66 protein-coding genes (2 of these 66 cut by a window edge) are annotated in these 115343 nt (G+C 34.5%); 40 read left to right on the top strand and 26 right to left on the bottom strand.

The annotated features are described in order from the left end of the window. Nucleotides 1-1400 carry the end of a hybrid sensor histidine kinase/response regulator transcription factor gene (locus MY04_RS25760; RefSeq protein ID WP_066215754.1) on the top strand. It extends 2626 nt beyond the left edge of the window, so the window shows 1400 of its 4026 coding nt (coding positions 2627-4026); the start codon falls outside the window, past its left edge; it ends in the stop codon at nucleotides 1398-1400. An 83-nt stretch (nucleotides 1401-1483) separates the two neighbouring features. On the opposite strand, the gene MY04_RS25755 is transcribed toward MY04_RS25760, so the two are convergent. Continuing rightward, complete coding sequence (locus tag MY04_RS25755) at nucleotides 1484-3988, bottom strand: MG2 domain-containing protein (RefSeq protein WP_066215752.1); 2505 nt, start codon at nucleotides 3986-3988, stop codon at nucleotides 1484-1486. A 307-nt stretch (nucleotides 3989-4295) separates the two neighbouring features. Between MY04_RS25755 and MY04_RS25750 the strand changes: the two genes are divergently transcribed. From MY04_RS25750 to MY04_RS25695, 12 genes are all read left to right on the top strand, one after another. Beyond that, the gene (locus MY04_RS25750) at nucleotides 4296-7466 is read left to right on the top strand and encodes a glycoside hydrolase family 2 TIM barrel-domain containing protein (protein ID WP_084006138.1); all 3171 of its coding nucleotides are present in this window, start codon (nucleotides 4296-4298) and stop codon (nucleotides 7464-7466) included. 85 nt (nucleotides 7467-7551) lie between these two features. Continuing rightward, nucleotides 7552-9036, top strand: a complete 1485-nt coding sequence (locus tag MY04_RS25745; protein WP_066215749.1) for a sulfatase-like hydrolase/transferase — start codon at nucleotides 7552-7554, stop codon at nucleotides 9034-9036. A 798-nt stretch (nucleotides 9037-9834) separates the two neighbouring features. Next, the gene (locus tag MY04_RS25740) at nucleotides 9835-11790 is read left to right on the top strand and encodes a hypothetical protein (RefSeq protein WP_158297918.1); all 1956 of its coding nucleotides are present in this window, start codon (nucleotides 9835-9837) and stop codon (nucleotides 11788-11790) included. Nucleotides 11791-11904: 114 nt separating this feature from the next. Beyond that, complete coding sequence (locus tag MY04_RS25735; protein WP_066216826.1) at nucleotides 11905-15069, top strand: SusC/RagA family TonB-linked outer membrane protein; 3165 nt, start codon at nucleotides 11905-11907, stop codon at nucleotides 15067-15069. Between the two features lie 105 nt (nucleotides 15070-15174). Then, nucleotides 15175-16830 (top strand): RagB/SusD family nutrient uptake outer membrane protein, encoded by a 1656-nt coding sequence (locus MY04_RS25730; protein WP_066215745.1) that lies wholly within the window; start codon nucleotides 15175-15177, stop codon nucleotides 16828-16830. A gap of 89 nt (nucleotides 16831-16919) precedes the next feature. Beyond that, on the top strand, nucleotides 16920-18362 hold the full coding sequence (locus MY04_RS25725) for a sulfatase (protein WP_066215743.1): 1443 nt from the start codon (nucleotides 16920-16922) through the stop codon (nucleotides 18360-18362). A gap of 2 nt (nucleotides 18363-18364) precedes the next feature. Then, on the top strand, nucleotides 18365-20005 hold the full coding sequence (locus tag MY04_RS25720; protein WP_066215741.1) for a right-handed parallel beta-helix repeat-containing protein: 1641 nt from the start codon (nucleotides 18365-18367) through the stop codon (nucleotides 20003-20005). Nucleotides 20006-20007: 2 nt separating this feature from the next. Continuing rightward, nucleotides 20008-22488: a beta-galactosidase GalB gene (galB, locus tag MY04_RS25715; protein WP_066215740.1), complete on the top strand. Its 2481-nt coding sequence runs from the start codon at nucleotides 20008-20010 to the stop codon at nucleotides 22486-22488. 250 nt (nucleotides 22489-22738) lie between these two features. Beyond that, entirely contained in the window at nucleotides 22739-25870 is a 3132-nt protein-coding gene (locus MY04_RS25710; protein ID WP_066215738.1) for a glycoside hydrolase family 2 TIM barrel-domain containing protein, read from the top strand. A 104-nt stretch (nucleotides 25871-25974) separates the two neighbouring features. Further along, nucleotides 25975-27405, top strand: coding sequence for a sulfatase (locus MY04_RS25705; protein WP_066215736.1), 1431 nt, complete (start codon nucleotides 25975-25977; stop codon nucleotides 27403-27405). Between the two features lie 65 nt (nucleotides 27406-27470). Further along, nucleotides 27471-28922 carry a right-handed parallel beta-helix repeat-containing protein gene (locus MY04_RS25700; RefSeq protein ID WP_066215734.1) on the top strand — a complete coding sequence of 484 codons (1452 nt, stop codon included), beginning with the start codon at nucleotides 27471-27473 and terminating at the stop codon, nucleotides 28920-28922. A gap of 178 nt (nucleotides 28923-29100) precedes the next feature. Then, complete coding sequence (locus tag MY04_RS25695; protein ID WP_066215731.1) at nucleotides 29101-31071, top strand: T9SS type A sorting domain-containing protein; 1971 nt, start codon at nucleotides 29101-29103, stop codon at nucleotides 31069-31071. A gap of 87 nt (nucleotides 31072-31158) precedes the next feature. Here MY04_RS25695 and MY04_RS25690 read toward each other — a convergent pair whose 3' ends face one another. The 4 genes from MY04_RS25690 to MY04_RS25675 form a co-directional block, all read right to left on the bottom strand. Then, nucleotides 31159-32547 carry an Ig-like domain-containing protein gene (locus MY04_RS25690; protein WP_066215729.1) on the bottom strand — a complete coding sequence of 463 codons (1389 nt, stop codon included), beginning with the start codon at nucleotides 32545-32547 and terminating at the stop codon, nucleotides 31159-31161. A gap of 2 nt (nucleotides 32548-32549) precedes the next feature. Next, nucleotides 32550-34556 carry a right-handed parallel beta-helix repeat-containing protein gene (locus MY04_RS25685; RefSeq protein WP_066215727.1) on the bottom strand — a complete coding sequence of 669 codons (2007 nt, stop codon included), beginning with the start codon at nucleotides 34554-34556 and terminating at the stop codon, nucleotides 32550-32552. 289 nt (nucleotides 34557-34845) lie between these two features. Continuing rightward, nucleotides 34846-38847, bottom strand: a complete 4002-nt coding sequence (locus tag MY04_RS25680; RefSeq protein ID WP_066215726.1) for a hybrid sensor histidine kinase/response regulator transcription factor — start codon at nucleotides 38845-38847, stop codon at nucleotides 34846-34848. 102 nt (nucleotides 38848-38949) lie between these two features. After that, complete coding sequence (locus tag MY04_RS25675; RefSeq protein ID WP_066215724.1) at nucleotides 38950-40548, bottom strand: sulfatase; 1599 nt, start codon at nucleotides 40546-40548, stop codon at nucleotides 38950-38952. Nucleotides 40549-40967: 419 nt separating this feature from the next. On the opposite strand from MY04_RS25675, the gene MY04_RS25670 reads away from it, so the two are divergent. The 7 genes from MY04_RS25670 to MY04_RS25640 all read left to right on the top strand — a co-directional run bounded on the left by MY04_RS25670 (nucleotide 40968) and on the right by MY04_RS25640 (nucleotide 55918). Beyond that, a complete protein-coding gene (locus MY04_RS25670; RefSeq protein ID WP_158297917.1) occupies nucleotides 40968-43949 on the top strand; it encodes a SusC/RagA family TonB-linked outer membrane protein in 2982 nt (993 codons plus the stop codon). Between the two features lie 10 nt (nucleotides 43950-43959). Further along, on the top strand, nucleotides 43960-45498 hold the full coding sequence (locus MY04_RS25665; protein ID WP_158297916.1) for a RagB/SusD family nutrient uptake outer membrane protein: 1539 nt from the start codon (nucleotides 43960-43962) through the stop codon (nucleotides 45496-45498). Between the two features lie 72 nt (nucleotides 45499-45570). Then, a complete protein-coding gene (locus MY04_RS25660) occupies nucleotides 45571-47949 on the top strand; it encodes a glycosyl hydrolase (RefSeq protein ID WP_066215718.1) in 2379 nt (792 codons plus the stop codon). A gap of 79 nt (nucleotides 47950-48028) precedes the next feature. Then, entirely contained in the window at nucleotides 48029-50476 is a 2448-nt protein-coding gene (locus MY04_RS25655) for a glycoside hydrolase family 2 TIM barrel-domain containing protein (RefSeq protein WP_066215716.1), read from the top strand. A 70-nt stretch (nucleotides 50477-50546) separates the two neighbouring features. Next, nucleotides 50547-51830, top strand: a complete 1284-nt coding sequence (locus MY04_RS25650; protein ID WP_066215714.1) for a family 16 glycosylhydrolase — start codon at nucleotides 50547-50549, stop codon at nucleotides 51828-51830. A gap of 144 nt (nucleotides 51831-51974) precedes the next feature. After that, entirely contained in the window at nucleotides 51975-53372 is a 1398-nt protein-coding gene (locus tag MY04_RS25645) for a sulfatase (protein WP_066215712.1), read from the top strand. 200 nt (nucleotides 53373-53572) lie between these two features. After that, the gene (locus MY04_RS25640; RefSeq protein ID WP_066215710.1) at nucleotides 53573-55918 is read left to right on the top strand and encodes a glycoside hydrolase family 95 protein; all 2346 of its coding nucleotides are present in this window, start codon (nucleotides 53573-53575) and stop codon (nucleotides 55916-55918) included. A gap of 278 nt (nucleotides 55919-56196) precedes the next feature. Here the strand turns inward: MY04_RS25640 and MY04_RS25635 are convergent, their stop codons facing one another. From MY04_RS25635 to MY04_RS25605, 7 genes are all read right to left on the bottom strand, one after another. After that, entirely contained in the window at nucleotides 56197-59544 is a 3348-nt protein-coding gene (locus MY04_RS25635; protein WP_066215708.1) for an Ig-like domain-containing protein, read from the bottom strand. 296 nt (nucleotides 59545-59840) lie between these two features. Then, the gene (locus MY04_RS25630) at nucleotides 59841-61397 is read right to left on the bottom strand and encodes a sulfatase-like hydrolase/transferase (protein ID WP_084006201.1); all 1557 of its coding nucleotides are present in this window, start codon (nucleotides 61395-61397) and stop codon (nucleotides 59841-59843) included. Between the two features lie 206 nt (nucleotides 61398-61603). Next, nucleotides 61604-63028, bottom strand: a complete 1425-nt coding sequence (locus MY04_RS25625; protein ID WP_066215706.1) for a sulfatase-like hydrolase/transferase — start codon at nucleotides 63026-63028, stop codon at nucleotides 61604-61606. Between the two features lie 2 nt (nucleotides 63029-63030). Next, complete coding sequence (locus MY04_RS25620; RefSeq protein ID WP_066215704.1) at nucleotides 63031-65478, bottom strand: glycoside hydrolase family 2 TIM barrel-domain containing protein; 2448 nt, start codon at nucleotides 65476-65478, stop codon at nucleotides 63031-63033. A 333-nt stretch (nucleotides 65479-65811) separates the two neighbouring features. Then, the gene (locus MY04_RS25615; RefSeq protein ID WP_084006135.1) at nucleotides 65812-67218 is read right to left on the bottom strand and encodes a sulfatase family protein; all 1407 of its coding nucleotides are present in this window, start codon (nucleotides 67216-67218) and stop codon (nucleotides 65812-65814) included. A gap of 54 nt (nucleotides 67219-67272) precedes the next feature. Continuing rightward, nucleotides 67273-68922, bottom strand: a complete 1650-nt coding sequence (locus MY04_RS25610) for an arylsulfatase (protein WP_084006134.1) — start codon at nucleotides 68920-68922, stop codon at nucleotides 67273-67275. A 163-nt stretch (nucleotides 68923-69085) separates the two neighbouring features. Beyond that, nucleotides 69086-70702, bottom strand: coding sequence for a sulfatase (locus MY04_RS25605; protein ID WP_066215701.1), 1617 nt, complete (start codon nucleotides 70700-70702; stop codon nucleotides 69086-69088). A 275-nt stretch (nucleotides 70703-70977) separates the two neighbouring features. On the opposite strand from MY04_RS25605, the gene MY04_RS25600 reads away from it, so the two are divergent. Beyond that, nucleotides 70978-72096 (top strand): glycoside hydrolase family protein, encoded by a 1119-nt coding sequence (locus MY04_RS25600; protein WP_084006133.1) that lies wholly within the window; start codon nucleotides 70978-70980, stop codon nucleotides 72094-72096. 60 nt (nucleotides 72097-72156) lie between these two features. On the opposite strand, the gene MY04_RS25595 is transcribed toward MY04_RS25600, so the two are convergent. Both MY04_RS25595 and MY04_RS25590 read right to left on the bottom strand, forming a co-directional pair. Beyond that, nucleotides 72157-72306, bottom strand: a complete 150-nt coding sequence (locus tag MY04_RS25595; RefSeq protein WP_169055552.1) for a hypothetical protein — start codon at nucleotides 72304-72306, stop codon at nucleotides 72157-72159. Between the two features lie 129 nt (nucleotides 72307-72435). Beyond that, nucleotides 72436-73140 carry a DUF2490 domain-containing protein gene (locus tag MY04_RS25590; RefSeq protein WP_158297915.1) on the bottom strand — a complete coding sequence of 235 codons (705 nt, stop codon included), beginning with the start codon at nucleotides 73138-73140 and terminating at the stop codon, nucleotides 72436-72438. 386 nt (nucleotides 73141-73526) lie between these two features. On the opposite strand from MY04_RS25590, the gene MY04_RS25585 reads away from it, so the two are divergent. The 6 genes from MY04_RS25585 (at nucleotide 73527) to MY04_RS25560 (ending at nucleotide 84802) form a co-directional block, all read left to right on the top strand. After that, nucleotides 73527-75971: a zinc-dependent metalloprotease gene (locus MY04_RS25585; RefSeq protein WP_066215697.1), complete on the top strand. Its 2445-nt coding sequence runs from the start codon at nucleotides 73527-73529 to the stop codon at nucleotides 75969-75971. A 390-nt stretch (nucleotides 75972-76361) separates the two neighbouring features. After that, nucleotides 76362-77066, top strand: a complete 705-nt coding sequence (locus MY04_RS25580) for a FadR/GntR family transcriptional regulator (RefSeq protein ID WP_066215695.1) — start codon at nucleotides 76362-76364, stop codon at nucleotides 77064-77066. A 303-nt stretch (nucleotides 77067-77369) separates the two neighbouring features. Then, nucleotides 77370-80468 carry a SusC/RagA family TonB-linked outer membrane protein gene (locus tag MY04_RS25575; RefSeq protein WP_066216812.1) on the top strand — a complete coding sequence of 1033 codons (3099 nt, stop codon included), beginning with the start codon at nucleotides 77370-77372 and terminating at the stop codon, nucleotides 80466-80468. A gap of 6 nt (nucleotides 80469-80474) precedes the next feature. After that, complete coding sequence (locus tag MY04_RS25570; RefSeq protein WP_066215693.1) at nucleotides 80475-81842, top strand: RagB/SusD family nutrient uptake outer membrane protein; 1368 nt, start codon at nucleotides 80475-80477, stop codon at nucleotides 81840-81842. A gap of 94 nt (nucleotides 81843-81936) precedes the next feature. Continuing rightward, entirely contained in the window at nucleotides 81937-82698 is a 762-nt protein-coding gene (locus MY04_RS25565; protein ID WP_066215691.1) for a PKD domain-containing protein, read from the top strand. A gap of 403 nt (nucleotides 82699-83101) precedes the next feature. Continuing rightward, entirely contained in the window at nucleotides 83102-84802 is a 1701-nt protein-coding gene (locus MY04_RS25560) for a polysaccharide lyase family 7 protein (RefSeq protein WP_066215689.1), read from the top strand. Nucleotides 84803-84920: 118 nt separating this feature from the next. On the opposite strand, the gene MY04_RS25555 is transcribed toward MY04_RS25560, so the two are convergent. Beyond that, on the bottom strand, nucleotides 84921-85304 hold the full coding sequence (locus tag MY04_RS25555; protein WP_066215686.1) for a hypothetical protein: 384 nt from the start codon (nucleotides 85302-85304) through the stop codon (nucleotides 84921-84923). A gap of 368 nt (nucleotides 85305-85672) precedes the next feature. Between MY04_RS25555 and MY04_RS25550 the strand changes: the two genes are divergently transcribed. After that, nucleotides 85673-86134 (top strand): DUF1569 domain-containing protein, encoded by a 462-nt coding sequence (locus tag MY04_RS25550; RefSeq protein WP_066215684.1) that lies wholly within the window; start codon nucleotides 85673-85675, stop codon nucleotides 86132-86134. Here MY04_RS25550 and MY04_RS25545 read toward each other — a convergent pair. From MY04_RS25545 to MY04_RS25530, 4 genes are all read right to left on the bottom strand, one after another. Then, a complete protein-coding gene (locus tag MY04_RS25545) occupies nucleotides 86124-86843 on the bottom strand; it encodes a hypothetical protein (RefSeq protein WP_066215682.1) in 720 nt (239 codons plus the stop codon). The genes MY04_RS25550 and MY04_RS25545 overlap by 11 nt on opposite strands. Before the next feature lie 72 nt (nucleotides 86844-86915). Continuing rightward, nucleotides 86916-87752 (bottom strand): glycoside hydrolase family 25 protein, encoded by an 837-nt coding sequence (locus MY04_RS25540; RefSeq protein WP_066215681.1) that lies wholly within the window; start codon nucleotides 87750-87752, stop codon nucleotides 86916-86918. Nucleotides 87753-87834: 82 nt separating this feature from the next. After that, the gene (locus MY04_RS25535; protein ID WP_066215679.1) at nucleotides 87835-88497 is read right to left on the bottom strand and encodes a thioredoxin family protein; all 663 of its coding nucleotides are present in this window, start codon (nucleotides 88495-88497) and stop codon (nucleotides 87835-87837) included. Between the two features lie 2 nt (nucleotides 88498-88499). Further along, the gene (locus tag MY04_RS25530; protein WP_084006131.1) at nucleotides 88500-89036 is read right to left on the bottom strand and encodes a TlpA disulfide reductase family protein; all 537 of its coding nucleotides are present in this window, start codon (nucleotides 89034-89036) and stop codon (nucleotides 88500-88502) included. Between the two features lie 255 nt (nucleotides 89037-89291). Here MY04_RS25530 and MY04_RS25525 point away from each other — a divergent pair, with 255 nt between their 5' ends. Next, nucleotides 89292-89471 (top strand): hypothetical protein, encoded by a 180-nt coding sequence (locus tag MY04_RS25525; protein ID WP_066215675.1) that lies wholly within the window; start codon nucleotides 89292-89294, stop codon nucleotides 89469-89471. Nucleotides 89472-90258: 787 nt separating this feature from the next. Here MY04_RS25525 and MY04_RS25520 read toward each other — a convergent pair. Further along, nucleotides 90259-90564 (bottom strand): hypothetical protein, encoded by a 306-nt coding sequence (locus tag MY04_RS25520; protein ID WP_066215674.1) that lies wholly within the window; start codon nucleotides 90562-90564, stop codon nucleotides 90259-90261. A 297-nt stretch (nucleotides 90565-90861) separates the two neighbouring features. Between MY04_RS25520 and MY04_RS25515 the strand changes: the two genes are divergently transcribed. The 7 genes from MY04_RS25515 to MY04_RS25485 all read left to right on the top strand — a co-directional run bounded on the left by MY04_RS25515 (nucleotide 90862) and on the right by MY04_RS25485 (nucleotide 97879). Then, nucleotides 90862-92253 carry a sigma-54-dependent transcriptional regulator gene (locus tag MY04_RS25515; RefSeq protein WP_205960559.1) on the top strand — a complete coding sequence of 464 codons (1392 nt, stop codon included), beginning with the start codon at nucleotides 90862-90864 and terminating at the stop codon, nucleotides 92251-92253. Continuing rightward, nucleotides 92243-93595, top strand: coding sequence for a sensor histidine kinase (locus tag MY04_RS25510; RefSeq protein WP_066215670.1), 1353 nt, complete (start codon nucleotides 92243-92245; stop codon nucleotides 93593-93595). The genes MY04_RS25515 and MY04_RS25510 overlap by 11 nt, the downstream gene beginning before the upstream one ends. Before the next feature lie 26 nt (nucleotides 93596-93621). Beyond that, a complete protein-coding gene (locus tag MY04_RS25505) occupies nucleotides 93622-94662 on the top strand; it encodes a sensor histidine kinase (RefSeq protein WP_066215668.1) in 1041 nt (346 codons plus the stop codon). Nucleotides 94663-94665: 3 nt separating this feature from the next. Next, nucleotides 94666-95427, top strand: coding sequence for a LytR/AlgR family response regulator transcription factor (locus MY04_RS25500; RefSeq protein ID WP_066215666.1), 762 nt, complete (start codon nucleotides 94666-94668; stop codon nucleotides 95425-95427). 11 nt (nucleotides 95428-95438) lie between these two features. Beyond that, on the top strand, nucleotides 95439-96032 hold the full coding sequence (locus tag MY04_RS25495) for an alpha-ketoglutarate-dependent dioxygenase AlkB family protein (protein ID WP_066215664.1): 594 nt from the start codon (nucleotides 95439-95441) through the stop codon (nucleotides 96030-96032). A gap of 1 nt (nucleotide 96033) precedes the next feature. Next, nucleotides 96034-96996 (top strand): transglutaminase domain-containing protein, encoded by a 963-nt coding sequence (locus MY04_RS25490; protein ID WP_066215661.1) that lies wholly within the window; start codon nucleotides 96034-96036, stop codon nucleotides 96994-96996. 130 nt (nucleotides 96997-97126) lie between these two features. Further along, the gene (locus MY04_RS25485; RefSeq protein ID WP_066215659.1) at nucleotides 97127-97879 is read left to right on the top strand and encodes a class I SAM-dependent methyltransferase; all 753 of its coding nucleotides are present in this window, start codon (nucleotides 97127-97129) and stop codon (nucleotides 97877-97879) included. Here the strand turns inward: MY04_RS25485 and MY04_RS25480 are convergent. Next, complete coding sequence (locus MY04_RS25480; RefSeq protein ID WP_066215657.1) at nucleotides 97869-98792, bottom strand: sterol desaturase family protein; 924 nt, start codon at nucleotides 98790-98792, stop codon at nucleotides 97869-97871. The two genes, MY04_RS25485 and MY04_RS25480, sit on opposite strands and share 11 nt — an antisense overlap. A gap of 36 nt (nucleotides 98793-98828) precedes the next feature. After that, nucleotides 98829-99188, bottom strand: a complete 360-nt coding sequence (locus tag MY04_RS25475; protein ID WP_066215656.1) for a tellurite resistance TerB family protein — start codon at nucleotides 99186-99188, stop codon at nucleotides 98829-98831. 135 nt (nucleotides 99189-99323) lie between these two features. Between MY04_RS25475 and MY04_RS25470 the strand changes: the two genes are divergently transcribed. Next, nucleotides 99324-99746: a hypothetical protein gene (locus MY04_RS25470; RefSeq protein WP_066215654.1), complete on the top strand. Its 423-nt coding sequence runs from the start codon at nucleotides 99324-99326 to the stop codon at nucleotides 99744-99746. A 103-nt stretch (nucleotides 99747-99849) separates the two neighbouring features. Here the strand turns inward: MY04_RS25470 and MY04_RS25465 are convergent, their stop codons facing one another. Beyond that, nucleotides 99850-106788 (bottom strand): PKD domain-containing protein, encoded by a 6939-nt coding sequence (locus MY04_RS25465; protein WP_084006130.1) that lies wholly within the window; start codon nucleotides 106786-106788, stop codon nucleotides 99850-99852. 11 nt (nucleotides 106789-106799) lie between these two features. Next, on the bottom strand, nucleotides 106800-107861 hold the full coding sequence (locus tag MY04_RS25460) for a PorP/SprF family type IX secretion system membrane protein (RefSeq protein WP_066215651.1): 1062 nt from the start codon (nucleotides 107859-107861) through the stop codon (nucleotides 106800-106802). Nucleotides 107862-108371: 510 nt separating this feature from the next. Here MY04_RS25460 and MY04_RS25455 point away from each other — a divergent pair. From MY04_RS25455 to MY04_RS28300, 3 genes are all read left to right on the top strand, one after another. Beyond that, nucleotides 108372-109625, top strand: a complete 1254-nt coding sequence (locus MY04_RS25455; RefSeq protein WP_158297914.1) for a glycoside hydrolase domain-containing protein — start codon at nucleotides 108372-108374, stop codon at nucleotides 109623-109625. A 48-nt stretch (nucleotides 109626-109673) separates the two neighbouring features. Beyond that, entirely contained in the window at nucleotides 109674-111977 is a 2304-nt protein-coding gene (locus MY04_RS25450) for a GH92 family glycosyl hydrolase (RefSeq protein WP_066215647.1), read from the top strand. Nucleotides 111978-112243: 266 nt separating this feature from the next. After that, nucleotides 112244-113791: an SEC-C metal-binding domain-containing protein gene (locus MY04_RS28300; RefSeq protein WP_066215645.1), complete on the top strand. Its 1548-nt coding sequence runs from the start codon at nucleotides 112244-112246 to the stop codon at nucleotides 113789-113791. Between the two features lie 188 nt (nucleotides 113792-113979). On the opposite strand, the gene MY04_RS25440 is transcribed toward MY04_RS28300, so the two are convergent. Both MY04_RS25440 and MY04_RS25435 read right to left on the bottom strand, forming a co-directional pair. After that, complete coding sequence (locus MY04_RS25440) at nucleotides 113980-114678, bottom strand: DUF6873 family GME fold protein (protein ID WP_066215643.1); 699 nt, start codon at nucleotides 114676-114678, stop codon at nucleotides 113980-113982. Further along, nucleotides 114650-115343, bottom strand: partial view of an elongator complex protein 3 gene (locus tag MY04_RS25435; protein WP_066215641.1) — the 3' portion only. The gene runs 317 nt beyond the window's last position; 694 of the gene's 1011 nt are visible here — the last part of the coding sequence; its start codon lies off the right edge, out of view; it ends in the stop codon at nucleotides 114650-114652. The genes MY04_RS25440 and MY04_RS25435 overlap by 29 nt, the downstream gene beginning before the upstream one ends.

Raw genomic sequence — 115343 nt, 5'->3', positions numbered from 1 at the left:
ATCAAATTTTAGATCTTAGAAAATTGGATAAGGATGCCGAGAAATTAAGATTAGAAAAGTTTGATATGGTAAAGCTTTGTAAGTCAATTACCAATGATTTTACTGAAATTGTATCTAAAAGGAATATCAATCTTAATTTTTATACTAAACAACCTGAACTGAAATTTTGGTTTGATTCAGAAAAAATAGAGAAGGTGATTTATAACCTTATTTCGAATGCATTAAAATATACACCTAATAATGAAAGGATTGAAATTTTATTAAATGTGGTGCATATAGAAACAAATGGCAATCAGCAACAATATGTCGAAATTAAGGTGAAAGATACGGGGTTAGGAATTCCGAAAGAGGTTCAATCTCAAATCTTTGAACGATTTATTAATGTCAAGACCGAGAATTATACTGGTCAACAAGGAACAGGTATTGGTCTTTCATTAGTAAATGATTATGTCAAAATGCATGAGGGTTGGGTAGAACTAGAGTCTGAACTTGGTGAAGGAGCTGAATTTATCATTTATTTACCATATGAATCACATCAGATGGAAGTAGAACAGGAAGAAGAAATTCATGAGGAAGATTTTGTGATTACAACATCTGAATCAGATGAGGAACTTACTCAAGAACAAAATAGTCAGTATAAATTACTTATTGTAGAAGACGATGAAGATATGCAAAGCTTTATCGCTCACTGTTTTGAATCAGATTATAAGATTTTCAAGGCCAATAATGGTAAAGAGGGTTGGGAAATAGCCAAAAAAGAGATGCCTGATTTAATCATCTCAGATTGGATGATGCCTGTAATGGATGGGATCAAATTCTGTAATAAATTAAAAGTGAATGTCCTAACGAATCATATTCCTGTAATTATGTTATCAGCTAAAGATGGTATTGATAATAAAATGCAAGGTATTGATAAGGGGGCTGACGATTACATTGCAAAACCATTTAATGTTGATTATCTCAAATTAAGAGTTCAAAAAATACTTTTACAGAGAGATAAGTTAAAAGCTAAATACAAAGCAGAGTTTTCATCTCAGGTCCAACCAATTTCTGATGCTCCTACATTTGAGGAGAAATTCCTTCAGAAAGTGGTCGATGAAATAGAGAAAGACATTGATAATTCAGAGTTTAATGTTAAAATGTTGGGTGAAGCTTTAGGAATGGGACAAACGAATTTGTACAGAAAAATTAAAGCGATGACCGATATGACCATCAATGAATTTATTCGCAACGTTAGGATGAAGAAGGCAGGTCAGTTATTACGACAAGGGGAATATAATGTCTCTGATGTGATGTATATGGTGGGCTTTACTCATCGATCGTATTTCTCTAAGAGTTTTAAAGAGATGTACGGAATGACTCCAAAAGAGTTCTTGAAGAATAATGAAGTAGATGCTTAATTAAGGAAAAGAATTCAAACATAAAGCAAAAGCGGTGATTTCATAGTATCATGAAATCACCGCTTTTTATTTTATAACTGCAATTATTGCACTTGATAGAAAGGAGTCCCTTCATCATCAATACCTTCGATTTCTACAGTAAAAGGTGCCTTGCGATCATCGGTATAAAAGAGGATGGAAGCTTTGCCATTTTCATCAAATTGTACATTTGGTTCCCAATGTAAAGTAATCCTATGATCCGGCTTGATGTGCTTTTCATCATAAACATCATACTTTGGTTTATAGAATTCTTTTGTTTTGTATATACCAGGATGTTTTAAAGAATTGTATCCGAAAGGCACATAATTTAGGTTAATACCACTACTTGGATGAATAATGATGTATCCATAACGGAGATCAGCAGCCAAATCGTTTTGTGTGGCTGTAAATTCATCAATAATATCTATGTATTTAATATCTGCCATAGCTATACCACTAAGCATTTCTTCTTCAATGAACATTCCGTTCATAAAAACAGGGAAAACTCTGTCATAAACTAATGAAGTAGTCACTTCATCATCATTTGCCGTTTTGATCACCGTACTTTCAGTTTTAGAAAAGCTATACTTATTCAAAATTCTTGAGGCTTTATGATTGGAGTTTAAATATTGCATTAGCGACATACTTCTCATCTCATCATCAATTTGTACTCTGTAATCACTAGTATTGGTTAGCTTCGCTGATAGGAAATCGCCACCAGTAGATTCGTCGACATCATAAATTTCAATTTCATCGAGTATAATGGTTCGATCACCAAAAGCTCTTTCAATTTTTTCTATGGCAAGGATTTCTTTTTCATATGCGTCTAAAGCATTGTAAATAGGAATTTCTTCAATGACCTCAATAGGTTTTGATTCTGGACTTTGAATACCCAACAAAGTAATATTTACAACATTGTTTTTGGTGGTTTTTTGTCGCTTAACCTTATACTTTTTGGCGTTGAAAGAGAACTCTAGTGTATCATAAAATACCAACCCTGTAAAAGTGAATTTACCATTTTCATCGGTGACTACTTTTTCATTAAGGTTACTGTTTTTGTTTTTTGTAGTTAAAGTAACTTCAGCCATTTGTACTTTTTCCTCTTTCCAATAGCTTCTCGTAAATCCATAAATAGAAACACCAATTTCTGGTAAATAAGGTTTTGCAGTTGAATCATTTTGAAATGCTACCCAATTAAATTTTGAGTAGCCTTGAGTTAATAATAAATTATCTAAAGCGGCTCTTTTTTCATTTGTATATGGCGAAAAATACCAAGTTGGTTTCTCAATTTTTCCTTTAATATCTTGAGATAATAGAAGAGATGAAACAATTGTATTTCTTTTTGATGAAACATCAACCAAGTTTTTATCTACAATGGTTACAGAAGCATTCGCTTGCTTGGGTTGACCCAATTCATCTTTTAAAGTGAAATCAACTTCCACTTTTTCTCTTTTGATTCCTCTAATAGGACTAGTTGACATTGTTACCTCATTAGGTTGATAATAGAAGGTATTTCTTTCCAACAAAGTCTCAAAATTCTTATCTAATAATGATATCTTGATAATGCCATTTCGTAATTTATCAGTAGGAAGTTTTATTCTTAAAGTAGGGCGAACAGTTGTGCAATCCCACATATATAAAATTTCACCTCTCATCGATACCACAATATAGGCGCCTTCTTTTAATAACTGATTGGTGGATATGACTGTGATTAAGGTATTTTCTTGGTTACTATTGTTTATTTGAAGTGCCGTTCCTTTCGTTTCTACTTCTGGTAAATAATACTTTTTAGGTTGGCTTTTATCAAGATCTTTATTCAAGACAGCATAATACTTTTTATTGCTTTTTAGAGATAAAAAAGTATTTCCCATACCAAGTTCATTACCCTTAATTTCTTTGATTAATTTATCTTGATCATCAAATATACTGGCTGAAAAATTAGCACCCTTACCGTTATTGTCTATTAATTTGAAAGCAATTTTAGAGGGAATGTTTTCTAAAATATGTCCTGATTCAGGGAAAAATTGTAAATCGTAATCAGCTTTTACCAAAGTCTGATTTATAGGAGGTTGTGATTCTTTGGTATCTCTTTTTTTACTCTCCTCTATATTTTTCACCACTGAGAGCTGGTTTACCTTAATTTTCTTTTCATACAGCATATCATCACCAAAATTTCTCATCCAATTGGTGTAGGCACGAATTCTATAAGTGCCTTCTGTAAGTTTTGTGGATAATTGAAACTCAGCATGATTTAAGGAATCTGCAGCATGAATAATATGGTTTTCTAAAACCTCTCCATTAGGGCTTAATAACTCTGTATAGATGATCTTGCTAAAGGGTACTTTTTTCAGTGTTAACTCATCTCTTAAATAGGCTTTAAACCAAATAGTTTCACCAGTCATATAGTAAGGTTTATCCGTATGGATATAAAGTCTTTCTTTCCCTTGATTATAGACTTTCTGATTTACATTTTGAATAAAGGCATCTATATCATTTAGAGTGCTTGAACTAAATAGGAATGGAGTCAAGCAGAATATCAATAGGATGAAAAGTTGTTTGTAGTATTTCATAAAAGTATATTAGTTTCTATAAATATCATAAAATGGGGGAGTATTGATGGGCAGATTTTCGTCTATTATGATAACTATAAAACTAAAAATTAATAGAAGTGTGTTCAAGCATTGGTGAACATCAATAATGCAAGAATGAATAGGTGATACAGAGTTAAGAGCCGATATACACAAGAAGCTTTAGGAGTAAATTATTCATTTTATAACACATTTTCGTCTATACCATCTATTGAGACGATTTAGACCCCTTTATTCTGATTTAAACTACTTAATTTGAGTTGTCATAAAATGGAATGAAATTTTTTAGATGATGAACAAATTAACAAAAACGTTATTAACCGCTGTATTGGGAGGGATGAGTGTATTCTCTCATGCACAAGAAATACCTAATTGGGAGAACCCCGATGTGATTCGTGTAAACACCGAACCGACAAGATCTACTTTTGTCCATTATCAAGGAGACAATACTACACAAGATCAAGAACAACTAGCCAATTATATATACCTTAATGGGCAGTGGAAATTCAATTGGGTGCCTAAACCTGAGGATAGACCTGCTGACTTTTATAAAACTGATTTTGATGTGACACAATGGAAAGACATTGATGTTCCATCAGATTGGCAGATGAGAGGATATGGTTATCCTATATACACTAATATCATTTATCCATTCCCTATGGATGCCCCTCATATTCCACATGATAACAATCCTGTAGGTAGTTATAAACGTACTTTTACAGTGGATGAAAACTGGGATAACCAACAAGTGTTTTTACATTTTGCAGGTGTTAGTTCGGCATTTTATGTTTGGGTGAATGGTCAAGAAGTAGGCTACACTCAAGGTAGTAAAACAGCCATAGAATTTGATGTGACTGAGTATTTAAAATCAGGAAATAATGATATTGCAGTAGAAGTATATCGTTGGTGTGATGGATCTTATTTAGAAGATCAAGATTTTTGGAGATTGAGTGGAATAGAGCGTGATATATATCTATATGCCACCCCTAAAACGTTTATTAGAGATATAAAAATCACTTCTACCTTAGATACAGAAACCTACACAAATGGCTTATTATCTTATACTATTGATGTAGATAATAAATCAACGAAGAAAGCTAAAGGAATGTCTGTTGAGGTGACTTTAAAAGGAAAAGATCAACAAACTGTATATGCTCAAACTCACCCGGTAATTCTAGATAAAGCGACATCAAATAAGGTTTTTGTAGAAAACATCGACCTTATGAAGGTATTACCTTGGTCTGCAGAAACACCTAATCTTTATACAATGCATATCGCATTAAAGGATAAAAAAGGAAATGTGATTGATGCTTCAAAGCAACGAATTGGTTTCAAAACTACTGAGGTAAAAAATGGACAATTTTTGGTAAACGGTCAGCCTGTATTAATCAAAGGAGTGAACAGACACGAACACGACCCGGTAAACGGACATGTAGTGACTAAGGAAACGATGAAGCAAGATATCATTGACTTCAAAAAATACAACATTAACGCAGTTCGTACATCACATTATCCTAACGATCCATATTTCTACGATTTATGTGATGAGTACGGTATTTATGTGTGTGATGAGGCAAACATTGAATCGCATGGTTATGGTTATAAAAAATCGGAAACATTAGCTAATAGCGAAATGTACAAAGAACAGCATTTGGACCGCGTTAGAAGAATGGTGAAAAGAGACTTTAACCATCCCTCTATTATTTATTGGTCACTAGGAAATGAAGCAGGTAATGGTTCTAACTTCAAAGCAGCTTACGATTGGATTCACGAGTATGATGGATCTAGATTAGTACATTACGAACGTTCTGAAGCGATTGATAAAATCCGAACAACAGATATTCTTTCTTATATGTATATGCCAATGAAGGACGCAAATAAGAAAGTTATTGCCAAGCAGAATAAATTACCTCTCGAAGAACAACGTCCATTTATTTGGTGTGAGTATAGTCACGCAATGGGTAACTCCAATGGTAACTTCTTAGATCATTGGGAGTGGGTGCGTAAAAATAGAATCGCTCAAGGTGGTTTTATTTGGGATTGGCAAGATCAAGGTTTAATTGGAAAAGATAAAGATGGAACAATCTATTATCAGTATGGTGGAGATTTTGAACCTGAAGGAGTATATAACGATAATAACTTCTGTGCTAATGGTGTAATTGGATCAGATAGAGCACCTCATCCAGCAATTGAAGAAATCAGACACATTTATCAAAATGTACATATTACTCAAGTTGAAGGGAATACATTTGCCATTTTTAACGAACAATTTTTCAATGATTTATCACAATTATCTATCTCATGGTCTTTATTAGAAAATGGAGTAGAAATAAAAGAAGGTGTGGTATCAGATTATAATGTAGCTCCACAGCAAACAAAAAATGTAGCTGTAGATTTTGATTATAACTTTGATGCATCAAAAGAATATTTTGTCAATTTCTATGTAAAAAACAATGGTCAAGAGGCATTATTAGATCAAGATTTTGTGATGGCTTCAAATCAAGTATTATTACAATCACCTCAAGTTATTGCTCAAGAAGTGACAGGCGATAAAGTCAAAGTTGAAGAGCAAAAGGAAGGTGTGATGGTTATTTCGGCAAATGGATATTTCTATACTTTTGATCGTGAAGATATTGGTTTAGCATCAATTGTTTATCAAGAAAAAGAATTATTGGATGAGCGTGCTAAGATGAACTTCTGGAGAGCACCTACCGATAATGATTTTGGTGCTTGGAATGTAGATAAAAGAAAAGAGGATGCTAAATATTTTGAGTGGAGAGATTTAGCTAGTAAAGGTGAAATTACGGATGTAAAAGTAGAAAAAGGTGAATCAGTTACAATCACTTATTTGATGAATTACCCATCTATAGAGGCAACAAATACAGTGGTTTACACAGTAGCAAAAGATGGTTCATTATCAGTAAAAGCTGATTTTTCACCTCAAGCGCCTGAAAAATTAACGTTTATGCCTCGCTACGGAATCACTTTAGCGATTGGTAGGGAGTATGCAAATGTCATGTATTATGGTAGAGGTCCAGAAGAGAATTATCAAGATAGAAACAATGGTTCTTTTGTAGGTCTTTACAAAACTACGGTAGATGCTATGTTGGTTGATTATATTCGTCCTCAAGAGAATGGATATAGAACAGATGTTCGTTTTGTACAGTGGACAAATCAGGAAGGTAAAGGATTAAAAGTTGATGCAACTTCAACAATTGGATTTTCATCATTAAGAAACCCAATTTCAGATTTTGATCCGGGTAACGATAAAGCACAAAGACATACCATCGATATAAAACCAACCAATTCAATTTATATCTGTATTGATGATAAACAAATGGGAGTAGGTGGTACAAATAGTTGGTCGAAAAAAGGATTGGCTTTACCAAAGTACAGGCTGAATCCTGCTAAATGTAGCTTGTCATTTACATTAAAGGCAATGGATAATACGCCACAGTAAAAAGGGGTATCATATGTATCATAAACCCAGGATTTAATTACTGGGTTTATGATACTGCGATACAAAATCATAAATTCAAAAAAGCATGATTAACCAAAAGAAAATTATCAGCCTGCTTCTTTTCTTTCTAAGCACACAATTACTTGCTCAGCAAAACCCACCTAACATCATATGGGTAATGTTGGAAGATGTGTCTTTAGATACAGAAAGTTATGGAATGAAAGGAGTAAAAACTCCAGTAATGAATGGATTGGCAGAAGAGGGAAATCAATTTTACAATTGCTTTGGTACTGCATCAATATGTTCGACAAACCGATCAGCTATGATTATCGGAACGCATCAATTGAAAACCAATACGATGCACCATAGAAGTAATCGAGACTACGATTTAATAGATCCTTATAAACCGTTTACTTATTGGTTAAGAAAAGCGGGTTATACAACTATTTTAGGTCATCCTAAAGTTCAAGCTCAAGGGAAGAAAACCGATTTTAACTTTGATTATAAGCCAATTGGCGACTGGGACAAAGATAAAGGGGTGTATGATCGATTAGGAACTTTTGAAAACGATGGTCAACCTTTCTTTCAACAAATTACTTTGCATGTAACTCACCGAGGTGGTTGGTGGAACAGAGTAAGAAACGAATCAAAACATCCTGTTCATCCAGATAGTGTTGACTTGCCATCTTATTATGCAGACGATCCAACTATTCGTTTGGACTGGGCCAAGTATTTAGATCAAATGGAACATGCTGATGATGAGTTGGGTTTGATTGTTCAAGAATTGAAAGACAAAGGATTGTATGATAATACAGTGATCATTGTTATAGGCGATAATGGTAGATGTAATGTTAGGGGAAAAGGATATTTGTTTGATCCCGCTTTACGAATTCCTTTAATTGTGAAATGGCACAAGGGGTTTGAAAAAGAAATGAACGAACAAGCAGTAATTAGCTGTACCGACATTACAGCCACAATTTTAGATTTGGCAGGTGTTAAAGTTCCAGAGTATATGACAGGCCAATCGTTTATATCAGATAATTTTGACCGAGAACACGTTTTCTCCTATAGAGGATTATGGGATGAGGTCATGGAATCATCTTATGCGGTTTCTGATAAGCAATTCCGTTATATCAAAAACGAAATGCCAGAACAACCTTACGATATGCAACAAGCTTATTTGGAATTTTATCGTCCAGCAGTTCATGTGATGAGAAGACTGAAAGAAGAAGGTAAATTAGATGCATTTCAAGAAAGTTTCTTCAAAGCTAAACCTTCAGAAGAATTATATGATGTGATCAATGATCCTGAAGAGAAAACTAACTTGGCTGGAAATCCAGAATATAAGAAGGTCTTGAAAAGAATGAGAAAATTAGATGCTAGTTACAGAAAGGAAATGAAATCAACATCAGATACTTATGATCCTGTAATAGCAGATGCGGTGGATATTCTGAAATATGTAAAAGAGAATCATCCTAAAGCATATCAAAAAATGTTGGATGGTGTGGAAATTGGCTTTGGCAAATATGGCAAGTTATATAGAAAGCATCAATCAAAAGGAAATCTATAGTTATAGCATAATATTTAAGGTAAATCGAAAGGGAATAGACAGATGTTTGTTCCTTTTTTTATTTATCTAGGTAAAACGTATAGAATATTTTCTGTTTCGTTAGGTCTGTAATAATAAGGTTTTTACTTCTAATAAGAATTTAGGTGAATTTGAGTATTATATATGGTCAAAGCTAATACTAGGTTTGTATCAAATAGTTGATTCGAGAAATTAGATTATATTGTAGATTGTTATTTTTATATTTTTATAATTATTTTAATTTTTGTGATAACAAATTCTTCATTTATAACACATATTCTGCGAATTAAATAGTAAGTAAATAAGCGTACTAACAAAGAAATAGGGTGTTTAATTTTGTATATGAAGCAGTACTTACATGTAGTCCAGCTTCGCTAGTATATAATTTCAAACATTCTAATATGATAGAGAAAAATGTAAAGAAAGAGCAAAGAAAAGAGACCTTGTTATGGACATCACTCGCAGTAGGTGTGTTTCTATTTATCGTTTTGCTTTTTGAAATAGCACTTTAGATGAACACAAAATCGACATTATGAGTGTAATAACTACGTTTTTAAATATGTGTCATAAAAATAAAGATTTGAGGGTAAGGTAATTTAACAAACTGCCTACCTTCGAATTGTTAAAATGAAGTTTCAACTTAAGTGCACTACGAATGAAATGATGATACTGTTTTAAACTTGGAAATTAAAAAAGCATTAAAAAAACTTCTCTTTTTAGTAATGAAATGACCAACACAATTGAAATGAATTTTTGTGTTTGACTAATCTAAAATGAATTATGGAAAAAAACTTTTTAAAATGGATGTTCATAATATCATCCATATTACTCTTCTCTAATTGCGAGAAAACCTCATTTATGGAGAACTCTGAGTTCCCGACTAACGTTCAGGTTAAAGATCTGCAATACGCAGATATTATTAACGCAAGAGCACATAAGAAAATCCAATCTGCTCCTCCAACAATGGATTCTAAAGGAGTTCCTTGTGCTTTCACTTTGACAAGTATTAAAAAAGATGGTGAAGAACTAGGTTTAGAATACCTTGAAGCTGTAACAATTGAAAGTGGTCGTATGGATACGATCGAAGTTGTAGTTGATATAAAAGAAGTTGGTGAAGAACCGAAAACAGATGCAGACGGTGAGCCTGTTCTTGATGAAAATGGAGATCCAGTAATGATTGTATTGTATGATACAACTTTTGATTATGTGCCAGTCATGAACCCAAATAATGCAGGACGAATCACTATTGCAGATGGCAACCCGTTTGGTGAAGGCGACTATCACTTTAGTATGGCATTAACACCAGTGACTGATGGAGATGAAAATACTCAGTTATTTGAGGATGTTTTTCATTTAAATGTAATGCCATTACTTCCTATTGGTTTTGAATACGATCCAGTTCAGCAAAACTTAGTAATAGGTGAAGATATGAAAACAGTTGCTCCTAAATTAATATTTAGCAGAGATGTTCTTGAGTACGATGTTCGTTTCGAATTAGTAGGTGAGGAAGAAAGGTTAATTATTGATCCAGTGACGGGTGAGATATCATTAAATCCTGCATATACAATTGAAAGAAACGAATCTGTATCGCCAACAATTAAAGTAATCAGCAATATGACTGATGAAGAAGTAGTGTTGGAAGGTGATCCAGCGAAACTTCAAATCGTTATTTCAGATGAACCATTAGAATTAAATGCTGGTCCACTAATTCCTTCAGCAATTTTATACTTGCCATTTGCAAATAACTTAGTAGAAGGTCAGGGGATGGAATCTACACATGCCGAAGTAATTTTAGGTAACCCAAGTGTCGAGTTTAGCTTAGCTTCTGATGATGATAGATTAGAAATCCATCCAAGAACGGGTGCTATTACAATTAAGCCTGGTTATGTATTGGTAAATGATGTAGAAGAGATCTTCCCATCAATCAAAGTAACTTCACTAATTAGTTACGATGAGATAGTATTTGATAGAAGAGTAAGAATTGTTTTATCAAGAACACCTCAAACACTATTGCCAACAGTAATGCATTTCTTCTACCCTACATTGGCAGCTCAAGATGGACATGAAATTGTGACAGTTAAAAAAGGTGGAGTAGGTAATGCATTATTCTGGGGTGTAGCTAACGGACAAAAGCCAGAAGAAGCTGAAATGGATAATCCAGATAATGTTGAAACCAACGCACTTGCAATTCATAATGTGAAAGGTAAAGAAAGTAGACAACATGAATCGTGGATGATCATGGATTCTCAAAACTTGGCAAATTATAATAAAGGGTATGATGTTTCTGCCATTTTCTGGATTACTAATTATAATACATTATATCTAGAAGGAGGAAAGAAAGCTGCTGATATAGAAATGTATGTTACAACAGATTATACAGGTGATGTGGAAACTACACAATGGACACAGGTCAATGATGTAGTAAAACTAAAAGTACAGGGAGTGGGTGATGAATATACAGGTTCTGCTTACCCTGGTGATCATAGAGGTACGCAACACCCAGGAGTTGATACATATACTATACCATTACGTTATGAGCTTGATCTAACTCCATATTTGGATGCAACAAAATTCACATTTGCATTTAGGTATAAAACATATTTCGATGATGATATGAATATCATGACGGAAGGTGTAAACGGCGACGGTGAAACGGTAAATGTTGCTTGGGGTATGTGTAGTGGTCGTTTTATCATTTCACATGTGAACTACAAAGCAACAGAGAGAGTTCAATAATTCATTTTTTAAGGCATTAGTCAGCTTTATTTCATTAACGGTAGAACACTATTGAAAGTGTTCTACCAAGAAATAACAATAATGCCCATTGACAAGCTCAAAATTTTTATTCAAATGAAAAACTATTTAATAGCAATAGTTACTTTACTTCTATTGCCCATATTATCCAATGCACAGGGTTTAATTAAGGGTGTCATCAAAGATGCTGATGGTACAACCTTGCCAGGTGTAAACATTTTGGTTCAAGGAACTGAAAGAGGAACAATTACTGATATTGATGGAGCATTCCAGTTGGCAGATATCATCCCAGAAGATTATTTAGAGATTTCTTTTATTGGATTTGAAACTCAAATAGTTCCAGTTGGTCAAAAAAGGAATTTCGAAATTACATTGGCATATGAATTAAGCCAATTAGACGAAATTGTTGTTATTGGTTACGGAACAGCAAGAAAAAAGGATCTAACTGGTTCATTAGCAACAGTTGATTCTGAAGACCTTATCAGTGCACCTACAGCTAATTATGACGAAGCGTTAGCAGGGCGTGTAGCTGGTGTAATGGTAACATCATCAGAAGGTACTCCTGGCTCGCCTATGAATATCGTTATTCGTGGTGGTAACTCGATTACAGGTTCTAATGCTCCTCTTTATGTGATTGATGGTGTACCATTAGAAGACTTTGACCCTGCAACAATCAACACGGAAGATATCAAAGAATTTAATATCTTAAAAGATGCATCAGCAACAGCAATATATGGTTCAAGAGGTGCTAATGGTGTAATTGTAATTACAACAAAAAGTGGTAGTAGTTCAGATGGTACTACAACAGTAAACGTTTCTGCGGCATATGGTATGCAAGATGTTCCAAGAATGATGGAATTATTAAGTCCTTATGAGTATGTAAAATATAGAGAAAACCAATTATGGGCTAGAGAACGTTGGGAGATGAACTCTAGTAATATGGACAAATTCCAAAAATTCTATGGCAACTGGGTAAACCCTGAATATTATAGAAATACTGAAGGTAAGGATGTTAATGACTGGTTAGGTCAAATGTTTAGAGATCAAGCACCAATTCAACGTTACAACTTGTCTGTTCAAGGAGGAAATAAAGATACAAACATTTATTACTCAGGTAATTATACTGATCAAGAAGGTGTAGTAATTACAACAGGTTTTACTAAGCTTGTAAATAACTTAAGAATCAATCACAAGATTTCTAAGAAAAGTAATATTGCAGCAGGTTTATTACACTCATATTCTAATCGTGTAGGTCCTTCAATGCGTGAGAATGATTATTCTTCAGTATTAAGAGACGCAGGTCGTTTCCGTCCTGTGGAGCCAATCATCCCTGATGGTACAGGTCCTGGTGGTTTTGATCCAGATGATTCTAACCAAAGTGTGATGTTCCCTCCAATTCAAAATGTAGAGAATACTTCATATCGCAACATTCAAAATGTGATTAGAGGTAACGTTCGTTTTACTCATAAGTTTCATAAAAACTTGACATTGAACTTATCGGCAAATTACCAAGGTAACAACACCAAAGATGATTTATTCTTTGGAGAGAATACCCGAGCTGGACAAAACTCAGCTGAAGGTATTCAAGGTAGATCAATACAAACTCAAGCCAATACTTTAGCATCTTCGAATACATTACGTTATGCAAAGAAATGGGGTAAACATAATTTCTCAATTATGGGTGGTTTCGAAGCTTTGTATTACGAAAGATCTATGACTGAATTAAAGAATGGTGGTATGCTAACGGATGATTTAGGAATGCATAACATTGGTATCGGATCGATTGCTACTTTAGCTCAATCATCTTGGACGGGACATTCATTATTATCTTACTTTGGTAGAATGACTTATGATTTCAGTGAGAAGTATTTAATTACAGCTAACCTTCGTGCGGATGGTTCATCTAAATTCCGTGGCGATAACCAATGGGGTATCTTCCCTTCAGTTTCTGCAGCATGGAGAATCGGTGATGAAGAATTATTCAAAAACATCGATAAAATCTCTAATATGAAACTTAGAGGAGGTTGGGGTGTAACAGGTAATAACAGAATTGCTGATTTTGCATCATATAACCAAATAGGCATTGGTAAATGGAATGGATATAACTGGGGGCCTGCTATGTCATACACGCCAGGTGCAGTTATTACTAACTTAGCAGCACCAGATTTACGTTGGGAGTCAACTCAACAAATAAACATTGGATTTGATATGGGCTTATTTGATAGCCGTTTAGAATTAACTGTAGATGCTTACCAAAAGAATACTTATGATTTATTATTGAATGCAAACATGGCATTAAGTACTGGTTTCAACAGAGTATTCCAAAATGTTGGTGAAGTAGAAAACAGAGGTATAGAATTCTCATTGTCTACAGTAAATATTGATAAAGGTGGTTTCAAATGGACATCAAACTTTAACATTGCAACTAACCAAAATAAAGTTGTAAAATTAAATTCTGGTGAGGATGCAATTTATACAAGAGTTGGACCTGGGCAATTCCAAGAAGACCTTTATATTCAAAAAGTTGGTCATCCTGTAGGAAGTATGTATGGTTTACAATTTGATCGTTTATATCAAACATCTGACTTTAATTACGATAACAACACAGGAGAATATATTTTGAAAGATGGAGTTGTAAACAATGGAAGAGGCGAAGATATCGCTCCAGGTGGTGTCATGTATAAAGATATAAATGGTGATGGTGTAATCAATGCAGATGATAGAGTAATCATTGGTAACCCTAACCCAGATCACTTTGGTGGTTTAAATAACACATTTAGCTATAAAGGATTTACATTGAATGTATTATTCCAATGGGCATATGGTTTTGATGTTATGAATGCTACAAATGCTACAATGGGTATTGCTTGGCCAACGCAAATGTTTAACGCAACAAGTCAAGTAGCAAATCACTGGACTCCATATAATACTAACACTAATGTGAATGCAACTAGTTTTGCAGGTTCAAATGGTACACCTATTCAAGGTAACAGAATGGATTCTAGATTCATTGAAGATGGGTCATACATTAGATTGAAAACGGTTGCTTTAAGTTATGGTTTGCCAAAGAAAGTATTAAAGCGTATGAAAATGAAAGGAATGGTGTTTACAGTATCAGGTCAAAACTTATTTACTTGGACAAACTACTCAGGTTTCGATCCTGAAGTGGGTATCGCAGGTAATGGAGTTTCTCCAAACTACGATTATTTCGCTTATCCAATTGGTAGAACAGTACTAGGAACAGTGAAATTGACTTTCTAAGACATCGTTGAAAAAATAATAGAAGATCTTTATGGGCGTTGCTTAGCAACGTCCTCACAAAGTCTTCAACTCTATATCAATATCAAAACTATATTGAAAAAAGAAATGAAAAAATTATTATATACAGCAGGTTTAGCATTATCAGTACTTTTTAGTACTGGATGTCAAAACTTTTTAGATATGGAGCCAAAATCGACTTGGACTCCAGAAAACTATTACACCAACGAGGCAAAAGTAGAAGCAGCCTTTGCTGGTTTATACTCTGGCTTGGCAGGAAATAATGGTATTGCTGAAAACATTGGTCAAAAGTTAGAATATGGTACTGATGAAGGATATTATAGCCAAACATGGGATGCTCTTTGGCCAGTATCTTTGTACATGCATATTCCAAATTCACCAGAGATTGAAAAGTCATGGTTGACTTTGTACACTACAATTAATGGTACAAACCTAATGATTCAGAATTTGGATAAAGATTCTTTTGAAGAAGAAAAATATAACCAACTTCTAGGAGAAGCAAAGTTCTTAAGAGCATTATGTTATACCTATTTAGTTACTTATTGGGAGGATGTTCCTTTACGTATAAAGCCAACAGAAAGCCAAGAGGAAAATCTGCTTGCTGCATCACCTCAAGAAGATGTATACGCCCTAATTGTTGAAGACTTTAAATTTGCAGCTGAATATTTACCGCACTCTATGGATCCAGAATATATTCCTGGTCGTGCAAATAAAATGGCAGCAAAAGGTCTTTTGGCTAGAGTTTATATGAAAATGGGTGGTTTCCCATTACAACAAACCACTTACTTTGATAGTGCTTTAGTTCAATTGGATGAAATTATCTATAAAGATGGATGGCATCAATTAAGAACATCAGCAGATACTACTGGTTATGAGTTGTTGTTCAGAGACTATATTGGTGGTACATATGATTTGCAAGAATCTATGTTTGAAATGTCTTTCCAAAACAACATTGAATTGGGTGTACCAACAATGTCTGCTTGGGGTGCTTCAAATGGTTTAGCTTTTGATAATAACGCTAGTAACTTACGTATTCAAAGAAGAGTGGCAGTGACACCTGTGATGGATTTGGTTTATGAATTCGCCGACAGACGTCATGCTTGGAACATTCCAAGATTATCAGTAAATCAAAATGATAAAGTAGTAAATGTTGGTAATACATTCGCTTTACAAAATACACCAGGTAAATTTAGAAGATGGACACCTAGGAATTTAGATGATTTTAATGAGGGTTATGAAGTAATTACGAATGAAGAATTAATTCAACGTAACAATACTCCTATCAATATTCCAATCCTAAGATATTCTGATGTATTGTTAATGTATGCAGAAGCTTCTAACGAAGTGTATGGTGGTCCAAACATGCAAGCTATTGAGTGCTTAAATCAAGTGAGAAATAGAGCAGGTTTAGAAAATATTGAAGCAAACGATCCTACAATTATCGCAAGTAAAGAGGCTTTCTTTGCTGAATTAATGGATGAGCGTTTAAGAGAACTTTGCTATGAAGGTAGACGTAAGTTTGATTTGATTCGTTGGGGTAAATTAGGAGAGCGTTTGCAAGTACTTGATCAAGCAATGAAGGAGGATCCAGATTATACCAACGATGAAGGGGCGCTATTCTGGTCAGTAGATGGTTTATCAAGACCAATTAAGAACTTTGATCCATCAAAGCATTTATCTTTACCATATCCTTTACAAGAAGTCAATGTTAACACTGCATTAAAACAAAAGCCAGGATGGTAATAGAATATAAAATTTGATATACGACTCAAAAAATACAAAACCTGGGTGAAATGCCTGGGTTTTGATATTCTACTTTAACAAATTGACTGATGAAACTTAAATATATATTACCACTTTGCATAGCATTACAACTATGTACATCTAAATTATGGTCTCAAAATAAATCTGATCAACCAAACATTCTTTTTATTGCGATAGATGATATGAATGATTGGACTGGATTCTTAGGTGGCCATCCAGAAAGCATTACTCCCAACTTAGACAAACTAGCAGAGGAAGGAATAAATTTTACGAATGCACACTGTTCGGCTCCAGGCTGTTCACCAAGTAGAAATGCATTATTATACGGTGTAGAACCATATAATTCAGGTTTATACCCTTTTTATGATGAAGGAATTCATCAATCCCTAATGAAGAAATATACCAGTCTACCTAGGCTTTTCAAGGAAAATGGCTATGAAACTTACGGAGCTGGAAAAATCCATCATGGATCAAAAAATGATCCAAGAGAATGGACTGAATATGAAAATGATAAGCCGGAAGGCAAGAAGAAATTCAAAGAAGGTGAAGGTTACAGATTAGGAAAAAGTAATAAAATGTCCTTCAGACCTACTCATCATCCTGATAAGGACCATAAAGATTATATTGTCGCTTCTTATGGAGTGGATGTCCTAAATAGACAACATGATAAACCATTTTTCTTAGCAGTGGGAATAGTAAAACCTCACTTACCATTTGATGCGCCTAAAAGATTTTTTGATGCTTTACCCGACAGCATTTTACCTCCAGCTATAAAAGCAAATGACTTGAAAGATATTCCTATGGAAGGAAAAAAAATCAGAAAAGCTGGAGAGGCGAATAAATTCCATAGAGACCAAGCGTGGTCTGATGTTCGCAAAGCGTATTTAGCGTGTATTTCTTGGGCAGATTTTAATATTGGTAGAGTATTGTCAGCATTAGAGAATAGTGAATATGCAGATAACACTGTAGTAGTTGTTTGGTCAGATCATGGTTTCCATTTAGGAGAAAAAGGAGCTTTCAAAAAGTTTACTTTATGGGAAAGAGCCACGAGAGTTCCATTTATTATTTATGATCCAAGATCTCCACAGCAAAAAGGAAGAACCTATGATGAGTCTGTATCACTTATTAATATCTACAAAACATTAGCTGATATGACAGGAATTGAAGTTCCTGATTATGTAGACGGACAAAGTTTAGTTCCTGTATTGAATAATCAAACTACTCAGATGACCTATCCAACCATTATCTCATGGGGAAAAGGAAACTATGCAGTTCGATCAAAAGATTATAGATATATACATTATTTCGATGGTTCTGAAGAATTGTATAATCATCTAAATGATAAAAATGAATGGCATAATGTGGTAGATAAATCACAGTATCAAGAAATTAAAAATGAATTGAAAACCTATCTACCAAAAGATGAAGCTCCTATGATCAAAGAGTATGTAAATCCGTGGAGTGTAGAAGGGGAAAATAGAGAAGAGTATAGACCAGTAAAGCAGAAATAGAAATGAAAAAGTTAATCCTAATAAGTTTATTGTGGTGTGTAAGTCTTTCTGGATTTGCAACAACCTATTATGTTCATCCTGAAAAAGGGATGAAGGGCAACTCAGGAGAATCAATGGATAAACCATTAAAGTCTCTATTTGCTGTTGGTAAATTAAATTTAAAGCCTGGTGATCAAGTACTTTTAGCCAATGGCTATACTTTTAAAGGTAGTTTATGGTTACAAGATTTAGGGGGGACGAGTAAAAAGAGAATCCTAATCAGTAACTATGTATCACCGGAAAAAGATGTTAAGCAATTGCCATTAATTGATGCTAAAGGGGCTAAACAAGGAATCTTCTTAGGAGATTGTTCTTACATCACGATTTCAAACATTAGAATAAAGGCTAATGGAGGGAAAATGGTAGAAGGTAAAAGCCCAATGCGATGTGGAGTTTTAGTTAAATCAAACACATCAGGTAAATACAGTGGTATTGAGTTAGTAAACTTGACGATTACTGATGTTTTTTTAATGGAAAAAGGACATCAAAGAGGGAAAAAAGAAGCCTTTACTCCAAACGGTACCCAAGGTTATGGTTGGGGCATTAGAGTGTTAAATACCACTCAAGGAAGTATCATGGAAGATCTTGTGATTAAAGATTGTAAAATCCAAAATGTAGCTCATACAGGCATTAAGGTGAATGGCAAAAAGAACACAATAAAGAATTTAGTAATCGCTAATAATAAAGTGACTAAAACAGGTGGTCCTGGAATTCAAATGAGTGGTGTTTTGGATGGGCATATTCATCATAACTTAGTCAACTTTTCAGGCGATAAAGGAGACACTAGAAAGTGGGGTAGAGGTAGTGGATTATGGACTTGGGGTTGCGATCGTGTGTTAATTGAGCACAATCAATTTAGAAATGCCAAAGGTCCAGCAGACTCCGCAGGGTGTCATATTGATTTTAACTGCTCAAATGTAATTGTACAGTACAATATAAGCGAAAATAATGCAGGTGGTTTCTGTGAGATTCTAGGTAACAACTACAATTGTGCTTACCGTTACAATGTAAGTATCAACGATGGATATAGAGTAAAGAAAAAAGGAGTTGCTTCTCAAGAAGGAAAGATTTTTTGGTTGAGTGGATTTAATGGCAAAGACAAAAAACATAAAGGCCCTTACAATAGCTATTTCTATAACAACACTATTTATGTTAAAGAAGGTATTACACCTAAAATTGCGGTGAATAGAGCCGCTAAAGGAGTTTTGATTGCTAATAATATTTTCTGTTTTGAAGAAGCAGGTAAACAAGTTTTAGGTGATCAATACAAGCCAGAAGTAGAGGGTGAAGTATTAGTAGAAAACATTGTATTCAAAAATAACTTGTATTTAAAGGCAGAAAACTGGCCTGTAGAAACGCCTGTTCAAGACGAATCACCAATTATCGGAAACCCAAGATTCAAAAATATTGGAGGTAAAACATTGAAAGATTTTGTTCCTCAGAATAGAAACTTGGTAAAAGGTAAAGCAATTAAAATTAAAGCAATTCCTAAGGACAAAAAAGGTTTGTATTTAGGTTTTGAAATGGAAAAAGATATTCTAGGTAGACCAATTGAAGGGCCTTCAGATCTTGGAGCAATTCAACTGCCTAACAAAGCAAACTAAGTATGAAAAAATACCTTTTATTAATTATTCCAGTTGTCTTTCTTATTACCGGCTATTTGGTCGATAATAAGAAGGATAATTCGATAAGAAATAGGCAATCATTTAATGAGGATTGGTTGTTTCAAAAAGGAGATTATAAAAAGGCTAGTCAGATACAATTTGATGATGCCTCATGGAGGAAATTAAATTTACCTCACGATTGGGCTATCGAGGGGCCTTTTGATCCTAAGCACGATGCTAGAACAGGCGGACTGCCTATTTCTGGAGTGGCTTGGTATAGAAAATCGTTTGTACCTCAAGAAGAATGGAAAGGCTATGTGGTTACTCTAGAATTTGATGGAGTAATGAATAACTCTGAAGTTTTTATTAATGGTAAGAAAGTTGGTGAAAGACCTTTTGGTTATATCGGTTTTGAAGTAGATCTAACAGAGTATTTGATATACGGTAAAGATAATCAGATCGCTGTAAAAGTAGCACCCGAAGAATTATCTGCAAGATGGTATCCTGGAGCGGGTATTTATAGAAATGTTTGGTTGGAAGTAAAAAGTAATGTTCATGTTACCCATTGGGGTACGTTTGTAACCACCCCTAAAGTGACTGAAAAGGAAGCTATCGTTTCTATTCAAACAACCATTAATGCAGCAAAAGAAGTCCAAGGTATTCATTCCTTAAAAACGGTTATTCTAGATCCAAATGGAAAAGAAATTACGAAAGCTGTAAAGCAAATTGTTTTCGATAATCAAACGGATATTATCACTCAGAAATTTGAAATTAACAATCCTCAGCTTTGGGATTTAGAGCATCCAAATCAATATCAAGCGGTATCTTATATTGATGATGGTGATCAAATTATTGATACATATAAAACAAAATTCGGTATTAGAAATATTGAATTTACCCAAGAAGGGTTTTACTTAAATGGTAAGAAAACTTCATTTAAAGGTGTATGTATGCATCATGATTTAGGACCATTAGGTGCAGCTGTGAATTATAGAGCCACTCAACGTCAGTTAGAATTATTGAAGACGATGGGTGTAAATGCGATTAGAACGGCACATAACCCTCCATCGCCTGAACAATTGGCATTGTGTGATGAAATGGGTATTCTAGTTCAGGTGGAAGCTTTTGATGAATGGCAAAAAGGAAAAGTAGCCAATGGTTATCATAAGTTCTGGAAAAAATGGCACGAAAAGGATCTTAGAGATATGATCAAACGAGATCGTAATCATCCTTCTGTTGTGATGTGGAGTATAGGGAATGAGGTAAAAGAACAGCGTAAAAAGAACGCACGAAAAATCACTAAACACCTAGTCGATATTTGTCATGATGAGGATCCAACACGATTGGTTACGGCAGGCTTAAGTGCCTATCCTCAGCCCATTGATAATGGAATGGCAGATGAACTTGACTTGGTGGGACTAAATTATAAACCTACTTTGTACGATACTGTAGTAAAAAATCATCCTGATTTTATTGTTTATGGATCAGAAACCTCTTCGGTAGTTAGTTCAAGAGGTGAATATCACTTCCCTTTAGAAAACTATGAAAAGCATCCATCAAAACAGATTACCAGTTACGATATCATTAGTCCACCATGGGCCTACCCGCAAGACTTTGAGACGTATGCTCAGGACAATATGAAATACACTTTAGGTGAGTTTGTTTGGACAGGTTTCGATTACCTTGGTGAACCTACACCTTTTAATGGTAAAGATCATTTGACGCATGGAAAGTGGGGTGGAGATTGGCCATCAAGAAGCTCTTATTTTGGTATTTTCGATTTAAGTGGTTTTCCTAAAGATCGTTTCTATTATTACCAAAGTCAGTGGACGGAAACACCAATGGTGCATATATTACCTCACTGGAATTGGGAAGGAATGGAAGGCCAAGAAGTGCCTGTATATTGCTATACCAATGCCGATGAAGCAGAATTATTCTTAAATGGTAAATCTTTAGGAAAAAAGGTGATGGGTGTGGATAAAACAACAATACCTGCGGATTTTTGGTATTGGAAAAAGCCAGAAACTACTTGGGATTCGCCTTACCGTTTAAATTGGAATGTAAATTACGAGCCGGGTGAATTAAAAGTGATTGCCTATAAACAAGGAAAGAAAGTCGCAGAAAAAGTGATTATCACTTCTGGAAAGCCTTCAAAAATGACACTCACGCCAGATAGAGAAACAATACAAGCAGATGGTTACGATTTATCGTTCATTACTGTAAAAGTAGAAGATGATAAAGGGAATTTTACTCCAAAAGCCGATAACTTAATCACATTTGATATCGAAGGTCCAGCCACTATTGCAGCTGTTGGAAATGGTAACGCAGCAACAGTAGAACCATTCCAAGCCAATTATAGAAAAGCATTTAATGGTCTTTGTTTACTTGTTGTGAAAAGTAAAAAAGGAGCATCGGGTAAAGTGAAAATCACAGCTAAGTCTGAAGGTTTACAATCGGAGACTGTTTGGGTGAATACTATATAAAATATTTTTGTTCGTTATTTTCTGTTATGTCCGGTAGGGATGTTTTACAGCATCCCTGCGAACAAAATAAAAGGCCTATAAGTTTTTTTAAGCTTATAGGCTTCCTTGATTTCAAACATGAAAAGTGAAATAACACAAATCTTCACCTCAAATCTCTTTTTGATGAATTTATGCTATTTTCTGATGGATGTATATCCTGTTTTTAAACTTAGAATGATTTATTTTGACTATATGCAATGAAATAAATGAAATGATGAACAGACTTCTTTTTTTACTTGGGTTTTTCTTTGTAGGAAACACAATTACGGCACAAGATCAAAATGATTGGGAAAATGAATTAATGACCCAACAGAATAAAGAATATCCGCACGCAACTCTTTTTTATGACGATTCACCTCAAGGCGTGACTTCATTAAATGGAACATGGGATTTTGCTTGGTACCAAGATGTAAGTAAAGTTCCGAGCGGTGCTCAACCACATAAATGGAGTGAAATTCAAGTGCCGGGTACTTGGCAAATGCAAGGATACGGTACACCAATTTATACCAATATTGTTTATCCATTTGATAAAAATCCTCCATTTATTTCAGGTCACAATGGAAACTCAGTGGGAATCTATCAAAGAGAATTAGAAGTAAATTATAAAGTAGACAATAAATATTATCTACGTTTTGAAAGTGTATCCTCCGCTTTTTATTTATGGGTGAATGATCAAAAAGTAGGCTATTCACAAGACAGTTGGTCGCCCGCAGAATTTGATGTTTCCTCTTATCTAAAAGAAGGTAAAAATACCATCCGTTTACAAGTTTTCCGTTGGAGTGATGGTAGCTATTTAGAAGACCAAGATGGTTGGAGAATGTCAGGTATTTTTAGAGATGTATTTTTTGTAGAAAAACCAGAAGTTCATCTTAAAGATTTTGCCGTTAATCCATTACTGACTGATAAATTCGATGGGTTATTCAATTTGACTATTTCAACGAATAAAATAGCGAAAGAATATACAATTGGATATGAATTAAAAGATAAGAGTGGGAAGGTTGTTCTTGAAAATAGAGAAGAAATAAAGAAAGATGTTGGGGTTGAAAAATTGAAAATAGCAAGCACTAAATTTTCAGGTCAAGTAAATCAACCTCATTTATGGTCGCACGAAAACCCTTATTTATATCAATTAGAAATCAAGCTATTTGACAATAATGATAAGGTTATTGATGAAATCAATACTAATGTTGGTTTCCGATCGATTGAGATTTCAGATAAACAAGAGTTGTTGTTGAACGGAAAACCAATCATCATAAAAGGAGTGAATGTTGTAGAACACGACCCTATCCATGGTAAATACATCCCTAAAGAACGTATTGAGAAAACCATCCTTCTTTTAAAGCAAAATAATATCAATACAGTTCGAACAGCACATTATCCAGCTTCGCCTTACTTCTACAAATTGTGTGATGAATACGGCATTTTAGTGATCGACGAAGCCAATGTAGAATCTCACGGAATGAAGTATGGGAAAGAGTCATTAGCAAAGCAACCGTCATGGGAAAAAGCTCATGTAGAACGTTTAGAGGCAATGATGGAACGTGATAAAAACCATCCATGCGTGATCATGTGGTCATTTGGTAATGAAGCAGGTAACGGAGTCAATATCGTTGCCATGCAAAAAAGAGCTAAAGAGATTGATCCGACAAGGCCAACACATTATCATTCATCAGAGAAACCAGTAAGTTATGATACTTACGGTGGAGGAATCTGGAAGAATGGTAAGCCTCATAAATTTGGTAGATATCATGGGATAAATGATTTAATTCATATTGCAGAAAAAGGCTTGGACAAACCGTTTTTACTCAATGAATATGCTCATGCAATGGGAAATAGCATGGGTAACCTACAAGAATATATGGAGGTTTTCGAAAAATATCCGGCTATGATTGGTGGTTGTATTTGGGATTGGTCTGATCAAGGTATCTTAAAAAGTACTGATGGGAAATACGGTTCAGCTTTGCAAAATATTGAAGAAGCCAACAAAGCTTGTTTACAACCTAATTCAAACTATTATTGGGCGTATGGTGGTGATTTCGGAGATACTCCCAACGATGGTAATTTCTGTATGAACGGTATGATGTTATCTGATTTGACACCAACTGATAAAACTACAGAAGTCAAAAAAGTATATCAAAATATTGCTTTTGAGAAAGTAGAAGAAAACCAATTCAGAATTATCAATAAATACCATGAGACGCCACTTTCTAATTTTGATTTCACATGGAAATTAATTGAAAATGGGCTAGAGGTCGATAAAGGTTCTTTTGATGTGAATACTCAAGCATCAGAAAGTGAAACGATTACCTTAAATTTTAAATTAGAACAAGGACAAGAATATTTTGTTCAATTTGAAGCACACTTAAAGCAGACATCAGCTTGGGCAGAGAAAGGTCACTTAGTGGCTTGGGAAGAAATCAAATTGCAAGGTGATTTTGTGAACAAGAATGTTGTATCAAAAGGGAAGGTGAAAATTCAGAAATCTAAAGATACTTCTGTACTCGCGATTGAAACTTCAGATGGTACGATCACATTAGATAAAGAAAAAGGAGAGATTATGAGTATCATCAAAAATGGTAAAACAATCGTGGATGGTCAATTCCAATTATCATTCTTTAGAGCCTATATTGATAACGATAAAATCAAGAAGTTTCGTAATGATTGGGATGCTATAGACTTCCCAAATCTAGAAACTAAGGTGGATAATTTTGTGGTGGATAAATCAAAAAATGAGGTCAATATAACCATCAACAAAACAGTTAAAGCTCCCGAAAGTAAAAATGAATTTACTACTTTAGAGAGGATTACAATTCATGGAAATGGGAAAATTGATTTTGAGGTGACAGCTAACTTTGAAGGTCCAAACAAGCCGATGACTTTCCCTAGATTAGGGTATGAAATTAAAATCAATAAAGAATTTGATAAAACACAGTGGTATGGCAAAGGTCCAGGCAGTAGTTATGTGGATAGAAATCATGGAATGCTGACAGCTGTCTATACTCAAAATATTGATGAGCAATTTGTTAATTATGTTAGACCACAAGAGAATGGCAATAAATCGGAAGTAAGATGGGTGAAATTGTTAGGAGAACAGTCTGTAACATTTACTGGGGAGGAATACTTGAATTACTCATTTAGGAAATACACCACAAATCAATTAAACGATGCGAATCATCCATATGATTTGAAAGAAAATAATTTTTACATCTTAAACATCGATTTTGAACAAGGAGCATTAGGTAATGGAAGTTGTGGTCCTGTACCTATGAAAAAATATTTTGTAGACTTTCTAGGGAAAACCTATCGAATGACTCTAGATCTCTCTGAGAATCTTTCTCTATAAAAATAAGAAATTTACCTGGTGTAAAAATGCCCAGTAGGGATGTTGGATTTCAATGTCCCTACAACCTATCTAAAAATTCAATATCAAAGAAGAATTATAACTTTATGAAACATATATGTCTCTTCCTATTTATTCTAGGAAACTCTATTACTCTATTCGGTCAAGATCAAGAAAGACCTAATATTTTGTTTATCGCTTTCGATGATTTAAGACCTTTGATAGGAGCTTATAATGAGCCTGAACCAATGACTCCAAACATAGATGCATTATCAGAAGAGTCTGTTCAATTCAACAGAGCTTACGTTAATTATCCTTTGTGTCACCCTTCAAGAGCTTCTATGTTAACAGGGGTACGATTTGATAATCAAAGAATTACAAAAGGAAAAGGACAGTTCGAGGCTAAAATCGCAGTACAAGATACATGGCCAAGAGTGTTGAGAAACAATGGATATTGGACAGCCACAAGAGGTAAATTATATCATGGTAAAGTACCTAAAAATGATAAAGATGCTTGGGATGTTCCAGGGAAATTCTGGGTAAAAGACTTTACTGATGGAGGGCCGACAATCAATGATAAAATCGTAGAAATTGGTGGTCGTCAAGATCAAATTGATACTTACTTAGAAACTGGAAAAGGCCCAGGGGCTTTGATGTATGCATCAGTGGATGGTCCGGATGAGATTCTAACCGATGGAAAAACCGCGAAAGCAGTCATTGATTTTATCAAAAATGGAAGAGATAAAAACAAACCATTTATGATTTCATGTGGTTTTGCTCGTCCGCATATGCCTTGGGTAGCTCCCAAAAAATATTTTGATCAGTATCCAAAAGATGCAGGGAAATTAGCTTTTGTTCCAGAAGGAACGGATCGTGATTTAACAAAAGACCCTTATCAAGGGAGAAAAGGAAGCGAAATATGGAATGAAGGTGTAGACGATAAAACGGCCCAAAACCTTATTCGTGGTTATATGGCCAGTACTTCTTATGCGGATGCACAGATGGGTAAAGTAATTCAAGCATTAAAAGAAGAAGGATTGTATGATAACACTATTATTGTGGTTTGGGGTGATCATGGTTATCATTTAACAGATCATGGAAAATGGAGAAAAAATACAGGATACCATGTCTCACTACGTTGTCCATTAATTATCAAAGTACCTCATTCTAATAAAAAAGTGAAGGTCGATAATATTGTACAAAACATTGATATTTACCCCACTTTAATGGAAATGGCGGGCATTGATGTATCGGATGATATTCACCTTCATGGTAATAGTTTGACGCCTTTATTTAATGGAAATAGTAAAGAGTGGGAGGACATTACTTTTACTTGTGCAAAAGGCACTTATGGGGTAGTAACCTCAAAATATAGATTTACAAAGATGCCTGACGGTCAAAAATTCTTGTTCGATTTAGAAAAAGATCCAGGTGAATGGAACAATTTGGCGAATGAAAAGAAATACAAAAAGATCATTGCTGAATTTGAACAGAAAATGGATAAAGTAGTTTGGAATAAACCAACAGATATTCAATAATAAATCAATACAACATCATCAGCCTACGACTTAAGACGTGGGCTGATGATGAAAATAAAAATAATATGAAAAACATACTCCTAATTTTATTATTCATTACCTCACCATTGTTAGCTAAAGATTATTACATCAACAATAAGACGGGTAATGATAGCAATAAAGGGACATCACCCAATAAAGCTTGGAAAACACTTAATAAGGTGAATCAACAAACGTTTAAGGCGGGTGATCGAATTTTATTTGCAGCCAATACGCAGTATTATGGAACACTACTTCCTAAAGGTTCAGGCAAAGAGGGAAAACCAATTCAAATTGATCAATATGGAAAGGGAGAAAAACCAGCCATACATGGACAAGGAAAGGCGAATTATACCCTCAAATTGTACAATGTAGAATATTGGGAAGTCCGTAACTTGAAAATCACAAACAAAGGTAAGAAGAGAGGGAAAGCGAGAAGAGGAGTAATCGTTCAAGCGGAAGACTTCGGAGAGTGTCATCATATTGTTTTAGAAAATCTAGAAATCTATAATGTGAATGGATTGCTTTCAAAAAAACAAGGTGGTGGCTCTGCTATTTTATGGCAAAATGGGGGGGATAAAGTCAAGACACGTTTTGTCGATTTACAGATCTTGAATAACTACATTCATGATTGTGAAAGAAATGCAATGAACTCTAGAGGGAATGCGATGCGTACAAAATGGTATCCAAGTTTAGGTGTAGTCATTAGAGGTAACCTTATTGAAAATATTCCTGGTGATGGCATTGTTCCTATTGCTTGTGACGGAGCATTAATCGAATACAATATCATCAGAAAAGGCATTGATATCCCTAAAGAAGCTGATATGGGAGCGGCAGCTGGTATTTGGCCATGGAGTTGTGACAATACATTAGTGCAATTTAATAGTGTAAGTGATCATAGAGCAAAATGGGACGGTCAAGCATATGACTCTGATTTCAATTCCAATAACACCACTTTCCAATACAACTTAGGTTTTGATAATTGGGGTGGATTTATGTTGATCTGTAATAATGGCTTCAAATTAGGTCAACCTATGAACAAAGGAACAAAAAATACGGTAGCCAAATATAACTTATCTATTAATGATGGTATTCGTCCTTATAAGGCACACAACAAACGCTTTTTTGCTCCAACATTTCACGTGACAGGCCCTACCGAAAATACCAATATTCACCATAATATTGTGATCATTCCTAAAAAGGAAAAACCTGCAATGGAAAACCATGTCATCGAATTCCAAGATTGGGGTAAAAAGTATCCTAATCAAACAATTTTTGAAAACAACGTAATTCGTACTGAAACGGAAGCAAAAGTAGTGAAAGGAAAAACCACGAATTTTGTGAATAAAAACAACGACATTCAATCCAATTTTGACTTCAATAATCGCGATCCTAAAGCCATCTTAGATCAGTTGAAAGATCACCCGTTATTTGAAAACGACGAAGAGTTTATGAAGTTGTATCGATTTGTTGAAGAGTTGAAGGAGAAGAATATTTAAACTAAAATAGTCCTCCGAAAACATACTTATGGGTCGGGTAAAGAAGTTATTCTTAAACATCATTACTCGACCCAAAAATTTGATGCTATTATTGAATTATGCTCTTTTTCGCTCAATTTGTGTCTATTTCTCCCCTTTTAAAAAAGTAGTATTGTAGAAACAAACAACCACTATTAGTATGAAAGGATTATATTACCTAATTATTTTTTTAGGATTAAGCTTATCGACTGCTTTAGGGCAAACCAATTATTATTTTAGTAGCGATGGAGATGACAATAACCAAGGAAGTATAGACAGTCCTTGGAAAACTTTAGCCAAAGCTAGTGCGATTGCAGAAACAGAAAGCAAAGGCGGAATACTCCAGCCTGGAGATCAAATGCTGTTTCGTAAAGGAGATACTTTTGAAGGACAGTTAAACATTTTTGCTTCTGGGTCCGAATCAAAGCCAATAGTTATTGGTAGTTATGGAGAAGGAGAGTTACCTATTATCTCTGGATCGGGTAATATTCCAGAAGGCGATTTTATAGAAGCTGTCCGTATAACTAATGTTAGTTATCTGATTATTGAAAACCTTTGGGTGAAAAACGATAGAAAACATAAAGGAAATATTACTTGGAGTACGAACAACTCTATTGGTATTAAAGTGATGGCCAATAAATGGGGAAACCTATGCAAAGGGTTAACTTTTAGAGGTCTAAAAATCACAGATGTTTTTGGTATCGACATGATCGATTGGGAAGGGAAATTCACTCTAGATTATTATACTGCGCACGGTATATTTATCGATTCTGAACCTGACCAAGGTGATAAACAAATAGGAGTAGACGATGTCCTTATTGAAAACTGTTATTTCCATAATATTGGAGCAAGAGGTATTAATGTACGTCATTTAACCAACATCAGAAATAATCCTATTGATGAAGAAGATAGAAACCGAAATTATATTATCCGTAATAATACATTTGAGAAGTTAGGAGGAGATGGAATTGTTTTCGCTTCTATGTACAACGCCATTGTAGAAAAAAACGACTTTATTGATTTAGGTTGGGGCGATCACACCTCATCAACAGATAGATATTACGGAAGAGGTGAAGGCTGTTGGATTTGGAACGCTAGAAACATAGTAGTGCAATACAATAGACAATATCATTCAAGAGGTTTTGGAGATACATATGGAGCAGGAGGACATGTTGATTTCTTCTGTAAGAACTCTGTATTCCAATACAATTACAGTGAGGATACAGAAGGTGGCTTTTGCGAAATTCTAGGAGATAATGATAACAGTATATTTCGTTATAATGTATCAAAAAATGATGGCTTTAGAGATCATCACGGGTTTACACTTTGGGTTTCAGGCTTTGTTGGTGCAGACGAAGAGCCAGTAAGATCGACCAATAACTACATTTATAATAATACGATCATTCTTGATAAGCCAGAGTACAAACCAAACATTTCGATTTATGCAAAAGATACTTATGTCTACAATAATATCTTTAAAACTTCAAATGGGGCAACAATTGGTGCAAAGGAAGTAATGATTGATATCGAAGAGGGAAGTGAATTGGTCATAAGCAACAACTTATTTACAGGAGATATATCAAGAAGATTTACAGTATTGGATGATAATGCTATTATACAGAAAGACCCAATGTTGCAGAACGAATCAGATGATGATATTTTAGGGTATCAAATTCAAGAAAACAGTCCAGTAATTGATCAAGGAAAAAAATTCCCTGAACCAATTTTCCCAATGGCAGGGCAAGGGATCTTTAAGAACTTTACCCTAAAAACAACTCACGATATCTACGGAAACGAGATTGATGTCACTAATCTGATTCCAAATATAGGAGCAGACAATAACTTTAATTCAAAAAAATCAAGTGATGATGATGTCACAAGTACAGATGATATAAAGTCCTCATCATTCAAAATCTACCCTAACCCCGTTACAGACAAACTTACCATTCAATCTATTTCTGATGCTCCTCAAGTATTATCGATGTACTCTATTTTAGGTGAGGAAGTATTTAAGACTCACTTTAAAAATGTGTATGAATTACCTATTCATCAATATCAAAAAGGTACTTACATTATTAAATTAATGGATAATAATGGTAGTGTTAAAACTGAAAAAGTAATGATTCAGTAATTGATAGAAGAAGTATTCTAAATACAAAGAGGTTGTCACATACAATTATGCGACAACCTCTCTTTTTATGTTTATTAGATGACCAGATTATTTGATATATAACTTTTTAGTCTGTTTCTGACCGTTAGAATCAGTCACTACAATAAAGTAGAGTCCCGATCTAAACTCATGGAGATCAAGTTCTATTCTATTAGAAATAACACTTTCAAATAATGGTCTACCTTCAATATTGTATACATGTAATTGAGAAGGAGTCTCCAATTCTCCGACAGTAATAGTAACCATCGATCTTGCAGGGTTTGGATATACTAATAAAGAAAGTTGTTCTTCTAAATCGTTATTTAAAAGAGATGTTCTAGCATTACTAACTTCTTTTATACTGATATTGTCTAAATACGCTCCAGCAGTAGATCCAGAAGGTCTCCAGAAACCAATTTTGGTATCTTCACTATTGGTTGTAAAAGTGAAAGTAAACTCAGTAGTTTGAGTAGCTGTGATTTTTTCAGCTAAATAATTACTTCCTCCATTCTCCGCTACTTGGAAATTAACATGAACTGAGGCATCATCTACTTTTGCTTCTATAGTGATTTCATACGTAGTGTTTGCCTTCGTTTTAATCACTTGATTTGCTCCACCATAACCTACAACTTTCATCATAGAAGACGAGTTACTCACCGTACCCGTTCCCCATGGACTCCATCCAATTAATCCTTTATCGAAAGTTGCATTTATAGCATAAGCTGTTTCTTTAACGACAACTTCATCAGCATAAGAATTTTGTACTCCTCCGCTCGGTCTCCATACAAGCACTTTGATAGAATCTGTTGTAGCACCTGTTGTAAACATCATATTTTGAAGAGTGTATTCTGTATCAAAAACGTTGATACGATCTCCTAGAGGGTTGTTTTTCTCATTATTGACACCAATAATTAGCTTATCATTATTAGGGTCTTCTACCATGGCAAATGCCGATAAAGTATAAGTAGTGTTAGGCTTTACTTTTACCCATTGGTTTACTGCACCAGGACCTGTAATTTTTACAGAATTTCCACCATAGAAAGAAGGTGTTCCTGTAGCAGCACCACCCCAATAATTCCAATGATTTAAACCATTTTCAAAATCACCATTTAAAACTTCGACAATTACATCGTTGTCATCTCCACCCACAATAATAGTGGTTGAAGCTGTAAAACCACCATCTTCAGTAGTTACTTGGATGCTTGCACTACCATCTGATAAAGCAGTCACTAATCCATTGGCATCAACAGAAACAACACTTGGTTGTGAACTACTCCAAGTCACATTTTTATTATTCGCATTATTTGGTAAAACCACAGCTTGAAGTTGTGCAGTTTCATCCAATTGAAGCGTAACATTTCCTCCTGAGATAGAAACACTTTCAACACGAACAACACTAGGATCAATTTTAGAATTATAGTTGTTATCTGCTCCAACATTTGGAATGAAACGACTCATGTCTACTTCGTATCGTAGATGTCTTTTGATATCACAGCAGTTACATCTTTAAATATACCTTGTCCAGCTAAAGGGAAAACAGGCTCTTCAAAAATTTTCCCAGCATCCACAACTGGACTGCTTTGATTGATTTGGTATCCTTCGATATTCTTTGCTCCACCATTCACAAAGCTAGGATATTGCTTAATAGACGATTTATCTAAATTACTGAAAGCACTATTGATATTACCGATAAATAGGTTGTTATCTACATCCAACTTACCACCATTTTGTATATCAATGTCAACATTTTCCCCCATAATACCACTACCTGATTGTACAAAAATATTGTTATAGATGTAGGTGTCTTCACTAAATAGAGAGAAATCAGGTTTTTGATTAGCATCAAGGTAAATGGTGTTGTTATATACGTACACATCATTAGATGGAATAGGAGTGTTGTCTGTTCCTACATAACCCGATGTCCATATGGTAGAGCCATGGTGATCTCTAAAACCATCATTAACACTTACATTATAACGGTAAGCCACATTATGATTATCACCCAATACTTCTACAAATCCACCTTCACTGTCTTCACTGTAATTGTATTGATAGAAGATGTTACGGTTACCAAAGTCGATGTGCATACCATAAGAATCACCTGGACCTCTTACACTAATAGAACGGTTGTACTGACCAACAACATTGATACATTTAAATACCCACATACCGCTACCACGACCAGCTAAACGACCTTCTGTACTGTTGCTATGACCTGTGTGGTCGAAGTCGTTATTTTCTACCAATGAATTATACATTTTTGATAGAATCACACCCGATCCACCTGTTTTAAAGAAAGTGTTATTACGGATCACAAAGTTTCTGTTTCTATTGACTAAATCATCGCTTGCTGTTTCAGAACCTCTATGTACAGCCCAAACACCCGCTTTACCGATATTGGTAAAGTAGCAGTTTTCAATCAAAACATCTTCGATAGTCACTTCTAAGCCAGGCTCATTTTGTTCAGAATCAAAACGAAGTCCAGTCACGCTATAATCATTGAATTCAGCAGGTACGCTTGTACCAAAAATATCAGAGAATTTAAGGTTTCTAAAAGTAAGGTCTGAAGAAACACCACCCCATTTATTGGCCACGACTTTAATACCAAAACTATTGGTTTCTCCATAGGAGTAACGAGAATTGTTTTGTCTATCGTTTTTGATCCAAAGGTCGGTAAATACTAAGTGAGAAGCATTGATCACTCTTACGGCTTCAAAGTAATCTCCTCCTGAAATATTACCAGAACCCGATAGGATAGGCAATTCACCAGAGCCATAACTTGATATAAGGACAGGTCTTTCTTCTGTACCTGAGCATTTCACTAAAAATTCCCCTTCAAAAGTATCACCTCTTTTAAACAGAAGTCTACTACCAGGGATCAATAATCCTCCTTTACTTTCTGTTTCAGCAACGCTAGAGGCTTTCGCAATGGTCTTCCATGGAGATGAAATTGTACCATCATTTAGGTCATCATCACCATCATTACTAAAGTAGAAAACATTATAGTTTTCGGTGACAGAAAATTTGTCAAAAAGGATATCAGTATCTTCGGTTCGGATACTAATCGTATTATCACCCGTAAGTAATTCAACATTAATTAAGGTCACTTTTGCAGAGTCCTCATACGCCCAATTCGATGGTTGTATTACAATTGGACTATAAGCGGCATTGTTTACCGATAGATTGACGTTTTGTGTTACTCCACCATTAAATCCGAAGATATGGAGTTTGTACGTTCCATCTTCTGGAATATCCGTCAGTTGGATAGTAATTGTTCCTTCATTACCATTTGTGTTTTTTAGTTTGACCATAGAACCAGCAGAAGCCAATTCTTTGTCGATAATTTGAGTATCACCTGTTAAAGTAGTGTTTTCCGCCTCTATTGTACTTCCATCAGAAGTAGCCGCAAAAAGTGCATTAGTGAGAAGCAGAAGTAAAGTAATAATTCGTATAGAATTCTTTTTCATAGCTTATTAAATTGACTTTTATAAACCGTCGTTTATAATGAATAAGTCTCGAGAGCTTTATGTATTAATAGTGTAGTTAACTGAAGCTAATTTAGTGTTGATTGTACGTTTATGTGAGCTTAAATTCTACAATTACTGTCAGTAATTCATTGTGTTAACAATTGATAAATGACATTAGGAGTCGAAAATTTGCCCATGCTAACTTATTCAATGTCAATAGAAAGTCTTAAGGGTTTTCATTTTAATAAAAAAAGAAAGGCCTTTAAATAAGCCTTTCTTTTAAATGTTACTATGAATTATTGTAAACGGATTCTTTATAATTTGTAGGAGAAAAACCGTATTGTTTTTCAAATTCTCTTTTAAAGTAACGGATATCATTAATGCCAACTCTTTCGGCAATTTCTCTAACGGAATATTCTTCTTCTAAAAGCAATTGCGCTCCTTTTTTAAGTCGAACAGAACGTATAAAAGCAACAATGGTACTATCCGTTAGCGTTTTAATTTTTCTATATAAGGTCGATTGACTCATACACATATGACTTGCTAAAGATTCAACATTTAGTTCTTCGTTATCAATGTTTTCTTCTATGTAGTCGACTGCTTTTTTAATGAACTTCTCATCAAGGGTTAGTTTTTTAGGTTTTTCAGCAACTAACTCTTCCTGTTTGATGTTAGGTTGAAGTTGTTCGTTATAGAAAGCGATCAATTGCTCTTTGTATACAAGTATATTTTTGACCTTTTCTTTGATGACTTTACTATTAAAAGGCTTTCTGATATAATCATTAGCACCTAATTTCAACCCATCCAATTCACTATCAGTAGTAGCATTAGCAGTTAATAATAAAATTGGGATATTTTGATAATCAGGATGTTCTTTCACTTTTTTAGTGAATTCCATACCATCCATCTCTGGCATCATCACATCAGAAATGATGAGATCTACAGGATTTTCTTCCAATAATTTATACGCTTCTACACCATTCTCGGCTTTTATAATTTGATATTCCTTAGAAAATATATCGTCTAAATAAAGCAGGATATCATTATTATCGTCTACCAATAATAACTGATGTTTTTTATCGCTAATAACATCATTGGTTACAATAGTGGTACCTGTTTCATTTTCGACTTTCGCATCCAAGATTGGAAGTTCAACAATGAACTCGCTTCCGTTTCCGTACTCACTTTTTACACGAATGTCACCTCCATGTAAATTGATGATGCTTTTCGAAAGTGCCAAACCAATTCCAGTGCCTTTTACTTGTTTATCAGAAGCAGCTTCCCCTTGATAATATCGATTAAAAATGGATTTCAGATCTTCTTGTTTTATGCCGACGCCTTGATCTTTAATCTTGATCAGAATAGCATCTTTTACAGAGAGTTCAATGGAGATTCGTTTCCCCTTAGGCGTAAACTTAATAGCATTGGATAGTAAGTTATTCAAGACAATTTCAATCTTCTCTTGATCTAATTTGTATAACTGATTTTCGGCTACTTTGGATTGGAAATTCAATTGTAAACCAGAAAACTTAACCAACGATTGGAATTCCCAGCATTTCTGTTCAATCAACTTTCTGATAGAAATAAACTGATAAGTGAGTACCAATTTATTACTCTCCATTTTTCTGAAATCAAGAAGTTGGTTGATAAGCACCAATAAATTATCAGCATTTTTATTAATAATCTGAAGCTTGGTTCTGTATTTTTTCGGAAGATCCTCCTCATCCAATAACTCTTCCAAAGGAGAGTGGATAAGTGTTAGAGGAGTTCGAATTTCGTGGGAGATATTCGTAAAGAACCTCACTTTTGCTTCTGTAACTTCATGTTCTTTCTCCTTCTCTAAATTGATGAGTCTTACCTCATTTTCCAATTTCTCTTTTCTGATGAAGAAGGAGAAAATGCCAAAAATAATCAACCCAAATAGAATCGCATAAATCACATAAGCCGTTGTCGAAAACCAAGGGGCAGGGGACATATCGATGATGAGTTCATTGACTTCTCCGCAATTCCCATTTTTACAGGCTTTTATCTCAATAACATTTTCACCCACAGGCAATTGTGTTAAGGTGATACTAGAAGTGTGTTGATTATCAATCCATTGATCGGATACTTTCTTGATTCTATATAGATAATTGATGTTTTTATGGTCGATATAGTCGGTCGTATTAATGCTTAAACGGATGACTTTATCTTTATAGCTTAAATCAATTTTTTTGGTAAATGCTAAAGCCTTCTCTAGAACAATATGATTGTTTAAAGTATCATCAACCCCAACATATTGATTATTGATAAAGAGTTGTGAAAAGTAAACATCAGGTAATTCTTTCTTGTTGGCAATAAAATTAGGAGAAAACATCACCATGCCTTTCTGCCCACCAAAATAAATCAAATCTTTTTTATTGTACACTGCCCCAATATTTACAGACGATATATCGATTCCGTCTTCCTCAGTATAATTTTGAATGCTGCCATCTTCTAAATTCAAACAGCTAATTCCTTTAGACAGTCCCAGCCAAACAATTCCTTTATTATCTACAGTGATAGCATTGATGCCGTCGTTTTCTAAGCCATTATTTTGATCATAAAATCCCAAAGATTTGATTTGATTATTGGCAATATCAAGTACAAGCAGACCATTAGCACTGCCAACTAGTAAAATGTCTTTTTGTGGATGTTTATATAAGGACAAGATAATATTCGATGGAAAATCGAACATCCCTTTTAAATCGATAAAAGTGGATTTTTTGTTCACCATATTAAAAAGATATAAACCATTAAAAGTACCTAACCAAAGATTATATCTATCATCTGGGACTATATGTTCAATACGATCTGCTGGAAAATAAGCATCTGATTTATTTACTGGATTAAAATATTGAACTTCTTTGAGGTTTAACTTCTGATTATATTCAGCCACCGCAAGTCCATTTTGCTGTAGTCCAAACCAAATTTTATGATGTGATTCATCAAAATAAATAGATTTAAACTTTCTGAATTTAGAAGAACCATAGAACTCAGCTTTTCCAAGCGGTTCTCTAATTGGTAAAATCAATAAGCCTTCTGATGTCCCCACATACATCTTATCTTTTATAGGTGTAAAAGAGGCAATGACCATATTTTTTGATGCAGGAATAGGTGTGTATTCTTGATCAGATGATTTCTTGTAAGCTATACCACCATTTTTGGTTCCTATCCAAATGCCATCATAATCATCGACAAAAATGCTGTTAATGTTATTGTCAGGAAATCCAATAGGATCTCTAAAAGTGGAGGCGGTCTTGTAGAATCCTCTATTCTCAATTAATTTGACTACTCCTCCATGTGTAGTAGTAACCCAAATGACTTTATTATTATCAATAAAAATATCAGTAATTCCTTGGTAGTTTTTGTTTAACTCATGGTGTGGACGTAATTCAATTTTCTGAAATATTGATTTCTCTGGGTTACTTCTAAATAATCCATTTTTCCATGTACCCACCCAAAGTCTACCTTGCTGATCTAGGCGTAGGGAGTTGATTAATTTAAGTTGATCATCATTTTCCCCTATAAATTTCTTTACCTTTTTTGTCTTTAATGAAAATTCATAGACCCCTTTGGAACTACCAAAATATAATGCATCTCTTTTCTTATCGTATATAAGTTTGGTTATCCACTGTGTAGCTTTTATACTATGACGGTTCACTTTATTTGACTCAAAATTATATTCCATCAAATTTTTTGATGAACCGTACCATACATTTCCATTATTATCTTCTTGTATGGACTGAATAACTTTGTTGTTGGGTTGATGGAAAACGATGTCTTTTGTCTCAAGATCTAAGACAAAAAAACCGCTCATCCAAGTACCAATACACAAGTAACCATTTGAGGTTTCTTTAATTGCAGTAACTCTAAGAAATGTATTGTCTCTAGTAAAATCTTTAAATAAATGATTGTAGCTAACAAATTGATCCTTAGCGATATCATAACTCGATAGACCTCCGCTTTTAGTGCCCACCCAAAGAAGGTTATTAGAGCCTAACTCTAATGTTTCTACATCTTCACTATAAAATTGATCATACCTTTTCGAAGGTTTAAAATAGTCAAAACCTTGTGCGTCTAATTTTACAATTCCTTCGCTACTCGCAAACCAAAATTGACCTAGATCGTCCTTTACTACACGTGTAACAGTATTATTTGATAATCCATTGGTTACATTAAGATATTCGAATAAGTAATCTTTTTTTGTTTCTGAATATCCAAGGTGAGTAAAAAAAATAAGTGATAATAAAAAGTAAAGGTAGTTGTTCATTTAATCATACTTTATTTAATAACTCAATTAAGCCAATTTTTGCAATAAATATATAATCAGACAATAGTAATGAGTGTTAATACTATTGTCTGATCTTGATATTTAGTCAATTATTCTTTGAGATCCCCACCAATCATCATTGGGTTTAAAATCATCTCCTAGCATCTCCATACGCTTCTTTTCAAGAGCAGGCATCTTTTTCATTTTGACTTTATTTAGATGGGCTTCTTCTTTTGCAAGCGTCCAAGTATCATCCTTTTCAGGGTATTTTGCACCCAATTCGTTTAAATAAGTAAATAAAGAATCACTTAGATTTTTCACGATATTAGGATATTCTGTAGCAAGATTATGTGCTTCTTGTTCATCTAGTTCGAGATTGTAAAGTTCTTCTCGATTATCTTCATAATAATGAATCAGTTTCCATTTCCCCGAACGAATAACAGAACTTGGTTCGCCTCCTTGGTTACCGTAATGCGGATAGTGCCAAACTATAGAACGATTTTCTACTGTTTCATCATGGAATAGTGGAGCTAAGCTGATTCCGTCTTGATGTTGATCAGGATATAATGGTAAGCCCGATAACTCCAATAAGGTCGGGTAAAAATCAGTATGTGTAACAGGTACATCTGAACGTTTTTTCTGATGCTTTAACCAAGGTACTTTGATAATGTAAGGCGTTCTTAAACCTCCTTCAAATTGATACCCTTTACCTCCTTTTAATGGTAAGTTTGATGTTGAAAAGGCATCTCCTGCAGAAACACCTCCATTATCCCCAGTAAATACTACAATAGTATTCTCATCTAGTCCTAATTCTTTAAGTGAATTCATTACACGGCCAACAGCATCATCCATAGATTCTACCAAACCTGCATATACCGGGTTATCTTGATATTGACGAATAGGCATAAATTTGCCCATTTCATAACCTTCTTCTTCAATGCCATTGGCTACTGCTTTATCTCTATATTTTCGCCATTTTTCTTCAGTAGTTTGAATTGGGCCATGCACTGCATAAAAAGATAGACAAGCAAAGAAAGGTTTATCCTTGTGATTGGCCATAAATTCTACAGTTTCATTAGCCAAGCGCATACTTAAGTTTTCACCTTCCGGACCATCTTCTAATTTAGGGTTTTTGTAAGGAGAGAAATATCCACCTCTTGGGCTTCCTGCATGGAAACCACCTTTATTAATATCAAAACCATGATCTTCTGGAAGAGAACCTTGACCACCTACATGCCATTTTCCTGCAAAGAAAGTAGTGTAGCCATGTTCTTTAAAAGCTTCAGGCATGGTAATGTAACTTGTATCTAATTGATGTTCATAAAAAGCAGGTAACAACTTATTATGTCTTTTCTGTTTCCTCCATTTTTCTCCTTCAGCGGCTCCAATCCAATCAGTAATACCGTGTCGAGCAGGAGATTTTCCAGACATAATACTTGCCCTAGAAGGACTACAGACCTGACAGGATGCATACCCTTGATCGAATTGAATACCATTTGCTGCAATTTGATCTATATTGGGTGTTTCGTAATAATTCGACTGAGTTGTCGATAAGTCATGTGCCCCCAAATCGTCGGCTATAATAAGGAGTACATTGGGAGCTTTCTCTGGTGTTTGATATGCTTTTTTCTGCTCACTCTTACAAGAGAAAAGCGAGGAGATAAATAAGCATGTGAGGAATGCTTTTGAAGAATGTTTCATTGACAAACATTAAAAAATGATTAACAAAATAATCGTTGCAAATACATATACAAATATGCTTGAATATGTATCTTTGATTGTGGCTATATTCATCATTTTTTGTGTAAATCCTTCATGTAGGGATGAATGAATTATTCTTCTTTGAACTGTAAGTAATTGATAATTAAATAAATAAATTATTAAGTGTAAAATAGTCACATATTGACGAAAATAAACGGTTAATTTTTTAAACGACCTTTCATATTTACATCAACGTTGCAAAGACGCTATTTAATGAAATGAAAAAATCAGAAACTCAACTATCAATTTGTTCATAGAGTTTTTGATGAAACTATTAATGTATTTTTTAATTTATGAAAAGTTTCTATCAACAGAAGAGACATCCTTTTCGACTATTGCTTATACTAAGCTTATTCTTAATGGGATTTCATGCAAACGCTCAAGATCGAATTCTTTCGGGCGAAGTTAAAGATGAAACTGGACTTGCGCTTCCAGGGGTAAACATCAAAATTAAAGGAACGAACACAGGAACAATTACCAATTTTGAAGGTAAGTTTAAACTAGCTGTAGATGCAAATGATGTTGTCATCTTTAGCTTTATGGGATTCGAACAACAAGAGATTGAAGTAGGTACTAAAGATGTACTGAATGTTGTTTTAAAAGAATCAACAGAATTGCTATCAGAAATTGTGGTAGTAGGTTATGGTACGCAAAAGAAAGAAAATCTAACAGGTGCTGTTGGTGTGGTTACTCCAGATAAAGATGTAGGAAACCAAGCGGTAACCAACACCGAGTCTTTATTACAAGGTAGAATTGCAGGTGTGCAATTAACTCAGTCAGGTGGTAAGCCCGGTGCAGGTGCAGAAATTACTATTAGAGGTAATGGTACGCTAAACGATTCAAGTCCTTTGGTATTGATTGACGGTGTGCCAGGTAGTATGCAAGACATCTTACCTTCTGATATCGAAAGTATTTCTGTATTGAAAGATGCAGCATCAGCTTCTATCTATGGTACAAGAGCAGCAAACGGTGTGATCTTGGTAACTACAAAATCGGGTGAAGCTACAGAGAAAATTAAAGTAAACTACAATGGTTATGCAGGTTTACAAAAAGCGACTGTTCTTCCAAATTTCCTAGATAGCTGGGATTATATGACGTTGAAAAACGAAGCAAACGTGAACGCAGGTCGTACACCAATTTATTCTGATGACGAAATTGCAATAGCAAGAGATGGTAGCGATCCATACCGTTACGGAAACACCGATTGGGCCGACGAAACGTTTAAAGACGGTGCGTTCTTTATGAATCATCAATTGTCGTTATCACAAAAAGTAGGGAAAACACAATACATGGCTTCTTTGGGTTATTTAGACCAACGTGGTATCATGTATGGAACATCTGCTGAGAGAATCAACTATAGAATCAACTTAAAATCAGATTTAGGTAAAGGATTCAAGTTCGGAACAAATTTCTTCGGTGCTATCAAAAAGTCGGAAGAGTCGGCAGATACAGACGACCAAGGTGTAATGCGACTTATTGCTAATTCATCACCTTTAGTACCTGTATTTAATCAAGACGGGTCTTGGGGATCAGCATCAGGTAATCCTTACGAAATTAATACCAAGAACCCTGTTTTTTATGCAACTGAGGCGAGTAGACAATACAACAATTCGAATAAGATGACGATCAACCCTTATTTAGAATTCAACCCAGTAAAAGGTTTAACTTTCAAAACGAACTTCAGTTATTCATTTACTCAAGGATTCAACAAGGCGCATAAATATAATTTCCAATTAACGGATAATGATGGTAATGATTCTGATATTACTAGAGTGCAAAACTCTTTACAAGATATTGGAAATACTTACGAAACGATTCAGTGGGAAAACACGGCCAATTACAATAAGAAATTTGGGAAACATAACATTAATGTGTTAGCAGGTACAACAATGAACTCTTATGCACATAAATGGACAAGAGTTCGTGTAACAGACCTACCAAGTAATGATTTAACGGAGATTGGATCGGGCACTAACCCAATCGTAGCGGGTACTTTTAACGAATCGAGATTACTTTCTTTATTCGGTAGATTCCAATACAACTACGACGATAGATACTTAATTGAGGCGAACATCAGACAAGATGGTTCTTCTAAATTCCCTCAAGACAATCGTTTTGCTTTATTCCCAGCACTTTCTGCAGGTTGGATTTTCTCTAACGAAGCTTTCTTGAGTGGTGCTGAATTCCTATCATTCGGTAAATTCAGAGCAAACTGGGGTCAGTTAGGTAACGATAAAATTGGTTACTATCCTTATTCTCAAACATACACACCAACAGACGGTTATCCGTTCGATGGATCGACAATTACTAACGGTGGTTTAGCAGTAACTGATTTAGCCAACCCAGATATTAAATGGGAAACAACGACTTCTTATGGTGTTGGTGCAGACTTCGGTTTCTGGGATGATATGTTGACAGTTACAGCAGATTACTTTGTAAAAGATACAGATGATATTTTGCTAAAACTTCCAATTCCTGGAGCAACAGGAGTAGGCACTCCGGCTTTCCAAAATGCAGGTCGTGTAAAGAACACGGGTTGGGAATTAGCTGTAAATCACTACAACAAAGTAGGTAACTCAGGTTTTGAATATAACATTGGTTTCAATGTGACGAATATCAAAAATGAGATTATTGATATGCAAGGCGAAACGCAATATATCAATAACCGTCAAGTAAACATGGAAGGCCAACCAATCGGATCATTCTATGGATACAACAATACAGGGATCTACAGAACAGCAGAAGATTTAGAGAAATATCCTTATATCGATGGTCAAACTCCTCAATTAGGCGATTTGATTTATGAAGATATTAACGGTGATGGTGTCATTGATGACCAAGACAGAACAATAATTGGTAATCCGAACCCAGAATATATGTACGGTATCAATATCGGAATGGCGTATAAAGGATTTGATTTGAAGTTATTCTTCCAAGGTGTTCAAAATGTGGATATCTACTCATCAGCAACAGGTCACCACAGTGGTAGTGGCAACAATTTGATGAACTGGACAACAGATTGGATGGACCGTTGGACTCCTGAAAATCCAAATGCAGAATTCCCAAGATTGGGTAATGTAAATAACGAGCAGACCTCATCGTTCTGGGTAGAAGATGCTTCTTACTTAAGACTGAAAAACGTAGAGTTAGGGTATAATTTCAATGAGAATGTTTGTAGAAAATTGAAGATACAACAACTTAGAATTTACGCCAACTCAACAAACCCTCTAACATGGTCACAAATCGACCATTGGGATCCTGAAAGATATGCTACACAATCTAGAAATGAAGCATATCCTCAAACAACTACTTTAACTTTTGGTACAAACATCATCTTCTAAACGTATCATCATGAAAAAAGCAATCATCGCTCTATTAAGTGTAGCAAGCATGTCTTGTAGCGACTTCCTAGACTTAAAAGATAATAATACATTAAATCAAGATTCTTTCTGGAAAACAGAGGAACACTTGGACTTAGCTGTAACAGCTGCCTACGAAAGTTTAACCCCAGAAGAACTTTACGGAAGAGGTATTCGTGACCTGGACTGTATTAGTGATAATGGGTACAACGAATGGACTTGGATGAAATACTGGGACATTAGTGTAGGGCAACACAACCCTGCAACCGATCGTATTCAGTGGGTTTATAATGATAATTACAAAGGCATTCGTAGAGCCAACGAAATCTTGGACAATGCACCAGGAATGGGTATTGATCAAAAAGCCAAAAATACCGCTATTGGTGAAGCACTTTTCCTAAGAGGTCTATTCTATAACAACTTATCAATGTTGTTTAACAATGTTCCTTTAATCTTGAAAGTGGTATCTCCAGCGGAAGCACGCATTGAAAAAGCATCTAAAGAAGAAGTGGTCGATCAAATTATCCAAGATTTAACGGAGGCGATCGAATTACTTCCAGATAAAGGAGAAACTGTTGGACGTATCAATAAATATGCGGCATTAGCACTGAGAGCAAGAGTATATCTTTACAATCAGCAATATGAGAATGCGGTTAAAGACTGTGAGGAAGTAATCAACTCAGGTAAATACAATTTAGTAGATGATTATCAATTACTATTCTCAGCAGACGGTCAGAATAGTGCAGAATCGATTTTTTCTGTTCAATTCGTATCTAACCTTAAATCGGGAGAGAAGTTTAGTGGTACGTACAAAAAGCAACCTCAATCTCACTTTGGGGTGTTGCCTAACCTAGTACACGATTTCTATACGAAGAATGGTCTTAGAGCAGAAGACGATCCTGATGCGACTCCTTTCACTCATTGGACGGACGAAAAAGGGGTGCCAAAATCGGCTGCTGAATTAGAAGCGGAAGGTAAAAGTATTTTCGATTATTGGGCTGAATTTGCAAATAGAGATCCTAGACTAGATCACTCTATCTTAAGAGGTGGAGAACCTTGGGTAGACCAAGACAAGTGGGATAACTCAGTAAAAGCAACTCGTTACGGTATTCAAAAATACATCCGTACAGAAGTAGGGCAGTACGAAGATGGCGACCGTAATTTCATGATTCTAAGATATGCTGATGTTTTATTGATGTATGCAGAAGCGAAGAATGAATTAAGTGGACCATCAGGAGACATTTTCACTGCACTTAACCAAGTGAGAAGAAGAGTGGGTATGCCTGATTTTGATACAAATTTAGATCAGGAGGCACTAAGACAAGAAATCCGTCACGAAAGAAGAGTCGAATTGGCCTTCGAAGGTTTAAGATACTTTGATGAATTACGTTGGAGAACTGCCAAAGACGACTTTGAAAATAAAGTAATATTCCACGAGAGAACCTTTAATGAAAGTAAGCATTATTGGTGGCCATTACCACAAACAGAAATTGATAGAAACCCTAACCTTACTCAAAACCCTGGGTGGTAATCATTCGAATTTATCTGACTAGAAGCTGTAAAAGGCTTCTAGTTCAGCATCTTCACTCTTAAAGATATTAGTATGAAAAAGAAATTATATAAAATAGCATTTTTGATTCCAATGTTGGCTGCTTTGATAAGCTGTGACTTGGATGATATGATTAACAATAGACCGAGTGCTGGCGATAAAGAAATTGAGCCAGAAGTAACATTTGGTAAAAAAGGATATGGACAGACTTTAAAATCTCCTATATGGACTAATTGTGTCTCTGGAGTTCTACCTTATTGGCATTACTCATGGGGTAACGATTATCCAACAGATTTACCCGATAACGTAGAATTTGTTCCAATGCTTTGGGGGCGAAATGATGTAGCCGGAAAAGTAGAGAAACTTAAAGTAATGGCTGCAGAAGGCAAAATCAATTACTTATTAGGATTTAATGAGCCAGACAAAGAAGATCAATCTCATATGTCGGTAGAAGAAGCGATAGAGCTTTGGCCTTTATTAGAGTCTGTTGGTGTTCCATTAGGATCACCTGCTCCTGCAAGTATGTCTTCAGGTTGGTTAGACGATTTCATGAATCAAGCGAATGCAAAAGGATTAAGAGTAGATTTTATCTGTATGCACCGTTATACAGATTCTATTGATCCGAATAAATGGATGGAAGCTTTTGAAAACGCTCATAACAAATGGGGTTTACCGGTTTGGATTACAGAAATGGGCTTGGCGGATTGGACAGCAGCTACTCCCGAAACAAATAAACGTACGAAAGAACAAGCGTATGACTTGATGGCTGAATTGCTACCAATGATGGATCAAGCTCCATATATTGAAAGATATGCATGGTTTGATGGCGGTCGTGCTAAAAACCAAGCTGCCTTACATATTTCTGCTATCTACGAGCAAAATTCTGATGTATTGACAGAGCTAGGTGTTTTGTATTCGGAACATGATGCCAACCTTAAAACAGGTGGTGGAAGCGGAGAAATTCCAGAAGCAGGAGATTATGGTTTAATTGTAGATGGTGGTTTCGAATTAAGAAATGCAGACGACGCCTGGGGTGGTTATGATAACGGCTTTACGGAAGAAACTGCTGCTAGAAAAGGTACAGTTGTAGGTAAAATTCAAGCGGATAAAAATGGTGATGGTGGTTCTATGCTTCAAGCCATTGAAGTTGAGCCAAATACTGTATACGAATTTAGTTATTCGACAAAATGGGCTGAACAACCTGATGGAACGATAACAGTTCAGGTACAAGACAGAACACCTGATACTAAGCCAGAGGCAGGATGGGAAAGACTTTATGCTGAGCAAATCTCGACAAGTACAGATTGGGCAGATGTTAAATCAACTTTCACTACGGGTCCATATACCACTACTGCTTATGTAGTCTTCTATAAAGGAGGAACAAACGATAATACCAATGCAGGATTAACAGTACTTTATATTGATGAAGTATCGGTATTTAAAACAGATGAAGTAGTAGATCCAGGTCCAGATGTAAAACCTGTTCCAGATTCTGGATTAATTACAGATGGAGGTTTTGAGAATGTTACAGCTGGTCCACTACCAAGTGATGGAACCCCATGGTATGGTTTTGATGGAAGCTTTGTGAAGGATATTGCAGGTGCACATACAGGAGAAAACTATGCTGTATTGGCAATGGATAACAATAAAGATGGCGCTTTCTTGAATCAGGTCGTAAATGGTGTAAGTGGAAATAAAATCTACACTTTAGATCTTCATACAAAATGGTTGGCAGCCCCAACAGCAGCAGGTGTAGTAAAAGTTTTTGATGTAACGGGAGGCGGAAAAGTAGAATTATTAAATGGTAATTTTGCTTCTGCTACAGATTGGACGAAGAGCACTTTAACTTTCGAAACAAAAGAAACAACTACTGATTTAAGAATCACGATCATTAAGCCAGGAGGTGAGTTCGAAAACACAGTACATATTGATGATGTGTTATTATTTGAAACAGGTGATGTTACACCTCCTCCAGTAAATGATTTAGTGAAAGATGGTGATTTCGAAAACCTTCCTGCAGGTGCTTTAAACTTAACATCAACTCCATGGTCAGGTTACAATTCTGGATCAGCAGATATAGTAACTACAGCCTTAACAACACCCTATGAGGGAGATCAATGTGCAAGATTGAAAAAAGACGATGCGTCGATTATTCAAACTATTGATGTTGAAGCAGGTAAGACTTATGTTTTCTCAATGTTTACAAAATGGGAAGATGGTCCGGGTAAAGATTTGAAGTTTACGATTAAACCATCAAATGATAATGCAATAAAACATCAAGAAACTATTGCAGAAAGTACTTCTTGGTCGGAAACAACATTTGAGTACACCGTTCCTGCGGGACATACATCATTGACTTTCAATATTTACAAAGGTAAAGATACAGCGGGAGGATTTTTCCTATTGGATAATGTATCTGTTATAGAGAAATAAGAATTGAATAGAGTAGGTGGACAGTATGGGCATTGATCTCAATGCCCGTACCCCACTGTACTAATATAAAGCACTAAATATGAAAACGAACGACTTATTTTATCTCATTTTAGTATTTTTTGGATGTACGTTCGGTTGTCAAAAAATTGATAAGATTGATAAAACAGACAGAGAGGTAACTCGCTTAACGGATCAGTGGGAATTTCAATTTCAAGATACTTTAGAGAATGCATGGACCACCGTAACTGTTCCACACGATTGGGCTATTTCCATGCCTTTTGATAAATCAATTGATATGCAAGAGGTATTGGTTTTGGAAGATGGAGAGAGAGTACCAAAATTAAGAACAGGTAGAACTGGAGCATTACCTCATATCGGAAAAGGCTTCTATAGAAATACACTTCAGTTTTCTAACCAAGATAAAGGGAAAAAAGTATTTGTTCAGTTTGATGGAGCAATGAGCCATGCAAAAGTCTATTTAAATAAAGCGTTTGTAGGTAGTTGGCCCTATGGTTATTCCTCATTCGAATTTGATATAACACCTTATATTAAATACAATAAAGAAAACTTATTAGAAGTGCATTTGGAGAACAAACCATTATCATCAAGATGGTATCCTGGTGCAGGTATTTACAGAGATGTTCGAATTGTAAAAACAAATCCAGTGTACGTAAAAAACTGGGGCACTTTTATCACTACTCCAGAAATCATTTCATCAAATGGTAAAGTGAACATCAAAACTAACGTTCAAAACGATTCAGATCAGCCAAAAAACATAGAGGTTATTCAATCTATTTTTTATAATAATGAGAGAGTAAGCTCAAATACAAAAACATTAAAACTAGGTACTTCCAATCAAGAAATTGAGATGAATCTTGAGGTAGCATTTCCAAAACTTTGGTCGATAGAAACGCCTAATTTATATCAAGTAGTGACTCAAATCGCTGTTGGTGATGAAATTGTAGATACCTATAAAAGTCAATTTGGATTTAGAACCATCAAGTTTACAAATAATGAAGGTTTCTTTTTGAATGGTCAGCCAGTTAAATTCAAAGGCGTATGCTTACACCATGATCTTGGCCCATTGGGAGCAGCTCACAACACCTCTGCTTGGAGACATCGTTTGATGAAAATGAAGGAAATGGGAGCGAATGCGATACGTTCTACTCATAATCCATCTGATCCAAGTTTAGTGCAATTGGCAGATGAACTAGGTTTCTTATTTGTAGCCGAAGCATTTGATGAATGGGAAGAAGCAAAAACAGAAAATGGCTACAACAAATTATGGCATGAATGGGCTGAAAAAGATTTGGTGGCTTTAATCCATAGAGATAGAAACCATCCATCTTTAATCATGTGGTCGATTGGTAATGAGATCCGAGAACAAAATAAAAAGGATGGGTACAAAAATGCTCAATTCTTAACAGATATCGTGCATAGAGAAGACCCAACGAGACCATCAACTGCAGGTTTTAATAACTATAAAGCAGCAATTGATAATGGATTAGCAGATGCTGTAGATATTCCTGGTTGGAATTATAAGCCGCATAAATATAAAGTAACTCATGAGAAACATCCAGAATGGAAAATGTATGGAAGTGAGACGGCTTCCACAGTAAGTTCTAGAGGAGAATACTTTTTCCCTGCTAAAGAAGGGAAACATAAGATTCGTCCAAGTTTACACGCCAATTCTTTTGATATGGATTTTCCAAATTGGGCACAAACTCCCGATAGAGAATTTAAAGCACAAGAGAACAGTGAGTTTATGATGGGCGAATTCGTTTGGACAGGTTACGATTATCTCGGAGAACCTACACCTTATAATGAAGAGTGGCCAACGAAATCATCCTACTTTGGAATAATAGATTTGGCAGGGATACCTAAGGATCGTTTCTATTTGTATAAGAGTCATTGGTCGGATGAAAAAGTATTGCACCTTTTACCTCACTGGAATTGGAAAGAGGGGCAAACAGTGAGTGTACACTGTTATACGAATTATGATAAAGCAGAGCTTTTCATAAATGGTAAAAGCATGGGTGTGAAATCAAAAAATCCATCAAAATTATACGACACGTATCGTTTACGATGGGACGACATCACTTACCATGCAGGAGAAGTGAAAGTGGTTGCACTGAATGAAAAAGGAGAAGCTATTGCAGAAGAAGTAAAATTTACTGCAGGTCAGCCACATCAATTAAAGATTGAGGTTGATAGATCTGAGGTGAAAGCAAATGGTGAAGAAATCGTTTATGCTACAGTATCAGTACTAGATAAAAAAGGGATTCTTTGTCCAAGAGCCAATAACTTGATCACATTTGATATTGATGGAGAGGGTACAATACGTGCAGTTGGGAATGGGGATCCGACATCTCTAGAGTCATTTGTAGATCATCAAAGAAAAGCATTTAACGGAAAATGTGTGACTATTTTACAATCCTCTAAAAATGAGGGTGGCATTACTTTAAAAGCAAACTCAGCTGGACTTGTTTCGGCTGAAGTGACTGTAAGTTCTAAAAATTCGATTTAGAGTGTTTATTCCGAGGGGCCTTGGCCTCTCGGTTTAATTTATTATAACCAATTACCAAAACAACAATTGTATGAAAAATGAATTTTACTTTCTAACTATCTTATTCCTTATTTTCGGCTGTGCAAAAGACAACAGTCAAGTTCAAAAAGAGGAAAAAGTAATTAAGCACCAACCTTTCATTGTTGCTAGTAATCAGAAAACGATTGACCTAGGAAATGAATGGATTGAGGTGTGGTCAGACGAATTTGATGGTACATCTTTGGATACCTCAAAATGGACTAAAACGGTGAGTACTAAATCAAGAGCAGCACGACCGGAATTAGGAATTAAATCTTGGTTCTGGGTAGAAGATCATGCTTGGCTAAATGGAAATGGTCAGCTTGTTCTGAAAAGCTCGAAGGTGACGACCGATAAAATGTATTGTGGAAGTGTTGACTCAAGAGGGAAATACGAACCCAAATATGGTTACATGGAAGCAAGAATTAAAATAGCAGATACCTCAAAGGGGAATCATACTGCTTTTTGGTTACAAGGAAAGCAGCAAGGAAATGTTGATGGAACAGGGAATGATGGTGCTGAAATTGATATTTTCGAATCTGCATGGACTTCAGATTATACTAAATCAGTGATTCATATTGATGGTTATGCCGCTGATCATAAAGCGAATACTAAAAAATACGACACACCAAATATTCATGATGGTTATCACATTTATGGTTTACTTTGGGATGAAAATAAATTGGAAATTTACTACGATGGGGAGCATAAAGTCACTTACGAAGGAATTTGGGTACCTCAGGTGAAAGAGTGGCTTTGGTTATCTGTTGGAGCAAGTTTTGGAGATGGCGATTTTGTCTCTCAACCTATCGGTGATTTATCAATTGCTGAGGTGGATTATGTGAGAGTTTGGGAAAGAGATCCTCTTTATCAATCGCCCAACACGTCTGATATTATACGATTAAGAAACAAAGAAAGTAATTTCTATTTCAGAGTAAGAGGTGAAGGTGATGATGTAGAAGTACAGCAAACCGACAATTCAAGAACTGGTGATTGGACGCATTGGAAATTAGTGGAGAATACGGCGCCCTATTATTATATCAAAAACGAAGGAACACAGAAGCTGATAAGATCATTAGTAAATGAGAACAATGCACAAGTTTATACAAAACCTTTGGAGAATACAGGGTCTTGGACGCAGTGGGAATTTATCTATGTAGGAGAGGGATACTTCTTGATAAAAAACAAAGAAACTAAAAAATACCTGAGAGCATCGTCATTATCCAACGATTCGCCAATAGTACTTGGTACAGCAACAGATAACTATGCTCAATGGAAGATAGAAACGTTGGAATAAACGTATCAGTAAACATGGTTTGTCGAATTTGTTTCCCTAATTGACGAATTTGTACATATGAATTATGTATGATTTTTTCAATTTGCCTTCACCTGAGTTCGACAACAAATTGAACTCAGGTTTTCAATTAAAAAAGTGGAAGAAATGAAAAAGTGGATTATTAGTTTTATGCTTTGTGTGTCTACATTATCTTATGCACAGAAAGAAAAGAAACCTAATTTTATAATCATATTAGCTGACGATTTAGGTTATGGAGATGTTGGCTTTAATGGTAGCAAACAAATTAAAACTCCTGAGATTGATGCCTTAGCAAAACAAGGTGTTCAATTTACTCAAGGGTATGTGTCTGCTCCCGTATGTGGTCCATCTAGAGCAGGTTTAATGACCGGAAGAAATCAAGTGAGTTTTGGTTTTGACAATAACCCTATTGTCGATTTACCTCAATTTGATCATAACTATATTGGAGTTCCTGTTGAGGAAACGACCTTAGCTGATCGATTGGCAGAATTAGGTTATGTAAATGGTTTAGTGGGGAAGTGGCATCTTGGTGAAGCCGATCAGTTCCATCCTTTAAAAAGAGGTTTCCATGAATTTTGGGGATATTTAGGTGGTGGACATAATTACTTCCCCAATAAGACAGATGGTTCTCATTACCCTAATAAAATTGAGTGTAACTATAAGGAACCTCAGCCGATAACTTATATTACAGATGATAAAGGGGATGAATGTGTTGATTTTATCAAAAGACATAATGACGAACCATTTTTCTTATTCGCTTCATTCAATGCACCACATGCACCTTTGCAAGCGACTGAGGAAGATCTAGCTTTATATTCTCATATTAAAGAAAGAAAACGTAGAACATATGCTGCCATGATTCATCGTTTAGATGTGAACGTTGGGCGTATTATGAAAACATTGAAAGACCAAAAGATTGACGATAACACTGTTGTAGTATTTTTAAGTGATAATGGAGGACCTTGTGATCATAATGCATCAATCAATGCACCTTTAAATGGACAAAAAGGAATTTTATTAGAAGGAGGTATTAGAGTACCTTTTGTAATTTCTTATCCTAAGCACCTGAAAAAAGGAACTTTTGATAAAGCAATTACCTCTTTAGACTTAACTCCTACTTTTGTGAAACTGGCAGGGGGAGAAGTTAAGGAGAACGACAAACTAGACGGTGTAGATATTATGCCTTATCTTTTGAAGGAAAAAGAAGGCGATCCTCATGAAACAATGATGTGGCGTTTTACGATCAGTGCAGGCATCAGAAAAGGAAATTGGAAACTGATTCGTCTTCCAGATCGTCTACCAATGTTATTCAACCTAGATAATGATATTTCCGAACAACATGATGTCGCTTCTGAACATCAAGATTTAGTGATTGAAATGTTGAAACAACTTGGTCAATGGGATATTACAAGACCTCAAGTATTGTATTTAGAAGGAAGTAGATGGCGTAAAAATCAAGTGGAACTGTATGATGTAGAATATCAACTTGAACAACCTGAAGCGGCAAAGCGTAAGAGTAAATAATTGAGGTTGAATCATCTATTTTTCTACTAAAATACTGGTTTCAGTTTTATTCAGATTTACAAAAAATGGGCAGTAATAATCATATTATTGTTCATTTTTATATAGTAAAAAAACATTGATTTCTAAAGATAATTTTAGAACTTAGATGTCGGAACGAACCAATATTTTTTGAGACTAAATAATAAATAAACTAAACCGAAATGAGATATTACTTACATTACTTCACCTTATTTTTCTTGTTATCAAGTCCTGTCTGCTGGGCACAAGAAAACAATACATTTCAACTCCTATATTTTGAACCCGCAGAAGATTGGGAATCGGAAGCCTTACCCATAGGAAATGCCTTTATTGGAAGTATGTTCTATGGTGGGATTCACCAAGAACGCATTCAATTTTCTGAAGGAACCCTTTGGGCAGGTGGCCCTGGAAGTAACGAAAACTATCAATTTGGTATTAGAAAGGGGGCATGGAAACATCTTTCTGAAGTGAGGAGACTAATTGATGAAGGTAAGTTAAATGAGGCACATCAATTAGCTCAGAAAGAGTTAACTGGAGTCACTAATCATGACAAAGACTACTTGAGTGGATTTGGGGATTATGGAGCCCAACAGACGATGGGTGAACTCTTTATAACGACCAAACACTCTGATAAAGTAGAAGATTATCAAAGAGTCTTAGATATTGAAAATGCGGAAGGGAAAATCACTTATAAAGTAGGGGAGAATACTTACCAAAGAACGTATTTTGGTCATTATCCATCAAAATTGATGGTGTATAAATTTGAAAGTAAGCTACCTGAAAATTATTCGATTCAATTGGCATCACCTCACATTAAAGTGAAAGAAACATGGAAGAAAAACACCTATGCATTTCAAGGAGAAGTAAGTGATAATAAGATGCAATTTGAGACCTGTTTAAAATTTGATACAGATGGTAAAATCAGTTTTGATAATGGGAAAGTTGAAATTACTAAAGCTACTTATTTTGTGATCTATCATGCTGCATCTACCGAATATTTAAACGACTACCCAACGTATAAAGGAAACGATTTTATTAAGGAAAATACAAAGAGTTTACAATGGGTAAAAGGGAAATCGTGTGAGACTATTAAGGAGGAACATAGAGAGGATTATAAAAACCTTTTTGATAGAGTCGATTTTCACTTAGATGATGATAAGTTTGTTGGGATGTCAACAAAACAACGATTGTTACAATATTCGAAAGGCGAAAAAGATCTTTGGTTAGAACAATTGTATTTTCAATACAGTAGATATTTAATGATATCGGGGTCAAGGCCTGGAAGTATGCCTTTACATTTGCAAGGAAAATGGAATGATAGCACCAATCCAGCTTGGGCAGCAGATTATCATATGAATATTAATCAACAAATGCTGTATTGGCCGGCAGAGGTGACCAATTTGAGTGAGTGTGAAGAACCATTAAATGATTATATCGAAAGCTTAGTGGAACCTGGAAAGAAATCGGCCAAAGAATTTTTTAATACCAGAGGATGGACAGTAAGTACCATGAACAATCCGTTTGGTTTTACTTCATCGGGCTGGGGTTTTCCTTGGGGCTTTTTCCCTGCTGGTGGCGGATGGATTTCTCAACACTTATGGGAGCATTATGCTTTCACTAAAGATAAAGAGTATTTAAAAAATCAAGCTTATCCAATAATGAAAGAAGCGGCTTTATTTTGGGTGGATTATTTAACTGAAAACGAAAATGGTTACTTAGTTTCTTATCCTTCTTATTCTCCAGAACATGGAGGGATTTCTAAAGGGGCGTCGATGGATCATCAAATAGCATGGGATTTATTTTCAAATTGTATTGCAGCGAGTGAGATATTAAATGTAGATCAAGATTTTAGAGTGGAATTGCAACAATTAAAGGATAAGATTGCCCCACCAACCATTGGATCCTGGGGACAATTGCAAGAGTGGATGGAAGATGTAGATGATCCAAAAAGTACACACAGACATGTGTCTCACTTATATGCCCTTCATCCAGGAAGTCAAATCACACTAAATAAAACACCCCAATTAGCTGAAGCGGCAAAAGTAAGCTTAAATGCTAGAGGAGATAATGGAACAGGTTGGTCGTTGGCTTGGAAAATCAATTTCTGGTCGCGATTAAAAGATGGAGACAGAGCCTATAAATTATTTCAACGATTACTTTATCCTGTCAAATTTGAGGGAATAAAAAGTAAGGGTGGGGGAACATATGCCAATCTATTTTGTGCACACCCTCCGTTTCAATTGGATGGAAACATGGGAGCCGCAGCAGGTATTGCCGAAATGTTATTACAATCCCATGAAGGTCATATAGAGTTACTTCCCGCCTTACCAAGTGCTTGGGAAAATGGATACATGAAAGGGTTAAAAGCCAGAGGTGATGTTGAAATTGATATAGAGTGGAAGAAAGGAGAATTAGTAAAAGCAGTCGTTAAATCATCAAATGATAAGGAGGTGAGGGTAATGTATGCGGGTAAACATCAAATTGTGAATTTGAAAGGTGGAGAGCCTCTGAGAATGAACTTCAAATAATAAAATTTTTGATCATATATTATTGTATCAAAGAGAGTTATTATTCCTCTCTTAATGCTTAAAACAAGTCACTCCCTAGGCTTCGCACTCATTCCGCCCTAGGGATCGCAGACTGTCATCCCTAGGGCGTACAGAAGGCACACCCTAGGGATGACTGATCTTCCTCCCCTAGGTATATAATAAAAACATCCCTATTATTGAAAAATAATAGGGATGTGTATTTATATAAATTTATTGTACCACATTCAATTTTACAGAATACGGTGACGAGGGTACTATTATTTCAATATGATCTTCTTCACTTTTATATTACCCAACTCATTCGTTACACGAACAAGATAAGTTCCTTTTTTCAAGTGAGTTAAAGACAATGTCGATTCATCTTCTACATCTGCTTGTAGAACGACTTGTCCTAATATATTGATGATTTCCACCGACTTTTGACCTTCCCAATTGGAAGCATTAATAGTAATGATTCCATTAGATGGGTTAGGGTAAATCTGCACTTCATCTTGATTAGGGTAGAGTGATAAATTAGTTGTTCTTCCTCCTGAAGTAGGTGTTTCATAAAGGATAGCGTTATCTAAGTAAGCAGATTGAACCGCTCCTTGAGGTCTCCATAGGTACACTTTTACTTCAGTTTGGTTATTTCCTGTTGTAAAGGTTACTTCATGATAAGTATAGCTCGTATTATCTATATAATTGTTGGCCATATTCTGCTTATTCATGTCATCTACGCCCAATACCACACTTGCGTTTTGTGGATCTTCCACCTTAACATATCCAGCAAAAGTATAAGTGGTATTTGCTTCAACAGTCACCGTTTGATTTACAGATGCAGCACCAGTTAATTTAGCGGCAGTTCCATCGTATGCACCACTTGTAGATGCGACCACATTTTGCCATGTATTCCAGTGATTTAATCCATCTTCAAAATCGCCATTAAGGAAAGTAGAGATACTAGAAGGCGACACAGTTACTTGAGTAGTCGCTATAAATCCACCATCTTCAGTAGTGGCAGTAATAGTTGCTGTTCCGATGCCTTCTGCTGTCACAACACCATTGTAAACAGTGGCTACAGCACTGTTATCACTTCTCCAACCTACATTCTTATTAGTAGCAATTGAAGGAGAAACAACGGCTGTTAACGTCAATTTATCTCCAACGAATAGAGGAGAGGTTTGTGATGAGATAGAAACTCCAGTGACAGCAATATCACCAACAGGTATTTTAAATAACTCGATTTGATCTGCTTTTACTGTAGCGCCATCACTAGGTGGCAACCAAACAAATACCTTTACCGAAGTATTGCTTCCAGTCTCAAATGCGATTTCATGACGAGTGTATGTTCCTGTGTAAATATCTTTAGATTCAATTTTTTTATTGTTACTATCATTTACACCTAAAACGACTCTTTTCGAAGTATCGCTAATTTTTACGTAAGCGGATAAGATATAGTTTGTATTTGGTTCTACAGTAATCCATTGGTTCACTGAGGCTTTATCGACCATTTGTACAGCATTATCGCCTTCATAGCTATCGGATACAATTTGAGGATTGTTCCAAGTATTCCAATCGGTTAAGTTGTTTTCGAAATCACCATTTAATACTAAAGAATAAAGTACCTCACCGACAGAAACATTCACCGATGTAGTATGACGACCATCTAAAGTGGTCACTGTAATAGTCGCATTGCCATCAGCAACAGCTGTAACTAATCCATTATGATCTACAGTAGCAACGGCTTCATCGCTACTTGACCATGATACAGATTGGACAGAAGCATTTGCAGGGGATATTGTAGTAGTTGCTTGCCAAGTTTCTCCAGCTTCAAGAGAAGATGTGAAAGGAGATAAGCTAACACCTGTTACACGAACGGCGTCACTAGGTAAACCGATATTATGGTTATTATCCGCACCAATGTTAGGGATCAAATTCTTGACATCTACAGGGTTACCATAAATATCAGTGGCTGTATGAAGAGAGATGTTTTCAAAAATACCTTGACCGGCCATAGGGAAAGATGGTTCAGGAAATGCTTTACCGTTATTAAGGGCAGGGCTATTTTCTTTCAATTGGAAACCATCAATATCTGTGGCTGTTTCATCCATGAATTGAGGATCTTGACCTGTAATTTTATTGTTATCAAGATTCATGAAGGCATTAGAAACATTACCATAGAATAGGTTGTTGCTTACTAATAATTCACTGCCATTTTCAATATCAATCATTACCTCATCTGCACCAATACTAGCTCCATTTACCACTTTAAAAATATTGTTGTAGATGTAAGTGTTCTTTGCAAAAATGGAGATGTCAGGAGTATAACCGCTCTTGTTCAATAACACAGTGTTGTTGTAAACAAAGTTACTATCCGAACGTACAGGAGTCTCACCAGAACCTACATAGCCAGAAACCCAAATCGAAAATCCATGATGATCTCTAAAACCATCATTTTTTGAGACATTAAAACGGAAAGTACTGTTCACACAATCTCCTAAGATTTCGACAAACCCACCTTCCGTGTCTTCACTATAATTGTACTGATAAATAGCGTTTTTACAGAAGAAGTCAATATGTCCACCTGCACCATAAGTATCTCCAAAACCACGTGCTCTATATTGTCTGTTAAATTGAACAATAATATTTCTAGTGTTCCAAATCCAACAACCTTCACCTCTACCAAAGTAGCGGTCAGTAGAAGATTTATGATCACCCCATCCTAGGTCTATAAAATCATTTTTTTCAACAAGAGCATTATAAGCCGATGCAAAAACAATAGCATCCCCACCTAGTTTTTCGAATACATTGTTTCGAATCACAAAGTTTTTGTTTCTATCTTCAGAGTCGATAGGGTTGTTTCTTATGTTTGTTAAGTGACGTACATTGACACCTCTAGAACCCAAGTTATAGAAGTAACAATCTTCTATTAAAACATCTTCGATGCCAATTTCTTTGATAGGACTAACCGTTTCATCATTCGCTTCAGAATCAAAGAAAATACCGTGAGCTGTATAATAATCTAAAGTGAAGTTTCCTTGGTAATCGATCATATCAATTCCGAAAACATCTGTGATTTTCAAACCTCTGAAAATCAAACCTTTCATTACGCCACCCCACTTGTTAGCATATACTTTGATACCCACAGAGGTGTTAGAGCCCCAAGTGATATTCCCTTTGTTTTTCCTATCGTTCTTGATCCAAAGGTTTTCCATAATTAAGTAGGGAGTGTTCGTCAGTTTTACTGCTTCTAAATTATCACCGTTAGGAATATTTCCTGAACCAGAAATGATAGGTAACTCACCAGTGCCATAACTACCTATTGTAATAGGAGCGGCTTCAGTACCTTGAGCAAATACAATTAGTTTTCCCTCAAAAGTATCACCTCGTCTAAATAGCATTTGATCTCCTGGAGCTAAAAGTCCACCTTTTGATTGTAATTGAGAAATTTCTGATGCTTTTTCTAAAGATTTCCAAGGAGACTCCATACTTCCGTCGTTGCTATCATCACCATCAGCACTGAAATAGTAGATGTTATTTTCTGTAGATGTTGTTAGGCTTTCTCCATAGAGATATGGAGTGAAGAGTAGAGTAATAATTAAACTCCACGAGTATAATTTCTTCATAGTAAATTATTATTTATTAGTAATAAATAATCACAGGCTCATTTCATTTCATTTTCTGCCTGTCTAAAAAATAGAGTATTCTTGCTAGCTGATTGATTTCTCTATTATAGTATAAATGCTAATTAAGGGTAATTTTGATTGATTTATGAGCACAGAGATCGGTTTTCATTAGCATATATTTAGTAAATAATAACATAAAAGTGTATTATGTACAGCTTAATATTTGATAACCAAAAGAATAAAAAAAAGGGCGAGTGATTTTATATCACTCGCCCTTTTAAGAAGGTGAAGAAAGATTATTTCAACTCTAATTGCTGAATTTTTCTACCATAGTTACCTTTCTTAGCTAAAAATTCTTCCATCATTTCTTTAACTAATTCTGGATTTTCTTTGGCTAAGTTCTTTGTTTGAGAAGGATCTTCTTTTACGTTGAAAAGAGCTACATGCTTAAGGTTACCTAACTCAATATTTACTTGCTTGTTCACTTTAGCACCTTTGTATGGAGGGATTAAAATGAAGTCGCCTTTTCTATAGGATGTTCTAGTAGTCGCTTCCAAGATCAAAGACTCTCTACCTTTAGTTGATTTTCCTAAGAATGCATCCATTACATCTTCTGAGTCTGGACCTCTCATATCACTACCTACAAGAGTAGCTAAAGACGAGAATAAGTCAATTTGACAAACCAATGCATCAGAAACTCCTGGCTCGATAGTACCTTTCCAATACGTAAAGAATGGAACGTGAGTACCCGCTTCGAATAAAGAATATTTACCACCACGGTAAGGACCTGCTGGCTTATGGTCGCCATTTAATTCTACAGCATCATCATAATAACCGTCGTTTAGTACAGGACCGTTATCAGAAGAAACGATAATCAAAGTATTTTCTTCAATACCAGCTTCTCTGATTGTTTTCATTAACTCACCGATACACCAATCGGCTTCCATAATTACATCACCACGTGGACCTTTTCCAGATTTACCTACAAAACGTGGGTGAGGAGTTCTTGGAACGTGAGGTTGTTGCATTGTATAAGCTAAGAAGAATGGTTTGTCTTCTTTTGATTTTTCTGTGATATAACTTTTTACACCATCAAGGAAATGGTCTGCCATGTCAACATCACTCCAGATAGCAGATTTACCACCTTTCATGTAACCGATACGGGGAACACCATTGATAATTGTAGCATTATGACCGTGATGCCATTTCATTGTTGTTAACTCAGGATTATCTTTACCTGTTGGTTGACCTTCAAAGTTATTTTTATAATCAATTTCAATGGGATCGTTAGGATCTAAATTAACTACATTTCCGTCTTCGATATATACTGTTGGCACTCTATCTTGAGTGGCTGCAAGAATATATGAATAATCAAAACCAACTTCGTTAGGACCTGGAGAGATGTGTTTGTTCCAGTCTTTGTTTGCATCACCTAAGCCCATGTGCCATTTACCAATGATAGCTGTATTGTACCCTGCTTCTTGTAACATCTTTGGCATAGTTACTTGTGCAGTATCAATAATTAATGGAGCAGTACCAGGTAAAATTTTCAATTCTTTTTTCCATGGATAATGTCCAGTAAATGCTGCATATCTTGATGGCGTACAAGTCGCTGAAGAAGCATACCCATTTGTGAAGTTTACACCACCATTCGCAAGACCATCAAGATTAGGAGTTTGGAAATCTTTCGCACCATTAGCACTTACATCACCATATCCTAAATCATCAAAATATACAAAAATAATATTAGGTTTTGATGAAGTTTCTGTTGCACCCGTTGATTGTTCGTTGGCTACTTTACACCCTATAGCGAAGAATGAAATTAATAAGCCTATTAAAATATTATGTTTCATTTGTTCTATTAAAAAATTACTCATTTCACTTGTTTCAAAAGTAGTTGTTTTTTGTTCTTTATATAGGTGTAAATTGATCAAAAAGTGGTATAATTTTACCTATATGATTCATTTTGATCAAAAAATGATACTTTATTTATCAAAAATTATGGAGAGTTTAATCACAGTTTTATTTCTCTAACCACGGTCTACACCTTTTTAAAGAGTTAATATATTTCCGTTTCAAATCGGTCAGGATGTTTCTCAGAATATTCTTTATCCATCAATAATCCCATATAGGTAGGATCGATCATTTGGTCTAACCACGTTCTATATTCTGCTTTCAGCTCGTTTCTTTGTTCCTTAGAAAGTTGCAATTTTTCTTTTTCAGAAATATCTGTTTTTACATTATAGAAACTAGTCGTCTCTTTTTGTTTCTTAGGATTAAACTCTACAACCATTTTAAGATCACCTTTTCGAATAGCATATTTTTTTTGATCGAATTTTCTCCATGCGATAGATTCATGAGGCGTACCAGTTTTTTCTCCATTTAAATAAGGAATCAGGTTTACTCCATCCAATTTATTTTTTGGAGTAGCATTAGCAAATTCAGCAGCTATTGCAGCGATATCCATAGCAATTATTGGTTCATTATATACTGTTCCTGCTTCAATTTGTTTTGGCCAACGCATGGCAAATGGCACTCTAAAGCCACCTTCATAAATAGAACCCTTATGACCTCTTAATGGACCTTGGTCTGTCATTTTTCCTTTCTTTCCACCATTGTCAGATAAGAAAACTACCAAAGTATTATCATCAATTTTTTGATCTTTTAATGCTTTTAATACTCTTCCTACACCATCATCTACAGCAGATACCATGGCACAATAGGTTTTACGCTTTCCATCTTCCATGTTAGGGAAACGATCCAAATACTTTTGAGTCGCTTGAAAAGGAGCGTGAGGGGCGTTATAAGCTAAATACATGAAGAAAGGCTCATCGCTATTATCTTCAATAAACGTTACTGCTTCCCTTGATAATGCATCTGTTAAGTACTCTTTTTCATCCACACGAGTATTATTATGTAATAACTTTGTACGGTAAGCATCCTGTTGCGTTTTTACCTGAGAAATATCAGATAATGTCCATTCTTCTGGGAAGTATTTATGACCACCAGTCAGGAAACCATAAAACTCATCAAACCCTCTTTTTAAAGGTCTTAGTTCTTTATGTCCACCCAAGTGCCATTTACCTAAAGCCATACTTTTATAACCTTCACGACCTAAGAAGTCGGCAATTGTCTCTTCTTCAATACTTAAACCTTGAGTGATATCATTAGGAGCCCAAAGAGGATTTCTAGAAGAACCGTAACGATCTTGGTATCTACCTGTTACTAAGGCAGCTCTCGAAGGTCCACATACAGAGTATGTTACATAACCATTCGTGAATTTAGCTCCTTCATTGGCAATTCTATCAATGTGAGGAGTGGGGATGTCTTTACTACCGTTGAATGAGACATCTCCATAACCTAAATCATCGACTAAAACGACAATAATATTAGGCTTCTTGTTTTTCTTTTTCTTCTTTTCAATACCAGTATAAGCAAATAGCATTACAGCTAATATTGGCAGGATTAGTTTAGTGAATTTCATATTTATAATACTGATTTATTGCAATTGATTTTGATTGTTTTAGGAGTTAAACCTTTACCAGAAACGGTAACTTTGATTACTCCTTTTTCTTTACTTGGCTGTACCATCAATAAGCATTTACCATTGAAAGCTTTTCTAGTAAGACTGTGTTTTGATGAACTCATATCTAAGATATCGCCATTTTCAGAGGCTAATAATTGACCTGCTCCTTCCACTTTAAAAAACAACTCATTATCTGCGTTAGGAACAAAGTGACCGTTTTCATCAACTATGTTGATTTCACAATGTGCGACATCACTTGAATTTGCTTCTAATGTTAATTTGTCAACTTGAATATCAATTGCTTTTGCTTCGGATGCGGAGTAATACTTTTTTTCAGCCATTTTCTTACCATCAGTATAAGCAATCACTTTGATTGACCCTACCTCATAAGGCACTAGCCATACAATCTGATGAGTTTTATCCATTGCCTTCTTACCCAATGATTTGCCGTTAAGGAATAATTCAGCTTCTTCACAGTTGGTATAAGCCACCATTGGAATCTCTACACCTTCTTTTCCTGTGTGTGTCCAATGAGGTAGAAGATGTACCATTGGTTTATCACTCCATAAGCTTTGGTATAAGTAGTAATGATCCTTAGGGAAACCTGCTAAGTCTATGATTCCAAAATTGGCAGTTCTTGCAGGCCAATTGAACGATTCTCCTAGATAATCAAATCCAGTCCAACGAAAGTTTCCTACATAATAATCCATTTCTTCTACTCTATTCCAATCATCTCTAACACCAATACGAACGATAGAATTATCGTAGGAAGATTGATATTTTTTTGAAATACCAGTAAATACTTCTTCCTCAGATAGATCTGGAATTTTATATACTTTAGGTTCAAGGCTTTTAAACTGAGAAGGCTTTTCCCATGGTGCAGGATTGTCCTTGGTTCTATACCATGTCTTCGTTCTATAAATCCCTCTTGTTTGAAGTGTATGTGTAATCTCAGTGCCAATAATTAATTGATCAGGATGCTGTTTATGGTAGTCTTCTAAAACATTTCTCATTTCACCGTGACCATTAAACCCAGCGATATCGATAAAAGTGCCTTTGTACCCTCTACCTTGAGAAACGGGACGGGTAGTATCGTGTTTCTTTAACTCAGTCACTAATTTTTCTTGTTCTTCATTGGTAAATTTTGGAACTTCATTACCCACACTCCATATCACAATAGAAGGGTGGTTTCTATCTCTTTTGACAAATGATTCTAAGTGTTGCTTCCAATAATCTTCAAAGTAGATTCCGAAATCAAACTCTGCTTTTGGTTTCCACCAACCATCAAAAGCTTCGTCCATGACCATGAAACCCATAGAGTCACACATAGCATAAAATTCTGGAGCAAAAGGATGATGTGCTGTTCTTAAAGCATTACAACCCATCTCTTTCAACATTGTCAATCGTCTGTGCCAAACATCTTGAGGTACGGCAACACCAACAGGACCAGCATCTTGATGATTACTTAAACCTTTCATCAATATCGGTTGACCATTTAAGTAGATTCCTTTATTGGGAATCCATTCTAACTCACGAATACCAAATGTGGTATTGTAAGTATCGACTGTCTTACCCTTGATCTTTACTTCAGTAACTAACTGATATAAATTAGGAAAGTCAGGAGACCATAAATTAGGTTTTTCGATGTCAAATAAAGATTCTGATGTCGTTTCTTTACCCATTTTAAACGATTGGGTCTGAGAAGCCACTTCCTTACCATTTTGGTCAACAATGCTGCTTACTAAAGAGACTTTTTGATGTTTCGCATAAGTATTAAGCAGTTCTGTTTTTACTTTAACGGATGCTTTTTTTTCTGAAACTTCTGGAGTAGTCACAAAAGTACCGTTTTCAGCAACGGCTACTTTATGATACGTTTCTATCCAAACATTTCTATAGATACCAGAACCTGTGTACCATCTACCACTTGGTAATTTAGAGTGATCCACACGTACAGTAATCGTGTTATTACCTTCTTTTAAATAAGGTGTTAAATCGTAAGTAAATCCGAGATATCCATTCGGATAAAAACCTAAATGAGTACCATTAATCCAGACATCAGAATTTAGATATACACCATCAAAGTGAATAGCATAATTTAGATCTTTATTAATTGATTTTATCTCAATATTATTTCTATACCAACCGATACCACCTGGTAAAAAAGCACCATGAGTTCCTGATGGATTCTCAGCTTTAAATTCACCTTCAATAGACCAATCGTGAGGTAGATTTAATGTCCTCCAATCTTTATCATTATAGCTTGGGAGAATAGATGATGAGTCCGCTTCCAAAGAAAATTTCCAATCGTTATTGAATAATTTTTTTGTCCTATATTGTTCCTGTGCGAATGATGTAAAATTTAGTGACGATAAGATCACTAAAAAGCCTAACCAATAATTTATTTTCATAATTCTACATCTTAAAAAATTTCATACTTTTTACCTGAGTGTTATCTTTTTTCGAATTCAGGTTTAACAATGTAAAAGTCCATATTTATAAGAAGTTTAAATGACATCATTTTCCGAATATGTCCTATTTTTTTCTTGGAGTACTGTTTTGTGCTATTAATTGATGATTATTTGCTCAATACGTGTCCCTATTCCATGCATTCAAATACTATTACAGCTGTTATTGTTAACAATTAAGATATGATTTCCTAAGAAAAGGGTTGCTGTAGTACCTCAGGTGTATACCATTATTTTCTCAACAACCCCTTATTATTTGATAAAAGAGCTTGAATTTTATTCAGCGATCCACCAACTGTCACCACCCAAAGTAGGGAATACTCTATCTTTCATTTCTGCATTCCAAGCTTCCCAAGCAACTTTCATATCTCTCACTTTCTCTTCGTATTCTTTACTAAGATCTGTAGTTTCAGATTGATCTTTTTCAATATCGAAGAGCATTAAATCCGTTTCATTTTGATCTGAATTGGCCACCAATTTAAAGTAGTGATCTCGTATAGCCATTGCATTTTGTTCCCATTTTCTCCAGAACAATTGATCGTGTGGGAAACCATCATTTTGTCCGGTTAAATAAGGCAATAAGTTTACACCATCAAGTGGTCTTTCTTTACTGATTTTAATTTTATTTTGAGCAACAATTGTCGCCATAATATCTAATGATGAAATAGGCTTTTCATACGTTTGTCCAGAAGGAATCTGACCTTTCCAACGCATCGCAAAAGGAACGCGAACACCTCCCTCAAATAGATCAGTTTTTTTACCTCTCAATGGAGCATTTCTTGAGGCATTGTTTTTAGCACCTCCATTATCAGACAAGAATACAATTAGAGTATTTTCATCAATTCCTTTTTTCTCTAGTGTTTCTAAAATTCGACCTACACCATCATCCACGGCACTAACCATCGCCGCGTAAGTTCTTCGTTTTTTATTTTTGATGTGCCCAAAGCGGCTTAAATATTTTTCAGTTGCTTGTAGTGGAGTATGAGGAGCATTATAAGCTAAGAATACCATGAAATGTTGATCATCATCAGCTTGTTTGTTGATGTATCTAACTGTAGCATCCGTAAGTTCATCCGTTAAATAATCGTTGATTTCTACTTTATCATGATTTTCAATAATCTTAGTTTTATACCAACCCCATTTTTCTGTCACTTCAGATAAATCGTTTAAAGTCAGCTTTTCTGGTAGATAATTGTGACCACCTGATAAGAAACCATAGAAATAATCAAACCCTCTGTTTAAAGGGTGGAAAACTGGGTGTGTTCCCATATGCCATTTTCCGATGATGGCGTTATTGTAATCGGCTTTTCTTAATACTTGAGCCATAGTTTCTTCCTCCACAGGAAGACCAGAAATCTCATTGGTAGGATCAATAGATGGGTTGGTTGTATATCCAAATCTATCTTGATAACGTCCCGTCAGAAAACCTGCTCTACTAGGTCCGCATACAGGGAAAGTGACATATCCTTGATTAAATTTCACACCTTCATTGGCAATACGATCAATGTTAGGAGTAGGAATATCCTTACATCCATTAAAGCCTGTATCGGCCCAACCCATATCGTCTACCATCACTACGATAAGGTTTGGAGGATTCTTTTTACTTTTTTCTGGTTGATTATCTGCATATACTGAGAAGGTTGCAGCTGTTAACAGTAAAGCAATTAGTCGATTTAATTTCATACTTTTCAAAAAAATAGAAGCCTATCATACTATTCACAGGCTTCTGATTATCATTTATTTTGATTCTTTCTTATAGTTGATATCACTTTTTAAACGAGCACCCCAACCTCTACCATCAAGAGGGAAGACATTGTTTTCATTCGCCCAAGTGTTCCACTTTTCTTTCAATTTTTTGGCAATTTGTGGGTGTTGATCAATTACATCATGCTCTTCGGCTCTATCATTTGATAAATTGTAAAGATGCCATTTGCCCTTGTATTCAGGAGCTTTTCCTTTTAAAGCGACTAGTTTCCATTCACCATCAATAATTGCTCTATCTGCTTGATGTTCAAAATACATTGCACCACGTTCGGAAGTTTTTCCATCTAAAGCAGTAGCAAAACTACTTCCTTGGTAGGGTTTGATGTCGTGACCATTTAATTTCTCAGGGTATTTTGCTCCTGCCAATTCCATAAGTGTAGGCATAATATCCACAATATGACCTTGTTGACGGCTCAAGCTTCCGGCTTTTACTTTTTCTGGCCAGTGTACAATTAGTGGAGTAGAAATTCCACCTTCGTGGTTAGAACTCTTGTATAAACGGAAAGGAGTATTACTAACATTCGCCCAATTCTTTCTGTAACTCTGATTGTAATCTTTTCCTCCTAGATCATACATATCTTCTACATCAAATTTTCCTTGAGGCTCTGCGTTGCCTCCATTATCTGATAAGAAAAGGATAATAGTATTATCAAGCTCTCCTTTTTCTTTCAATAAGTTGACAATCTGACCAATACCTTGGTCCATGCGATCAATTTGGGCTGCATATACTTCCATATACGATTCCCATTTTAATTTTTCTTTATCAGATAACGTTTCCCATGCAGGGATATCTTTAGGTCTTTGACTCAATGCCCAAGCATCAGCCAAACCATTCTTTTTCATAACATCAAAGCGTTGTTGACGGAAATGATCCCATCCTTCGCTGAATTTACCCTTGTATTTTTTTACATCCTCTTGTAGTGCGTGTAATGGTCTATGAGGTGCATAATGAGCAACATAGAAAAAGAAAGGCTTGTCGCTTTTCTTTTCGTAATGTTCATTCAACATATCAATAGTATTCACATTGATAGATTCCGTTAAATAGAAATTCTCATCAGGAGCAATACGTTCGTTATTATTCGTCAGCGTAGTTGGATCATAATATCCACCACCACCAGCAAGAATACCGTGGTAACGATCAAAGCCTCTTTGGATGGGCCAGTTTTTATTTTCGGCACCATCTTCCATGTTTTCATCATAGACTAAGTGCCATTTACCAGTCATGTAATTTTCATAACCAGCTCCCTTCAACATTTGTGCTAATGTGATGCTTTCATCACTAATTGCCCCTCTGTAACCCGGTCTTCCAAAATCGGAAGCAGTCATCCATCCCAAATCTGCATTATGAGCATACAACCCCGTCATTAATGAAGCACGAGTGGGGCAACATCTACCGGCATTGTAAAAATTATTAAAGACCATTCCGTTATCCGCTAAAAAATCGATATTGGGTGTTTGAATTCCTGATCCCATAAATCCTAGATCTGAAAATCCCATATCGTCTGCCATAATCAGCACAATATTCGGAGGCTTGTTTGCTGTCGTATCTTGAGTTTCGTTTTGAGCTGTTTTACAAGAATACAAAACAGCAACTAGGCTTATGACTGATATTATTTTCTTCATACTAAAAAATTCATTTCAATTTCTGGTATGCAATCTTAAATAATATTCTAGTCACAAACGGGGCGATATTCGTCAATTATGAGCACATAAACTGTAATCTGATGAAATATACTATTCTGTGTTTGCTTTTAATCATTAATACCACCCCCTTTAATAATCTAAATTAGTCTAAAGTTACTTTACTTCCCCACCAATCGGCATTTGGTTTAAAGTCTTCTGAAAGCATCTTCATTCGTTCCTTTTCGAGGTTTTTCATTTTCACCTCTTTCATGTGCTTTAATTGTTTTTCAGCACGGCTTGCTTTAAAATCAGGATCTACTGTCGGGAATCTTGCACCCACTGCTTGTAGGTAATCAAAAAGCTTTTTATGAAGGTTATTCACTATCTCTGGATGTTGATCTGCAACATTTTCCGATTCAGAAATATCTGTCCTTAAATTAAAAAGCTCTACTTTTTGAGATTCATAATAATGGATATATTTCCAATCCCCTAAACGTATCACAGAAGATGGTTCACCACCTTGATTTCCATAATGAGGATAATGCCATACCAAAGGACGGTCTCCTAATGTCCATTCTTCACCCATTAGGATAGGTTTTAAACTTACTCCATCTGTATGAGTATCGGGTTTTAAATCTGCACCCACTAAATCTAAAATAGTAGGGTAAAAATCAGTTCCTGTTACTGGAATATCAGATACTTTGCCATTATTTTCTACCCATGGTACTTTAATAAAATAAGGTTCACGAATACCGCCTTCATATTGATATCCTTTACCACCTCTTAGAGGATAATTATTGGTAGAAAAAGCATCTCCAGCGACTACACCACCATTATCACTTGTGAAGATCACGATCGTATTCTTATCCAAATCATTGTCTTTCAACGATTGCAATACAATACCAACAGCATCGTCCATTTGTTCTACTAGACCTGCATAAACAGGGTTGTCTTGGTTTAAACGCATCGGTAAGAAATGTCCCATTTCATATCCTTTATCTTTCACTCCAAGTTGAACCGCCTTTTCTCTATATTTTGTCCATTTTTCTTGAGTAGTTTGAATAGGGCCATGTACAGCATAAAAAGATAAATAAGCAAAGAAAGTAGTGTCTTTGTGTGCCTTCATAAAGTCTGCAGTTTCTTGTGCTAGCCTCATTGATAAATTTTCTCCATCTTGATGATTCTCTAATTTGGGGTTTTTATAAGGAGAAAAGTAACCTCCTTTAGGACCTCCTGCGTGATAACCCCCTTTATTAATATCAAATCCATGATTTTCCGGCGAAAAGCCTTCATCGCCCAAGTGCCATTTCCCAGCAAAGAAAGTTTTATATCCAGCTTCTTTCATCGCTTTAGGTAGCGTTGTAATTGCAGTATCTAATTGATGTTCATATTCGGGGGGGAGTAAAATATTTTCTCTACCCGATTTTTTCTTCCAATCTTTTCCTGTAGGGGCTCCAATCCAATCCGTAATTCCATGTCGAGCCGGGAACTGACCACTCATAATACTTCCTCGAGAAGGGCTGCATACTTGACAAGTTGCGTATCCATCGGAGAATTGCATTCCTGTGTTGGCAATAAAATCTATATTGGGTGTTTCGTAATAATTACTTCCAGAAACGCCAGTGTCTTTATACCCATAATCGTCTACTAAAATAAACAATACATTTGGTTTGTTTGGAGCTTCTGTAGTAGTCTGTGCTTGTTTTATTTTACATCCAATCATCAAGGATAAAAGGGTAGAATAAAGAAAGAGTTTTCGTAATTTTTTAAATTCGTTCATTTCATTAAAAATTTAAGTTTGTCAGTTTATTAAACCTTTTCAATAAAGGTTTTTAATGTTTGTAATAACTAAATAACAAATATAAATTCAATCATCACAGAATAAACTTATCTTGGACAAATCGTTTTTATACTCAAAAAATAATGATATTTTTTTTTGATTCTTCAATCTCTAGCTATTAACAAATTATTTTACCCTTTTTTTGGATAAATTCTTCTCTTATAGTTATTCAATTAACGATTAAATTTGATAAACAACTTTTGAAGAAATAAGAAATGAAATATACAAAACGACTAATCGCAAGCTTATTTTTTTTAGGTTTAATTTTTGGGTGTTCTAAACCTTCTAGTACTCAATCGAATACGTCGGCATCAAGTGATATTGATACAGACGATTTAGATTTGACCAAAATGATCCAACCTGTGGGTGAGGAGAATATTTTAAAGAATGATAACTTTCATAATTGGGGATCATCGATAGTAAAAGGAGAGGATGGTAAATACCATTTATTTTATGCTCAAATGCCAAAGGAAAATAGCTTCTTTTGTTGGTTAACCCATGGTATAATATCCCATGCTATTGCAGACGATCCCGCAGGTCCTTATAAACATGTAGAAGAAGTTTTAGCAGGTAGGGGAGCCGATCATTGGGATGCTTACACTGCTCACAATCCAAGAATTAGATATTTCGATGGAAAATATTATCTCTATTATATGTCAACCAATACGGGAGATAGAAAAATTACTTCAGAAGAATTATTTGAGGTGGGATATCATCCTAAAGAACATAAAGAATTGAGAGAAATTTTAAGGAGAAATCAAAGAATAGGTGTGGCTGTTTCAGAAAGTGTGTTTGGACCTTGGGAAAGGTTAGATCAACCTATTGTTGAGCCTGCCGGACCAATCGTGAATGCTACGTCAAATTCTGCAGTAGCCAAACACCCCGATGGCTATTATCTGATGTTATTTAAAGGAGATAAGCCAAATATGGGAGATAAAATATTTAGACAACAAGCTATTGCTACCTCTCCAACTCCTGTAGGACCATGGGAGGTTCAACCTAAATTAGCAGTAGGTGATTTAAACGCAGAAGACCCTGTGATTTGGTACGATGATAAAAGGGAACGTTTTTATGGAATATACCATGCTTTTGGATATATGGGGTTAATTACTTCTGTAGATGGATACCAATGGGATAAAGCCAAAAATTACAAAGTAATGGACTTGTCGTTTGATTATAAAGGGAAGGAAAAAGTAGATGTGAAGCGTTTAGAAAGACCTTTTGTATATTTAGAAGATGGGACGCCAAAAGTATTGACCGTAGCAGCTAAGAAAAGTTATTTGGAGGGAGATAGTTATTCGGTGTTTATTCCTTTAAAGAAAGAAGTGCAATAAGCACTCACTTTTTTCTATATAAAAAGCCTTGTATGTTTTGTCATACAAGGCTTTTACTGTTTAAATTTCTTCATCAATATCTAAATCATACTTTTCAATAGCGTCTAGCTCGTCTTTCAAATCTTCGAAGTCTAGATCTTCCATGTCATCAAATAGACCGTCGTTGTTATCAAAGATTTGATCTTCAAAATCCATAGCGAAATCTTCCATAATCTTATAGTTTATGAGGTATAATTAATTTACACTCATAATAACGGAACACTTCTTATAAGGTTGATGGTGTTTACATTTATTTTAGGGAAAAAATTACACCTCAAAAGAGTACAATAATATCTAGTTTTATCTATTTTTTTTACGTCCAAATAGAGGTCCTGTCCTCAAAGGATGTATTACATGATCAATTCTTACACGAATCATTTGATTTTCTGCAATGTATCCTGTTTCAGCTTTACTATAGGCCCGCTCATTAATATATTGCAAGGTGAGATGTACATTACCATAAATCTTGTTTTTAATACCAACAAGTAAACGATTAGCTCCGATGTAACCACCATCTTTTTTTACAGAGACAAAAGGTTCAGCCGCCAAAGTCCAGTGGCCAATAGGGGAATGGAACTTTAGGGCAGGGTTATACCTTATTCTAAAGTTGAAATTTTTGGTAGGATCTGTAAATGTTTGTTGTTCAAATCGTATACGTTGCTGAATGGTAATATCTTTTATCTTAAAACTATAGACATAATCTTGATAAAAACGGATTTCTTCTGACGCTACAGAACCATTCACATACATAATCCCTCCTCGGGCATACATGTTAGCATTAATATCGTATCTCAGACCAGATCTAATTTGACCTCGATATCTCTCAGCATCAAAGTATTCTCTCCAACCTATGTCAGAATCTATTGAAAACTTATAAGATAATTTGTACCGATTAAAATAATGAAACCAAATATAATCTTGAGCAAATAATTCGTTCGATATAGCAAAAGAAAATATTATGATCAGGTTTCTAATTAATTTATTTATGTTAATCAATTGGTTCATTTGTAAGTAGTCGCACTGTAAGTATAGTAAATCACACACAAATGTAATATTTTCTTTAGAATATAGACTATACATCTCCAATTTATTCGTTAAAGTTATTTAAGTTGGAGTTGAAACAATTCTTTTTTTGACGTCTATTAAGATGGGAAAATGAATATCACTTATTATCAGTATAATAGGTGAGTTGTTTGAATGATATGTTCAATTTTGAATTTTGTTATACAAATAAGTGTAAATGTTGTATTCTATTAAAATCAAGTATCAAATTTTGTATTCATTAATAGTTTTCTAAAATTTATAAAATGTAGGTTAAAACCCGACCTCGAAAAAAAAGTATTATTCATCGAACAAACAATTTGAATAACAATTTCAATTATTAATACTATATGAAACATAATTTTAAGCTATTAACCCTATTGTGCGTGCTCTTAGCATGTACCTTTACTTACGGGCAAAAGAAAAAAAACAAGAAAAAGAATAAGGCAAAAACAGAGGAGTCAGCTCCTAAAAAGGAAAAAGGACCTTATAAGGAATACAGTGAAGTTATCACTGATAAAGCAACCTCTCAAGAAGGGTTATTTACTACTCACAAAGTAGACGATAAATATTACTTTGAAATCAACAAAGACCTTTTTGATAACGAAATCTTGATTGTATCTCGTATCGCAGGTCATGTGCAAGGGTTGAACTTTGGTGGTGCAGGTATGAAATCAAGACCTCAGCAAGTTATCCGCTTTGAACAAAAAGATAAAAAAGTTTTGATGCGCTCGGTTTCTTATAATAGTGTTGCTTCAGAAGAAGAACCTATCTATAAGTCAGTTAAGAATAATAACTTCGAACCCGTAGTCTTCACTTTTGATATAGAGGCATTGTCATCAGATTCATCTTCTGTTGTTTTTGATGTGACAAAATTCTTTACTACTGATGTAGCTATGATTGGTGCGATGTGGGATCGTGAAAGAAAAGAATTTGCCATTAAAGGTTTAGATGGAAGTAGAAGTATGATTTCTTCTATGAAATCTTTCCCTAAGAATGTAGAGGTACGTCATATATTAACCTATAAAGGTGATAAATTACCTGACAATCAGATAACGAAGACACTTTCTGTAGAAATGAATCAGTCTTTTATCCTTTTACCAGAAAAAAAATGGCAACCTAGATATTACGATCCACGTGTTGGTTATTTTTCTGTTCAACAAACGAATTACAGTTTAGATCAACATAGAGCAGCGACTCAAAGGTTCATCACTAGATGGAAATTAGAGCCAAAAGATTGGGATGCATATAATAGAGGTGAATTGGTTGAGCCAGTAAAACCAATTGTATATTATATTGATCCGGCTACTCCAATGAAGTGGAGACCTTATTTAAAAAGAGGTGTAGAAGCATGGCAAGCCTCTTTTGAAAAAGCAGGTTTTAAAAATGCAATTATTGCTAAAGATGCTCCAACAATAGAAGAAGATCCAGATTGGTCACCAGAAGATGTTCGTTATTCAGTAATCAGATACATTACTACTCCAATTCAAAACGCACAAGGACCACATGTTCATGATCCAAGAACAGGTGAGATTTTAGAATCAGATATTCTTTGGTATCACAATGTGATGAACTTATTAAGAAATTGGTGTTTGATTCAAACAGCTGCTGTGAACCCAGAAGCAAGAACAGCTCACTTCAAAACCGAATTAATGGGTAAACTTATCGAATTTGTAGCTACTCACGAAGTAGGGCATACCATTGGTTTAATGCACAACATGGGATCAAGCTGTAATTACACAGTAGAACAATTAAGATCTCCAGGTTTTGTTCAGAAACACGGTGTAGCACCTTCAATTATGGATTATGCTCGTATGAACTACGTTGCACAGCCAGAAGATAAAGGAGCAGGTCTTTATCCAATTATTGGACCTTATGATCATTGGGCGATTGAATATGGTTACAAATTGACATCAGCAGAATCTGCCCTAGCGGAGAAGCCAACTTTAAATGAGTGGATTAAGGAGAAAAACAAGAATCCATGGAATAGATATGGGGCACAACAATGGCCTTCAGTTATTGATCCTTCTGCTCAAACAGAAGATTTAGGTGAAGACGCTATGTTAGCAAGTGAGTTAGGTATCAAAAACTTACAACGTATTTTACCAAACCTTATAGAGTGGACTAAGGTGGAAGGTGAATTCTTTAACGATCTGGCTGAAATCTATTATTCTGCTGTTGGACAGTTTAACCGTTATATGGGTCATGTATCAAATAATGTCGGTGGTGTAATCATAGATTATAAGACGACTGAAGAAGGAAAGTCAGTGTACACTAACGTGACAAAGGAAAAACAAAAGCGTGCAGTAGCCTTCCTAGACAAGCAATTGTTTACTACTCCAGAATGGTTAATCAATCAAGATATTCTAAGTAGAATTGAATACACAGGTACAGTAGAACAAATTAGAAAGTCGCAAGAACGTACATTAAAAAACCTACTTAAAAACTCAAGACAATTAAGAATGGTCAACCAGTTTGCCCTTTCTTACGATGCTTACTCTATTGTTGAATTAAATAATGATTTAACAAAGAGTATTTGGAAAGAATTGAGATCGGGTAAATCAATTGATACTTATAGAAGAGAGCTTCAAAGAGTACACATTGATATTTTGATATCTAAATTAAAAGATGAAAAAGAAACATCATCTGATATAAAAGCGGTATCAAGAGCACAATTGGTAAGTATTCGTAAAATGGCTAAGTCAATGAGTAACAGATATAGATCAACATCTATTGAGAGTATGCACCTTAATGATGTTGTTGCAAAAATCGATACTGCTTTTGAAGGAAAATAAGCAGTAAGATTTACATTGTTATTTAGAAAAGTGATATGAATATCAAAAGATATTTATATCACTTTTTTTAGTTTCTAAATTGTAATATTTAAAGATATTTTAGAATATGTGTGTTTTCGACACATAAATTTTGAGGAATATTTGGATAATAAATTTAAAGCTAGTAAAATTGGTCTACCAGATTATGGTAACCCAGTCGGGGTACGGATATGATGGCTTGAAATGAAAAAAAACACTATTCATTGCGTATTATGAGCGAAAAGATAAAATTAAGAATATTACTAACTTCTCTAATAAAACATTCATTTTGTGATTAAGGATGATTATATTTAATCTATGAAATGAAAAACTAAGAACTGGTAGACCAGTCAAAAAATGAAATGATTTATTATGGAACAGTCAGTATTTGATACATTTAGAAAAATAGAAGTAGAAAAACCTGTTGATAAAATTATCAAACAGTTGAAAGCATTAATATCTAGCGGTCAATTAAACCCTGGAGATAAACTGCCTTCCGAAAGAAAATTAAGCGAATTATTTGGTATTGGTAGAACTTATGTGCGTGATGCCATCCGTAAGCTTGAGTTTTATGGTATTTTAAAAACTCATCCACAAAGTGGAACTGTAGTCGCAGGTTTCGGAATTGATGCACTAGAAGGTTTAATCACAGATGTTTTAGAACTAGAAGGCAACGATATGAATTCACTTGTTGAAACTCGAGTAGTCCTAGAAAAAAGTACAGCAAGATTTGCTGCGTTACGTAGAGATGAAAAAGACATTGTTTCTATTTCTAAAGCGTTATCTGAGTACGAAGAAGCTGTAAAGTTAGGTCAAGAAACAGTAGAACACGATTTGATGTTCCACTTAAAAATCGCAGAAGCAAGCAAAAACTCTGTTTTAAAATCTTTAATGTTAATTGTGGCGCCAGACATTATTACGTTTTTTAAAGAAAACGAAGTATGTATTGGAGATAAACCTCACAAAGCATTAGACGAACATTATAAAATTCTAGAACATATAACTAATAGGGAGCCAGATTTGGCCGAACAAGCTATGTTTAATCACCTGAAAGGGATATTAAACACTGACATATAATTATTATCAACTTTAAAATGAACTATGCCTATGATATAATGTATCATACAAAAAAAAAGGATTAACGAAACGTTAATCCAAACAGGCAATTCAAACGCAGGGTCATCGGCAAAATCATCCGCATTTCGAATACCGTAGGATAAATATAATAAAACAACACATACATCACTATATGTGATCCTATTTCGCCTGTCCAATTTTCTCAATTTTTAACAACAAAAAAGTATATAGCGCATTGTTATGGCGTATATATATTATGGTACGCTACTAATTGATGTACTATCAATCTCTTCACTAAATAAAATGAACACAAGATTATTACTTTTATCATTTACTCTCTTGCTAGTACTTTTTTCAGGACAAACATTCGCACAAGATAGCGAGCGTGTCTTAAAAGGCAAGGTAGTCGATCAGGACAACAATTCACTTCCTGGCGTTTCAATTATTCTCAAAGGAGGTAAAGGAAACAAAGGTACAATTACAGATTTTGATGGAAATTATTCACTTCTAGTAAAATCAACAGACATTTTAATGTTTTCTTTTATCGGTTGTAAAACACAAGAAGTTGCAGTGGGTAATCAAACAACATTGGATGTTCAATTGATGGAAGAAGCAAGTCAACTGGATGAAATCGTTGTCGTTGGTTATGGGTCAGTTAAAAAGTCACATTTAACAGGAGCAGTTTCTAAAGTTAAGAATGAAAACTTAGATCAGATTCCTACTGCCAGAATTGATGACGCTCTTTCTGGACAAGTTTCTGGTGTAAACATTCAGCAAACTAACCCTACAGCAGGTGAGGCACCAACAATTAGAGTGAGGGGTGTTGGTTCAATCACTTCATTTCCAAGTCCACTAATTGTAGTAGACGGGATTGTTGTAGATCAGGATTACTTGGCCACTTTGGATATGAACGATGTAGAATCGATTGAGATTTTAAAAGATGCATCTTCAGCAGCCATCTATGGATCAAGAGGTGCAAACGGTGTTATCATGATTACCAATAAACAAGGTAAAGAAGGTAAGGCCAAATTTAGCTATAATGGTTACTTTGGTGTGAAATCAGTACCAAAAAATGATGTATTGAAAACAGTAGGTGAATGGACTTCTTTCGTTCAAGATAATAATAACGGAGAACTTACTGACCGTATGAAGTACATTCAACAATTAGGTACTGAAACAGCATGGGACGATGTAGTGATGGATGGTGGTACGATTCAATCGCACTCGTTATCCGCAAGAGGGGGAACAGAAAGAACAAAGTATTCTATCTCTGGTAACTATTTAAAAGACGAGGGTGTTTTACTTACAGATAGCTATGACAGAATCAACTTCCGTTTGAACGTACAAACGAAAGTAAACAAAAGATTAACGTTCGGTTTGAACGTGAACCCATCTTATAGTAACCAAAGAGAATTCCCTATCGGTTTACACGATGCAATCAGACAATCACCTTGGTTGCCTCAATATATTGACGAAAACTCTATCAACTATGTAAATAGATTAAGAGAAAGTGGTCGTTGGGCAGATGCACAAGTTGGAGATTACGCTATGGAAAGAATGTTTGATGATTACGATTTAGTAAATGGTATGCCTGTAGAAAGTGGTGGAACAGATATCAGTACAACATCAAATGTATCTCCAATATCAAAAATTTTAGAAAGAGAAAGACGTAAATACAAGACGAAGATCTTCTCAAATATCTTTTTGAAATATAAAATCGCAGATGGCTTAAACTTTAAATCATCTTTCGGTGGAGATTACAGAAACCAAAGAGATGCAAGATTTGTAGGCTTAAAAGCTACAAGAAATGCAGAGGCAGGAACGGAAGCTTACGATCGTCGTCAAAATGAATTTCACCTTGTAACAGAACAAACTTTAGATTGGAATAAATCATTTGGTCATCATTCATTTAGCGCAGTTGGTGGATTTGCCTTTGAGTTCTGGGATTATAATAGTAGCACAATCGAAGCTGCAGGATATAACTTTGATTATGTGAAAACTATCCCACAAACAAACGTAACTGCAGCAGAAACATATGCTGATCAAAAGTCATTAGTTTCATTCTTTGGTCGTGCCAATTATGCTTATAATGATAAATATCTAGTTTCTTTAAGTGTTCGTTCAGACGGTAGTTCAAAGTTTGGTAAAAACTATAAATATGGTGTTTTCCCGGCAGCTTCTGTGGGTTGGAGAATTTCACAAGAAAATTTCTTGAAGGATAGTGAATTGATCAGTAACCTAAAAGTGAGAATGAGTTACGGTGTTTCTGGTACTGATGGTGATGACAGAATTATTGGTCGTTACCCTGCAATTGGTTTGGTTTCTCCAGTAGGTTCTGTATTAGATGGCAATATTTATTCAGGATTTAACCAAACTTCATTATCTAATCCTGAATTAAGATGGGAACGCTCGATTGAAATCAACCCTGGTATTGATATTGGATTATTTAAAGATCGTTTAAGCGTAAGTGTAGATCTTTATAAAAAGAATTCAGATGACCTATTATTACGTCGACCTATTGCTTCAGCTTCTGGATTTGAAGAAGCTATTGTCAACTTAGGTGAGGTAGAAAATAGAGGTGTTGAATTTGAAGTAAGAACAACGAATATCGTTACTAAAGATCTAAAATGGTCAACTACTGCGAATATGTCATTAAACGAAAATAAAATCGTGAGTATGGCTGGTGCAGATGGTATTATTTCAACAGTAGACCCTAAACGTCCAGCAGAATGGATAGCAAAAGAAGGTCACCCTGTATCCTCTTTCTATGGTTATGTGGTTGAAAAAGAGATTCCATTAGAAAATATCAAAAATCCTTTCTATCCGATTAACGGACAATCGCAAGATATCTATGTGAAAGATTTAAATGGAGATGGTATTATCGATCCAGATGATAGAACAATCTTAGGGTCACCTTATCCTAAATTAATTTGGTCAGTAACGAACTCAGTAAACTATAAGAGTTTTGATTTAAGCTTTATGTTCCAAGGTTCACATGGTGCCAAAGTGAGAAATATGGATCCTCAATATGTAAACAATCAGTTTAGTTCTAACCAAGATTATATTACTGATGAAACAGATCCAAACTTCTTCCAAGATGCAGATAAAGTAGTACAAAGAATCTTTACTGACGATATCGTTATGGATGCTTCTTACATCACTTTAAGAAACTTAAATGTTGGATATACTTTGCCGAAAGGACCTTTAAATAAAGTAGGTATTTCTTCAATGAGAGTTTATGTAGCGGCACAAAACTTAATTTATATCATGGGTAGCGACTATAGAGGTTACAATCCAGAAGGTATTAATCAAGGATTAGATTCTCCATTAACTTATGGTTACCAAAGAGGTGCAGCGCCAATTCATAGAACATTTTCAGCAGGTATCAACTTAAACTTCTAATATAACATGCTAATCAAAAAATCGATATATAAAATCACTGCAGTTTTAGCACTTATTGGGTTTACTGCTTGTGAAAGTCAATTGGATTTAAAACCAATATCAGCCATTGGTGATAACGGATTTTATTCAAACACCGAAGAAGTAGAAGCCGCAGTTTTCGCTATCTACGATGGTCTTCAAAATACTGTTCAAAGAGAATTTGCGTTAACAGAAATGCGTTCTGATAATACAAAAACTAAGAACAGTGAAGGAGAATGGGCACAGTTTGAACATATGAATGTGTCACCTACAAATGGTACATTATCAGATTATTGGGTATTTATGTACAATGTAGTGTACCGTTCGAATAAAGTTATTGCATCTCTAGATGTTGTTGGTGATGATACCACTAAAAAGCTATTCGAAGCAGAAGCTCGTTTTAATAGAGGTTTAATGTACTTTAATCTAACAAGAGGTTTCGGCGAAGTACCATTGGTAACAGGCATTATCAATCCAGGAGATGAAAGTGGATCTACTAGAGGGGCTTACAATGAGATCTATGCTCAAATTGAGTCAGATTTAATGTTTGCAGTAGAAAATTTACCTACTAGAGGTAATATCCAAGAGGGTAGAGCGACGAAAGGAGCTGCACAAGCATTATTAGCAAAAGTTAAATTAACTACAGGAGATTATTCTGGTGCTAAAACACTTTTGGAAGCAGTAATGAATAGTGGTGATTATGCTCTGGTAGATGAATTTTCGGATGTTTTCTATGATGAGTTAAACTCAGAGATCATTTTTGCTATTCAGTTCTTGAACGACAATACCGCAGAATCTCAAGATTTTTCTTATGAATTCACAAAATTGGGTAGTACTAGTGGTATTAATTATGTAACAGCTGACTTTAAAGCTAATGTTGATGTAAACGATACAGAAAGAGCAGCGGTGCTTTATAGCCCAGAAGATGCTAATGAATTAGGAAAATTCCTTACATCTTCTGCAGACAATAGTTTGTGTGGTAACGATTGGATTGTACTAAGATTAGCAGATGTATATTTAATGTATGCGGAAGCAATTATGGCAGGAGCAGAAACAACAACAGACGCAGATGCAGTAAATGCTTACAATATGATACGTGATCGTGTGGGTCTTTCAACATTAACTGCAGGTGCAACTTTAACAAAAGACGCTTTGATGTTAGAAAGAAGAGTGGAGTTGGCTTTCGAAAACCACCGTTTGTACGACTTGGTTAGATTTGGAGTAGCTGAAGAAGTGATGGGCAATTTTGCTGAAAATAATGGCTTCCCATTCAACGCTACTAAATTGTTACTTCCAATTCCACAAAGAGAAATTGATACCAGCTATGGTTTGTTAAGTCAAAACCCTGGCTATTAATCAAAATGTTGTAGGCTGAATAGAAATAAATTGAATACGTGTAAGATACCATTCAGTCTACAACTTTTCTCACAATCATTAATTATAGACTAAAATGAAAACAATCATAAAGAAATTAGGATTAGCAACACTTTTAGGGGGCGCTTTATTGTCTTGTACGGAAGAACTTCCTGGAGTAGGATCTATTGAAGATTTAACACCTCCATCTGCCGATTTTACATACAAGGCTTCACAAACTGAATTTAGAGACATTGAATTTACGAATACATCTATTTCAGCAGGTATTTTTGCTTGGGATTTTGGTGACGGTGGTACATCAGAAGATAAAAACCCAGTACATACTTTCAGTGGAGAGGGAACTTTTGAAGTTAGCTTAACTGCAAAAGATGGTAATGATGTCACTTCTGATACGACTATTACAGTAGTTGTAGTAGACGAATTAGTGCCAGAGTTTCAATGCCCAAGTTTTGAGTGTAGTGATAGAAGTGTTTGGGGTAGTTTCTCAGGATCGGGTTCACCAACACCACCAGACGAAAGTACAGGAGCTAAAATTGGAAACGATAGTCAGTACTTAGATCAAACAATTCGAGTAACAGGAGGAATTGAATACCGTGTAAGCTTCTGGTATGTAAGTAAGTCAGGTGGGACATCTGCAGGTAAATTAGTAATGGAAGATCCAGACAACAGTATCACTTTTGTGGATGAAGACTTACCGTTATCTGCTAGCAGTTCGGATTACGAACAAAAAAGTTATATCATCAAAATGGATGCTGCCACTACTCAGTTAAGGTTTGCCATGAACTTTGGTGATGTTGAAACAAGATATGATTTGGTAGAAATAAAGAAAATAGATTAACATTTCATTTCAAAAGGCCACTTGATATTTAATGATCAGGTGGCCAACCAATAATTTGTATATGTGTTAAATATGAAATGGAAAAAGATAACAATAGACAGATAGACAATACTAACATTTCATATGCTGAAGTAGACGGACAACTAAACTACTAAACAACGAAGAATGGACCTTCGAACTAACTAACATTGGACATAATTATAGATCGTAAATACCCATAAGAGGTGGTCCATTCACCTCTTTTACTAAAAAAAGTATAACTAACTGATCACCTTTCATTCATTAAAATTATGTGTGTTAATTATCTGACTTTTTTTATCAGATAATAAGTTTCTACCCAAGGGTAGCACTTTATAAACTACTAATAACTGACTTGAATTTTTACACATTAATAATTTTAATCATGAACAACCAGTACAATGTATTTAAAAATACATTCAATAAAATGATTGTTGGAGCATTCCTAACAGGAAGCATCATAGGATGTACTAATCAACAGAATGAGGTTAGTATAGAAAAAGAAAACGAACCAAGTAACTTACGAACAACAGTTACAGTTCCTAATGCTAGCTTTGAAAGTAGTTGGTCGAATTGGACAGATTCTGATCCATCTGCCATTTCTGGAGATGCAAACACGGGAACAAAATCAGCTAAAATCACAGGAAGCGGTGGGAGTTTTTCCCAAGATATTAGCATTAATTCAAATGCTAATTATGAATTATCTGCTTTTGTTAAAGGAAGTTGGAGAATTTCAGCAACTGTAGATGGAGTAAAAACTTCTAGAAGCGGTAATGCTTCTGATTGGACACAAGAAGTAGTTAGTTTTAATTCTGGCTCAGGAAGCACCGTCACCATTAAAGGAGAATACTACGCTGGAGAGGGTAGGTACGACGATTTTTCTTTAATAGAAGTAGATGGAGGAACAACACCGCCTCCAAGTTCAGGAACTGAACCACTTACTGCAATAGCTGTAGTAGCTTCTTCTGATGATGGTAATGTTCCATCGAACACTGTGGATGGCAATTTGGGAACAAGATGGTCTGCAAATGGTTCCGGCCAATGGATTAGATATGATTTCGGTAGTGTGAAAAATATCGAAGAGATGAAGGTGGCTTGGTTTAAGGGCGATGTAAGGTCAAGTACTTTTGAAGTGTTGGCTGGAAATGCAACAGATCAATTAACGGTGGTATATTCTGGAGTTTCATCAGGTAATACGTTGGAATTAGAGAATGTGTCATTAAATGGAGTTTCAGGAAGATATGTACAAATTATCGGCTATGGAAATTCATCTAATACTTGGAACAGTATCACAGAAGTAACTTTTGCTGGTACCGATGGGGAAGGAAATGGTACTGATCCGGTTGATCCAGTAGATCCTCCAACAGGTGGTGGCGGTTACCCGTACGATGTGTTAGGGTTACAAAATTGGAAGCTAAATGCATTCTCTGGAACGTTAAACAATCCGACTTTTGTAGATAATACTCCAAACTTATCTACTTACGAAAACGATAATTGGTTCTATACAGACGGTACAAACGTTTTCTTTAAATGTTATGCAGGTTATCCAACTTCTTCGGGTTCTGGTAATCCGAGAACTGAACTTAGAGAATTAACTGCAGATGGATCGTCGAATATTTATTGGGATGGTGGATCAGGAATAAATAGAATGGAATGGAAAGTAACTGTGAATCAGTTGCCAAGTTCAGGTAAAGTTTGTTTTGGTCAGATTCACGGCCCTTCTAACTCATATGATGATGTCATTAGAGTGCAATATGAAGGAGATCCAAACCAATCGTCTGGTTCAGCTCGACTGAAAATTATGGGTTGGGTAACAGAAGAAAATGACGATATGTCAGGTGACTTTATTGATGGTAATTGGGCATTAGATCAAGAAATGCACTTGGAACTTGTCTTTGAAAACTCAAACGTTGTTTTATACAACTTAGCCAATGGAGGTAGAACTGAAATCTACAGATTTAACGGCTGTAATAGTGATTCCAACTATTTTAAAGCAGGTAATTATATGCAGTCCATGAAAGGTAAATCATTAGATACTTCAGATTATGGTATTGTATCGATAAGTTACCTAAAAGTAAGTCACTAAAATATTAAACAGTGTTGTTTTGTGTGTGTTTAATGAATGAAGAGTACATAATTAATCAATTTTGAAACACACTTAATTATGAATATAGTAGTAAAGGCACAGATTTTATCTGTGTCTTTTATATTACTTCAGAATTGTTTAAAATGAATTTTTCTGCTGCAGCTGTGGCTTCAACTAATGATTCAAACATGTACAATCTCCAGCCTCTATTAAAAGCTATATTTTCTACAATACGTGATTCTTCAATTGGTGAATTAGATGCGATATAAAATCTACAATTTCTTTGGAATCCTAGCCTTTCTAAAGTGGATATAACACTATATTTAGAGGCAAGTTCCATAGTATTTGTTAACTCTTTACCGTCTACCACACCTACCATAATTTTGTCCTCAGCAATCTTTTTTGCAAACTCGTTCAAAGAAATAAGTAGTTCATCATCTGTTATTTTCCCTTGAAGTTTTAGTTTGAGGACTTTATTGTTTGTCGAAATAAAATAATTCATAAATATTACATTAGTGGGAATATATAAAAATAACAAAACTCATTGGTGGGTTAATTTTTTTGGTTGAAATTTCATAAAATCAATATAATTGTTCTTTGAATAATTCAATTAACAAATTGATTTTTGTATTATTTTAGGATTTTGAAAAATGAAGTAAAAATCAATTTTATCATAAACTGTTTAACAGTTGTTTGAAGTTTTACAACAGTATAAGTATTTGATAGCCAATGTGCAATGTGTTTATAGAGATATAAATATTTTTGTTTTATAGAAGTTAAACAAAAATCAATTTAATTTATGATATTAACATTGAGAAATGAAAAATGAATATTATTTCATAATTAAAATAGTACTAAAAATAATGAACTATGACATTACTTGACCAAATAAACCAACTAGTTATTTATACACAAACAGAAGCATTTAGAAAGACTGTTCCAAGTGTCTCTAAGGCAGGGGTAGATTGGCATGTTTACCATTCTATATTGTCAATGAATTTAATTTGTGAGGCTTTAATTAATTCAAATCCAGAACAGTATCAATCTGTATTTAATATTAAGTGGTGGATAATAAAGTTGATAAAGAAGATGCCGAGAGGTAAAGCACGTGCGCCGAAATATGTAAATAATTTCGGTAATGTAGATTTATCTATCGTAGAAATGGAATTAGATAAAGGTTATCAATTGATAGAACAAATTGATACACTTTCGGAAAATCATTACTTCAGACATTTCGTTTTTGGAGAATTGAATGTAAAAGAAGCAAAGAAGATGATGATCATCCATACCAATCATCATATTAAAATTATACAAGACATTCTTAAGTCCTAGGCTGTTCTACAACAAGTCTAGTTTGAATGCTTTTTTGAAATTCTGAAAGTATAAATTGATAAGTACCCATATTATTCTCTTTGTCAATAAGAATAATATCTTTACTAACTATTTGTCCATTTTCTAGTTCTTCTTCAATAGTAGTTTTTTCTAATTCATTAAACGTCACTTGATCAAAAATCTTCTTTAGATGAAAAGCAATTTCAAATTGAAAACTCTTATCATCGGTAATTACTAAATCTTCTTCCAATGTATGAGTAAGGAAGAGTTCTTCATTTGTCTTAAAATAAAAATCAATCTTTGTTGGACTTGATGGAGTATAATGCCCATTGATTTCTACACTTTCATCTGAATCTAAATGATTATCCATTGAGATAGTCACCTTATCGTAAGTATTGACAGGAAGATTAGTGAAATTAAGTTCAGGAAAACTTTTTCTAAATATCAATTCATATTGATACTGATCTTGAAAGGCTGTAAAAGCAGAATCATTTTTAAGAAAATCAATTTGATGAATTCCTAAGTTGGTTTCTGTAATCATATACTCTTTCCATCCTGCACCTTCATCGACATCATTATTAATAGCCACAAGATTTAAAAGAAAATTACCTGAAGGAGTAGGAAGATCCTCGATAATACTATCTTGACAAGAAAAGAATCCTAAACAAGTAAAAAGAAGTACGTAAGTATATGATTTAAAAATTTTCATGAGTTTGATGTCTTTATTTAGGTTACAAATTTAATAGAATTAAAGGGTTAATAACTCATGTAAAATCATAATTTATTGAAAGCCAATTAACATAGCCTTTTTAAACTGCTCCCAATTTCCATAAAAAACGTTCATATCTACTTTTCCAGGGATCCCATCTACTGTAGCAGTTTGAGAATGTTGCCACATCGTCCACCTTTTTTCAGAAGATTGAGTTCCATTACTATAATTCGCTATCCAAATACGATATTTTGGGAAGTATCCTTTCAGATAATCTTTGTAAAAAACATCTCCAGTATAGATCATTGGTTTAACGCCAATTGTACTTTCAATGTGTAGGAGAAAGTCTTTTAACCTTTTTCTCATTGTACTAGGGCTTACTCGATCTAAAACTTCTATATCGACTACAGGAACCATATCAGCAGGAGCTAAATCGCCTACCGTATTTAGAAAAAATTCTGCTTGTTGCTTTCCATCTTTTTTGGGTCTGAAAAAATGATAAGCACCAAATGAGATCTGATGTTCTTTACTTCTTTTCTTGTTATGACTAAAATGTCTGTCGGAATGATCCAATCCTTCTGTTGCCTTGCAATATGCAAATTTAATTGATTGACCTTGTGCGTGCATTTTGCTTACTCTTGACCAATCAATATATTGTTGATGGTGGGAGACATCTATACCATGTACCGTGTATTTTTTAGGCAATTTGATACTGTATCCAGAAACATGTTTGTAAAATGGTGCTTCAATTAAATCCCTAAGATTTAAAGCGTAAGCATAAGAGATCTTTGCATAAGGTTTAACTTTATCTTTAGTATCAGGGTTTTTGTACACATAAATCGCTAAGAGAAAAAGAGTTAAATATACTAAGGAGGAGAAGGGAAATATTTTTTTACGTTTTTCAGCCATATTAAGTAAGGTGTATCCGAGATTGAATCCCGGATACAATAATAGTTTCTTTACTGCAAGTTAATACGAATAAATGAATGGACTAACTTTTAGCAACTTTGATAGAACAACCAATTGCTTTTGTTTCTTTTTCAGCAATTTCCGTGTTGTTTTGAAGTGCATTGATAGCGTCTTCAACAAACTTTACTTTTACCGCATCAGCATCTTTGTAGTTATCATCAATTGCTCCAATATATTTTACCACTAGCTGATTGTTCTCTTTGTTTAATAAGAAAACATGAGGAGTTTTTGTTGCACCATAAGTAGGGAATACTTTCTGTCCTTTATCAAATAAGTAAGGGAAAGTGAATCCTTTTTCATCCGCTCTTTCTTTCATTTTATCAAACGAATCTTTTGGTTGAACAGCGGGATCATTAGGATTAATCGCTATAACTGGATATCCTTCTGCTTTAAATTTTTTGTCTAAAGCGATAATACGGTCTTCATAAGCAATAGCATAAGGACAGTGGTTACATGTGAATATAACAATAGCACCTTTTTCTCCAGCCAAATCATTTAGAGCATGTTGTTGATCGTCTATGCCGATTAGGTTAAAATCTGGTGCTGTTTCACCAATTTTTACGGCTTGAACTGTTTCTGTAGTTGAAACAGCTGCTTGTTTAGTTTCTTCTTTTTTTTCGCTTGAAGTAGACCCACAAGAGAAAAATAGTAAAACAGATAAAGTGCTTAAAATGAAAGTTTTCATAATTAAAGTTTGATAGAATTTATAATTGTTTTTATGTCGTCTAGAGATTCAAAATCTCCAAAATGGAATTTTTTATTTTGACCTTTAATAAATAAAGTAACGGGGATAGCACCATCCCAATCTTTTTCAATTTCACCAATCCAGTAATTAGCATTGGCATCATTCAACCAATAACTAGTGGTATTAATTTTATTTTTATCGATGAATTTCACTAAGTTTTTTTCGCTTAGATCTAAACTAATCAACATCACTTTACTTTTTTTGTTCTGTGATTTAAACTCTTGATCTAAAGCAGTGAAAAATGGGATTTCTTTAACACATGGAGCGCACCAAGTTGCCCAAAAATTAATTACTCTTAATGTATCATCTTGATGTTTAAATAAGGGAGCTAACTTATCAAAATTCTCAAAGTATTGAATTTCTGTAGTGGAAGTTGAAATTGTTTTATCAGGATGTAAAACTAGTGGTTTGTTTTCTTGGCAGGCACTCAAAGAGAGCATCATTCCAATTAAAAAGAATAAATAATAGAACTGTTTCATATGTAAAAAATGAAGATATAATGGATTAAACCTACTTCGTACAATTTTGAGGTAATTATTTTATAAAAATATTAAAAACATCCTTTAGAATCTAAAAGAGGAAATTAAATTAATTTAAAATATATAGAATTTATATGTTATAGTTCACAATTGGTGATTTAATTAAGAAATCATACATCATAATCATTTCAATTAAAAACACTTTGCAGGTAATAAGGGTATAAAAAACTGATGAACAATTAAACGCTAATTATTATGTCGAAGTATTCTAAAACCTCACAAAAGAAATTAATTATATATAGTATTGTAACATTGTTTACGCTTACTTTATCATTAGTTGCAGAAAAGAAATTTGATAACAAAAAGCATGATGATCACATTGTTGTTGTGGGTATTATGAATCAAAATCATATCAAAATGAAATACATGGAATAGAACTGTTTATAATTTAGAAATCATATAATTTTAAATAGATAATTATAATAATTTGGGTGAATTGATTAACTTAATAAACACACCACCCAAATTATTATATGACAAAATTCAAATTCGTTATTACTTTATACACCTTACTGTTTTTTACACTTGTTCTTATTAGCTCTGGCTTACGATCGAAAAGAATAAAACAGAGTTTCGTTTCTGAAAAATCTTACGATCACAAATTCACTAAATTATTCTCTAGACATACTGGATTAAGGCCAAATAAAAATTTTTCACCTTGTGTGAGATATTTTTCTGGTCAATAATTGTCCACATTGAATTTTCGGTTGTCTTTAGAATTGATTAGCATATTACTATAGATATACATTGAAAAATCTTACTGATGAAAGAAAAAAATTTCACTCAATTAATTTACAGTGATCATTTAAATTACTACCGATTGTCCTTAATAAACTTTGTTTTAGGTTTATTACTTCTTCTGAATACATATTCTGTAGAAGGAATGTCTTACAGCAGTTTATTATTAGTTCTAGTATTTTCTTTTGGTGCATTGAGTTTTCTAAGCATTGGCTTAGTAAATTCATACTTGACTAAAAAATTAACCTTTTAAATATCACACACAAGAAATTAGTAAAAGAGGTAGTCATAATTTGTATATGACTACCTCTTTTTTTTAAGATTTTGAGACTATATTTTTTCTGTTTTAAAACAAACTTCTGAGTTTCGATTCATCAATAGAAATAAAAATAGCCTGAGATTTCTCACAGGCTTCATAATTCTTTTATTTACTCCATTTCATGTATGGATATTTTGCAGTTGTTTGATCAACTGTTTTACCAGCATTTACACCTTGTGCTTCTGCCAAAGTATTTACGCCAGCGTGGTTTTGTATGTGGTAAGCACCTTTGCGGTTCTTTCTAACAACAGCTACATCTTCATTTGTTGAAATACTCTTTTGAGTTTTCTGTACTGTTGTTGTTTTGTAACCCTTTCTCACTTTGTTCTTTTTAGTGATTGGGTTGTCTGCTAAAGATGTTAGTGAAACACCTGCAGCAAGAAGAATCGTACCAATTAACTTTTTAGTCATCGTTTTATGTTTATAGTGTTCCTTATAAGTAATATTATGTATTTATATACCTCAAATTTATAGAAATTGTTACAAAAAATTATTGAATGAATCTTAACGAGGGAACTCTTATTTTTATCAATTGTAAATCACCTAATATTCTATTGATTTGCTAGTAAATCCACTAACAAATTGATGTTTTTGTTAGAAATAACATGATAAAACAAAAATATTGTATCACTTATTTTTTTCATAAATTTTTTATTCTTTAATTGTTCTGTCCATAAACGTACAATCAAATTAAAATTCACCGTCGAAATAATGAGTAAGCCCCTTGGAAAAATTCTAGTAATAGATGACAACGAAGATATCTTGTTGGCAGCCAAAATGTTATTAAAAAAGAATGCAGATTTGGTTCAAGTAGAGAGTAACCCAGGTAAAATTCCGTTTTTATTAAAGAACGATAGCTATGATGTTATTCTTTTGGATATGAACTTCACAAAAGATACTACTTCTGGAAAAGAAGGGTTTCATTGGTTGGAGCAAATATTAGAAATAGATCCAAATGCAGTCGTCGTTATGATTACCGCATACGGTGATGTAGAAACTGCTGTAAATGCTGTAAAACAAGGAGCGACAGATTTTGTACTAAAACCATGGAATAACGAAAAACTTATTGCGACATTAACTTCTGCTGTTCGATTAAAAAAATCGTACGAAGAAGTAAAATCCCTAAAAGAAGAAAAAACAGAATTATCTACTGCATTAAATAAAATGCCTGGTTCTGAGGGTATTGTAATAGGTGATAGCCCGGCCATGAGAAAAGTGTTTGCTCTTATTTCTAAAGTAGGTAAAACGGATGCAAATATTCTTATCCTTGGCGAAAACGGTACAGGTAAGGAAGTAATCGCCAGAGCCGTTCACGAACAGTCACTACGACATGAAAATGTCTTTATTGGAGTGGATATGGGATCTATTTCAGAAACACTCTTTCAATCAGAATTATTTGGACATAAAAAAGGGGCGTTTACCGATGCTAGAGAAGATCGCGCTGGTCGATTTGAGATTGCAAATAAAGGAACCTTGTTCCTCGATGAAATTGGTAACTTGCCAATGACTTTACAATCTAAATTGCTTACTGTCTTGCAAAAGAGAGAAGTAATTAGAGTGGGTGATAATAAAACGATCCCTGTTGATATCCGTTTAGTGTGTGCGACCAACATGCCGGTATATGAAATGGTGGAAAATAAAGAATTTAGACAAGATTTACTTTATCGTATTAACACTGTAGAAATTCATTTACCACCTTTAAGAGATAGGGCAGAGGACATTCCTTTATTAGTGGCACACTTCTTAAAGATATACGCTAATAAATATCGTAAAGGAAAAATGAAAGTAGCAGCTTCTACTATGAAGAAGCTTCAGAAATATTATTGGCCAGGTAATGTAAGGGAGTTACAACACGCTTTAGAAAGAGCAGTAATTATGGCAGATACCGATACATTACAGCCAACAGATTTTACTTTCTTGGTTGAAAAGAAAAAGGAAGAAGAAGATTTCGACTTATCAGAATTTGATTTGGACACTGTTGAAAAAATGATGATCCAAAAAGCTGTAAGTAAATACTCTGGAAACATTTCTAAAGCGGCTAAATCTTTAGGTTTAACGCGTGCATCTCTCTACCGTAGATTAGAAAAACATGGTCTTTAAACAATTTAGACTTCAGGTCTCCTTACGTGTTTTCTTAATCGTATTGAGTGCCTTTATATTTAGTTTCTTTTTACAAAAAGAATTAATTGCCAATGCCGTATTTGTGTTTGCATTAATATGGTATCAAGTATGGCTTTTATTGCAAAAATTAAATAGTATTGCTTTTGATTTACGAAAGTTTTTAGATTCCATTAATTATGATGATCTGACACAGACGTTTACCATCAATAATACCAACGAGGCAAAAGATGATTTAAATAAAACCTTTCAAAAAGCATTAAACAGGTTTAGGGACAAAAGATCACAAAGAGAATCTGATTTACAATTTTATAAATCAATCGCACAGCAGTTAGATACCGCAATTGTGGCTTTTGATACATCCGGTAAAGTGGTTTTTTCGAACAAAACAACCAAACGTCTTTTTACAGGAGTAAAGTCTTCTCACGTTTTGGATTTCGAAGATATATCAGAAGAATTATTCAATATCTTTAATAACAAAGATGAGGAAGGTATTTATCACTGTACTATTCCTGGAATGTATGCACCAGAAAGGGTTGTAGTTCAAAAAATGCTCTTGTATGTAAAAGGAGAAATGATTCATGTTTACAGTATATCAAGAGTAGAAGAAGAGGTGGAGAAAGTGGAGATACAAGCTTGGGAAGCTCTTATTTCTGTGCTTACTCATGAAATCATGAATGCTATTGCACCTGTTGCGTCTTTAAGTGATACTGTGAAAGGAGAACTTGAATACTTAAAAGATAATTATGACAAAGAGGTGCCTACCAAAGAAGAAATTTCTGATTTAATTTCTCCTATGGAAACCATTTCACATCGAGTTTCATCACTTTCTACTTTGGCGGAGAATTTTAGAGTGTTAGCACATTTAAGAGAAAGTCAATTTGAACATTTCAATGTCAATAAACTTTGTGAAGAAGCCGTTGAATCTTATCAATCGACTTATCCTAATGTGAAGTTCGAACTTCAATTACAGCAAGAAAGTATATTAGTGACGGCAGATCCATTGCAAATTAGATCGGTGATTGATGCCGTTGTAAAAAATGCAGTGGAGGAGCTAGAGACTTCAGGTGCTGAACGAGCATCCGTGGTCATAAGAAGTACTCAGGATGAGAATAAGAACAAGCCTATCATCAGAATTATTGATAATGGATCTGGAATTGATTCGGAAGCTCAGAACAAAATATTTATACCGTTTTATACCACAAAGAAAGACCACGTAGGTATTGGACTTAGTTTATCAAGACAAATAATGCGTAGAAATAATGGTCGATTAACGCTTAAAACAGCATTAAATGAGGGTAGTGAATTTACCTTAAGATTTTAGTAATAACGCTTACACCGTACTATTTCATGACAATACTAGAAAAAGATTATCCTTGGTTATCTCCGGTACTTACCTTTTTTGTATCAATAATTTTATTCTTATTTACTTATTGGTCTGTATCTGATGACTTTTATATCAGGGAAATGTTTTTCTTTCCTATTACTTATATCTATTTGATTTATTTTAATGGGACTGTATATGTAGGAAAGCGTATATCTAAGTACATGGATAACTTTTCTATTAGAGATAAACCTCACTTAAGAATCACCATAGAATTAGTATTTCTTTGTATTCTAAGTTTTTTATTTTTTTATATCTCAATTGTACTTTTGGGGATTATTAATGAAAAAGAAAATCCTTTTCAGTTTAGAAAACAAGAAGTTGTTCTTGCGTTGAATCAATGCATCGTATTGCTTTTATATTCTTCATTAGCTGTAACCGACGATTTTCTTAGAAAATGGAGAACATCTTCATTGCAAATAGCTGAACTAAAACAAGAAAAGTTGAAAGTGGAAAACAGAGCTTTACAATCTCAGTTGAATCCACATTTTTTATTCAATAGTCTTAATGTTTTAGTCTCAGAAATAGATTATGATCCTCAATCTGCCAAGACTTTCGTATTGGATCTATCTAATATTTATCGTTATGTATTGGATAGCAAAGATAAAGAGTTGGTGCCCCTCAAAGAGGAATGGGAATTTATGAAGAGGAACATCAGAATTCATCAAGTTCGATTAGGAGATGGACTATTACTGAAAGAAAACATTGATAGTACACAAATGGAATTGAAAATTCCACCGCTTGCATTACAGTTGCTACTAGAAAATTGTTTTAAACATAATACGGCCACAGTTCGAAAACCTCTAACAATTGAAATTGAAGTTAAAGATGGTTTCATAAGTGTTATAAATAATAAACAGTTGAAACCACAAAAGCCACAATCTCATAAAATTGGCTTAACTTTCTTAAAGGAAGCCTACAAGAACTTTTTAGATGGGGAGGTTGTAGTAGAGGAAAATGAAGAGTATTTTAAGGTTAAAGTTCCACTTATAGACGAAAAACAATAAAAGGTGAAGATATTAATTATTGAAGACGAAATTCCAGCACAGAGATATTTAAAAAAGTGTATCGAAAAAGTGATGCCAAGTGCTGAGTTTATTTTTCCTATACAATCTGTGGAAGAGGGTAAAGAGTTTTTTAATAGTAAATCCGATCTACCCGATTTAATTTTTTCTGATATCGAATTATCGGATGGTTTAAGCTTCGATATTTATAAAGATATTGACCTAAAAGTGCCAATCATTTTCGTTACAGCATATAATGATTATGCATTAAGGGCATTTGAGGTAAATAGTGTTGACTACCTTCTTAAACCCATTAACGAAAGTGATATTGAAAAGTCATTAGAAAAGTTTAATAACAATACTATTAATCACTTATCTAATGAAACAATCAAAGATGTTGCTAAAGGAGTAGAACAACAAGAGATATCATTTAGACAGCGAATATGGGTAAATTACCCTACCAATCTAACTATTGCAGAAGTGAATCAAATTCATGCTTTCCAATCTGAAAATAAAACTGTTTTCGTTCATCAAGATAATGGTGTCAGTGGTCATATTGACTTAACTTTAGATAAGCTTGAGAAAGAGTTAGATCCAGAATACTTCTTTAGAGTGAACCGTCAGTTTATTGTAAATATTAATGGAGTTGTAAGTATTGAACCACATTACAACGGGAAGTGGGTACTCAGAATAAAAAGTGATGAGCAAATTGAGATCATTATCCCCAAAGAAAAGGTAAGTAAATTTAAACAATGGATGGTGAAATAGATTGATATTTTATGACCTATACACCCTCTGATATACAGCTACCTTATGATGGTATTATAGCATACTATCCTCATCTGTTTTCCAAAACAGTAAGTGATGAATATTTCGAAATTTTAGCCAATGAAATACATTGGGAACACGATAAAATCAGGATGTTTGGAAAAGAAATCATTACCAAACGGAAAGTAGGGTGGTATGGGTTAAAGCCGTACGAATATACTTACTCAAAAAATACAAAAGTGGCCTTGCCTTATACAGAAGTATTAAATGATTTATCAAAGGTAGTACAAGGCATATCAGGCACTACTTTTAATTCTTGTTTACTTAATTATTATCATAATGGTGAGGAAGGAATGTCTTACCATACGGATAACGAAAAAGAATTAAAACCAAGAGGAACCATAGCTTCTTTATCATTTGGAGCAACTAGGAAATTTTCATTCAAACATAAAGCTTCAAAAGAACGTATCGATCTTCAATTAGAAAATGGTGCTTTGTTATTGATGAAGGGCGAAATTCAAGAACATTGGATGCATGCTTTACCAAAAACAAAAAAAGTGAACACACCTCGCATTAACTTAACTTTTAGAACTATAATCGACTAAAATGGCAAAATTTATATCAATTATACTTTTCAATTTATTATCGCTATCCCTTTTAGCACAAGATCTTAAAGCTGTTGATGAATATGTGATGCAGCGTTTTCTAAAAGTGAAAGATATTGATGTATTGGCCACAAAAATCAACCAAAAATATACCGATCCTTTAGATAAAAGTAGAGCAATCTACTGTTTTATCGCTAATACTATAGCTTATGATGTCGATGCTTGGAAGAATCCACAAAGAGGATATAAGTTTACCTATAAAACGGAAGCCGAAAAATTAGAAAAGCTCGAGAAAATAAGAATCGAAAAAGCCGAGAAGGCCATTAGATCAAGAAAAGCGGTATGTGATGGGTACTCTACCTTATTCGAAATTTTGTGTGAAAAGACAGGAGTAGAGTGCTATACTGTGAATGGTACCAGTAAAGCTTTTGTTTCTGACCTTCCCAAAAAAACAGTCGATAAGATACCTAACGATCATGCTTGGAATATAATTACCATTAAAGGAGAAAAATATTTAGTAGATGCTACATGGGGTGCAGGAAGTGTAGACTTTAATCAGCAATTTGTAAAGAATTATACAGGTACTTATTTCATGATGCCTCCAAAAGATTTTATTCTAAATCATTATCCTTCTTCTGAAGGTGACAAATTGATTAATGTAAATAAGAAAACATTTTACGATTATCCGTTATTTTATTTGGACTATTTTCTATCTCATGTTGAATTAGTTCAGCCTCTAAATAAAGAAGTCAAAAGTAAGAAAGCTTTTCAGATGGTGTTCACCAATGTAAATAATCAAAATGATTTATTGTTCGCATATGATGATAGTAAATATGCTTTGAAAGTGAAATTTTCAAAAAGCGGTAATAAATTGATAGCAGAAGTTCCGGCATCAACTGCAAAGTCAAAATACTTCAATGTTTATTTTAAAAATAGTAGTATTGTTACTTTTTTAGTGAAATAACATGATTAATTACCTGTTTATTTGCATCTCAAAAACATTGAATTTATTTTGAGTATATAATACTTAAAAACTTGAGTCTATTGATTTTAGGCTTTTAAATTCTTTCTCATTTTCTCATAAACTATTAACGATGAAACAGGTTATTGACAGATTCACCACAACGTCTTCTACTTACAAAAAATTTAGACCAAAATACCCATCAAGTATTTTTGAATATATATATCAGAATACCAAAAACTTTGAAACAGCTTTAGACTGTGGTACAGGAAACGGACAAGTCGCTATTCATCTATCTAAAAAATTTAATTCAGTCATTGGAATTGATATCAGTAAAAATCAGATCAATAATGCTGAATCCCAAAAAAATATATGGTACATAGAAAGTAGGGCTGAAGTAACTCAATTTAAAGATGAGTACTTTGATCTAATTACCGTTGGACAAGCTTTGCATTGGTTCGATCTAGAACTCTTTAATAAAGAGGCTTTTAGATTATTAAAAAAAGGAGGTACTATAGCTTGTTTTGGATATAACCTTTTTAAAGTGAATGATGAAATTGATGAAATGATCAACTATTTCTATTATGATGTAATTGGCCCTTTCTGGGATCAAGAACGTAAAATTTTAGAGGAGGAATATAAAAACGTACCCTTTGATTTTGAAGTGATCTCAAACGAAGGATATGTAGATATGACTGTCAATTGGGATTTGGAGCAATTGTATGGATTTATTCATACTTGGACTAGTGTTCAGACGTACTTAAAAGCCAATCCAACACATGATCCTGTTCAGGAATTGATGGAAAACTTGAAAAATATTTGGGGAGAAAACACCAAAAGAGAGGTGAAATTCCCTATTTTCTTAAAGCTCGGAGTTAAAGGATAATCTTGGATTTCTCCTGATCTTCTGATAACTGTCTTCTTAAAGTTTTTGCCCTTTTATCATCACCTAGATGACTCCAACCCGGTGCTTTAAATAAATACCGAAGTTTATCAGTAAAACGATCAGCACTTTTGATGTCCCTCCAAAGGTTTTGATATTCATGGGTAACCACCTTGAACTTATTGAATGTATTAATATTTTCAGTAAGTCCATAAACAGGAGGGTCAATTTCTTTAAGCTCTTCAGCATAGGTACCAAAAAATCTATCCCAAATAATTAAAACTCCAGCATGATTTCTATCTAAATATCTAATGTTAGATGCATGATGAACTCTGTGATGGGAAGGAGTATTAAAAAAATATTCAAACCACTTTGGCAACTTATCGATCAATTCGGTGTGCACCCAAAATTGATAAAATAAGCTGAGTCCCATCATTGTGAAAATCATTAATGGATCAAAACCTAGAAGAGGTAGCCATAACCAAAAAAAGTATTTATGTATTCTTTCTCCAACACCTTGTCTTAAGGCCGTGCCAAAATTAAGATACTCTGAGGAATGATGAGTGACATGCCCTGCCCAAAAAAGTCTTATTTCGTGATTTAGTCTATGGAAAAAATAATAGGAGAGATCTTCACAAAAGAAAAGTAATAACCATGCCCACCATTGTCTTTGTATTATATCTTTTAAAGGACTGATCTCATGTAGATATATAAAGACTATAAATGCTATAAGCTTGGGAATAAATTCAATTATTCCAGCAAAAAGCATCATTAAAAGGGATACGCTTGTATCTTTTCGGTTATATTTTTCTTTGGCTACTTTTACTTCAATTATAATTGCGATGAAAAATATAGGAAGTGAAAAATAGAGAAGTTGATCTTGTGAAAGTTCAGCTAAATAATTCGATAGTGTCATTGTATTGGTGTTGGTTAACAATGAATATCAGAAAAATTAAGAGGATCTCCAAGAATTAGCCTGAGGTTTAAAATGAATCAATTGGCATAGATTGTCAATTAGCACTTTTTCATTAGGATGAAATTCATCATCTACATTTGCCAATTCAACTAATGAATCATAGACAATTTGTTTCTTTGAATTTGACATCAGTTTTAAAATTTCAACACATTTCATGGTATCTAATCTTTTAGCCTCTTCAACGAAATCATTAGTAAAACTTAACCTTTTTTTCAATTGCTCAAAATACATTAATTCTTCCTGTTCAACTTTGCAGTCAGCGTGAATCATATTTTCTATTACTTTGATGAAAGATAATTTTTCATCAAAATTAAAATCGGAGATAATTTTTACCATAACAGTACTTATAGTTGTTTATTTACATATATTAAACAATTTATTTTAGAAATTAGTTTATCCGACTTTTTTTATTCTGAATTTTATAAACTGTACAATAGGTTATTAATTTTGTACCGAAAAAAATAAATGAAAATGGAGAAAATTAAATTCTTTAAAGTAAATACTTATGTTCAGATATGTGTTTATATCTTATCAATATTATGTGTTTCTGTAGGAGGAGGTTTTATCAAGAATAATCTATTACCCTTGTACAATAATATTCTAATGGTAATTGGTTTTATTATTCTGATGGCTTATCAGCTAAAAATGGTTTTTTGGAAACATTATGTTGAAATTAATTCAACTGGATTGCTGATAAAAGTAAACTCAAAAAAAGGCATCCGTTTTTTAAATCGTCAAATTCAATCATCAAACCTAAATAAAAATACCTTAACAATCACTTTGATTAATGGTCAAGATTGGGAGTTTGATATGAGTAACATTGATAGAAATGATGTTCAAGAACTGCATTATATTATTATGCAGAAAACTATTCAAGAATTAGAGGAGAAGTAATAAAATTATAGGGACATTGTTCTATATGGAGGTTGCTCCGTACGGACGTTGCACTGCAACGTCCCTACCGAACTACGTTAATAAAAGAACAATGTCCCTAAAACTATCTGATAACAGTTAGAGGAGTAGAATTTCTATAATTTTCTCCATCTAACTCACTTAAATATTCCACAATAACAGTATAGACACCACCCATTACTAAGTTACCTCTATACATACCATCCCAACCATTTCCTTCCGTTCTCGCTTCTTTAGAATCTGCATATGTTCTACTGAAAATAATTTCTCCCCAACGGTTATAGATATTTAATTTAATGTCAGTGGCATATTTAGATCGAATTAAGAACTCATCATTGGTACCATCGTAGTTTGGAGTGAACGCTGTTGGAACTATTAATCTAGGAGGACAAATATCATCAACAACAACACTTGTAATTGTTTCACAATCTGTGTCGTAACTTTCATCAATGATATAAACGGTGTATTCCCCTTCTTCAGTTCTACTCACTGTTGAACTTGTTTCGCCAGTATCTTCCCAATAGTAAACAAAGTTATTTCCTTGAGGAGCTTCTAAAATGATTTGACTTTCTGTATCGAAACAAATAACTCTTTCTTTTACCGCAAATTCTGCTGGTAAAGGACGGTGTACAACCTCAAAACTTTGTGTAAGTACACATTCTTTCCCACTTTCATGCGTCACTGTATTACTTACAGTATATGTACCTGGCTGATCAACATAAATCACATCCGATGTTTCTCCATTTGACCAAACAAAATCTTGACTAACACCATCATAATCATCAATGTTAGCATTTAACTCAACAGTTTCTCCTTCACAAACTTCAAAATAGGTGTCTTCTAATTTTATTTTAGGAATAACATAGACTGTAACACTATCATAAGATACACATCCTGCAGCAGATGTTACTTGAACTACATAGGTCTGATCTTCTTTTGGATCCACAGTAATTTTATTATCAGTGAGGCCTAAACCTTCCCAATAATATGTTGAACCACCACTTGCTTCTAAAGTAATTTGATCATCCTCACAAATGTAAGTGTCTTCTGTAAGTGTAATAACTGGTTCAGGGTGCACTACAAGTGTATTCATAAATTGTTTTGTACAACCATTTGTTGTAGTGACCTGTAATAGAATGGTAAACGTTCCTGATTCATTATAGGCATTTCTAGGAGAGAACTCATTAGAAGTGAAGTTTGGCGTAGAACCATCATAATTAAAATCCCATTCGATTAACGCAATATCAAAACCTCCTTCTAGGGCTCTTACTCCTTGGTAGGTGGTGTTATTATTAAATTCCGCTTCACCATAAATACAAATTTCGTCCACATCAAAAGAAGGTTCCGGAAGTTCATAAACAGTTACAGTTTGGGTAACTGCAGGAGATGGACACCCACCGATAGGATTGACCACTAAGGTAACTTCATGATCACCAAAATCTGGGAATTCATAAGTTAAATTAGGAGTGTCTGTTGTAATTGATTCATATGTACCTAATGTCCATTGATACTCGATTTTCAATCCATCCAAGTTTTCATATTGAGCTGTTAATTCAGTCTCAGTACCTAAACAAACTTGGGTGAAATTAAATGCAGCATCAGTAAGTGGATCAAATACAACTACACTTGTTATTGTTGAACAATTTGTGGTGTCCGATGTATCCGTAATGGTCACCGTATAAGTGCCTGGTGCATTTTTAATGACAGATGGAGTATTTTCTCCTGAATCCCAAACATAGGCATATGAAGGACCTGTTGGGGCATCAATCGTAATAGGGCCATCCGAGAAACAGTGTACTAATGTATCTACAGCAAACTCATTAGGAAGAGGATTAAATCTAGCCGTAAACGTCTTAGTAAATGTACAAGATCCGCCATCAGGTCTAGTAATCGTATTAATTACAGTATAATCTCCAGGAGTAGAAACAGTAAGCGTTGGATCTGTACTTTCATTATCCACCCATTCGAAAGATTCAACAGTGCCATCATAATCATTGATTCTTGCATCAAAAGTAATCTCTTCACCTTCACATGCTACAAAGATCGTTTGACGCTCTCTGAAGTCAGGTATAACAAATACTTTTACACTATCGATAGTCAAACAATTGTATTGATTCCAAGCTTTGACTACAAATAAAGAATCAGCTATTGGCGCTACGGTAATATCTTGAGTAGTTTCACCAGTAGACCATTCATAAGTAGTTCCTCCGTTTACGGATAATGTTACCTGATCGCCGAAACAGATATACAAACTATCACTCACTGTAATGGTTGGAAGCTCTCTCACAATCACTTCCTTAGAGAAGGATTCCATACAACCTTCTAATGTGAAGACTTCCAATAGTACATTATATGTACCTGGTGCAGGATAAGCATATAATGGGTTAATATCTGTTGAACCCACATCATTAGGTGAGTTGTCAACATCAAAATACCATTTTACTTCTTGAATGATACTTGGATCAGTAGAAATTTCAGTGCCCTCAAATGTAGTGAGATTATTGAAAAGCATTTCATCTCCAATACAAACCTCTTGAGCTTCAAAGTCTACTACAGGCAATGGTTTTACTCTGAGTGTTTGACTCACTGTAGAGTCTGCACAAATATTATCAGATACAACGGTTAACTGAACATCATAATCACCTTCTTCTGGGAAAATGATTCCTAATTCAGGCTCAGTGGTGATGGTATCTTTTAAATAAGAATTTGCTGATGTAATATTCCAACGGTACTCAGTGATATTACCTCTTGTATAAGGTTGGAAGCCAGAGTTACTAGCATCAATGTAAATAGAATCTGATAAACAAATTGGATTTAATGTTGGAAGTACTGCTACAGGAGTAGGATCGTATTTTACATTAAATGTTCTTGTGGAATAACCCACTCTTTGATCAGTATGATTATGAGTTGGATCTACCTTATCAATATATTCTGCATCTAACCATATTTCTAACGTATAGTCTCTACCATCTACATCGTCTGGATTGATATCAAAATATCCACAGTTTGTAGTGTCTTTGCAGTAAGTTAAAGTGATAGTGGAATCAATTCCACCATCCATTGCTGGAATTAACTGACCATCCACATACCATTGGTAGAATATTTCACTTTTATAACTGTAGTGAGTTGTATCAATATCAGTTAGTTGGAAATTCGGATCGAATGCATTGATCGTTGTATCTCCTTCAGTAGTACAAATGAAAATATCATCGATTTCTACTTCAGGATTCTTTAAAATAGTGACATAATTTAAAGGATCTTCGTACGCTTGATACCTACATTCTACTGTGTCACCATTCACCAATATAATTGATGAATTAAAGAATAGGAAAGGGAAGTAACTAATTGATGAATTAGGTATAACTGACCAATCAGGTTCATAATCTACATTTGGTATTTGACCACTTGCTGCTCCACCATTACCTAGAGTCCATAAGTATTCAATAGATTGAATCTCCCCTGAAACGTCTGCAGGTATAGCTTCTAAATTGGTATTTAAAGGCCAATAGCCAATTTTTTTATGAATGTAGATATCTCCTTTTACACCACCCACATTGATGCTCATACTATCGGCATACAAGATACATCCTTCAGTATCTTGAGCAGCCATGCTGATTTTGTAATCACCAGGCTCAAAATAATAACTAAATTCACCTTGATCATCGTTTTTAGTGTATACAGTACCATCGCTAAGCGTTACACTCCATACCCAATCAGAAATACTCACTTCATTTCCATTGGCATCTTGTCTAGGAATTGTGTTACCATCTGTGCCATCAGCAAGGTCGGTGAAATTAATAAAACCTGGACAAGCTAATTCTTCTTCTGAAGGCGTGAAAGCGGCTCTGCTGAATGGAATTTCAGGGACATCAAAAGTTAGACTGTCTAAAGTAGTACAACCATTATCGTCAGTAACTGCTAAAAATGCTTTGTATGTTCCGAGTGTAAGATTATCAAAACGGAAAATATAATTGTCGATTCCGTCAGGAGTAATAGGTGTTTTTGTGCCATCAGGATACTCTAATTCCCAGATGAAATCAGAGTTCCAAGGATTATAAACTGTGTTCGTATTAATGTTTGGATCAATATACGTTTCGATATAATCACATCTGAAAGCAAAAGAGACATAATCTTCAATAGGTCCTGTGAAATCAAGTACAGGTTGTGTTACTCTTGTTCTTTCTGTATTAGAATTTCTATCACAAATATCAGAATATACTTTTAATCTTACTCTATGACGGTCGCTTTGAGGGGTTAAAACATCATTATATACCCATACTAAATCATCTACTACAGGTCCTGAACCTGAACTTACATCAGTGCCATTCACTTCCCAAACCCAAGTAATGTTTGGTGCTTCTAATTTATAGCCGGGTTCTACAAAATAAGTGATAGGCTCGCCTATACATACATTATCTACATCATCATCAATTCTGAAATCCATTTCATATACTGTGAACGGTCCAGTAGTGATGGTTTCTGTACAGCCAGAATTATTATAATTTACAGTGACTTCAATTTCCCAATCGCCTCCTTCGTTAAATTCTAAATTTGGTCTACGATTGGTTCTTGTGTACTCTGTGCCTGTAGTTAAATTGGTAAATCTCCAAAAGTAACTACCAGGGTAAGTATTATTATTTACAGCAGGATCAAAATATAATCTTGTACCTGAACAAATTTCAGTAGGATTAGTGTAATTATTATTGGCCAATCCCCAACGAGGATTCATTGGAGGAGGCTTGTTTGGAATAGTGATGATGACCTCGTAATCATCAACACAAAAGTTTGGTGGAGTTACTGAAGGTACTGAAGCTGAGTTTTGAACTGTCAATAATGCGGTTACTTGATCACCAAAATCAATATTTAAACCTAAAAAGTCAGGGTGATTAGGTATATCTTCGTTTATGTTTGTAGTGATAATTTGAGTAGTTCTGTTTCCACCTGTTCCACTTACAGAAATATCCCATATATAATTACCTCCCGCTTCTGCACCAGTAGATAAATTATCGATAGTAATTGATGTTGGATCACAAGCCAATGACATTTCCATATCAAAATTAGCTCTTGGAGTAATCACCTCAATTTGTTTGAATACTGGAACGGCTTCACAGCCATTTTGAACGGCATAGAAACCAATGGTATAAAAACCTGCTTCCAATTCATTGAATGTATGAGAAGAATTACCGTTTACATTTCCTGCCGCTTGCCAATTGGGGGCACCTTGTACATTAAAATCCCAGTAATATTGTATGTCAGCATCAGGAATTCCTTTCCTATCTGATGTATTCGTGAAATCTACTGTTGTATTATTACAGATCGCTGGACCAGGGAAGAAAGTAAAATCAAGATCAATTTGCTCTCCTACATTGATCACTCTTGTATCTGTAGAGGTACAGCCTCCTCCAAAATCTAATACAACTGTAACGTCATAATCGTCTGCCGTAAGGTTGTTTACAGGGAAAGTGGTCCCCGTTCCTGTTAGGTTGACCCCATTTGTTCTACCAGTTACGGTCCATGTTCTAGACACAGAATTATCGGGTATTGCTATACCACCTTGACTTAAATTATAAGATAGCGTAGTTGAATAAGGTGCACAGTTAACACCAACGCCTACACCCACAATTTGTGTGTCGATAGGAGTAGAAGTTACTTCTACCTCATCGATTAAACACTCTCCGTTATCGTTAGCAATTAATTGAATGGTATAAGTACCACCCGCATTAAATGTGAATGTTGGATTCGGGTTATTAGGGAAATCTGTACTATTTGTCTCTCTTATTCTCCAAAAGTAATTGTTTACATCATGTAAATTATTGATGCTCATATTTACCGAGAAATTATCCGAACAGAACAATGTATTGTCTGCTGTAATTGAAATATCAGATAATACCATTGATGGTACTGTTACAATTTCAGACCAAGTACATCCATTATCTAAAGTAGCCGTAACGGTATAATTTACAGGAGCACCTGTTGTATTCGAAAAATCATGAACAACATTATTAGGTACGTTTGAAGTAACGATGGTTCCATCACCAAAATTCCATGTGATTTGCTCTCCATCTAAATCAGCCGGTAATTGAGGTCTAAAAGTCACTGGATAGGTAGCACAAAAAGTTGCCGGAGGAGTGTAATCAAACATATTTTCTGATACTCCCAAATACACATTTGCTATTTGTGTATCTACGCAACCACCGTTTGTTGCTGTTACAGAAACCGTATAATTTTTACCATTGCTTATATCAAAAGTATGTGTTGGATTTTGATCTGTTGAGGTAGTGCCATCACCAAAATTCCAAGTATAAGTAATATCAGGAGCAGGAGAATCGTCCTTTACTAGAAAAGTTTCTGCAGTAAAGGTTTGAGTGAGTGTACTCTGACAACTTGAAACAATTGTTGGATCAATAGTAGTGTAGATTCTCTCTGTAATGTTGATATAAGTTTGCTTAAACGTTTCTACTTTACATCCATCGAGTGTTTCACCAACTAGATAGACATCATAACCATCTGCTTTTGGAGCCAATTGATGTGATTGTTGACCATCTTGGTAACTTTTACCATCAATAATGAATTCATAATTCGCTAAATCAATATTTGTGGTTTTTGTAAAGGTGATTCTAGCACCATCACAGGCAGTTTCTACATCCGATTCAAAATCGATTGTTGGGATGGGTTTAAGTCGAACAGTTGTACTTAAAGTTTTTGTAGTACCACCTTGTGTGAAAGATACCGTTACCGTAAAATCTTTTATCGAACCACTATTGTCTGTAAATGCCTCTGTAGGATTTGCTAGTGTCGATGTATTTCCATTACCGAAATTCCAACTATAATTAGTAATAGGTCCTAAACCTTGATCATCTACATAAAATGAAGTGAGCAAAAAGTCGCAGGCTTCAACAACTCCTCCAGAGATATCAGTACCAGAAGGGGGATTACCTTGCATTAACCTTTGAGAAAAGGTGTTGTTGGTAAGTCCTGTTGTTAGAATTAGTAAAAACGTTATGTATAGTAAATTTAGTTTCATTGCTATTGCTGTTAGAGATTAGGGATTGGACATTTGTCAGTTGGCACTCCAACTTTTCCTTTTCTCTTCTTTTTTCTATAATTCGGATAAAAATTAAGATCGTATCTAATGGATAATTCATGTGAATTACCTTCGGCAAATTGTAAACCTCCAATAGGATGGTCGAAGCTATAACCGATGGTAAATCTCTTCACTTGAACACCGGACATGAATACAATACTATCATGGTTAAACTGACTTGGATCTTCGTTTGATTTTACAACAAGACCTCTGTACCAGACACCAAAAATGATCGGTTTGTAGTTTAGATTTACACCAGTACTTAATTGATCTTTTTTGCCTTGAGATTGATAGTGCATCATGAAACTTACTGTGCGATCATCGTAGTTTGCAACTGTTCCATGCCAGCGATAGGTTAGGGGAATTCTATAGCCTGCATGTGCTGAAAATCGAACAGGTAAGTAATCTGTTCCGTTAGTAAATCTTGTAATTTTTGGTTGATTCATGTGATAGACGGATAAACCAAACCAAAAGTCTTTGCCATATAAAAGTGCACCACTTGAAATATCTGGATAGATATGACTTTCTCTATCGACTCTATCTTTTGTAGGATCACCCGTGATACCATCATCATCAATTTGATCTCCGAACAACAGTTTATAAAACCCTAAAGAAGATTGTTCAAAACCCAATTGAAGACCAAAGCTTAATGTATATTTTTTATTTAGTTTCAGATTGTACCCTCCAGAAAAGTTCATCACAAAACGGTCCATAATGGAGCCAGAGTTAGTACCAACTACATCTTGATGTAGAGTAACACCTAAACCAATATTCTTCTTTGGGATTGGGGTATCGAATGAAGCCATAAAGGTGGAATAGTTCGATGGAACTCCAACCCATTGGTTTCTGTAGTTCATATTTACTCTTCCATCACCTGCCGTTCCTACTAATGCTGGGTTCAAGTATAGGGGTGCAGCATAATACTGAGATAAGTGTGCATCCTGAGCTTTAGTAGTTGTTCCGATGAAAAAGGCAAAGTTTAGTGATAAAAGTATTAGTAGTTGCCTAGCCATTTTTATTTATTATACTAAGAATTTAATGCAGCATATTCTTAGAAAATTACTATAAATTTGTTGTTACATTATATTTATGCAATCTGCATTCCAAAAGTTTTAATTGCCTATTATTTATTGTTATTCACTTGATTATTGGTTGTCAATTAACAATTTAAGTTGCGCAATTATCTAAAATAAAATAACAGGAATCCTAAGCTTTTAAGTAATTCTATTCATTCACCCGATTGATCACTTTATCTACAGAAGTTGATATCATATTTGATTTATATTTTTTTAGTCAAATAAATCTAAAGTTAAAAGCAGAATAATAAATGTAATTTTGAATATTCTAGTTATAGAAATATCTTGCACATAGTTGCACGGAAGTGCGTGTTTTTGCAACCATACCATAATATCTTTCTTCATGAAGAAGAATATTTACTTCTTTTTATATTTATTTTTACTTTTTGTTTCTTCTCATGCAAACAAGAAGTAAAGGAAAAAGAATTGATTAAGCCCATTAATCAAGTGAAAGTATTTTTTAATACTACCACAACACCGTATTATGGGGTGAGTATGCCTACGTCTAACATCGTACAATTCCCTTTAGTTGAAAATAAAAAATCTAATGAGGACATTTATCTTAATGATAGTGTTTATCAAGGATTTTTCATGCAAGCCAAGTTAGAAAATAAGAAGGATTTGATGGGGCAAATTTCAATTTCGACAACCACTCAAATTATCGATAATAACGCTGATTTTATCAGTCCTGAATTACAAATAGATACACAAAAAAGCATTGTAGAACCAGGTTTTTTTGAAGTTTACTTACCTAAAGAAGACATTACTGCTGTATTTACTACAGGAAAAAATGTGGCTTTTCAAAAATACACCTTTCCGAATACAAATAGTGCTCAGATTATTATTGATCCAACAATTAAAAATGCAGGTAAGATAATTGATGCACAATTATATACTACATCGCCAAGAGAGGTATTGGGTTACAATGTTATAAAACAAAATAACAAAGCAGTTAAGGTCTATTTTGCTATTAAGTTTACCAAAGATTATTATGGTTTTCGTTTAATCAATAATCAAAAAATCTCCAATAAATTAAAGCTTAACAGTAAGAAATTAAAAGGGGTAGCTACGTTTATGACCAACGAAAATGAAGCTGTTGAAGTAAAGGTGGCATTCTCAGAAAAAAGTATCAGAGAAGCTAAAAATATATTGAGGTCAGAAAGCCATAATTCTTTCTCTTTGGCTGTGAACAATGCTCAGAATGAATGGGAAAGTCTATTTGGGAAATTTTATTTAGAGGGTGGAAGTGATCTTCAAAATGAAAAATTCTATTCTGGAGTTTACTTCAGTCATCATTTTAACCCTTTTGATAAAATCGAAGAATGCAATCCTTTAATGGGTTTCACTTCAAAAATCACTACTAATTCCTACGGGAAAGTAGATTTTACTTCTAAAAAATTACAACAAAACACTTCAATTGACTCATTAAATGTAGAGTACTTTTCGTTTATTTCTACGGGTTTTAGACTGACAGATATTGATGAAACCTATCAGATAGATGCTCCAATTTTCAATAGAATAAGTTTGGATCTATTGAATGGGAAAAATTTAGTGATAGAAACGAAAAACAGAACGGAATTGAATAATAAAGTTTCTAAAGTGACTTTTAACGATAAAAAATTAAATAATAACCTTATAACATATTCCCAAATTATGGAAGGCGGGATATTAAAGGTATATTTTGATACTGTAAATAACTGATCGAATCAATTAAAATTGAGCATAAATAAATAATATAATTAACAGGAAATGAGATCATTAAATCTAATATGGTTGAGTCTTGCAGCGTTACTAACGGCTTGTTCAACAGATAACTCAAAAGAAGAACTTCTTGATTTAACTCCATACGTGAGTACTCAAGTGGGTACCTTATCCGATTTTAAATTATCAACAGGTAATACTTATCCAGCTGTGGCTACTCCTTGGGGTATGAACTTCTGGACACCTCAAACCAATGAAAACGGAGACGGTTGGGCCTATATGTATCAAAAAGATAGCATTAATGGTTTAAAACAAACGCATCAGCCTTCACCATGGATTAATGATTATGCGGCTTTTTCTATCTTCCCAATGGTGGGCGAAGTGAAGTTTAAAGAAAAAGAACGTCAATCAAAGTATTCTCATGAAACTGAAATTGCCAAACCACATTATTATAAAGTTGAATTAGAGTCTTACAATACTACAGCAGAGGTAACTCCAACCACTCGTGGTGCGGTATTCCAATTCACTTTCCCTAAATCATCAGAATCTATCGTATTGTTAGATGCATACCATAAAGGTTCTTATGTAAAGGTGATTCCTGAAGAAAATAAAATTATCGGTTTTGCTAAAAATAATTCAGGTGGAGTTCCAGAAAATTTTGCCAATTATTTTGTAGTACAATTTGATAAGCCTTTCACTACTCAAGGTACTTGGAACGGTAAAGAGTCTTCTAATGCATTAGAAGTAGAAGCATATAGAACTGCAGCTTATGTTAAGTTTGATACTAAAGAAGGTGAAGTTGTGACTGCTAAAGTGGCTTCATCATTTATCTCTCCAGAACAAGCGCAAATTAACTTGGATAGAGAGATTGGTGACAAAACTTTCGCTCAAGTATTTGATGCTGCTAAGTTAGAGTGGAATACAGAATTTAATAAGTTAAAAGTAGAAGGTGGTTCAGAGAGATCTAAACAAAACTTCTATACTTCGATGTACCGTACATTACTTTTCCCAAGAAAGTTCTATGAGTATGACGCAAACAATAAATTAGTTCACTACAGTCCATACAATGGTGAAGTAAGAGACGGATATATGTTTACTGATAATGGATTCTGGGATACGTTTAGAGCAGTTTTCCCATTCTTCACTGTAATGTACCCAGAAATGGATGGTCAGATTATGGCTGGTTTGGTAAACACTTACGAAGAAAGTGGATGGTTACCAGAATGGGCGTCTCCTGGCCATAGAGATTGTATGATTGGTTCAAACTCAGCATCATTAATTGCAGATGCTTACTTAAAAGGTATCCGCGGTTATGATATCGAAAAATTATATGAGGCTATTATCAAAAACTCTAACCAACAAGGTCCTTTAGGTTCTGTAGGTAGAATGGGTGCAGATTACTACAACGACTTAGGTTATATCCCTTATGATGTAGGTATTCACGAAAACACTGCAAGAACTTTAGAGTACGCTTACGCTGATTTCACTATCAGTAAATTAGCTGAGGCACTTGGTAAGCCACAATCAGAAATTGATTTGTTTAAGAAGAGAGCAAATAACTATAAGAATGTATTTGATCCATCAACTAATTTCATGAGAGCAAAAATGAAAGATGGTTCTTGGCAAACGCCGTTCATTCCTGAAGCATGGGGTGGAGCATTCACGGAAGGTTCTTCATGGCACTACACTTGGTCGGTATTCCACGATCCAGCAGGTTTAGCTGATTTAATGGGTGGTAGAGACGCATTTGCTGCTAAATTAGATTCAGTATTCTCAACTCCATCAATTGCTAACCACGATTACTATGGTTTCGAAATCCACGAGATCACAGAAATGAAAGTAGCTGATGAAAAATATGGAACTGGTCAGTATGCACATGGTAACCAACCTATCCAACACGGTATTTACTTATATGACTATGTAGGTCAGCCTTGGAAAGCTCAGAAATGGACAAGAAAAGTGATGAAAGATCTTTACAGCCCAACACCTGATGGTCTTTGTGGTGACGAAGATAACGGTCAGACTTCTGCTTGGTTTGTATTCTCTGCTTTAGGTATGTATCCTGTTGCTCCTGGTACAGGTCAGTACATTATCGGATCTCCAGAATTCGAAAAAGCATCAATGAAGTTAGAAAATGGAAATACATTTACAGTAATCGCTAACAACAACAGCGAAGAAAATGTATATATCCAATCGGCTAAATTGAATGGAAAAGACTTCAACTTAACTTACTTAACACATGATCAAATCATGGCGGGTGGTAAAATTGAATTTGAAATGGGTCCTCAACCTAATAAGGCATGGGGTTCTGCAGTGGAATCTGCTCCATATTCGATGTCGAGAGAGAAGTAATTTAATATTCCTAGGAGTAATTCCTAGGCTTTTGATACAGAAACCCAAGAATGTTTTCTTGGGTTTTTTTATACTTGAATTCTAATCAAAAAATATTTTTTCTTATTTGCATATAATATATTTGTTAAGTGCTATTAAAATGATTTTTTATTGAAAAAACTTTACTGTTTATACTGATTAATATAAAGGTCTTTTTTAGTTTAAGCGATTGAATGTGAATAATGAAGGGATATTGAAAAAATGTAAATTAAAATAAATAGACTTTGATGAATTTAAAAGAAATAATAATAACTAACGAACCTCTAAAAAATGATTACACTTCAGAGGAAAAGATTCTTATAAAAGAGTTACATCAAGAAGCATTTAAGGGCTACAAGTCGACAATTAAAAAACTAAAAAATGCAATTGAGAAATACCCTCATATACCAAGTTTCAAAAATTATCTTTTTACATTATATCAAAAAAGAGGAGAAAAGGATAAGTGTTACGAAATTGCACTTCAAACAATAAAAGAACATCCAGATTATTTATTTGGTAAATTAACTCTAGCGGTATATTATTTGGAAAATGGTGCTATAAATAATGTAAAAGAAATATTAGGAGAAAATTTATTTTTAGCAGATTTAGCACCACATAGAGATGTTTTTCATTATACAGAATTTGTATCATTCTATTCACTTGCTATTAAATATCTTTTGGATATCAAAAATTTCGATAGGGTGGAAGAAATAATTAAAGAGATAAAAGATGTAATGAAAAATCTTCCTGAAGATGATAAGTGGCTAGCTAGGTTCGAGCAAGAACTTATGATCAACAAAATCGAAGAACGACAAAAAAGAGATCAGGAAATTAGAGATACTTTACCATTTGTGACGGAATTTAGAGTGACTAATGGAAATAAAAAAAAGCCACCAGTATTTCATCATCCAAAAGAGATGAAACTTTTGTATAATTATTATGATGAAATAGAATTAAGTACACTGAAGTCAATATTATCACTTCCAGAGATTACCCTCAAACAAGATTTATATTCTTCATTAGAAGATAGTATTTTAAGGTTTAACCATTTTAAGGCTTCAGAATTTCAAGCAAATCATGTGATAAATTCTGTAAATATACTGGCTGAAATTGATGCGGAAAATTTTAAAGATGTTTTACTAAACCTTTTAAAACAATCAGATGAATTTTACGATGTTTATTTTGGCTATGAAACAACAGATTGGCTTTATGAAGCTTGTTATAAAGTATTTAAAGATGATTTAGAGATTGTAAAAGAATATTTAATGGAAACCAAACTAGATACTTTTGCTAGATTGGCCATGATAAAAGGTATAGCTTGCATCGTATTTGAAAACCCAATAAGAAAAAAATATGTATTGCAATTATTTAAGGAAGTTCTTCATTTTTATGCTACTACTGAAGAGGATCATATTGTAGATAGTAGTTTGAATGCGATGTTCATAGAAATAGTTATGGATTTAGAAATGGATGATTGTTTTCATGAAATAATTAAATTAAATGAAGCTGAAAGAGTTGATCCTGCTTACCTAGGAGATTTTCAGCAATATTTAGCTAATTTGGATCCGTTAGCCGACAAATCTTATAAGTATGAAGTTCGATCATTAATTAAAAAATATGAAATGTTTCAGGAAGAGAGTAAATTTCAACCAGAAACATTTGAGGAAGAAGAAATACTAAAATCTTTTGAAGAGTACAAAAATTCAATAATTAAAAACTCATCTGAAATTAAGGTGGGTAGAAATGATCCGTGCCCTTGTGGAAGTGGGAAAAAATATAAAAAGTGTTGTATGTAAAAATGTTATGAATGTGTTAGTTGAAACTCCAAACATAATGTTTTGGGTTGGGAAGATATTATTTATGCATTAAGATTTATCATCAAAAAAATATCTGTTCTGTACGGACGTTGCACTGCAACGTCCCTACGAACCACTTGAATAAAATCTATCCTCATCCCATTTTTTTATATTATTCAAAATTTGATTTAAATAAAAAACACTCCACCACCATCATACATATAATCCTCCATCAATGCTATAACCTCAAATCCATGATTTCCACAAAATGAAATCAATTTCTCACCATCTTCATGGAGTAGAGGATTTCCCAAAACCATCACTTTGTTGTTTAAAACACCGCAGCATCCTCCAAAAAAACCATATTCATGGTCTTCTATTCTTATATCTTTTGGAGAGAAATAAGAGCATTCCCAATCATATCTTTCAAGTGCCTTTTGAACTCCTTTATCTGATGTTATGGCAACTCCATCTTTTAAGACTAAAGTGGTGCACCTTGTGTAGGCTTGTGGTAATTCTAGTAAAGTTTTGGTGTGAAGTTTTAATATTGAAGAGGAGGTGAATCCTTTCTTATGAATCAAATATTGAGGGGTGCTGATACAGTTATAATAAGTACTGTTTTTCAAGGTTTCCCCAATTGCTTCCTCTCCAAATGTATATTCTATCTTTTCTTCGTCTAAGATTTTTTGATATTCATTCGGAATATTTGATGCTAAAATGAGTCTTTTATTAGGTAACTGATGTATAAACACATCGGGGTGACAAGAAATAGAATTATAGGTAATTCCTTGGGTTTTAAATCCAATAATTTGTTCAGCATAAGCGGATAGTTTTTTCTCCACTCGTGGGAGAATACGATCATCCACAAAAACTAATTTTGCTTTCATACCCTTTTAGATTTTCATTGCCTATAAATTTCACTTGAAACCCATTCTCGGTTAAGAAGGACTTATTCTTTCCTTTAAAACCTACAGCATAATTCAATTGTCGATTCGCCACCTCTACTACGTACTGTCCCTTTGCTTTTGGTAAAATGTATTCTTCAAATAACTGATGCCAAATATCCGACATCACTAACTCTTTAAAGGCAGGGTGTAAAGGTCCAGAAATCAAGTTTTTCCCTTTCACTAAATCTTCTGATGGATGTAAACCTACACGAAGCACATGAATATCATGTTTAGAAAAGTAGGATAAGATATCTTTTGTCCAGTCCACAGCGGTTTCCAAAGAAAGTGGTTGATATAAACCTTCAAGAAAACGTTTTTCTAACACAGTATCTTTTACAACGATGGTTGGATAAATCCGAGTAGTTTCAGCGCCCAAAGCCACAATGTCTTTTGCCGTTTGAAGACTTAATTCTTTAGTATCTTCTGGTAAACCGATCATCATTTGTAACCCTAATTCTATACCGGCAGACTTTATTAAATGAGCAGCTTTTTTGATGTCCTCAAAAGAATGTCCTCTGCCAGATTTTTGTAATACGATTTTAGCTGTCGATTGAGCTCCCAGTTCAATAGCTGTAACACCATATTTTTTTAATAATTGAATGATA

This window comes from Flammeovirga sp. MY04, from assembly GCF_001682195.2.
Taxonomy (GTDB): domain Bacteria; phylum Bacteroidota; class Bacteroidia; order Cytophagales; family Flammeovirgaceae; genus Flammeovirga; species Flammeovirga yaeyamensis.
Note: the sequence above shows the minus strand (reverse complement) of the source record. Positions and strands in the feature narration are given on the sequence as shown.

Bases quoted from the DNA above. Each gene is read 5' to 3' on its own strand.
- MY04_RS25485 (WP_066215659.1), top strand. From the start codon at position 97,127: ATGAAACAGGTTATTGACAGATTCACCACAACGTCTTCTACTTACAAA.
- MY04_RS25440 (WP_066215643.1), bottom strand. From the start codon at position 114,678: ATGAAAGCAAAATTAGTTTTTGTGGATGATCGTATTCTCCCACGAGTG.
- MY04_RS25735 (WP_066216826.1), top strand. From the start codon at position 11,905: ATGAAAAACTATTTAATAGCAATAGTTACTTTACTTCTATTGCCCATA.
- MY04_RS25640 (WP_066215710.1), top strand. From the start codon at position 53,573: ATGAGATATTACTTACATTACTTCACCTTATTTTTCTTGTTATCAAGT.
- MY04_RS25520 (WP_066215674.1), bottom strand. From the start codon at position 90,564: ATGACTAAAAAGTTAATTGGTACGATTCTTCTTGCTGCAGGTGTTTCA.
- MY04_RS25560 (WP_066215689.1), top strand. From the start codon at position 83,102: ATGAACAACCAGTACAATGTATTTAAAAATACATTCAATAAAATGATT.
- MY04_RS25675 (WP_066215724.1), bottom strand. From the start codon at position 40,548: ATGAAACATTCTTCAAAAGCATTCCTCACATGCTTATTTATCTCCTCG.
- MY04_RS25565 (WP_066215691.1), top strand. From the start codon at position 81,937: ATGAAAACAATCATAAAGAAATTAGGATTAGCAACACTTTTAGGGGGC.
- MY04_RS25510 (WP_066215670.1), top strand. From the start codon at position 92,243: ATGGTCTTTAAACAATTTAGACTTCAGGTCTCCTTACGTGTTTTCTTA.
- MY04_RS25665 (WP_158297916.1), top strand. From the start codon at position 43,960: ATGAAAAAAGCAATCATCGCTCTATTAAGTGTAGCAAGCATGTCTTGT.
- MY04_RS25685 (WP_066215727.1), bottom strand. From the start codon at position 34,556: ATGAAAAAGAATTCTATACGAATTATTACTTTACTTCTGCTTCTCACT.
- galB (WP_066215740.1), top strand. From the start codon at position 20,008: ATGAAAAAATACCTTTTATTAATTATTCCAGTTGTCTTTCTTATTACC.
- MY04_RS25720 (WP_066215741.1), top strand. From the start codon at position 18,365: ATGAAAAAGTTAATCCTAATAAGTTTATTGTGGTGTGTAAGTCTTTCT.
- MY04_RS25645 (WP_066215712.1), top strand. From the start codon at position 51,975: ATGAAAAAGTGGATTATTAGTTTTATGCTTTGTGTGTCTACATTATCT.
- MY04_RS25575 (WP_066216812.1), top strand. From the start codon at position 77,370: ATGAACACAAGATTATTACTTTTATCATTTACTCTCTTGCTAGTACTT.
- MY04_RS25540 (WP_066215681.1), bottom strand. From the start codon at position 87,752: ATGGCTGAAAAACGTAAAAAAATATTTCCCTTCTCCTCCTTAGTATAT.
- MY04_RS25650 (WP_066215714.1), top strand. From the start codon at position 50,547: ATGAAAAATGAATTTTACTTTCTAACTATCTTATTCCTTATTTTCGGC.
- MY04_RS25480 (WP_066215657.1), bottom strand. From the start codon at position 98,792: ATGACACTATCGAATTATTTAGCTGAACTTTCACAAGATCAACTTCTC.
- MY04_RS25595 (WP_169055552.1), bottom strand. From the start codon at position 72,306: ATGGAAGATTTCGCTATGGATTTTGAAGATCAAATCTTTGATAACAAC.
- MY04_RS25505 (WP_066215668.1), top strand. From the start codon at position 93,622: ATGACAATACTAGAAAAAGATTATCCTTGGTTATCTCCGGTACTTACC.
- MY04_RS25525 (WP_066215675.1), top strand. From the start codon at position 89,292: ATGTCGAAGTATTCTAAAACCTCACAAAAGAAATTAATTATATATAGT.
- MY04_RS25465 (WP_084006130.1), bottom strand. From the start codon at position 106,788: ATGAAACTAAATTTACTATACATAACGTTTTTACTAATTCTAACAACA.
- MY04_RS25655 (WP_066215716.1), top strand. From the start codon at position 48,029: ATGAAAACGAACGACTTATTTTATCTCATTTTAGTATTTTTTGGATGT.
- MY04_RS25750 (WP_084006138.1), top strand. From the start codon at position 4,296: ATGATGAACAAATTAACAAAAACGTTATTAACCGCTGTATTGGGAGGG.
- MY04_RS25530 (WP_084006131.1), bottom strand. From the start codon at position 89,036: ATGAAACAGTTCTATTATTTATTCTTTTTAATTGGAATGATGCTCTCT.
- MY04_RS25710 (WP_066215738.1), top strand. From the start codon at position 22,739: ATGATGAACAGACTTCTTTTTTTACTTGGGTTTTTCTTTGTAGGAAAC.
- MY04_RS25755 (WP_066215752.1), bottom strand. From the start codon at position 3,988: ATGAAATACTACAAACAACTTTTCATCCTATTGATATTCTGCTTGACT.
- MY04_RS25730 (WP_066215745.1), top strand. From the start codon at position 15,175: ATGAAAAAATTATTATATACAGCAGGTTTAGCATTATCAGTACTTTTT.
- MY04_RS25610 (WP_084006134.1), bottom strand. From the start codon at position 68,922: ATGAAGAAAATAATATCAGTCATAAGCCTAGTTGCTGTTTTGTATTCT.
- MY04_RS25535 (WP_066215679.1), bottom strand. From the start codon at position 88,497: ATGAAAACTTTCATTTTAAGCACTTTATCTGTTTTACTATTTTTCTCT.
- MY04_RS25625 (WP_066215706.1), bottom strand. From the start codon at position 63,028: ATGAAATTCACTAAACTAATCCTGCCAATATTAGCTGTAATGCTATTT.
- MY04_RS25545 (WP_066215682.1), bottom strand. From the start codon at position 86,843: ATGAAAATTTTTAAATCATATACTTACGTACTTCTTTTTACTTGTTTA.
- MY04_RS25740 (WP_158297918.1), top strand. From the start codon at position 9,835: ATGGAAAAAAACTTTTTAAAATGGATGTTCATAATATCATCCATATTA.
- MY04_RS25620 (WP_066215704.1), bottom strand. From the start codon at position 65,478: ATGAAAATAAATTATTGGTTAGGCTTTTTAGTGATCTTATCGTCACTA.
- MY04_RS25680 (WP_066215726.1), bottom strand. From the start codon at position 38,847: ATGAACAACTACCTTTACTTTTTATTATCACTTATTTTTTTTACTCAC.
- MY04_RS25725 (WP_066215743.1), top strand. From the start codon at position 16,920: ATGAAACTTAAATATATATTACCACTTTGCATAGCATTACAACTATGT.
- MY04_RS25555 (WP_066215686.1), bottom strand. From the start codon at position 85,304: ATGAATTATTTTATTTCGACAAACAATAAAGTCCTCAAACTAAAACTT.
- MY04_RS25475 (WP_066215656.1), bottom strand. From the start codon at position 99,188: ATGGTAAAAATTATCTCCGATTTTAATTTTGATGAAAAATTATCTTTC.
- MY04_RS25705 (WP_066215736.1), top strand. From the start codon at position 25,975: ATGAAACATATATGTCTCTTCCTATTTATTCTAGGAAACTCTATTACT.
- MY04_RS25585 (WP_066215697.1), top strand. From the start codon at position 73,527: ATGAAACATAATTTTAAGCTATTAACCCTATTGTGCGTGCTCTTAGCA.
- MY04_RS25615 (WP_084006135.1), bottom strand. From the start codon at position 67,218: ATGAAATTAAATCGACTAATTGCTTTACTGTTAACAGCTGCAACCTTC.
- MY04_RS25635 (WP_066215708.1), bottom strand. From the start codon at position 59,544: ATGAAGAAATTATACTCGTGGAGTTTAATTATTACTCTACTCTTCACT.
- MY04_RS25605 (WP_066215701.1), bottom strand. From the start codon at position 70,702: ATGAACGAATTTAAAAAATTACGAAAACTCTTTCTTTATTCTACCCTT.
- MY04_RS25570 (WP_066215693.1), top strand. From the start codon at position 80,475: ATGCTAATCAAAAAATCGATATATAAAATCACTGCAGTTTTAGCACTT.
- MY04_RS25460 (WP_066215651.1), bottom strand. From the start codon at position 107,861: ATGGCTAGGCAACTACTAATACTTTTATCACTAAACTTTGCCTTTTTC.
- MY04_RS25490 (WP_066215661.1), top strand. From the start codon at position 96,034: ATGGCAAAATTTATATCAATTATACTTTTCAATTTATTATCGCTATCC.
- MY04_RS25495 (WP_066215664.1), top strand. From the start codon at position 95,439: ATGACCTATACACCCTCTGATATACAGCTACCTTATGATGGTATTATA.
- MY04_RS25580 (WP_066215695.1), top strand. From the start codon at position 76,362: ATGGAACAGTCAGTATTTGATACATTTAGAAAAATAGAAGTAGAAAAA.
- MY04_RS25700 (WP_066215734.1), top strand. From the start codon at position 27,471: ATGAAAAACATACTCCTAATTTTATTATTCATTACCTCACCATTGTTA.
- MY04_RS25600 (WP_084006133.1), top strand. From the start codon at position 70,978: ATGAAATATACAAAACGACTAATCGCAAGCTTATTTTTTTTAGGTTTA.
- MY04_RS25695 (WP_066215731.1), top strand. From the start codon at position 29,101: ATGAAAGGATTATATTACCTAATTATTTTTTTAGGATTAAGCTTATCG.
- MY04_RS25450 (WP_066215647.1), top strand. From the start codon at position 109,674: ATGAGATCATTAAATCTAATATGGTTGAGTCTTGCAGCGTTACTAACG.
- MY04_RS25550 (WP_066215684.1), top strand. From the start codon at position 85,673: ATGACATTACTTGACCAAATAAACCAACTAGTTATTTATACACAAACA.
- MY04_RS25690 (WP_066215729.1), bottom strand. From the start codon at position 32,547: ATGAGTCGTTTCATTCCAAATGTTGGAGCAGATAACAACTATAATTCT.
- MY04_RS25745 (WP_066215749.1), top strand. From the start codon at position 7,552: ATGATTAACCAAAAGAAAATTATCAGCCTGCTTCTTTTCTTTCTAAGC.
- MY04_RS25660 (WP_066215718.1), top strand. From the start codon at position 45,571: ATGAAAAAGAAATTATATAAAATAGCATTTTTGATTCCAATGTTGGCT.
- MY04_RS25470 (WP_066215654.1), top strand. From the start codon at position 99,324: ATGGAGAAAATTAAATTCTTTAAAGTAAATACTTATGTTCAGATATGT.
- MY04_RS28300 (WP_066215645.1), top strand. From the start codon at position 112,244: ATGAATTTAAAAGAAATAATAATAACTAACGAACCTCTAAAAAATGAT.
- MY04_RS25670 (WP_158297917.1), top strand. From the start codon at position 40,968: ATGGGATTTCATGCAAACGCTCAAGATCGAATTCTTTCGGGCGAAGTT.
- MY04_RS25590 (WP_158297915.1), bottom strand. From the start codon at position 73,140: ATGAACCAATTGATTAACATAAATAAATTAATTAGAAACCTGATCATA.
- MY04_RS25630 (WP_084006201.1), bottom strand. From the start codon at position 61,397: ATGAAACATAATATTTTAATAGGCTTATTAATTTCATTCTTCGCTATA.